Genomic DNA, 115343 nt, shown 5'->3' with positions numbered 1-115343 from the left:
ATCAGCTATAAAAGTCTTGTGATCGAGTGGTGCCAGAAAGAAAAAAAAGAGTTCGACTTCAATGTTTACGAAGATACAGGCAACGATGAGCTCAAACATTTTGCTGTAAAATTACGTATCGATAATCGTGTTGTAGCAAAGGCAAGGGCTACTTCAAAAAAGAAAGCGGAAGAAAAAGCCTCAAAAAGAGCTTATTATGCTCTTCAGAATAAAATGGATTAAATTTTGACGATTTAACGTAAACTAAAACGTTTTCGTAAAAAATTATGAATTTTAAGGCCTTAATATCTTCATTTTGTTAATCATATATTATCTTTAACCTTAAAGTATAAGTTTATGCAATCGCATAAAGTGCTTCTGGAAGTTGAAGATGAGCATTTTAATTTAATCGCCATTTATTCCTCGCTTGAAGGATATAAAATGGCGTATTTTTTAAATAAGTATCTTAAGGTCAGGCTTGAAAGAGAGCCTAAAGATATCGACTTTAATTATACTGAATATGATGCTTTCTATGCTCTGTTTTCACATAAAGACCCAAATTCCTATTATAGCTTAGATCTCGTTGCCAATAGATTTAAGGGAGAACCGAAAAGAATTCTTAGTTCAGGTTCATTATTTGAAGAAGAGGAATTGAGTCCTCAGGAAGTAAATCTGATTCCTGAATATAACAAGGTCGATTATTTTTTAAAGATAAGTGAAGAAATAAGGCCTAAGGAATTTAATAGAGTTCTGAACCGAATAGGGCAGATTCCTGGAGTTCAGGCTGCATATGCGATTGATATTGATAATCTAAAATCCAAACAAAATCTAATATTCGAATAATGCCTACCAACAAAAAAACAAAAATAGTCGCGACGCTGGGCCCTGCAACCAGTAGTAAGGATGTATTAAGAAAAATGCTGCAGGAAGGCGTGAATGTTTTTCGTATCAATTTCTCTCATGCAAATTATGACGATGTTAAAGAGAGGATCAAAATGATCAGGGAATTGAACGAAGAGGATGGATTCAATGCTGCAATTCTTGGAGATCTTCAGGGGCCAAAGCTAAGGGTTGGTGTTATGAAGGAAGAAGTTGTGGTAAACGAAGGTGACCAGATCGTCTTTGCTACAGGAAAGGAATTCAAAGGAACTGCAGAACGAGTTTATATGAATTACGATTCATTCCCACGAGACGTTAAGGCTGGGGAAAGAATTCTTCTTGATGATGGTAAGCTGATCTTTGAGGTGGTTAAAACCAATAAAAAGGATGAAGTAAAAACAAAAGTTATCCAGGGAGGTCCTTTAAAATCTAAAAAAGGAGTAAACCTTCCAAATACCAATATTTCACTGCCGGCACTTACAGAAAAAGATGTAAAGGATGCCATTTTCGCCTGTGAAATGGGAGTAGACTGGATGGCACTTTCATTTGTAAGACATGCTGAAGACCTTATGGAACTTCAGAATCTTATAAAAGAGCATTCAAAATATAAAATCCCGATCGTTGCGAAAATTGAAAAGCCGGAAGGTGTAGCGAACATTGATAAGATCGTTGCTTATTGTGACGGACTAATGGTAGCACGTGGAGATCTTGGAGTTGAAATTCCAGCACAGGAAGTTCCTTTAATTCAGAAGAAATTAGTTCTTACTGCTAAGAAAGCCAGAATTCCGGTAATTATCGCAACTCAAATGATGGAGACAATGATCACGAGCCTAACGCCAACAAGGGCAGAGGTGAACGATGTTGCCAATTCTGTTATGGATGGTGCAGATGCTGTGATGTTGAGTGGAGAAACTTCAGTAGGACAATATCCTGTTCAGGTTATTCAGAAGATGGCTCAAATTCTTGAAAGCGTTGAGAATTCTCCACTAATTAAAGTTCCTCACGAACCGCCACACGTTAGAACGAAAAGATATATTACAAAAGCTGTTTGTTTTCATGCTGCGCATATGGCGAATGAGATTAAGGCCAAAGCAATTTGTACACTCACAAATAGTGGATATACAGCATTCCAGATCTCTGCGTGGAGACCGGAAGCTCATATTCTCGTATTTACTTCTAACCAGAGAATTCTTAATCAGTTAAGTTTACTTTGGGGTGTAAAAGCATTCTTTTACGACAAATTTGTAAGTACAGATGAAACAATTGATGATATCAACGATATGGCGAAGAAGTTTAAATTCGTTGAAACTGGAGACTTTACAATTAATCTTGCAGCAATGCCGATTACTGCCAAGGGAATGGTAAATACTTTGAGAGTTTCTGAAATCGAATAGAAGCTTTTATAATTTAAAAGAACCGGGAATTTGTCTTTTGATGAATTTCCGGTTTTTTTTAATAAAATTCAGACTGGATGAATAAATTCTATTTTCAGAAATTAATATGGTTCACATCTAAAATTTAAATTTTAGCTGAACTGAAATTTCTTTCTTTTCTTCCTTCAGATCTCCTTTTTCAGTATTTAGATTAGATAAACTAATGCCTAACAATCTTACTGAATTCTTCATTTTTTCCTGATATAAAAGCTCTTTTGCAATCTCCAGTATCAATTCTTTACTGGCGATGTAATAATTAATTGTTTTACTGCGGGTTTGCTGGGTAAAGTCACTGTATTTGATCTTTAATGTGATCGTTTTTCCAGCAACCTTGCTTTTATTCAGGCGCCTTTCTATTTCTTCAGCGATATTTTCAAGACGTTCCAGCATGAATATTTCTGAAGAAATGTTCTCCCGGAAAGTTCTTTCAGCTCCAAGCGATTTCCTGGTTCTGTGCGGCTTCACTTCACTAAGATGGATACCTCTAACAACATTATAAAAATGACTGCCGCTTTTCCCAAAATGCTCGGTTAGGTATTCTTTAGTTTTCAGTTTTAGATCTTTTCCTGTGAAAATGCCAAGTCTATACATCTTTTCCGCGGTAACTTTTCCCACACCGTAAAACTTCCTGATATCTAGTTCTTCCAAAAATTCAATTACCTCTTCCGGCTGAACTGTTTTTTGACCATTCGGTTTATTTACATCACTGGCGATCTTTGCAATGAATTTATTGATAGAAATCCCTGCGGAAGCGTTCAATCCGGTTTTCTCTTTAATGCGATCACGAATTTGTTTAGCGATCAAAGTAGCGCTGGGATTACCCTTTTTGTTTTCTGTAACATCAAGATAGGCCTCGTCCAGGGAAAGAGGTTCCACAAGGTCTGTATATTCAAAAAAGATCTCCCTGATCTGTGCAGAGATTTCCTTATATCTTTCAAAACGAGGTTTTACAAAAATGAGATCCGGACAGTTTCTTTTAGCTATAATACTGCTCATGGCACTGCGAACTCCAAATTTCCTGGCTTCGTAGCTGGCAGCACTTACCACGCCCCTTTGAGAACTCCCGCCGACCGCAACAGGTTTTCCACGAAGCTCTGGATTATCCAATTGCTCTACAGAAGCATAAAATGCATCCATGTCTATATGAATGATCTTGCGAAGTTTTTCCACGGAGTAAATTTAAGGAACTTCAATCGCATTCCTGCTCTTACTAAGAGGCTTCAGAAATTAATTATTGAATGTTAATTTAGAGTAGATTTCATTGATATAAACTTTTCAAACTTATAACCTATCTTTGAAAGAGGGCTATTTCAAAAATGGAACAGAAAACGGCAATTATATTAGGAGCTACCGGTTTAACCGGGAGTATTCTTCTGGATAAACTGGTAGACGATCCCAGATACAGGAAAATAAAAGTTTTTTCCAGAAATCATGTGCATCGTAAATCAGAAAAAATAGAAGAATATCTTATCAACCTGTTCGAGCTGGAAAAGTTTACTGAGCTTTTTAAAGCAGATGAGGTCTTCTGCTGCATTGGAACTACTCAAAAGAAAACGCCAGATAATGATACATATAGAATGGTGGATTTCGGGATTCCTGCAACAGCAGCTAAACTTTGCCATAGAAATGAAATTGAAACTTTCCAGGTCATTTCCGCTATGGGAGCTGATGAAAAAAGCCGGTTTTTCTATAATCGTGTAAAAGGTGAAATGGAAGGAGCTGTTCTGGAACAACAGATTCCTAATACTTATATTTTACAGCCTTCGCTTATAGGCGGAGAAAGAGAAGAGAGCAGGCCTTTTGAATTTATCTGGAAGAAAATAATGCTGGTAGGTGACCATTTATTGGTTGGAAGCCTCAGAAAATATAGAAGCATTCATCCTGAAATTATTGTAAAAGCCATGATTTACCTGGCCAATAATAAACATCGAAAAGGAAGGATCACTTCAGAAGAAATTAGAGAAATCGCAGACAGAAAATAATTTTAATGCAGGAAATAGAACGCAAATTCTTAGTAAAATCAGATAATTTTAAAAAACTGGCTTCAGAAAAAACACTTTTTGTACAGGCCTATTTGAATACCGATCCTGAAAGAACCATCAGGATTAGAATAAGTGGAGATAAGGCTTTTATGACCATTAAAGGAAAGTCATCAGAAAACGGATTATCGAGGTTTGAATGGGAAACAGAAATAGATCTGGATGAAGCAAAAGAGTTGCTGAATTTATGTGAACCGGGTAAAATTGAGAAATTCAGATACCTGGTTTCTGCTGGAAATCATACTTATGAGGTGGACGAATTTCTTGAAGATAATAAAGGTTTAGTACTCGCAGAGATCGAACTTGAAAATGAGGATGATGAATTTGAAAAGCCTGAATGGTTGGGCGAAGAAGTAACTGGGAATCTTGATTATTATAATTCTAATCTAATAGCAAAACCTTATAAAAACTGGAACTAATGAAAAAGCTGTTATTTTTTATATGCCTGGGACTTTTGCTCTCCTGTGCAGATAATCAAGCAAAAGATGTCTCTTCAGAAAATGAGGATAGTTCATTAGATACGCTGGCAAGTAAATCGCCAGATATGGCAAAGGTTGAGACTGAGCTTAAAAACAAGGGTTACCAAACATTCAGTTATAAAGAAGGAGATACTACCTATTTAATGCAGCAGTATTATATGGTATTTTTAAAATCCGGTCCGGAAAGAAGTCAGGATTCAACCGAGGCGGCAGAACTTCAGAAAAAACATATGGCTCATCTGGCAAGAATGTACAATGAAGGATATACCAGTTTAACCGGACCAATGGGAGATGATGGTGATCTACGAGGAATAGTAGTTTATAATACTGCCACTCAAAGGGAAGCAGATAGTCTGGCCAATTTAGATCCCATGGTTCAGGCGGGAAGATTAAAAGTAGAAGTTCACCCATGGTGGGTAGCTAAGGGAGGTAAACTCAAATAAACACATGAAACCAACCAACCAATTACCAGATCTAAAATATCCCGGTAACGAACAGAAGAAACTAACATTACATTTATTCTTTCAGATTTTAGGAAAGATCAGGATGTGTTTTACTCCGCGCAAAAATCACTGGTGGTATATAACTTTGTATGTCTACGATAAAGGTTTTACAACGGGTTCAATTCCAATTAATGAAGGTTATGAATCGTTTTCCCTGAACCTTAATATTCTTCAGAATAAACTTGAGATTACAAAAAGCAATGGTGATGCGAAAAGTTTTGATTTATATAACGGTCTCGCAGTGGCAACTTTTTACAATAATATCCTCAACTTTCTAAATGACCTGGATATTGATGTTGAGATAAACGACAGGCCTTATGATCTGGAAATCGATAAGAAATTTTCTGAGATTACAGATATTCATCATTATGAGATGGAGTATAGCAACATTTTCAGGAAAAGCTTTCTTTGGGTAGATTCTGTTTTTAAGGAATTCAGTGGAAGATTTTATGGAAAGACCTGTCCCGTTCATTTGTACTGGCATTCTATGGATCTTGCTGTTACTAGATTTTCTGGTAAGGAAGCACCAAAAATGCCTGCTGAAGCTCGAATTTCAGATAAGGAAGCATACAGTCATGAATGTATAAGTTTTGGTTTCTGGGCTGGGGATGAAAATGTTCCGGAACCAGCTTTTTATTCTTATACCTATCCTGCGCCAGAGGGAATAGATAAAAAGAAGATCGAACCGAAAAATGCCAAATGGATCATGAATAATGACAGCCCAATGGCAATTCTAACCTATGCAGATCTTGTGAAGGAAAAAGATCCTAGGAAAGCACTCCTGGAATTTCTGGAAAGTACATACAGAGCCGGCGCTGAGCTAGCAGAATGGGATATTGATAAATTAGAGGTTCCTCCTCTTAAAGATCTGTGATCAGGCTGAAGTGATCTTATTTTTGATCTCATGCTTGGGAAGTACACCAGATTGTCGCCAAACCTGTTCTCCATTTTTGAATAATATCATCGTAGGAACTCCTCGAACCTGATATTTAGAGGCTAATTTCTGATTTTTATCAACATCTATCTTTACGATCTTTACCTGGTCTCCAAGTTCTTCTTTCACTTCCTTTAAAATTGGAGCGAGGGATTTACATGGTCCGCACCAATCGGCAAAAAAGTCGATCAAAACAGGTGTTTCGCTTTTTATTATTTCACTAAAACTACTTTTCATATCCTATTACTTTGAAATAAATTTAGCCAATCACTTTCAATAATTCTTTTAAGATTCGGTTAAAAAAAGTGACCTCACACTCGCAAGTATGAGGTCACGTTCAACCAACAACTAACAATTAACTAGTTATTTCCAGCCTCCGCCCAATGCCTCATAAAGATCTACCATTGCTTTAAGCTGATTATATTTTGCATTTGCCAGATCCAGACTGGAATTAAGGGCGTTTTCCCTGGCGGTGAGCACTTCCAGGTAATTCGCAAGACCATTATTTAAAAGTTCTTCAGAATAATCTGTAGCAAGGCCATAAGCCTCATATTCTTTTTCCTTTATATCAATTTTTTCAGTTGCAGCTTCATAGGAATAAAGTGCATCTGAAACTTCCTTGCTGGCGGTCAAAATAGCCTGTTTGAATTCTAATCTTGCCTGTTCCTGCTGAGCGAGAGAAACCTCATATTCAGTTCTAATTCTGCGACCGTTAAGAATTGGTTGCGCAAGACCACCAATTACGGTAGCGAATAATGAATTTGCATTGAAAAGATCGCCAGCTTCGAGTGCCTGTAATCCACCAGTTGCAGTTAGGGTTAATGAAGGATAGAAATTGCTTTTCGCTACATTGGTAAGTTCAAAGGCATTCAGGAAACCGTATTCCGCGGCAATGACGTCTGGCCGGTTTCTTAATAATTGCACGGGAACACCAATGTTAAGATCTGTCGTTATTTTTTGGTCTTCCAATTCAGATCTTTCGATTTTCATTGGAGCTTCTCCGAGTAAAATAGATAAAGTATTTTCCAGCAAACGCTCCTGATTTTTAAGATCTATCAGAATTCCCTGCGCTGTGTAAAGCTGAGCCTCAGTCTGTTTTACGCCTACTTCAGTTAAATTTCCTGCCTCTTTTAGAGCCTTGGTCGTTTCAAGACTATTCTCTCTGGTAGACACCGTTTCTTCCGTAATCTTTATCTGCTCATCCAGCGATAATAACTGGTAATAAGTAGAAGCAATGCTAGCGATAAGCCTTGTTTTTACTGCCTGATGTGCCGCGATACTCTGAAGGTAGCTTGCATCAAAAGCTCGTTTCTGACTTCTTATTTTACCCCAAATATCGGCTTCCCAACTCAGGTCGGCGCTTAGTTGATATTGGTCCAGGGAGCTGAATAAACTACCAAACTGGCTGTTCTGAGATAATTCCTGGTGGGTGAAAGTGGCATTTCCATTAACCGTAGGTAAATAACCGGCCTTTCCTTGTTTTACATAAGCTTCCGCTGCAATAATCTGTTGCAGTGCGATCCTGATGTCGATATTATTCTCCAGTCCTTTGCTGATATAATCCTGAAGTACAGGATCGGTAAACATTTCTTTCCAGGAAACATTTGCGATATTCAGGCTGTCTTTCTCAATATTATCTGTCCTGAAATTTTCTTCCTGAACAACTTCCGGCTGATCATAATCTTTCGCCACAAAACAGGACTGCAGGCTGAGTAAACCAATACCGGCAATTAGGAATTTGATATTATATATTCGTCTCATTATAAATGATACTTTTCTTATTAGTTATTTTGAACTACTTCCGGTTTCTTCCCAACTTTTTCCTGTAGCCATTGGAATAGCATGAAAAGAATTGGTATCACAAACACCCCGGTAATAGTTCCAATTAAAAGTCCGCCGGCTGCACCTGTTCCAATAGACCTGTTTCCTTCGGCACCCACTCCGCTAGCCAGGACAAGAGGAAGAAGCCCCAGAATAAAGGCAAATGAGGTCATCAAAATTGGTCTTAACCTGGCCTTTGCTCCATGAATTGCGGCTTCTGAAATCGATTCACCGCGACGTCTTCTCTGAATCGCAAATTCAACAATCAAGATCGCATTTTTCGCCAGCAGACCAATTAACATGATCAATGCTATCTGGAAATAGATGTTATTCTGAAGTCCGGCGAATTTTGTAGTAATATAAGCTCCGAAGACTCCCAGAGGCAATGATAATAACACTGAAAATGGTAATAAGTAGCTTTCGTATTGCGCTGCCAGTAGGAAATAAACAAACACAATGGAAAGCAGGAATATCATGGTAGTCTGATTTCCGGCATTCACTTCTTCCCTGGTCAAACCTGAATAGGCCGTACTATAATTTTCTGGCAAAGTTGAAGCGACTTCTTCAATAGCATTAATGGCATCCCCAGAACTGAATCCTGGATTTGTAGCTCCAGAAAGTTTTGTAGAATTAAACAGGTTAAACCTGGTCACAGATTGTGGACCATAAACTCTCTTCAAATTTACAAACTGGGTTACCGGCGCCATTTCTCCGCTAGAAGTTCGCACGTAAAGTTTATTTAGATCGCTTTTATCAGCTCTATCTTCAGGTAATGACTGCACATACACCCGATACTGTTTTCCAAATTTTGAAAAATCAGCTGCATAAACTCCTCCGATATATCCCTGTAGCGTAGAGAAAATTTCATTTACCGTTACTCCCTTTTCCTTCGCCAATGGCACATTCAGTTCTAGTTCATACTGCGGGTAATTGGTGTTGAACGATGATTGTGCGTACTGAATTTCAGGTCTTGCAGATAACTTCTGAATAAATTCCTGGTTAGCCGCATCCAGTTCATTAAAACTTGAACCAGAACGGTCCAATAGATTTACCTCAAAACCTGAAGAATTACCAAAACCAGGAATACTGGGAGGTGAGAAGAAAATAATATTAGCTTCAGGAATTGTTGAAGCAATACCGAAAAGTTTACCCGTGATCGACTGAACAGACAATTCATCGGAATCTCTTTGATCCCAGTCTTCTAATTTGATAAAACCAAGACCATAATTACTACCGGCTCCATTGATCAAACTCCTACCTGAAATAATAGAAACTCCCTGAATTCCTTCCAGATCTTTTACTTTTTGATATAGTTGATCGTTTACTTGCTGGGTTCTGTCAATTGAAGCCCCCGCAGGAAGTTCAACATTTACAAATATCAAACCTCTGTCTTCATCTGGAACAAAGCCCGATGGAGTTGTAGAAGAAGCCCACCAGATACCGGCAACGGCCAGGATCAAAATTACTGCCGTGATCCATTTATTTCTGTACAGATAGCTTAAAGATTGACCATATCGGCTAACGGTCGCGTTAAATCCTTTATTAAAAGCATCGTAGAATCTTTGCAGGTAAGTTTTCTTCGATTTTTCCTTTTCATCATGAGTCTTTAGAAATAAAGCACATAAGGCAGGACTTAAGGTTAACGCGTTTACCGCTGAAATAACAATTGCCACGATCAAGGTGATCCCAAACTGCTCATAGAAAACTCCAGTTGGGCCCTGTATAAAGGTAACGGGTATAAAAACCGCAGCCATCACCAGAGTAATCGAAATAATCGCCCCGGAAATTTCATGCATGGCATCTGTGGTAGCTTTTCGGGCACTTTTCGCTCCTTCATCTAATTTGGAATGTACTGCTTCCACAACTACAATAGCATCATCCACCACAATACCAATGGCCAGTACTAGTGCAAACAGCGTTAACAGGTTAATGGAATAACCGAATAAATTCAGGAAGAAAAATGTTCCAATAATTGAAACCGGAACCGCAATGGCCGGGATAAGGGTAGATCTAAAATCCTGAAGAAAAATGAATACCACCAGGAAAACCAAAATAAAGGCTTCAATAAGTGTATGCACCACTTTATTTATGGAAGCGTTCAAAAATTCATTGGTATTATAAGGAACATATAATTCCAGCCCTTCAGGAAGGTCTTTTTCTATTTCTGCCAAACGATCTTCGATTTCCAGGATAATATCCCTTGCATTTGATCCTTTGGTTTGAAAAACCCCCATATTAACCGCAGGCATACCCTTGGTTTTTGAACCTCCGCTATATGACTGTGCATCCAATTCAATTTTGGCAACATCTTTTAGTCTTAGAAATTGTCCGTCTCCCAGGGCTTTGATTACGATATTGCTGTATTGTTCTTCAGAATTATATCTTCCGCTATATTTAATGGTATAAGAAAAGGCTTCTCCATTGTTTTCCCCAAGAGAACCGGCTGCGGCTTCCAGGCTTTGCTCATTTAAAGCTCCGATTACATCGGAAGGAACCAGATTATAGGCCGCTAGTTTATCTGGCTGAAGCCAGATTCGCATCGCATAATCCTTACCACCGAAAACAAGCACATTTCCAACCCCGTTAACTCTTTGAATTTCAGGAATTACATTGATCTTCAAATAATTCTGAATAAAAGTGTCATCATAATCTTCATTACTACTATAAACCGAGAAGAACATCAGGGCACTGGTCTGCTGCTTTTGGGTGGTTACACCGGTTTGTTTCACCTCTGCAGGAAGCAAGGGATTAGCTCGCGCCACGCGGTTCTGAACATTCACCGCGGCAATATCAGGATCTACATCCTGATCAAAAAATACAGTGATCTCGGCAGTACCATTATTGGTAGCAGTAGAAGTTAAATAAGTCATTCCTTCCACACCATTCAGCTGTTCTTCAATTGGAATGATCACACTTTCCAGAACGGTTTCAGCATTAGCTCCGGGATATGCAGTACTTACAGATACTGTTGGTGGAGCAATATCTGGATATTGGGTTATTGGAAGATTGGAAAGTCCCAGTACTCCCAGAATTACTATGATGATGGAAATCACCGTGGAAAGCACGGGTCTTTCAATAAATGTCTTTAGCATAATGTTTCTTTTTCAGGATAGCTTATCTGAATACTTTTTCAATTGGTTTGGCAACACTATCAAATGGAGTTGGCTGAGGTTTGATCTCTGTGTCTGGTCGCAATTTTGAAAGTCCTTTTGCTACGATGCTATCTCCTTCTTCAACTCCAGATTTCACCACGTACATATTATCAATATTAGCGATCACTTCGATTATAGAAGAATTTACCTTATTTTCTGCCCCCAGTTTGTAAACGAGGATATTGCCCTGTTGTTCGTAAGTAGAAGCCTGCGGTACAACTACCGCATTTTCGTAAGTTTTTGGAATTAAAATCTTTCCACTATTACCATTTGTTAATAATCTTGATGGATTATTGAAAACCGCTCTAAAAGAAATAGACCCGGTATTTTCGTTCACCTGGGAATTGATCGTTTCAATAGAACCTTCTTCATTATAGGTAGAACCATTGGCTAGTTTGAGTTGCACTTTTGGCATATTACCTAATTTTTCTTCAATATTTGAACCTTCGTAATTCTGAAGAAAATCAAGATATTCCACTTCATTCATGGAAAAATAGGCGTAAACCCTACTAATATCACTAACCGTGGTTAGTGGTTCCTGACTATTAGGGCTAACCAGCGCACCTTCTCGTAATCTTATAGACCCAACGTAGCCATCAACCGGACTTTTGATATTTCCGTAACTGATATTGGCTGCAATACTATTATAATTACTTCTGGCCTGTTCAAGTTTTGCCTTCGCCGTTTCAAGCTGAACTTCGCTTATGATATTCTTTTCAACCAAAGGTTTTAGTTTGTCCACTTCTACCTGAGCGGCATTAACATTCGCTTTTGCAGCTGCTGCATCCTGGTTTAAAGATTGTGTTTCCAGTTTAAAAAGTGTCTGACCTTTTTTAACTTTCTCTCCTTCATCTACAAGAACATCAGTGATGTAGCCTGTGACTTTAGCTCTTACCTCACTATTAACCACACCTTCTATGCTCACAGGATAGGTTGTAAATCCGGTTACAGTTCGCGTAGGAACTTCAGTTACCGGAAAGGGTAAAACCTGATTCGCTGGTGCTGCCTGCGCCTGGGAATTCTGATCGCCGCCACAGGAAGTTGAACTTACTGCAATTGCGAGCACAGCTATATATTTGATTGCCTTTTTCATAGTTTGAATTGTAATTTTCGGGATCTTTAATTGATGGTTAATTCATTCATCTTCTCGATGGTTCTCTCTAGATTTTCTTTTTGTGCGATGAGATATTCTTTAAATAAAATCGCTACTCCACCTGTTTTTTCAAATTTCTCTTTGTTATAGGTGGCATTAAAAGAGTGAATCTTTTCAATAAGTCTGATGTCTTCACTAATCTGGTCAAGATTTTCCTTTAAGGTATTCTTCAGATAGGTTTTGCTCGCTCTAAAATATCTTTTACGATCACCCGGTTTGGTGAAATATTCTACTTTATTGGTTTGCATAAGCAGATTTAACTGAGTAGAAACCGAGCTTTTACTGGCTTGAGTGATCTCAATGATCTCATCAAAAGTATGTCCGTCGTTTGGTGAAAGGATCATGATAACGTAGATCCTGGCAGCTAAGGGAGCAAGGTTGTGTACTTTTTCAAAGTGTACACCAATTTCCTCGATTAGTTTTTTTTTCTCCGGTGAACAACATTCCATAGTGTGAATTCTAAATTAGTTTGCAAAAATAGTATTGGTTCGGTGATTACCGAACTAAACAAACTTAAATGTGTGTTAAAATGTTCGGACATAAAAAAACCCGGACAATTGCCCGGGTTGAATTTCATTTTATTGAAATCTACTCTTCGTAAATGCCAATTTGTAGATCACCGGCAGCATTCATCGTTGCGCGATACATTCCAGCGGTATTGAATTCCATGGAAACATTACCCTTATTGTCAATGGCAATTATTCCACCATTTCCACCTAATTCAGGCTGTTTCTTCTGAATAACTTCACTAGCAGCTTCCTGCAGCGAACTTCCCTTATATTCCATCATTGCCGAAATATCATAAGCCACTACGCCTCGGATAAAATATTCACCCCATCCTGTACTTGAGATTGCACAGGTCTTATTGTTAGCATAGGTGCCAGCACCGATTATTGGAGAATCTCCAATACGATTGTATTTCTTGTTTGACATACCTCCAGTTGAGGTTCCGGCGGCAAGATTCCCATTCTTATCAAGTGCAGCACAACCTACAGTCCCAAATTTTGAATCTTTTACAAAAGGATCGTAGAAAGCGGTTTTATTATTATTCTCCTTTTCCCGTTCTTTTGCTCTTTCCATCGCTTTGAATCTATTCTCGGTATAGAAATACTCAGGATCAACGATTTCCAGACCTCTCTCTTTAGCGAAATCTTCAGCTCCTTTTCCTGAAAGCAGCACATGTTCAGAATTCGTCATTACTTCAAAAGCCAGATTTATAGGATTTCTTACGTTGGTAACACCGGCTATTGCTCCTGCATTTAAAGTTTTACCGTCCATAATAGATGCATCGAGTTCATTTTTCCCTTCATTCGTAAAAACAGCACCTTTAGCTGAATTAAATAGCGGACTGTCTTCCATGATATTAATCGTTCTTTGAACGGCCTCTATTGCAGTTCCACCATTAGCCAGGATCTCGTGACCTGTTCTAATGGCTTCCTCCAGTTTTTGCTTATATGCCAGTTCCAGGGAATCGCTCATTTTTTCTTTCAGAATAGTTCCGGCACCTCCGTGTATAACGATCCCAAAATTCTGAACGCTATCTTTTTCTGCAGTCTTATCTGATTCAACTTTAGTTTCTTTCGTGTTATTTTCAGAAGAATCATTGCATGAGATGAAGCATATAAGGCTGAAAATGAAGAGTAATTTTTTCATATAAATTGATTTGAAGGGAAAGTTAATCAAAATATCAAAGAATTTAGGGCAGATTTGCTATTGAAAGCTTAAATAAATAAGCTGAAAACCATCCTGTTTGCAGCATATTCAGTAATTTTAAGTAAAATATTTGTTATGCCAGTAGAAGGACCTTTTAATTTGAATAAATGGATAGAGCAGAACAGGGAAAGCCTGAAGCCACCAGTTGGAAACCGGAATCTTTATAAAGAATCTGGGGATTATATCGTAATGATCGTTGCCGGCCCCAATGCTCGTAAAGACTATCATTACAATGAAACTGAAGAGTTGTTCTACCAGCTGGAGGGTGAAATTGAAGTAAATATTCAGGAAGACGGGAAGAAAAAAACAATGAGACTAGGTCCAGGAGACATGTATCTGCATCCGGCAAAGGTTCCTCATTCGCCGGTTAGACACGATAATTCAATTGGTCTGGTAGTGGAAAGGAAAAGATTGAACGAAGATGGAAAGGATGGATTGATCTGGTATTGCGATAATTGCAATAATAAACTTCACGAAGTTTATTTCCCGCTTCAGGATATTGAAACCGATTTTTTAAATCATTTCAGAGATTTTTATATGAATAAAGATCTAAGAACCTGTGACAATTGCGGAGAGGTAATGCCTGTTGATGAGCGATTCACTGCTGTTGAGGAATAGCGATTTATTTTTACTATTTTCGCAATAACTACACAAATTAATCGATAAAAACGCAATTTAATGAGTAAAATCGCTGAAGAATTCGGGATTAAACAAGCCCTGAAAGATTTAGGTTTAAACGACATCAATAATGGAACGTCAACCGGAACCGATTGGTTTAGCAATGGTGATATTATAGAATCATACTCTCCTGTTGATGGTGCACTTATAGGAAAAGTAAAATCTACTACGAAAGAAGATTACGAAAAAGTGATCACGGCTGCAGAAAAAGGGTTTAAGGAATGGAGAACCTGGACCGCGCCGCAAAGAGGTGAAGTAGTTAGACAATTCAATGATGAACTAAGAAGACTGAAAGAACCTTTAGGAAAACTCGTTTCTTATGAAATGGGAAAATCTTACCAGGAAGGTCTTGGAGAAGTTCAGGAGATGATAGATATCTGTGATTTCGCGGTTGGATTATCAAGACAGCTTTATGGATTAACCATGCACAGTGAGCGTCCGGGACACAGAATGTACGAGCAATACCATCCACTTGGAGTTGTAGGGATTATTTCAGCATTCAACTTTCCAGTAGCGGTTTGGTCATGGAATACGGCCTTGGCCTGGGTTTGTGGAGATGCCTGTATCTGGAAAGGTTCAGAAAAGACTCCGTTAACTTCTGTAGCCTGCCAGAATATTGCAGCCAGAGTTTTTGAAGAAAATAATGTGCCGGCGGGAATTTCAAGTTTGATCACTGGAGACTATAAAGTTGGTGAGATGATGACTAAAGATGAGCGTGTACCGCTTATTTCTGCGACCGGTTCTATTAGAATGGGTAAGATCGTAGCACAAGCTGTTGCCGCACGTCTAGGGAAATCACTTCTTGAATTAGGAGGAAATAATGCCATTATCGTAACTCCAGATGCTAATATCAAAAATACAGTGATAGGCGCTGTATTTGGAGCTGTTGGTACTTGTGGACAACGTTGTACTTCTACCAGAAGGCTTATCGTTCATGAAGATGTTTATGATAAAGTAAAAGATGCTGTAGTAGGAGCTTACAAACAGATAAGAATCGGGAATCCACTGGATGAAAACAATCATGTGGGTCCACTTATTGATAAAGATGCCGTTAAGAATTACCAGGCTGCTTTAGATAAAGTGGTTGAAGAAGGAGGTAAAATTCTTGTTGAAGGTGGAGTTCTTGAAGGTGAAGGTTATGAGAGTGGTTATTATGTGAAACCTGCAATCGCTGAAGCTGAAAATCATTTTGAGATCGTACAGCATGAGACATTTGCCCCTGTTCTTTATATCATGAAATATTCAGGAGATGTAAGTGATGCTCTGGCGCTTCAGAATGGAGTAAAGCAAGGATTATCATCTGCTATCATGACGAATAACCTGAGAGAAGCGGAAAGATTCCTCTCTGCAGAAGGTTCAGATTGCGGAATTGCGAATGTGAATATTGGTACTTCAGGAGCTGAAATTGGTGGAGCCTTTGGTGGCGAAAAAGAAACCGGTGGAGGTAGAGAATCTGGATCTGACGCCTGGAAAATATATATGAGACGACAAACAAATACGATCAATTATACTACTGAACTGCCTTTAGCGCAGGGAATTAAATTTGATCTATAGATTAGTTTTTAAGTGTAATTAAAGCCTGTTTCCTCTGGAAGCAGGCTTTTTTATTTTTGATAATGAGGAGTTTACACTTCTATTAAGATACTGGCTTAGTTAAATCAAACTTAAATAGAACTCGATTTTTGTCTTAAACTTGAATAATCTTTATTTTCGGACAGCATTAATTTTAAAGATTTTATGAGCACATTTTCAGAAGAGAAAGCGAAGGAAGAACACTCAAAAAGAACAGAGGAGTTTGAGAAGGAAGATATTGGGAAGGTGATCGATAAGGAAGAGAAGATCCTAAGCAAATTTGAGAGTAAAGGAAAACTTAAGAGATATATGGATGATGCAAAGCTTCTATTTTCTCTGGTTAGAGATTATGCAAGCGGAGATTATCGCGAAATTCCATTTAATATAATTGCAGCGGCAGGAGCAGCGTTATTATATGTTTTATCTCCAATAGACCTAATCCCAGACTTTATTCCGGTGCTGGGTTATTTAGATGATGCCGCAGTGATCGCATTTTGTTTAAATCTTATGGAAAAAGACCTGGTGACTTACAAAGTCTGGAAAGACAGCTTTACCAGATCTGCCTAAATATTTGAAAACATTAAATAAAAAAGCCCGATTGAAATTCAATCGGGCTTTTTTATTATTTATCTGAATCAAATTAAATCGTTCCGTTAGCTTCAACCCATTTGAATTTGTGCTGATCCTGTGGAATTGCGATCCTGTCTGCGATTCTGGTCATCCTGTCTGGAAGTGCCATTAGGTAATCTCTGGCTTTTTCAGCCTCATCTGTAAGAGACCTCATCTTATCAATTTCCCAGTAACCATTAAGTTTTTTAAGAATATCTATATAATCGTAAGTTGTATAAACCCCTAATCTTTGAGCTGCATTTGAGAAGTTTTCAAAAGCTTCAGCAATTCCCTGTCCAGATTCTCTAATGAACTGTGCCGGCATTACGATCTTTTTCTTCATCATATCTACATAAGCAAGCATCATTTCACTTGGATCATGTTCAAAAATGGTTTTTACGAATTCTCTGTATGCCATATAATGCCTCATCTCATCTCCTGCAATGATATTACACATTTTACCAAGCATCTTATTTCCTTTTTTCTTGGCTAACTGTCCAACACGTTTATGTGAAATATTAGTTGCTAATTCCTGGAAACTGGTATAAACGAAGTTTCTATAAGGATCTCTACCAGTACCAATATCAAAACCATCATTGATAAGATGCTGCGTGGTCTTCTCGACCTCTTTCATATCTACTCTACCAGAAAGGTATAAGTATTTATTCAGCGTATCACCATGGCGATTCTCTTCTCCAGTCCAGTGTCTTACCCACTTTGCCCAGGCATTCTGTTCGCCTCTTTTGGCTCCATGTTGTTCAACACCTTCCATATCCATAAGCCAGGATTCGTAAGTAGGAAGTGCTTCTTCAGTTACCATATCAGCTACTAGTACAACCCAGAAATCATATCCTAATTCCTTAGCTTCCTCTCTAATTTGATGAACTTCATCAAAGCCTTTGTCGTCCTGAAGGTTTGGAAGCATGTCTGTTGGTTGCCAGATCTCATCAACGGGAATAAGGTATTGGTCTATAAACCCTTGAACAGATTTTTCAACCGTTTGCATCACTTCTAAACGTATATTATCTAATGCCATTTTCTAAATCTTTACTCTAACAAATACAGGTCGCTTTATTCTTTTAGACCCGTTATATAATACTTACTGCAATAAGCATGCAGTTTTCCAAAATTCCAAAAAATCCTATGATTTTTAAAGATGGAAAAGATTGAACTTCAAATATATGAATATGCGTTAAGATGATGTAATAAAAGTAACCTAATTTCTCCCCTGTTCATCAGGGTATAAAGTATGCACGGGATCACTTTGATATACTTCTTTGGAATTTACATCAAGTGCAGAAATCGAACCTTTAAAAGCAGCACCTGTATCTACATTCCAGATGTTCGCCTTATTCACCGGTTTGCTTTCGCCAATCCGGGTTACGGGAGTATGACCAATAAAAATTTCTTTAAAATGCTGAAGCCTTTTCGGGTAGAATTGATCATCTGTAGCTAAACCTTCTTTCATGGAGAGAGCCATTTCCCAAAGGGTGCGATCCCAGTAAAATCCGGTGTCGTGATATTCATAATCTGGACCTTGAAGATTTGTAAACCCAGCATGCACATACAATCTATCCTGATCATCCTTATAAAAATTAAACATTTCCCTAAAGAAATCGATATGTTCCTGTTTCTGGTCTTTTGTAAAATTGCGATATGCGTCTATGCTGGATTGGCCCCCATGTTCCAGCCATTTCTGATTCATTTCACCTGTCTCCAGCCATTTATGTGCGAGATCATCATGATTTCCTCTTATAAAAATGCAGGAATTCTGCTTAGCCAGCTGAATTAGATATGTTACCGTGTTGGCAGAATCGCTCCAGCCATCTACATAATCTCCTAAAAAGATCAATTGGTCACTAGGTGAAAGATCTATTCTTTCCAGTAATTGAACAAGGCCTTTCAAACCACCATGCAGATCTCCAAAAACTAACTTTCTTGACATTCTAATTGTATTTCACCTTTCTTAAAATTCGCATACTCTCCTTATAAGAATTGTATACTTCTTCATTGTAATTTTTAAGATAAGGTTTCGCTTCTTCAAGCTTGGTTAAAGCTTCGGTAAAATTATTTAAATAACAAATCAAGTAGGTGGAAGGTAAATTCTTAAGATCTCTTTTGTCGCCGGCATTCAGCTCATAACCCTTTTTCAGTTTTTTAATGACTGCCTGGTTGGTATTATAAATATGGTAGAGCGTTTTTTTATCAAATCTCGGTGGTTCGAATAATAACTTACTATCTATATCATAATTCCCATTATCCCGAAAACTGATAGTGACTTCTTCCAGCGGATAGTATTTAAACTGATCATGCAGTCCTAAATGTACATATTCAATTATCCTGAAAGCATCATTATTCTGAATGATACTAACTTCATCCAGATCAGAATAGAACAATTTCACCTGCTCGTTGATGAGTTCAATATCTACCCTTGAAAAATACCTTTCGTCCTTGATCTTTTTTTCCTTCCCGGCCCAGCAAACCACAAAATATTCTTTGAAGACCTTATATGAAGGATTATAGTCCCGACGTTTTTTCATAAAATCGAATACACCATCTAAGGTATATTCAAGATTATTATGGGAATGGTTCTCAATGGAAGCAACGATGGAAGAGTTTACATCTTTGATCTCTATATCAAAAACTTTCGGCATACTTATGCTTCCATCTCGCAAAAAAACAGAACCGCCATAATACTTCCAGATATTTTTTCTGAATGAACAGATCTTGCCATGATTAGGCCTGATACTTACCAAACCCACGACCAGGTGATCTGGCAAATGCGGAAAAGGAATATTTTCATATGAGATGATCGGCGGATTGCTTAGATAGGCATTTACCAGGTTCTGGATCTTGCTATCATCAAAGAAATCTATCCCAACGATCTTACTATCCTCATCCTCTACACCAATTACTATATAAGAATTGTTTTCAGGATTTGAATTTGAAAGTGCACATATATGCTTCAGGAATTTTGCCTTTCCCTCCTTTTCACCAATGTTCAATTGTCGCTTTTTATCATAAAAACTGTTCTCATCATTGTGAGCTAACAGGTTTTTAATAAGAAGACGTTTATTGATCATTAGCTCATTATTTAAGCTTTCTTGTCCAGGATCGTACTGGAAGCCTGCGCAGTTGGCATTACCGTAAGATCGGCGATATTAACGTGATATGGCCTGGTGACTACGAAATGAATAATATCTGCGATGTCTTCTGGTTGTAGCGCCTGAAATCCCTGATATACTTTTTCAGCCTTATTGGCATCACCCTTAAATCTTACATCGCTGAATTCCGTTTGAGTAAGTCCAGGGTTTACCGCACCAACTCTAATCCCATTCCCGTTTAGGTCAATTCTCATTCCCTGGTTAATAGCGTCTACCGCATGTTTGCTGGCACAATACACGTTGCCATTAGGATAAACCTCTTTTCCTGCAGTAGATCCGATATTGATAATGTGACCAGATTGTTTTTCCAGCATTCCAGGAATGATAGCTTTACTAACATAAAGTAATCCTTTCACATTAATATCCAGCATAGCATCCCAGTCATCTATGTTTCCATTCTGAATGGGATCTAAACCGTGTGCGTTTCCTGCATTATTAACAAGTACATCAATATCCTTGAATTCTTCAGGAATAGAGGCTATCTGTTTCATTACTTCTTCTCTGTTCCTCACATCAAAACTGAGGATGTGTACCGAAGTTTCCACAGATAACTCAGTTTTCAACTGTTCCAGGCGGTCTGTACGTCTTCCGCATAAAATGAGTTTAAATCCTTCCAGGGCAAAACGTATTGATGTAGATTTACCAATACCGCTCGTGGCGCCTGTTATCACGGCTGTTTTCATATAGTTTATTTTAGTTTCTAATGTAAGAAAGTATTGCTTAGCAAAGCGTATAAGTCTATTAAAGCATGGTTAAGTTCCGTTAAAAAAAGTTAAATGAAGGGGTGTATCTGAAATCTTGCACGGAGGTTGCCGTTATCCAGACAAACTAATAAAATCTACTTATGCATTATTTAAAAAATGGAACTTTAAAGAGTTTAATGGTCGCAACTTTCATCGCGTTGGGATTAACAAGTTGTAGTGATGACGATTCAAGTGAAGCTGCAATGGGTGGGAATGCAAACGTGACGGTTAGATTAACCGATGCTCCCGGAGATTATGATGAGGTAAATATAGATGTACAGGATGTACAGGTAATGGTTGAGGCAGATGCTGAAACTGAAGTTGAAGGAGATGCAGACGCTGAAGGATGGGTAAGTCTTGAAGATGTTCAAACGGGTGTTTATGATCTTCTTGAACTAACAGGAGGAATTTCTCAAATTCTTGCTGATTCTGAAGTGCCAGCAGGATATGCTAGTCAGATTAGACTTGTATTAGGTACTGAAAATACTGTAGTAGTTAACGGAGAATCTAAACCGCTAAATACTCCAAGTGCACAACAATCTGGATTGAAATTACAGTTGAATAAAGAACTTGAAGAAGGTGAAAACTATGCTTTTCTTCTTGATTTTGACGTAGAGGAATCTATCGTAGCTACCGGAAACGGAAGTTATAACTTGAAGCCAGTGATTAGACTTAGTGCTGAAGCTGACGCCGGAATGGTGGTTGGATCTGTAATTGTGCCAGAAACTATTGAAACTAATGTTCAGAGTTTAGTGAAGATTACAGACGGTAGTATTACTATTTCTGCATATACAGATGCAAGTGGTAATTTCGCCTTGAATGGTGTGCCAGCTGGGACTTATGATCTAGAAGTAGTTCCTGAAGTTGCTTCTGGACTTACTGTATTTGCAGTATCTGATGTAGAAGTTAAGCCAAACGAAACAACAGATGTTGGTGAGCTGGAACTCTAATTGAGTAAACAAAATATTTTATTTAAAAGGCAGTGTTTAAAAGCACTGCCTTTTTATTTTAACCAAAGTTTAACAACCCTAAATCCAATAAATTTTCAATTTGCGACGCTTACTACAAGTACGTATATTCACGACATCAAAATCTGAAAATCATGATGGAAAACGATTCATCTGTTGATATCGCCAGTATTAACGAAAAAATTGAAAGAGAGAGTGCCTTTGTAGACCTGCTAACCCGGGAAATGAATAAAGTGATCGTAGGCCAAAAACATATGGTAGAACGCTTACTTATTGGTCTTTTGGGTCAGGGTCATATTCTGCTCGAAGGTGTTCCAGGGCTTGCAAAAACCCTTGCTATAAATACACTGTCACAGGCTGTTCACGGTAGTTTCAGCAGAATACAGTTCACTCCAGATCTTCTTCCTGCAGATGTTGTAGGAACCCTTATCTATAATATGAAGGTTAATGATTTCAGTATTAAGAAGGGACCAATATTCGCAAATTTCGTTCTTGCTGATGAGATCAACCGAGCTCCGGCTAAGGTGCAATCGGCATTACTGGAAGCGATGCAGGAAAAGCAGGTGACTATTGGAGATGAAACTTTTATACTGGATAAACCGTTTCTGGTAATGGCCACACAAAACCCGGTGGAACAGGAAGGAACCTATCCATTGCCTGAAGCCCAGGTAGACCGTTTTATGCTGAAGACCGTGATCAAGTATCCTCAAATGGCAGAAGAACAGCTTATTATTAGGGCTAATTTAAAAGGAGGTTTCGAAAAAGTGAATCCTGTGGTAGATCTTGAGCAGATCTTAAGAGCACAAAGTGCGGTAAGAGATGTTTATATGGATGAAAAGATCGAGAAATATATTCTTGATATCATCTTTGCCACCCGTACTCCGGAAAAATATAACCTGGAAGATATTAAGCCATTAATAAGTTTTGGTGCATCACCAAGGGGAAGTATTAATCTTGCCATCGCATCAAAATGTTATGCTTTTATAAAACGACGTGGATACGTGGTTCCTGAAGATGTTCGTGCTATAGTACATGATGTACTTAGACACAGAATTGGAATTACTTATGAAGCCGAGGCAGAAAATATAACTTCTGAAGATCTTATCAATAAGATCGTGAACGAGATAGAAGTTCCTTAACAATTAACAATTATCACTGCACAAAAAGGTCTGGAATAAAACTTCTGACCATTGAAAATTGTTATTGAAGAAATGGATACAAAAGAGCTCCTTAAGAAAGTTAGAAAAATTGAAATTAAGACCCGAAGACTGAGTGATCATGTCTTTGGCGGGGAATATCATTCTACTTTTAAAGGACGCGGAATGACATTTAGCGAAGTACGGGCTTACCAGTTTGGAGATGACGTAAGAAGTATAGATTGGAATGTTACCGCACGCTATAACGAGCCATTTGTCAAGGTTTTTGAAGAGGAAAGAGAACTTACCATGATGCTAATGGTAGATGTTTCAGGATCTGAAATGTTTGGTACTCAGGAGCAGTTCAAAAAAGATGTGATCACTGAGATCGCTGCAACGCTGGCCTTTTCAGCAACCAATAACAATGATAAGATCGGTTTGATGCTGTTTACAGACCAGATCGAACTTTATATTCCGCCTAAAAAAGGAAGATCTCACGTTCTAAGGATCATCAGGGAATTACTGGAATTCAAACCGGTGAATAAGAACACCGATATCAAGGCCGCACTGAAATATCTTTCTAATGTAATGAAGAAAAAGGCGATCGTATTTATCCTTTCAGACTTTATGGATGACGATTACCAGCATACGCTTAAGATAGCTTCAGGAAGACACGATGTTACCGGTATCAGGGTTTTTGATAAAATGGAAGAAACCATTCCAAATCTGGGTCTGGTACAAATGCGCGATGAAGAATCTGGAGAATATGTTACAGTAAACACAGGTTCCAAAAGCGTAAGAAGATCTTATGCTAAATATTATAATGACAGGGTGAATTACTTTCATCAAAGCTTCTCATTAAGTGGTGCGGGTGTGATAAATAATCGTACAGATGAGAGTTATGTAAAAAAATTACTGGGCTATTTTAAAAGAAGAGCTTAAAAGGAAAATGTTTAAGAATTTAAAATTCACATATACAAAAATCAATATCTCAGGAAGACTGGGATTTCTGTTTTTTATAAGTCTGCTGTTTTCATTTTCTGAAATTAGTGCACAATCCAAGGTTTCAGCCTCGATAGATTCTACACAGATTAAGATTGGAGAACAGATAAAATACCAGATCGAGGTAGAAACTGCGCCCGATGATCTGGTGGTTTTTCCTGAAGGAGAAACATTTTCACCTTTAGAATTGGTGGAGTCCATGGATCCGGATACGATCAGGCAGAATGGGGATTACAGGCTTTTGAAGGAATATTTTCTAACTCAATTTGATTCAGGAAAATATGTGATTCCGAGTCAGGAAGTATTGATCAAGAATAATTCATTTTATACAGATTCAATTGCTGTAGAGGTGAATGATGTGGTGGTGGATACTACAAAGCAAAAACTGTATCCTATAAAACCTTCGGTTGAGGTTGATCCTGGATTCAGCATACCAGATTGGTTATGGTGGCTTCTGGCCATATTTCTAATTGCCGGCATAGTGGTTTTTCTAATTATCAGGAAAAAGAAAAAAGATACTGAAGAACCTGAGCTTCCTCCATATGAAGAAGCTATGGCAGAACTTCAGAAACTGGACAATTCCCATCTTCTTGAAAACAGGGAGATCAAGGAATATTATTCTCAGCTCAGTTTTGCGGTTAGAAAATATCTGGATAGGAAGATCTATGATCACGGGTTGGAAAGAACCACGAATGAGTTGATCGCTTATTTAAGAATGCAGAAAGCGGAAGGTAGACTAAAACTAACAGATGGTACCATTAGTGATTTCGAGAAAATATTACAGCGTGCCGATCTTGCCAAGTTCGCCAGGTCTAAGCCAGATGTAATTACGGCTAAAGAAGACAGGTCTAAAACAAAGAATATTATAGATGACCTTAGGGCATCTGTACCTGAACCAACCCAGGAAGAGTTAATGATGGATGAGGCTTTTATTCAGGAACAGGCCAGAAAGAAAAAAAGACGCCGAATTATCATAGGTGTTGTTGCCGGAGTTGTGATCATCATATTTGGAGTTACAGCCTTGATCGCTACCAAAGGTTATACTTATGTAAAAGATACCTATTTGGGTCATCCAACTAAGGAATTGCTGGAAGGTGAATGGATACGAAGTGAATATGGTAACCCAACCGTTGCCGTAACCACTCCAAAGGTGCTCGTTCGCGGAGAATTAGAAATGCCGCAGGAAGTTCAGCAAATGATGGTTGGTTCAGAAACCTTTATTTATGGTAGTTTACTGAGTAATTATTTCACCACGGTAAGTACCATCAAGTTTAAAGGAGAAGTGAAATTTGATCTGCAAAAAGCGGTAGATGGAATTTACACCAACCTTGAAGGTCAGGGTGCCAGAAATATCGTGATGAAACAGGAAGATTTCACCACCCTTAATGGAGCTAAAGGCTTAAAAGTATTTGGAACCCTGGATGCTGAAAATCCAATGACCGGTGAATCTATTCCGAACGAATATGTGATCCTGAACTTTGCTGAAAAAGGAGGTTTCGAGCAGATCATGGTGATTTTTAATGAAAACGATCAATACGCCAGAGAAATATCTGAAAGGATCATCAACTCGGTAGAAATAAATAATTTAAGCGAATAATGTTTGCAAATTTCACATTTGAAAATCCGGAATTTTTCTGGTTATTCTTGCTGCTTCCGCTGGCAATAGGCTGGTATATCTGGAAGCGAAATAAGCAAACTCCTGAACTTAAGATATCAAGTACAAAAGGCTTTAAGGTAAAAACTGGAATTCTCGCGAAATTACGCCCGGTATTGTTTGTGCTAAGATTATTATGTCTCGCACTGATCATTACCGCGATGGCGAGGCCAAGAACCGTAGATGTTTCAACACAATCCAGTAGTACACAGGGAATAGATATCGTTATGGCAATAGATGTTTCAGCAAGTATGCTGGCAAGAGATCTACAGCCAAACAGGCTGGATGCGACCAAAGCGGTTGCTGAGGAATTCATTCAGGATCGTCCGGGAGATAGAATTGGTCTTGTAGTCTATGCAGGAGAAAGTTTTACGAAAACACCTATTACCAGCGATAAAGCAATTGTACTTGAGGCGCTTGAAGATATAGAATACAACAATGTTCTGGAAAATGGAACAGCTATAGGCTCAGGTCTGGCAACTGCTGTTAACCGAATTAAGGACAGCGATGCTGAAAGTAAGGTGATCATTCTGCTTACCGATGGGGTGAATAATGCCGGGTTCATTGATCCTAACACTGCCAGTGAACTTGCGGTTGAATTTGGCATAAAAGTTTATACCATTGGGGTTGGAAGCAACGGGATGGCTCTTTCTCCAATAGGTGCAACCAGCAGTGGCAGGCTTCAATTCGGAAATGTACAGGTAGAGATCGATGAAGCTTTGCTGAAGGAAATCGCGGCAGCTACTGGAGGAAAATATTTCCGGGCGACCAATAACGAGAAATTGGAGGAGATCTATGCCGAGATTGACTCCCTGGAAAAGACTGAAATAGAAGAATTCAGATATTACAATTATGATGAAAAGTATAGACCTCTGGTTCTGCTTGCCGGCGGATTATTGCTTTTTGAAATATTACTAAGACTCACAATATTTAGAGGATTTATATAAATGTTCGTACTGGAAGAAAAAATATGGTTTTGGTTATTACTGGTGATTCCGGTGATCATCCTGTTATTTCTAATTTTCATATTCTGGCAGAACAATGCGAGAAAGAAATTTGCAGATGCCTCTTTATTGAAATACCTGGCACCAAACAGATCTCGTTCAAAACCTATCATTAAAATTCTTCTTGTACTATTGGCCATCTCATGTCTGGTAATCGCTTTGGTTAATCCTAAGATGGGTACAAAAATGGAAACGGTGAAGCGTGAGGGAGTTGATATCGTTTTTGCCATAGATGTTTCCAAAAGTATGGATGCCGAAGATATTGCACCAAACAGATTGGAGAAATCGAAACAACTGGTAAGTCAGATTCTGAATTCATTGGGAAGTGACAGAGTTGGGATCATTGCATATGCAGGTGGAGCTTATCCTCAATTGCCAATCACAACAGATTTTTCAGCAGCAAAAATGTTTTTGCAGGCTTTAAATACTGATATGATCTCTTCTCAGGGAACAGCAATTAGCGATGCTATTGAGCTTGCTACTACTTATTACGATGATGATAAACAGACCAACAGAGTATTGTTCATTATAAGTGACGGGGAAGATCATGAAGGAAATGTAGAAGATATCGCGGATCAGGCAGCCGAAAAAGGGATTAGAATATTCACCATTGGAGTAGGGACTGAAAAAGGAGGTCCTATTCCTATTAAAAGAAATGGGGTTGTTCAGAATTATAAAAAGGATCGTCAGGGAGAAACTGTGGTTACGAAACTGAATCCAACAACTCTTCAGGAAATTGCCAATTCAACCGACGGGTCTTACATTGAAGGTAATGTTACCAGTAAAGTGGTAGACCAGGTAAACGAAGAATTACAGAATATCGAAAAAACAGAATTTGAGGCCAAACAGTTCGCTGATTATAAATCTCATTTTCAATGGTTTCTGGGATTAGGTTTGGCATTATTATTTCTTGATATCTTTGTACTTGAACGAAGTACCGCCTGGTTAAAAAGACTTAATCTTTTCAATGAAAGAAAGAATAAAGTAGCAGAAAGAGATGAAAAATAGTTATACCCGCATATATATTTCAGCAGCAATGATCCTTTGTGGGATATCTTCAGGCTTCGCTCAGGAAGATGCTGAAAAGCTAAAAAAACAAGCTGATAAGTATATAGTTGAGGCCCAGGAAGCCCTATATGAAAATGATTTTGCCGGTGCTGAGGCTTCTTACAGAAAGGCAATTTCAAAAGACCCTTCAAATCTCAACGCTAAGTATAATATGGGTAACCTTTATTATACCAAGGAAAAATCTTTAAATGCAGAACAGCGTCTAAAAGAAGCGGCAGAGATAGATGCAACAAAAGAAGAAAAGCATCGTATTTATCATAATCTGGGGAATTCATTTATGTAGCAGAAGAACTATCAGGAAGCGGTAAACGCTTTTAAGGAGGCTTTGCGTAAGGATCCTACCGATGATGAAACAAGGTATAATCTTGCTTTAGCGAAGAAGAAATTGGAGCAGGAAAAACAGAACCAGGATCAAAATCAGGATCAGAACAAGAAGGACGAAGAGAATAAAGACGAAAATAAGGATCAGCAGGATAAAGATCAGAAAGACGGTGAAGGTGGTGAAGATCAAAAAGAGGATCAGAAACCACAGGATGAGGGAGAGAACGAAAAAGACAAAAAAGAAGGAGACGAGAACGAAGACAAACAGAAAGACCAGGACGGCGAACCTAAGAAAGATGATGGTAAAGGAGACAAGGAAAAGAAACAGCAACCTAAACCAAGTCAGGGTCAATTATCTCCTCAGCAAATAAAGAATTTGCTGGAGGCGATGAATAATGAAGAAAAGAAAGTTCAGGATAAAATAAATGCTGAAAAAGCAAAAGGGGTAAAAGTAAAATCTGAAAAAGATTGGTAACAATTAGTGATTTTACCCGACAAAAAAGTGATTCTATAGGAGGAAAAAGATGAAATTGAGGTATTTAATTTTAAGTTTTTTATTGTTCGCTTCAGGGCTAATCCAAGCCCAGGTAAGATTTGAAGCGAAAGTGAGCAGGGAAAAGCTGGGAATTAATGAACGGCTTAGAGTAGATTTCGAAATGAACCAAGATGGGGACAACTTCAAGCCACCTTCTTTCGACGGATTTACTGTGGTTGGTGGTCCCAATCAGAAAATTAGCACCAGTATCCTGAATGGGAAAATGGCCTATTCCAAAACTTACAGTTTTTACCTTCAGCCTAAGAAAAGAGGAAATTTAATTATTGGCCAGGCAGAGATCGTAATCCAGGATAAAACCTATAAAACTTCACCTTTAAGTGTTGAAATTACTGCTGCGGTAGATAAACCTACAGATGGTGACAGTTCAGAAATGATTGCTGAGGATAATCTGCATTTGGTAGCTGAGGTTTCAAAAGGAAATCCATACTTAAATGAAGCTATCACTGTGGTTTATAAACTATATGTAAGTCCGCGGGTGAGCGTAAGTAACTGGCGTGAACTGGATAGTCCTAAATATAACGACTTTTGGAGCCAGAGCATAGATATTCAGCAATTAAGGGTTGAAAATGGAGAATATAGAGGCGAACCATACAGGTACGTGGTATTAAGAAAAACGATACTCTATCCACAAAAAACAGGAGAATTAAATATTGAGCCTTTAACACTGTCTATTGCTGTTGATGTGCCAAGTGAAAGAAGAGATATTTTTGGCAGCAGGATCTATAAAACGGTAAATAAAACCGTTGCTGCAGATAATAAAAAGATCAAGGTAAAGGAATTACCGGCCGGGAAACCAGCTAATTTTACCGGTGCTGTTGGTACATTTGATCTGAATGTTACTACAAGTAAAGACGCATTGAATGCCGGTGAAAGCCTTCAGGCAAAAGTAGAGGTTCGCGGTAAAGGGAATCTGAAATTATTCGATCTTCCGGAACTTACGGCTCCTTCTTCTCTTGAGATGTACGATCCTGAAAGAACGGAAAATGTAAATACGAATTTAAACGGAATGCAGGGAAGTATTTCTGAAACCTACACCGTGGTGCCAACTCGAAAGGGAAAATATCCAATTCCGGCGCTTTCATTCTCATACTTTGATCCTGCATCAGAAACCTATAAAACTCAGACTTCAGAAGAACTTCTGATCAATGTAGAAAAAGGTCCGCTGGCAGGAAATGAGCCATCGGGACTTTCAGGTGTCAACAAGCAAACCGTTGCCATTGAAGGAAACCAATTCAGATTCATTAAACTAAATGCAAACCTGAAACCTAAAAATAGCGGTAGTTTTCTTGGCTCACTTGGATTCTGGACGGCATTGGTTCTGCCTCTTGTAGCGATCCCATTGTTCATTCTATTCGGAAAGAAAAAGCAGGAAAGAGCTAATGACGTTAGAGGGAATAGAATTAGAAGAGCCGATAAACTGGCGAGAAAATATTTATCTGAAGCAAAGAAGAATCTTGGTGATCAGAAAGAATTTTATCTTGCCCTGGAGCGCTCCATGCACAATTATCTGAAGGCCAAACTGGGAATTCAAACAGGAGAGATGAGTAAAGAGAGAATAGCCGGTCTTCTGGACGAAAAAGGTGTAGATACTCAAACAAATACAGATTTTATTTCGTTGCTGGAAAGTTGCGAATATGCAAGATATACTCCTGCATCTTCAGACGCTATGCAACAGGATTATGAACAAGCCGTAAGTGTAATTTCAACTCTTGATAAACAGATCTAGTATGAGAAAGTTGATGTTATTATGTTTTGTATTGATAAGCTTCGCGGGGATTTCTCAGAATGATGAGATCTTTGAAGAAGGGAATTCAGCATACCAGAGTGGAGATTATGAGGTTGCCATTTCAAAATATGAGCAGATCCTGGATAATGGGGAAATATCTGCGGAATTATATTTTAACCTCGGGAATGCGCATTATAAGATGAATCATGTGGCACCAAGTATCTATTATTTTGAAAAGGCCTTGCAACTGGCTCCGGCAGATGCAGATATCAAGAATAATATCCAATTCGCTCGTAATATGGCAATAGATGATATTGAAGAAGTTCAGGAAACAGGCTTTTCAGTATGGTTCAATAGCCTTATTTCGGCATTATCATATAATACCTGGGCTGTACTTGCCATCGTATTTTCTGTTCTATTCGTTACTTTATTCCTACTATATCATTTCTCATACAGATCATTGAGCAAAAGATTATTTTTTACCGGAGCGGCTCTGGCGATAGTATTGTGCATACTTTCAGTCATATTTGCTTTTCAGCAGGAATCTTTTATCCAGGATAACCAATACGCAATTATTTTTGAAGAGGAAATAGAAGTGAGGGATGAGCCTACTTTAAGGGCAGCACCAAGTTTTGAATTGCATGAAGGCACTAAGGCGAAAGTTTTAGAAGACTACCAGGAGTGGTCCAGAATAGAACTTTCAAATGGCGCTCAGGGCTGGGTTAATTCTTCTAAAATTAAAAAGTTGTAAGAATATTTGATTTTCGTTTAACTTATCGGTATTATAAACTTTATTAGTTTAACAAATTTCATTTACATTTGATACCGTGAAGACATTCGCTTACATACTCGGATTTATCTTTGTGACATTTTTATTCGCGCCAACTGCAATTGCGTTGATCGATAGAAATGTGGATATTTCCATTGCTTATAATGTAAACGAGGAAGAAAGTTCTTCTAAAAATCAAATCAATTTAGAATACACTATTGAAGAGTTGGTTTCAAATTATGAAAGCATTCACTTCCTTCAGATAAGAAAGGTTGATGGTCATTATTATAAAGAGAATGGCTATAAGGTATTCCTTTCCATCTCCTCTCCACCGCCCAAACAGGCATAATACATTATTTTCTTAAAAGGTTGCCTAACCAGGCATTCCCAGGTTTCTATATAAGATACCTGAAATTCTAATTTTTAAAATTTCATACGGGATCTTATCCTGTACAAATAAGTGTATTATGTTCAAACATCTTAATAAAGATTTTCCGGCAAGTATTGTTGTATTTTTTGTCGCTATTCCTTTATGTCTGGGAATTGCATTAGCTAGTGGAGCTCCATTGTTCTCTGGTCTAATCGCCGGTATTATTGGAGGTATTGTAGTAGGAGCCATAAGTGGTTCCAGTTTGGGAGTTAGTGGACCTGCAGCAGGTTTAGCCGCGATCGTTCTTGCAGCCATTTCAAATTTAGGTTATGAGAACCTTTTATTGGCTGTAGTGATTGGAGGATTTATTCAAATTGGTTTTGGATTGTTGAAGGCAGGTATCATTGGATATTACTTTCCAAATTCTGTGATCAAGGGAATGTTAACCGGTATTGGTATCATAATCATCTTAAAGCAAATTCCTCATTTCTTTGGGTATGATAGCGATCCTCAGGGTGACTGGGCATTTTTCCAGGTAGACGGTGAAAATACTTTTTCAGAAATTATTAATTCTGTTAATAATATTAGCCCTGGTGCGACATTAATCGCCATCATTGGTATGACTATACTTATACTTTGGGAAGCGGTATTATCAAATAAAGGAAAATTCTTTAAGCTTGTGCAGGGACCATTAGTTGCTGTTGCAGCTGGGATTGTTTATTATCTAGTTACACAGGGTTCTGAAATATGGGGAATTTCTTCTGAACACCTTGTAAATGTTCCGGTACCAGATAGTTTTGACTCTTTTATAGGGCAGTTTACTACTCCTTCTTTTGAAATGATCGGGACTGTTGAAATCTGGATCACAGGATTTACGATTGCCCTAGTAGCGAGTCTTGAGACACTTCTTTGTGTAGAAGCCACCGATAAATTAGATCCGCATAAAAGAACTACACCAACCAACAGAGAGCTTTTCGCTCAGGGGACCGGTAATGTAATGTCTGGTTTGATTGGTGGATTGCCAATTACACAGGTGATCGTAAGAAGTTCAGCAAATATCCAATCTGGCGGACAAACAAAATTATCTGCAATCTTGCACGGATTTTTATTACTGATCTCAGTTGTAATTATCCCGAACGTTCTTAATTACATTCCACTTTCTGTACTTGCAGCGATCCTGTTTCTTGTAGGGTATAAACTGGCAAAACCGGCTTTATTCATTCAAATGTATAAAGCAGGCTGGAAGCAGTTCGTTCCATTTATTGTAACAATTATAGGTATTGTTTTTGGAGATCTTCTAATAGGTATTGGTTTAGGATTGGTAGTTGGAATTTTTGTAATTCTTGTAAAGAGCTATCAGAACTCGCATTTTCTTCATATTGAAAAAGCAGAAAATGGTGGTAATGTTGTAAAGATGGAATTGGCAGAAGAAGTTACGTTTATTAATAAAGGTGCTATCCTGAAAGAATTGAACAAACTTGAAGAAAATTCATTTCTGGTGATGGACGTTAGAAAAACACGATATCTGGATGCTGATATTATTGAAATTCTTGATGATTTTAAGATCAAGGCTAGAGAAAAGAATATCGATATCAAGATAATTTCTGAAAGAGGAACCGTAGAAAACCCGGAGAGTTATCAGCAATTTTTTGAATTAGATAAAAAACCAGCTTAAATTTAAGATTCAGAAGAAATTCTGGAAACTCTAATTTTTGAACTTTTAAAAACTGAATTATGATTACTGAAATAATTGATAAAAATAAACAAACCGAATTAACGCCAGACGCAGTCTTGAAAGATTTGATGGATGGTAATAAACGTTTTACGGGAAACAAGATGTACGAAAGAGATTATGCATCTCAGATCGAGAAAACTACTGGCGGACAATGGCCACAAGCCGTAGTGCTTGGATGTATAGATTCTCGTGTACCGCTGGAGACTATTTTTGATCAGGGGGTTGGTGATATCTTTGCAGCCAGAGTAGCTGGTAATTTTGAGAATACAGATATTCTTGGAAGCATGGAGTACTCTTGTAAAGTTGCCGGAAGTAAACTGGTAATGGTTTTAGGACATGAATCTTGTGGTGCTGTTAAAGCGGCTTGTGACAATGTTGAATTAGGAAATATCACACACCTTTTAAGTAATATCAAGCCGGCTGTTGAAACTACTAAAACAGACGGGGAAAGAAATTCCAAGAATGATTCATTCGTGGCTGGAGTTGTTGAAAACAACGTGAAACTAACCATGGATAGAATCAGAGAAAAGAGCCCTATTCTTAAAGAGATGGAAGATAACGGTGAAATTAAGATCGTTGGAGGAGTTTACTCAATCTCTACGGGAAAAGTTACATTATTGTAATATCTCATCCTGGCCAGAATAGGCTATGAAAAAGAAATTGAAGGTCTGAAGCAAAAAATTGTTTCAGGCCTCTTATTTTTCAGGTATTTCCTCATCGTCATTTAGCAGGTCTCTTTCCTTTACCTGTTTAATGATGGAAGGGAGAATGATTGGAGCAATGGAAGCTACGGGTTGGTATAAAATAGATTCATCGAGAGTTTTGTCCTCGACGATCTCAATACGTTCATTGGTCGCTTTAAAGAACATGATAATAACGCTGGCTACAAAAGCAGATTTTATTAGTCCGAAAACGCCACCTAAAAGTTTGTTCACAATGCCAAGGGCTGCAAAAGCCGCTATTTTTGTCAGCATTTTTCCAGCGAGGGAAATAAGGAAAACAATAAGTACAAAGGTGATCGCAAAACTGATAAGATTAATGTATTGCATTTTCCAGTCTACTATTTCAGAAAGAAATTCTCCCAGGAAGTGAGAGAAATGAACGGCTCCATAAATCCCGGCAACGATCCCGATAAGTGAAGCCAACTCGGCGAGCAAACCTCTAAAAAAGCCTCGTACCAATCCGTATAAAAGCACCAGACTTAAAATAATATCTACGGTATTCATAAACCAAATATAATAATTATTAAATCTAGATGGTATCTTTGCGACATGGCAAGAGATGAACAATTAAAAGAAAGATGGGAGAGAGTTCAGAAGAAACTTTCTGATCAGTTCGCAGATGGAGAATTAATGGAATTAGATGCCATTATCTATCTGGTTGGAGTGCAGGAATTAGGACAGCCTCATAAAAGATATAAGAAAGATCATAAGATAGATCTTATGCATATAGCAATTTGCACTTTACTGGAACCATACGGTTATTATGAGTTCGATTTTTATGATGACGACGGCTGGCCACATTTCAAAATAAAAGAGGAATTACCAACCTTAAAGGCAGGTGAACAGACGGTTTTAATGAAAGAAGCTATAGTGCAATATTTTATGGAAAAAGACTATATTTCCTGAATGAACCCGGGATTGTTTTTACTTTCTTTTCCGCAGGATAGCGGCCCTATTTATCAGGAAACTTTGGCAGGAAGACTGCCGGTAGAGCCGTTTAATACCTATAGCAATATTTTCTTTTTAATTATAATCATTTATTTCTCTCTAAGAGTTTATAAGGATTATGCTAACCACAGATTTCTGGCCTGGACTTTACCGGTGCTTTTTATGGGATTTGTGGGTGGAACTATATATCATGCTACCCGAAGTCATGATGTCTGGATGTATATGGACTGGCTTCCAATTGTGGTGCTTTGCCTCGCTGTTTCGGTTTATTATACCATTAAATTACGAATGAAAAAGCGGAATAGGTTCTACCTAATTCTTGTTATTCTATTTCTGGTTTTTGGTGTTCAGTTTATACCATTACCACAACACACTTCTACCTCTGTAGGTTACATAGCAACTGCAATAGGCTTATTATTACCAATTATCACCTACTTTTTTACCACCAAAATGCATCACTGGGGCTATGTGCTGGCGGCATTTTTAAGCTTCGGACTTGCGATAAGTTTTCGCATACTTGATAACTTTGTGTACCTCATACCTATGGGAACTCACTGGTTATGGCACACATTTGGAGCTTTATCTGTATTTTTCCTCATGAATTATATCTATAATGAAAAGCTAACACCCATAGAGCTTACTTCAGGAAAATAGAAATTTTAATAAGCCTTTAAAATGGGAAGGTTTAGGTTTAAATTTTATTAAATTTGCGCTTCCGAAACGAAATCACCTATGATCGATAAAATTAAAGGACATATCGCTGATGTTGAAAGCTTTAATGCTAAGACAAAAGACGAAATTGAAGCATTCCGAATTAAATATCTCGGTAAAAAGGGAATTCTGAATGAATTTTTTGCAGAATTCAAGAATGTTCCAAATGAAGAAAAGAAGGAATTTGGTCAGGCGATCAATGAGTTGAAAAATTCAGCTCAGGATAAAGTGAACTCCTTAAAAGAGGAACTGGAAAACAGCCAGGAAGAAAAAGGTGTTTATGGAGATCTTTCAAGACCTGCTGAACCAGTTGAAATTGGTTCTCGTCACCCTATCTCTATCGTAAAGAATCAGATCACTGAGATTTTCTCGAACATAGGATTCAATGTTTCCGAAGGTCCGGAGATGGAAGATGACTGGCATAACTTTACTGCGTTGAACCTTCCCGAATATCATCCGGCGAGAGACATGCAGGATACTTTCTTTATTCAAACAGATCCAGACATTTTACTTAGAACACATACTTCATCTGTTCAGGTACGATATATGGAAGAAAATAAACCGCCAATCAGGACGATCTCTCCGGGTAGAGTTTTCAGAAATGAAGCTATTTCCGCGAGATCTCACTGTATTTTTCACCAGGTTGAAGGATTGTATATAGATAAGGATGTTTCTTTCGCAGATATGAAACAAACTATCTTATATTTTACAAAACAATTATTCGGAAAATCTAAGATTAGGCTTAGACCATCGTATTTCCCATTTACAGAACCAAGTGCTGAGGTAGATGTTTACTGGGGTCTGGAAACGGAAACCGACTATCGTATTACCAAGGGAACAGGTTGGCTGGAGATCATGGGCTGCGGAATGGTAGATCCTAACGTACTTAGAAATTGTAATATAGATCCTCAGGAATATTCCGGATTCGCATTCGGGATGGGAATTGAGAGAATTGCCATGTTATTATACCAGATAGAAGACATCAGGATGTTCTACGAAAATGACCTGAGATTCCTTGAGCAATTTAAATCGGCACTATAATGACCAAATACGGCGTCTTAATTTTAGCGATCATTATACTGGGCGTTATTATCTATGTCACTTTTGTAATCGCCCTTATCAAGATTACTTTAGGTTTGATCTTACTTGCTGTGGCTGCAGTAGTTCTTTGGATCTTATGGCTGAAAATTAAGAAGAAAGCAGAAGATAAGTTTTGAAGAAAGATATTAAGATACCAGAGGTAAAAGATGTTCATATTGCGGCAGTAAAGGTCTTTAATGAAGAGTTCGAAGCTTATGAATGGAATGTTTACCTGATCAACGATACTAATGAAGCTCTGGAAATGGTGCTTATCGTTTCTAAAGGTTTTGATAAGAAAAGAGAAACCTCTTTAATGAGGCACAAAATTGAAGTTTTACCATCTAAGAACTTCGCGAAGATCGAATATCTACAGGATGATGTTCTGAAGCTGAATAACGAGTTCAAGCTTACTTATTTCACAGGTAACAAAATGATGGAAAAGACCTATCTTTTTAAGCCAAATGTGATCAAAGAGTCCCTTGCTACTGAGATCCCAATTATTCCTGAAAAGGGAATTTTAGCTAAATAAAGAATACTAAAGTGTTATAAATCAGAAAGCCTCCGCTATAAAAACGGAGGCTTCTTTCTTCAACTTTGTTTTAACCTAAACTAATTGAATTTATCATTAAGGTCTTCAAAGTCTCCAATAACTTCTCCGCCGCTTTTTATTTTTACTTCACCAGAAACGTAGATCTTGGAATCTGATCCTACGAATTCCAGTCTTCCCCCACTTTCGATATTAAGATCACCGTGAATTTCTACCAGACCTTCAACTTTGAAAATACTTTCAGAGTTGATTACCAGGTTTTCAGATGATTTTGAATTTCCAAGCTTGAAGTTTCCAGATAAGTTCAGAATAGATTCACTGCTAAGGTTTGCACTTTTTTCAATAAGCATATCACCACAAAAACTTAGAATTCCTTCAATACTCAGGTGTTTAAGGTTCATGGTTCCAGAATAAGCTTCTTCAGAATTAGAAGGCACATTAAGGTTTTTATCGCCTGTATAAGGCTCATAGTCTTCACAAGTAAGAAATTCTGATCTAAGAGCATCTTCTGAAGCTGCGATGATCTTCAGGATCTTTAAACCTGAACCTGAAGCAAGGTAGATATATTCACCCTTCGCCTGAACAAAGTTTGCACTTCCTTCAATTTCTGCAATTCCTTCAGCTACTGGATTAAGAGCTTCATTTAATTTGATAATATCAAGTCCTGCACCTCCATTGGCCATGTAAATGAAATTCCCATCTGTAGATACGGCATTGGTAACTTTATCTTCAGCACTTACTGTGGATGCTTCAGGATGTACATTTAAAGGTAAACTTGTGGTTTTTTCACCAGCCTCGAAATTATAGATCCCGGCTCCGTCAATTCCTTCGGAAACAAGAATATTGTTACCGTACCAGGCAATGGTTCTTTTTGATTCAGCTGTTAACGGAGCAGTACCAATAGCACTGTTCTCAATAAATTCTTCTTCAAGGCTGAAGTTTAGTAAGCCGTCATCACCGCTTAAAACAGCTAGTTGATCATTATTATATGCTGCAGATCTTAGATCTCCAAGGCCAACTTCAGCCTGTGGATCAAAAGCAGATTCTGAACCGGATAATTTATAGCTTCCAACAATTCCTGAATTTCCACTTATCAGAATGGTTTTTCCATTAAGATCTAATACGTGAACACCGGTATGACCTGCAAGACCATAATCAAGTTTAAAGTCTGTAGAGAATTGTCCATTTTGAGTAGATACATATCCAAGAAGTGTGTGATTTGGACCTTCACCATTGATGGACGCTCCGGTGAATACTATATTGTCGTTGCTGTCTATATAAAGAGAATTGATGTCAGCGATATTAGACTTCATTCGGCTAACTAAAACCGGGTTGTATTTGTCGCTTACATCTACGATATCAATGGCACCTAAATAAATCGCACCTTCTTTATTGTAAGATACGTAAGCGAAATCTCCTTTTACATCTACATGTGTTGCTCGAAGCGTTTCTCCATTTAACTTTGGTGGCTCAAGTTGTGCGATCTGTTCTATACCAAAGATCCATGCCGGTTCAGCTTCTCTTGTGGTATTGACCCTGGCTACTCCAATAACACCTCTCTCACTAAGGTTAATGGCACCAGCTAATTCTGAAGCGGTCGTGTTGGTTATAAAGTCTGATTGCTGTGCAACATTTTCGGAAGTTGTAGCATCGTCTTTCTGGCAGGATGTGATAAAAAAAGCCGAAAAAAGGCCAAGGGCTAGTAATTTTCTAGTCATAAGATTGGTTAGGTTAATGTATTTGGGCTAGTAAAAATAGCAATTAAACCGAATAATAAAATAGAAACTCCTTGAAATACAGGACTTTTCGATAAAGTGTGTGAAAAATCCGATAAGAAAATTCTTTCCATAAAAAAAGCCGACTATTAGCCGGCTTTAGTTTTAAAAGAATTTAGAATTTCTTCTAGTGTTCATGATCGTGATCGTGATCTTCTTCGTATACATTATAAGCACCTTGCATAAAAGAATATTCAGCTTGTCTGATTTCTCCCATTACCCATAGGTAATTGTGCTCTAGATCGTCATTTAAGAATTGTAGTGTTCCACCAGTATTGATGATAAGATCTCCAGTAACTACAAGAGCTCCATTAATATTGAAATGCCCACCATAGTTGATCACAAGATCTTTAGGTTCTTCTTCAGAACCAATGATAGCTAGACCAACAGTGGTCATTTCACCATTACGTCTAATAATTGCATTTTTTTCTGTTTCAATCTCACCACAAATGTTCAATTCACCAGCAACGCGCAGGTTTTCAAGATGGGTGTGATCGCTAAAGTCCATAACTTCACCTTTAGCTACATGAAGGTCTTTTGAACCTTCGTAAATAGGGAAAATGTCACAATCTTCGAAGCCGTTCTTTAAAAAGCCTGGTTCATGGATAGCTCCAATAAATCCTGGTTCGTGAATTTTGTTCACGTTAGTTTCTTTTACATTTTTTACGGCAGAAACTTCTTCTGATTGTAGGTCTTCAGTTACCGGGTCTGACTGGCATCCAACTAAGAATACTCCAAGTCCAAGACCTAACATTAATAACTTTTTGTTCATGATAATGGGTTGATTAGAATTTGGTTATGCCAAAAGTAGTACATAAATATTAAATCTTTGCAAAAAAAATCGCTGAAATGTTTAAAATTCAGCGAAATAGAGCATTTCTGTAAGTAAATTCTTTCTTTAATCCAGCTTATCTACCAGTTTATTAAATACTTTTTTCGGATTTTTGCCCTCATATAAGATCTCGTATACCGCATTGATAATAGGTGTTTTAGCCTTTTTCTCCTTGTTGATCTTATAAGCGCTTTCAGTTGCATAATATCCTTCTGCAACCATACTCATCTCCATCTGGGCGCTTTTAACGGTATATCCCTTACCGATCATATTCCCAAACATCCGGTTACGACTAAAAATTGAATATCCTGTAACCAAAAGGTCTCCGAGATAAGCTGAATCGTTGATGTTTCGTTTCATTTTATGCACCTTTTTAATGAATTTCTTCATTTCTCGAATGGCGTTACTCATTAAAACACTCTGAAAGTTATCTCCGTAACCCAAACCATGTGCAATTCCAGCAGCAATGGCATAAATATTCTTAAGCACTGCGGCATATTCTGTTCCAATTACATCATCACTTATTTTACAAGTGATATAATCGCTTCCTAAATAACCTGCTACGATCTCTGCTTTTTTCTCATCCTGGCAAGCTACCGTCAAATAAGAAAGTCTTTCCAAAGCAACCTCTTCAGCATGACATGGACCGGTAAGAATCCCGATATTTTCCATAGGCACTTCAAAATACTCATTGAAATGTTCACCTACAATCAGGCTTGTTTCAGGAACAATACCTTTAATGGCTGAAAAAACGATCTTGTCTTTTAATGGAACAGTAAGAGAATCCAGTTCTCTTTTTAGAAATGCTGAAGGGATAGCAAAAATTATATAATCTGATGCTGCAACGGTCTCATTGATATCATTGCTTAAGTTCAGCTGATTCACATCAAATTCTACCGAGCTAAGATAATTAGGATTATGATCCTGCTTTTTTATATGTTCTATGGCATAAACGCTTCGCATATACCAATTCACCTGTTCAAGGTTTTCACATAACATCTTTACAATTGCCGTGGCCCAACTTCCACCACCAATTACACCAAAACTCGGAGCTTTACTCATATAATTACATTCTCTTTTTCAAAAATAGTCAAATTTGGAAGTATTTAAAGTATTTCGCTTTTAATCATAGTAATTATTGAGAATATTTCAACAATTCGCTCTTTAAAGTTTAACATATAATAATATCCATTAAGACAATCTATCCAAAATGCCTCCGTTATCTAAGTGTTCTTCTATTCATCTTTTTGGAAGAACATTCTTAGTTTTTTTGGTTGGTTATTTAGTTGAAAAGACCGTTTCGCGAGAAGCGGTCTTTTTAATTGGAGAATGAACTTTTTGGAAAACTTTAGGATTGCTTCAACTGTCAAAATTGAATCACTTTTGTACATTTAGTTAACTAACTATAAATCATTATAATGGGAATATTTTCATTTATTAAAGACGCAGGAAAAAAGATTTTTGGAATCGATAAGCCTAAATCTACAGAAGCAGGAACTAAGGACGATTTAAAAGAAAATGAAAAAGCAGCTAGAAAATTAGAACAGACAATTAAAGACCTGAATCTAAAGGCAGAAAACTTAAAAATTCATATAGAAAATGATATGGCAGTGGTTTCTGGTAAAGCACTGGATCAGGCTAACAGGGAGAAGATAATTCTTGTAGTTGGAAATTCTGAAGGGATTGCACAGGTTGATGATAGACTGGATGTAGAGAATACCGAGCCAGAAGCAGTGTTTCATACGGTAGAAAGAGGAGACACTTTAAGTAAAATATCTAAAGAACATTATGGAGATCCAAATCAATATCCATTGATATTTGAAGCGAATAAACCAATGCTTCAGGATCCTGATAAAATATATCCAGGGCAGGTATTAAGAATTCCTCCTATGGAAGCAAAAAGATAAATAACAAAAGACTGTTTAGGAATCTTGAGGATGTTACACTGAGAGCAGTCGACGTTCTAGAGCTTGTAGTTCCACAATGAAAAAAGTAGGTTCAATCAGCTAAAAAGAAGATTCAAAATAGGTTTTTAAACAGTCTTTTACCTATTTATAAAAATTCATTTTATCAATATACTCCCAGACCTTTTCATTTAGAAGAGGTCTTACATTTTTAGAGTCCTTTATAGATTTCCTTATAAAAGTTGATGAAATCTCTACTATAGGAGCGTCTACTCTGGTAATTTTTGCATGTCCCTTATATTCTTCTGAAACTTCCCCGGGAGCAATTCTTGGGTAAACGTAAATTTCGTGATTCTCCACGATAACATCTGAATTTTTCCATTTGTGAAAACTTTTCAGATTATCCTCACCCATAATAAGACAGAACTCATTAGTAGGAAATTTTTCCTGAAGGTAAGCGAGCGTATTTACCGTGTAATTTGGTTGTGGAAGATCGAATTCTATATTGCTCGGTTTAAGCTTGTCGTAGCTTTCACAAGCTTTGTAAACCATCTCCAGCCTATGGTGATTATCAAGAAGGCTGCTTTTTTTCTTGTGTGGATTATGTGGTGTAACTACCAGCCAGATCTCTTCAAGATCTGAATATTCAGCCATATGATTGGCAATGATCAGGTGACCGGTGTGTATGGGATTAAAAGTCCCGAAAAACAAACCAACCTTTTTATTCATTCTTCAGGTTTTTCTGCTCCAACATAATTGGAAACCAAATTATAGGCTTCTTTAAGAGCAGTTCCAAGATGATTGTTCTCAATGATGAAATCAAACTGTGGAGCAGTAGCCAGTTCAATAGATGCTTTCGCTACTCGCATGCTTATTTTATCGTCGCTCTCGGTCTTTCTCTTTTTCAATCGAATCTTTAATTCCTCGATACTCGGTGGCTTTACAAAAACCGCCAGCGTTCTTTCAGGATAGATATTCTTGATGTCCAGACCTCCAACAACATCAATATCAAAAATGACATGTTTGCCTTTTTTCCAGATTCGTTCTACTTCACTTTTTAAAGTTCCGTAGAAGTTGTCCCGGTAAACTTCTTCCCATTCCAGGAATTCGTCATTTTTGATCTTTTGTTTGAAATCTTTTAAGGAAAGAAAATAGTAATCCTGTCCATCCACCTCATTCCCTCTCGGTTCACGAGAAGTTGCCGAAATAGAAAAATCCAGTTTTAATTCCTGGTGCTTTAATAAGTGACGTACTATCGTTGTTTTACCAGATCCGGAAGGAGCCGAAAATACGATAAGTTTCCCTTCGCTCATTTAGAGTACGTTTAGAATTTGTTCTTTAATTTTTTCCAATTCGTCTTTCATTTGCACCACTAACTGCTGCATTGGCGCATAATTGGATTTACTTCCTATGGTGTTGATCTCCCTGCCTATTTCCTGAGAAATAAAAGCAAGCTTTCTACCATTGGAGTCTTTTGAATTTAATGTTTTCTGAAAATAATCGAGGTGATTATCCAGTCTTACTTTTTCTTCAGTGATATCAAATTTCTCGATATAGTAAACGATCTCCTGTTCAAAGCGATTTTCATCAGCCTGTTCTTTGATCTCTTCAATCCCTTTGCGAAGTCTTTCCCGCACTGCCTCAACTCTGTCCGGATCTATTTTGATCACTTCATTCAGCAATTCCTGAATATTAGAAATTCGTAATTTTAGATCCTTTTCCAGGGCTTCACCTTCATCTGTTCGGAATTTATTGATCTCTGTAAGGGCAGACTGTACAGCTTCTTCTATCGCCTTAAATTCTTCTTCATCGATCTCATTTCTTTCAGTTTTGAGGGAATCAGGCATTTTTACAGCCATTTTAAGCAATTCTACCTCACTGGCATTTACAATATCCCTTAACTGGTCCATGTAATTTTTTACCACTTCCGTATTAACATTGGTAGAAGTTTGTTCACCGGTATATTCCACGTAAATAGATAGATCTACTTTTCCGCGGCCTAAACTGTTTGAAATGATGTTCCTAAGGTCTAATTCCTTTTCTCTGTATTGCGAAGGAATGCGAGCATTCAGGTCAAAATTCTTACTGTTTAGAGATTTTAACTCTACAGTGATTTTTTTATTGGGAATTTGGGTAACGCTTTTCCCGAAGCCTGTCATAGATTGAATCATGCCTGAATTTTAAAAGCTTGCGCAAAGATAATCAATTCTATAGCATCTCCAATTGAATACAGACCTGATAAAGTTTTATAAACTTTAATTCATAAAAGGGAATCTATAAATTCGAAAGCACGTTTTTCATGATAATAAGATGAATCACTGGTTACAAAACCAACATGACCTCCATATGCAGGCATTTCTAGGTGAAGGTTTTCAGAATTTTTCGCGATCTCATGCGGGTAACATTCTGGAGAGAGAAAACTGTCATTTTTAGCACTTAATATTAGAACTGGTTTTTGAATACCGTCAAGGAAATTCTTTGCGCTGGTTTTACTGTAATAATCTGAAGCATCTTTATAACCGTGGGCTTTCGATGTATACAGATCATCAATATCTCTCAGGGAACTACAGGCTGAAATTTGTTTTTTCTGAATGTGGTCAGGAAATTTTTCGGCACGAGCGAACAGATGTTGTTTTAGGTTTAGTTCGAAACGTTTTGAATACACAAAATTTCGCATTCTATTAATGGCACCTAATGAACCCGAAAGATCGCATGGCACTGAAATTCCAACTGCGCCTATAATTTCTTCCGGCCGACCTCTATTCTCGCCTAGATATTTCATTAGCATATTTCCGCCAAGGCTAAAACCGACGAGTGAAATACTGGAATATTTCTTCAAACTTAGAATATGAGTAATAACTTCAGCAAGGTCGTCACTTGCTCCGGCATGATAACTTCTAAAATGCCTGTTGAGTTCTGCGCTACATCCTCGAAAATTCATGGCTGCCGCATCCCAACCATTGGAATTAAAAATTTTTGCCATTCCTTTTATATATGGCCTATCTGTATTGCCTGCCAGACCATGTAAAAGGATCACTAGTTTATCAGATTTTTCCTTCCGGGAATAACTCCAGTCCAGATCTATAAAATCACCATCACTAAGTTCAATACGCTCTCGCTCATATACTGGAATTTCTACCTTTCTCAACGTGGCCGCGTATATTGTGGAAGCATCGGCATTTTTAAATATTCCGGGAGGTATATAATTTCCTGTGATAAGTGGCATTCTGGTTGAATTTTAATATAAACTTAGTTAAAAATGGTATGCACGCATAATAATTATTGGTAGTTTTGAATAAATTGAAGATTATGTACAGCAAGAAATTCGAAATAAGATGGAGTGATCTGGATGCCAACAGACATTTGGCAAATTCAGCATATATAAATTTTATGAGCCATACCCGTATGGGATTCCTTATGGAGAATGGTTTCGGTCATAAACAGTTATCTCATTATAACCTTGGACCCATCGTTTTTTATGAGCATGTATATTATTTCAAGGAAATCTTTGCGGGTGAGCCTGTTACGGTAACTCTGGAGCTTAGCGGACTATCTGAAGATGGGATGTACTTTGAATTTGTACATAAGATCTATGATCATAAGGGTAGAAACTGTGCAACTTGCGAAATGATGGGTTCATGGATAGATCTTGAAGAAAGAAAACTCACCAAATTGCCGGAAGAGCTTTTTGCTAATCTTGACAATACTCCTAAAACCAAAGATTTCAGAACTCTTACTAAAGAAGACACACGTAAATTCGGTAAGAGACCAGAAAATATTTCTCCGGAAGAATTGCAAGCTCTGTAATTCTATGGAAGAAAGCGTGAAAGAAGTATGGTACGCGTGCTATGGCTCTAACATCAGGAAAGAGCGTTTTATGTGTTATATCAATGGTGGAACGCCGCCGGGAGCTTTGAAAAATTTTGTGGGCTGTGCAGATAAATCTGAACCCAGAGATAGCAGAACCATTACCATAGATCATGAACTTTATTTCGCGATGGAGTCTCCAACCTGGAATGGTGGAGGTATCTGCTTTTTGAAACCGGAAAAGGATCCTTCAGTAAAAACACTGGGTAGAACTTATTTGATCAATTCGAGTCAGTTTCGTGACCTGGTTAGGCAGGAATTGAAATTTGAAGGTGAAATAAGTATAGATTTCAATGAGCTTAGGCAAAATGGTTATTATAACTGTCTCAAGGATGGTAGATATGGTTTGTTGCTATATCTTGGTGAGATAAATGCAGCACCAATTGTAAGTTTTACCAGTGAAATCTATCTGGAGAATGAAATTAATAAACCAGATAGAGAATATTTATTAACTATTATACGCGGATTAAAGGATATTTATTCAATTAATCACGAAGAATTATTCAATTATCTGGAGAATAAGGTTGGAATAAAAGATCGATTGCCTGCAGAAGAGCTCAAGGAAATAATTAAAGCATCCTAATGATTAGTTTGCTGTAAATCAGTAACTTTATAATATTCCGGCCAATTCTACACCAACTTTTACCTTGAATGCAAAAATTCAAGAGCATGAAAAGTTCAAAGTTTATCCTGAAATTTTTCGCGAAGTTCCTCGCCATTCTTATCATTTTTCAAAGTTGTAATATTTATCATTCTGCAAATATTAGTCTGGAAAAAGCAGCAGAAACTAACCGAAAGGTTCGGCTAAAAACTGAGGAAGGGAATAATTTAAAGTTTAAATGGATCGCTGATAAAAACGGAGAATTCTACGGGTATACGAGGGAAAACTCAAGTACATCGAAGAAGCTTAAGAATCTTGGAGTTATAGGAACCAGTAGTGGTAAGTTTTACAGCTACGGGCTGGAAGAACTAAATATTCAAAAAATACAGGCTAAAAACTATACGCTATCAACAATCGGGACGATTCTAACGGCAATTGTAGCATTATATACGACCCTTTATATTATAGTAGCTGCCACATTTAGTGGTGGATTTTTTGAATGGGATGACAGCTATTAAGACTTCACTTTCGTTTTTTTCATGCTCACCATATAAACTCCAATGAAAACAAGTCCTGCAGCCAGGGCTTTGATCCACGTTAATTTATCTGCACCTACCGAGATAGCAAAGGTGATCGCAATCAAGGGTTGTAAATAAATAAAAGCACTTATAGTCGAGGGAGATAATTGCTTTAGAGCATAAATGTTCAGTAAATAGGTCATGAAAGTAGTTCCCAACACTACGAATCCCATTTTCCAGATCGCATCAAACGGAAGGCTGGCCCACTCAACATCCATGAATTCTGAATATGTCACCGGCAGGTTTATAAAAATAGCGATCAAAAACAACCATTTCATAAGCGTTATAGCGTGATATTTTTTTGTCAGTGGCTTAACCAGAATAAGATACAATCCGTAAGAAAAGGCATTAACTATAAAAAGTACGTTTCCTAAGGGAATATTTGGCGCGTTAAAATTCTCACCGGTGCTGAATAGAACAAGCACGAGAGCTCCGGCCATCCCAATAATAATTCCCATGGTTTTCAATAAGGTGATTCGCTCCTTGATCAGGATAGACGCAAGAATAAGCACCATGACCGGGGAAAGAGTGATGATTACCGAACTGTTTATGGGAGTTGAAAGGCTGAGACCTTTAAAGAAAAACAGCATGTTTATTACCATTCCGAATAGCGCACATCCAAGAATTCTTGGCCAGTCTGAAGTGGCGATCTTCTCTTTTGGCGCAAAAATACTGATGATCCAGAAAAGGATCGCCGCACCGGTAACCCGAAGCAGGATAAACCCGAAAGGCTCAATGTAAAGTGGCATAAGACCTTTGGCGATCGTGTGATTTACTCCGTAGATGGCACTTGCCAGGAATGCGGCCAGGATAGCCAGTAAGCGGCTGTTATCCATGTATAGATTCTTTGGCGCTGGCTACATTTTTCTTTGCATTACCAATAAAGATCTCATCATTATTGATAATAACGGGTCTTTTTAAAAAGGTATAGTGTTCAAGAATAAGGTTTTTATAATCCTCCTCTTTAAGATCTTTATTCTTTAGGTCACGCTCTTTGTACAGTCTGGCTCTTTTACTGAAAAGAGATTCATAACTTCCGGATAGATTATACATTTCTTCCAACTGTTCTGCGGTGATCTCATCAGTTTTAATATCCTGAAGGATAAAAGCGTCTGGCACCTCGAGTTCATTTAAAATTCTCTTACAGGTGTCGCAGGTAGAAAGGTGGTAAATTTTTTTCATGGCCGGAAATTTCTTCTGCAAAGAACGGAAAATTCCTTTAAAGATTCCTGGTCGAATCAGGCTTTTGGCTCGTCATTCTTAAGTTTCAGGAATTCTTTGATTTCATTCCTGGAATAACTAAGAATAAAATTACCTGCTGAATAAGGTGCGATCTCATAAGCATTATAATGCAGGATCACTGTTTCTTCAGTTATACCAATATTCAGCGGAAGATGGAATTCATCGTCTTCGAAAAACAATCCTGTACTGTTGATATTTTCATCCTGAGGGATCTCCTGTTTTATTCGAAAATCCTTTTCAACAAAATCTTTAAATTCTGAAGTAAAAAGATCTTCTGCCTTGAGAAGCTTTCCATTTTCAGCTTTAAAATTCAGATAACGGGTGCTTCGATAACCATGTGCACCACCGGTAAAAATATCAGAATTGAACTTTATGGAAATAAGTTTTTCTGTCTTATAAGCAACCTTACCATTAATGGTCACCTCCCATGGTAATTCATAATCAGGAAATTTCAGTGCGGTTTCCTGGTAATTTTTTAAGAAATTTTCGGCTAATTGCTCAGGTTTTTCCGAAGTAATATCATCCTGATAATCTATCGTATTGACTAAAAAATTCTCGATCTCCCTGTTGATGTTTTCAGAAACTTTTCCCTGGTTCTCGGCAACTGGAAAGATTAGGCTGATAAATGTACATTCTCCTTTTTCCGGTTCACAATCATCGAGTCTTTTTTCAATCGTTTTTGTAGAAAAAGCGAGTTCCTTTTCTAGATTCTCTTCATTTTCTTTTTTATCATCAGCACAGGCCATGCATAGCAAAACCAGCATAAAAGACCACAAAATTCTTTTCACAATAGATAGGTGTTAAATAACAGGATAAAGGTAAAGTCAATTTTGTGATTGCCCAACAGGCTTACTACATTTGTTTTTCAAATTTTCTGCAGGTGAAATTCAATACTAAGACGATTCATGGAGGACAGCATAATGTAGATCCGGCTTACGGTTCTGTGATGCCGCCTATTTATCAAACAAGTACTTATTCTCAAAGCACACCGGGAGGTCATAAGGGATTTGAATATTCCCGAAGTGGAAACCCAACAAGAGCCGTTTTAGAAAAATCTCTGGCCAGTATTGAAAATGGAAATTTCGGACTCGCTTTTGGTTCAGGTCTCGCAGCTATTGATGCGGTATTGAAACTTTTTAAACCTGGAGATGAGATCATTTCAACTAATGATCTTTACGGTGGCTCGTACCGATTATTTACTAGAATTTTTGAAGGACTTGGTTTAAAATTTCGGTTTGTTGGAATGCAGGATGCTTCGAAGATTGAAGAATTCATCAACGAAAATACGAAGCTTATCTGGGTAGAGACGCCTACCAATCCCATGATGAATATCATTGATATTAAGGCAGTTTCTGAGATCGCTAAAAGACACGATCTTCTTCTGGCTGTAGATAACACCTTCGCAACGCCTTATTTACAACAACCTTTAGATCTTGGTGCAGACATCATTATGCATAGCGCTACCAAATATCTTGGAGGACATAGCGATGTAGTGATGGGTGGTTTGGTGGTAAAAGATAAAGAACTGGCAGATAAACTATATTTTATACAGAATGCCAGCGGAGCAATTTGCGGACCACAGGACAGCTTTCTAGTATTGCGAGGGATAAAAACCCTTCATATAAGAATGCAACGTCATTGTGAGAATGGTGAAGCTATCGCGAATTATCTAAGAGGAAATACAATGGTTGATAAGGTATATTGGCCTGGATTTGAAGATCACCCAAATCATGATATTGCGAAAAATCAGATGTCTGGTTTTGGTGGCATGATCTCTTTTACTACTAAAGAAAATACCCTGGAAAGTGCTACGAAAATCGTTGAGAAACTGAAGGTTTTTACCCTCGCAGAATCTCTTGGAGGTATTGAATCACTTGCAGGACACCCGGCAAGTATGACGCATGCGTCCATTCCAAAAGAAGAAAGAGAGAAAACCGGAGTAGTAGATTCTCTTATTAGGTTAAGCGTTGGAATTGAAGATGAAGAAGACCTAATTGAAGACCTGAAACAAGCAATCGGATAATCAGTAATTTATAAATGTAACTCAATGGCCTGGACTCACCGGGCCTTTCTTATTAAAACCCTATGATGAAAAAAATTATTTCTTTAAGTCTGTTATTTTTCGCAGCAGCAAACCTTGCCGTTGCGCAAAGTTTTGAATCTCCCAATGGCGATCTTAAAATGGAATTCTCTCTTCTGGAAGATGGAACACCTGCCTATAAATTACTGTTTGACGGGGAAGAAGTTATTAAAACCAGTAAACTTGGGATTGCATTAAAAGAACAGGAAGATCTATTGGCGAATTTTGAGGTAGAAAGTACTTCAGAATCTACTTTTGATGAAATCTGGAAACCAGTGTGGGGTGAATCTAAGGAGATTAAAGATCATCATAACGAACTTGAAGTGAACTTAGTTCAGAAAGAAAATGGTAGAAAATTGATCTTAAGATTCAGATTATTTAATGAAGGGCTTGGATTTAGATATGAATTTCCGGAGCAGGAAAACCTGGTGTATTTCGTGATCGAAGATGAGCGAACTCAATTCGCGATGACCGGAGATCATACTGCTTTCTGGATTCCGGGAGATTACGATTCCCAGGAATATGATTATACCGAATCAAAACTATCGGAGATCGAGGCTAAATTTGATAATTCGGTACAGCCTAATGCTTCTCAAGAGCAGTTTTCAAAAACAGGAGTACAGACTTCTTTAATGATGAAAACCGAAGATGGCCTTTACATCAATCTTCATGAAGCTGCATTGGTTGAGTATTCATTGATGAACCTGAATCTGGACGATGAAAACATGATCTTTGAATCATGGTTAACTCCAAATGCGGTAGGAAATAAGGTTTATATGCAAACACCAGCAGTTTCTCCATGGAGAACGATAATGGTGAGCGATGATGCAAGAGATATTCTTGCTTCAGATATGAACCTTAACCTTAATGAACCGAATAAATTGGAGGATACTTCCTGGATCCAACCAGTGAAATATATCGGTGTTTGGTGGGAAATGATCACAGGAAAGAGTTCGTGGGCTTATACAGATGAATTGCCTTCAGTTAAATTAGGAGATACTGATTATACTCAAACTGAACCTAATGGAAAACATGCAGCGAATACGGAGCATGTAAAGCAATATATAGATTTTGCCGCTGAACATGGATTTGATGCGGTTTTAGTTGAAGGTTGGAATGAAGGCTGGGAAGACTGGTTCGGGCAGTCTAAAGATTATGTTTTTGATTTCGTGACCCCTTATCCAGATTTTGATGTGGAAGGAATTCAGAAGTATGCTGAAAGTAAAGGAGTGAAAATGATCATGCATCATGAGACTTCCGGAGCAATCAGAAATTATGAGCGCCACTTAGATACTGCTTATCAATTCATGAACAAATACGGATATCCTGCGGTGAAGAGCGGTTACGTAGGAGATATCATTCCCAGAGGAGAACATCATTACGGGCAGTGGGCTATCAATCACTATCTGTATGCCGTTAAGAAAGCAGCCGATTATAAAGTGATGGTAAATGCTCACGAAGCGGTTCGTCCAACAGGTCTTAGAAGAACCTATCCAAATCTTATTGGAAATGAGTCTGCTCGTGGTACAGAATTTCAGGCATTTGGAGGTTCAAAGCCAAACCATGTGACCATTCTTCCTTTTACAAGATTGATCGGTGGACCAATGGATTATACACCTGGTATTTTTGAAATGGACATTAGCAAACTGAACCCTGATAATAACTCGCACGTAAATAGCACGATTGCAAATCAATTAGCATTATACGTAACGATGTATAGTCCGTTGCAGATGGCAGCAGACCTTCCGGAAAATTATATGAAATTTCCTGATGCCTTTCAGTTCATCAAAGACGTGGCCTTAGACTGGGATAAGAGTATTTATCTTGAAGCTGAACCAGGAGATTATATTACTGTTGCTAGAAAAGCAAAAGGAACTAATGACTGGTTTGTAGGGAATGTAAATGGAAATGACGCCAGAACATCTAATATCAAATTCGATTTTCTTGAAAAAGGGAAGGATTATATAGCAACTATCTATTCAGATGTTGAAGATGCTCATTACAAGACCAATCCTCAAGCTTATGAGATCAGCAAATATAAGGTGAACAGTAGATCAAAGCTTTCACAACTATCTGTACCTGGTGGTGGATACGCCATAAGTATTGAAGAGGCTGAAAACTCTAAGATCAAAGACCTAAAAAAACTTTAAATCAAAGAAAGCGGGAACCTAATAAGTTCCCGTTTTTTTTTTACATCAATCAATTTATGTTTAGAAAATTACTTATTTCATCAATTTTACTTTTATCAATCCAGTCAAACGCTCAAAGATGGGGTGATTTTGAAATTGGTCCCATGGTCAATTTTGAATATACGAGTTTAATAGTATCCAGTGGTCAGAAATCAATCAATAATCAAGGAAGAATTGAGGAAGACTGGAATGCTACGGGTTATGAATCTAATTTCTCAGCAGGTTTATATACCATGTTCTTCATACAGGAAAGAGTAGGGGTTGGTGCTGAATTGTATTACGATAAAACCACATCAACCGATTTTGGGGAGGAGAACTATTATACTTCAGTTACATTTTTACCTTTTGTAAATATAAATTTCATTGAAAGCATTCCGGGATTATATTTTGGAGCTGGAGGAGGGATTTCTTTGATCCAGGACTCACCAGATTATATGGATTTGTTTGAGGAAGAAGAAATTCAGGATATTGCCTTAATTGGTAAACTTTCAGCGACTTATAGGTTTAGAAATATTATTACCATCGAAACTGGTATACATGGAGATGTGCTTGAGGTCGTTAAGGACCGGGTAAAAAGAAATTCCTTCTTTTTGGGAGTTAAGATCCCTTTAAACAGGATTCTGATTGACTATCGTTATTAAAATATCTCCTTAAAAACCCGAATCAATCTATTCACTTCCTGAAGACTATTATAATGAACAAGGCTTACTCGAACTACACCATTCTTTTCTTCAAGGTCTAGCGTCTGGATTAATATTTTGGCATAAAAATCACCGAATCGAATTCCGATTCTATGATCATCAACTTTTTCTACGATCTCGTTGCTTTTAAATTTAGCATGTACAAAAGAAATGGTTGGAACTCGTAAATCTGAATCTGGTTTTGGATTTCCAATGATCTTTATTTCCGGAACACTATTCAGATATTCCAGTAAAAGCGATGCTAGTTTTTCTTCGTGAGAAGAAATAAGCCCAAAAGTTTTATCCAGTTTTTCGGAAAAATCGGCTGCTTTTGAATTAAAATGATGCCTGTAGAGTTCACCATAATATTCAATAATACCGAGGGTACTGTAAGTAAGTTCAAAATTGAAATTTCCGGGTTGTAATTTATATGGAACATCTTTCTTCCCGATAAAATAATGGTTCAGGCTATCTAATTTCACCAGTTTAGAATACTTTCCATACATCACTGCAAGATGAGGTCCGTAAGTTTTATACCAACTGAAAGTGTAAAAATCGGCATCCAATTCCTGCACATCCACTTTTCTATGTGGGGCATAGGCAACACCATCTACACAGATCAAAGCACCAGCTTTGTGAACTTCTTTAGCTATTTTTTTTATCGGGTTTATCGTTCCTAATACATTAGACGCATGAGTTACGGCTACCAATTTTGTTCTGCTGTTCATTAATTTCCGGAGATCTGATAGTTCCAGTTCCAGCGTTTCCTTGTTCACCTTCCAGATCCTGACTTCAATACCTCTGTCTTTGAGGTCCATCCATGGAGAAACATTAGCTTCATGATCTGTATTGGTAACGATCACCTCGTCCCCTTTTTTCCATTGTTTGCTGATAGTTAAACTAAGGATGCGCAGAAGCATGGTTGTAGAAGAACCAATAACAATCTCTTCATCCCTGGATGCGTTTAATAATTCAGAGATCCTGGATGTCGCATATTTCAATTTTTTATCTGCCTCCTGTGAAACTTTATAAGAGGCGCCTAATTGAACATTATGATGTAATAGGTAACCACTGATCCTTTCAGCTACCTTGCTTAATACCTGCGAACCGCCGGCATTATCCATATACGTAAAATCTCTCTCTAAAGCGGGGAATTGCTTCCTTACGAAATCAATATCTATCATTCAGCTAATAAACTTTCATTAAATAATTTCAGAATTCTTCTATACTCATCGGTCCAGCTGCTTGGTTCCACAAAACCATGGTCTTCCACAGGATACAAGGCCATCTCCCAGTCTTCCTTTCCTAATTCTATCAAACGTTGTGAAAGTCTAACCACGTCCTGGAAGTGTACGTTGACATCTACCATCCCGTGCGCGATCAAAAGATCTCCTTCAAGGCCTTCAGCGAAATAAATCGGTGAAGATCTACGGTAAGCTATTGGATCTTTAGAAGGTTCATTTAGAATATTTGAAGTATAGCCATGGTTATAATGTGCCCAATCTGTAACCGATCTTAAGGCGGCACCTGCCTTAAAGGTTTCAGCCTCATTGAACATGGCCATCAAGGTGATGAAACCACCATAACTACCTCCATAAATTCCAACTTTTTCCGGGTCTATATCATGATTTTCTACCAGGTACTTTACACCATCTACCTGATCACTAAGATCCTTTCCGCCCATATGACGATATATTCCCGTTCTCCAATCTCTACCATAACCTGCGCTACCACGGTAATCTATATCGATCACCGTATATCCAAGATCGGTTAAAAGATTATGGAACATATATTCTCTAAAATAACTTGACCACCATTTATGGGCATTCTGTAAATAACCGGCGCCATGCACAAATACAACAGCTGCATCATTTTTAGCCGAATCTTCTGGAACATATAATCTTGCAGGTACCATGGCGCCATCACTGGCCTTGAATTGTATTAATTCTGGTTCTCTCCAGTTGTAAGAAGCGAATTCTTCAGATTGTCCGCTTGTTAGCTGAGTTGGTTCAGCTGTTGCTCCAGTCTTCTTCAAAAACAGTTCTTCAGGATTGTTCATAGAAGAAAAAGTGATCGCCATGTATTGTTCATCTGGAGATAGGCTTACGTCATTCTTACCTACTTTTTCAGTAAGTTTTTCTTTTTTTCCACCCATAAGCGGCATCCTGTAGAAATGTCTTTCGCCAGGATGAACTTCTGAAGAAGTAAAATACCAGTGTTTTTCATCGTTTGAAATCTTAGGGTCAAATACTTCAAATTCTCCCGAAGTAAGCGCCTTTTTCTTTCCGTTAGATGTATTCAGAATGTATAAATGTGAATAACCACTTTCCTCGCTCTGGAAATAGATATGCTTATTATCTGGCAGCCAGCCTAAAGTCTCATAACCATAATAAGTATAACCAATACCGGGACCGGCCAGCCAGGCTTCATCTCGTTGGTGTTCTATAGATTTAATATTACCAGTCTCAAGATCTATGAAAGCGATCCAGCGATCTTTATTATCTGAAGATCTAAGATTCACCACGGCTTTTTCACCATCTTCTGAAAAACGTACCTGAGACGGAATAATATCTCTAGGCTCTTCTTTCCATTCCTTATCCGGATAATCTGCAGTATAGTCTGGTAATTTTGAAATTCCTGGTAGTTCTGAAACATCAATCATAAAGACGGTATCCTTTTCAATGTTATATAGCGCTAGTTCTGCGGTAAACTGCATGTCTCCAACTTTACTACGGGCAGAAATATCCTTGGTGTAACCACTCTCATCCACATAATTTGGCACATTGGTACTTTCTCCACGTTCTCTTTTAATAAGACTGAATGCAGCGTATTTTCCATTTGGAGAAACTTCCAGGTCTCTCAAATCCCGGTCATTCAAATAGAATTTGTAATCCTCTTCTTCTTTAATCGATTCTCTGTAAGCTTTAGAATTTTCTTCTGTTTCCTTACGCTGATTAACGATACCAAGCAGGTCCAGGTTTTCAGATTGTATCCAAGAATCTTTTTCTGAAGGATTTTTCTCAGATTTACTTGATTCTGAACCACTTCTGATATTGGTTAATTGTTGAATGCTGCCGCTTTTGGTATCCAAAACAAAAACATTGTCTTCAGCTTTGAAAGCGATCTTATTATTATCGGCTAAAAATTCGGGATCATTAATATTGAAAGAAAGATCTAAGAGTGTTTTTCTTTTCTTTGAATTCATGTCATAGGTCACAAGATCTCCATTTTCTGAAAATACTTTCATTGATCTTGAATCGTTGAAATCGCCACTGTTCGGAATAAAATCCTGTTGTTCTTTAGCTGTAACCTTCAGGATTTTCTTAGGATCCTGAATATTAATTCGGTACAGGGAATCTGATTCATTCTTTTCAGGATTATATCGAAAATAGATGTTTTCTCCATGTATTCCCCAACGTACTGAACTTGGGAAATTTCCCATCCAGTCTGGATCCTGCATGATCTTTTCAACACTAAGATCTGAGGTTTGGGAAAACGAAATTAGGGTTCCAAGAAGGAAGAAAGTAAGGATATTCAAGCTTTTAAACATAGCTATTCATAAATTTAAGGAGTGCCAATATAGCTATTTTTTACATCCTCTTTAAACCTTACAGGCCAGTAAGTGTCTAAAATCAAAGCTTTTCAAAAAAAAGGCGATATTGTAAAACCAATTTCACAACTAAAAATTCACTTATGATCAAAAAAGTTACCCTTTTCAGTTTTCTGTTCTTTTCATTTTTCCTGGTCTCTGCCCAAACTCAGCAGGAGATGGTGGAGAAAATTGTAAATGAAGCTGAAAATAATTCACAATTAGAGAAAATAGCGCATGAACTTCTGGATGTTGTAGGTCCAAGACTGGTTGGAACTCCTCAAATGAAAAATGCTCATGACTGGGCGGTTAAGAAATATTCTAACTGGGATATCAGCGCAAGAAATGAAGAATGGGGAAAATGGAAAGGATGGGAAAGAGGGATTACCCATATAGATCTTGTTTCTCCGAGAATTCAGAGTCTTGAAGGTAGACAACTTGCCTGGAGTCCATCAACGGGGAAAAAACCTTTAACGGCTGAGGTTGTAATTCTTCCTGAAGCAAAAGATTCATTGGATTTTCTTGAAAAGATCAAGTCGGTAAAAGGAAAATTTGTACTTGTTTCCATGCCTGAGCAAACAGGAAGACCAGATGAGAACTGGGAAGAGTGGGCTACAGAAGAAACTTTTGAAAAAATGAAGTCTGAGCGTGATTCTCTGAATTCACTTTGGGACGAAAAAATGAAAAAAACAGGACATTCCCGACGTGAGCTTCCAAAAGCTCTGGAGAATGCAGGTGCTGCCGGAATCATCAGTTCATACTGGTCTAAAGGTTTTGGCGTGAACAAAGTATTTTCAGCATATACCGAAAAGATTCCTACCATCGATCTTTCTCTTGAAGATTATGGTTTACTGTATCGTCTAGCTGAATATGGTGACAAACCAGAAATCAGAGTTACTGCAGAATCTAAGGAATTAGGTGAAGTGCCAACTTTTAATACCATCGCTGAAATTAAGGGAACAGAAAAACCTGAAGAATATGTGATTCTTTCAGCCCATTTTGATAGCTGGGATGGGGCAACCGGAGCGACTGATAATGGTACCGGTACCATTGTTATGATGGAAACTATGAGAATTCTGAAAAAACTTTATCCTAATCCAAAAAGAACCATTCTGGTTGGACATTGGGGAAGTGAAGAGCAGGGATTAAATGGTTCAAGAGCCTTTGTAAAAGATCATCCTGAGATCGTTGAAAATGTTCAGGCACTTTTTAACCAGGATAATGGTACAGGAAGAGTGGTGAATATTTCAGGAAACGGATTTTTGAATGCCTATGATTACCTCGGAGACTGGTTATACGAAGTACCAGATAATGTAAGCAAGCATATTGAAACTAATTTCCCTGGAACTCCGGGAAGAGGAGGGTCAGATTATGCCTCTTTTGTGGCTGCAGGTGCTCCGGCCTTTAATTTGAGCTCTTTAAGCTGGAATTACTGGAACTATACCTGGCATACCAACCGTGATACTTACGATAAGATCGTTTTTGATGAGGTTAGAAATAACGTGATCTTAACAGCAGTACTTGCATATATGGCCAGTGAAGATCCAGAAACAACTTCTAGAGAGAAAATAAAATTGCCAAAAAGTAAAAGATCTGGTGAGCAAATGTCCTGGCCAGAAGCCAGAGATGCTGAAAGAGCAGGAATGTTAGATGACTAATTTTAGATAATAAATCAAAAAAGCCCGGAAGTTAATTCCGGGCTTTTTTTGTTAACCTTTTAATTCTGATCCTACTGGAACTGAACAATCATGTCCCGGTTCACCATGTGGAGGATTTATTTTTGGAGTTGCACTTTTCAATCTTACAGGAGATGTGGTCATATCCTGAGTTGTGGTTGATGTACTGGCCTTATCCAGAGGCGCGCCAACCGGCAGATCACATCTGTGACCTTCTTCACCATGAGCAGGATTGTATTTGGTATCGCTGCTTTTGGCCATATTAGATTTAATTTCTTCTGAAGATGCCTTCTCAGCTACGGCTTCCTCTTTTTCTGCTGTTTTCTCTTCATTCTTACAGGAATATGTAAGTAGTGCAACGAAGAAAACAAGTATCAGTGATATTTTATTTAATCTTTTCATAATTAATGTATTAGGCTGATAAATATATTTAAATTATTCGATAATCTCCTGAAGTTCTTCTTCAGAGACCGTAAGAATTCCAGATGCCGGAAGTCTAGTTGTCATCTCTTTCCAATTCTCATCTTCAGCAAATACTTTCTGAAATATTGGTTTTGCCTCTTCGAGCCTGCCACTATTGGCAAGGGCAACGGCTTTCCAGTATTTCATTTCCAGGTTTTCAGGGAACATTTTTTCAGCAGCACCGTATTCTTTAAGTGCTTTTTCCATATCTCCGTCTTCCACGGCGAGATCACCCTTATTCATATGTTCATAAGCGCGATTCACCTGCAATAATCTTGACAATTCCTGAATTGGATTTTGATGATCATCTACTCTAAGATCTATTTTTTTCTCTTCCCATTCATTTTCGGTCCTTTCAGGTCCAACCACAACCAGGGCGGCAGATTGTTTACCTCTGATATCACCTCCTACTTCCTGGGCAGCTTTTAAGACTTCAACAACTCTTTCTGCAAGCGGGTAATCTGAATATCTTAGGAAGGCTTCAGCCATTGCAGGAACAACCCTGTCATTTAACATCATATTCGCCTGTACCGAAAAGTTTCTTCCCTGAAGATCTTCAGCAGCTTCCACGCATTTCTCTCCTGTATATCCTGAAACATTTCCGTTAGCATCTAGAAAAGCAACCTGTCTGAAAGCACGTCCGCCATCTTTTTCAATTAGTTGAGTTAAGGCCTGTTCGGCCGAAGTCCCGTTAGCCATCATTTCCAATCCTTCAGGTCCGTAAGCTGGATTAACGAAAGATTGAGTGGCAACTACACCCACGCCAGCTTTCCCCCAGGAAACCAATGAGCCAACCGAAAACCAGTGACTTTGAACACCCACGGCCATTTCGCCGGTTACAGTATCACGGGCAACAATAGAGAAGGTATGGGCAAAAGCATCTTTGGACACGTTCTCAACACTTTGCGAGTTTCCAATGAGCGGGATTAAAAGGCAAAGTAGAAAGTATAATTTCTTCATAGTAATTTCAGTTTTGCCTAAAGATACTAAAAGGGTGCTTATATTAGAAGCTATGATGCAGACTTAGTTGCAACTGACCTTTGCTCAATGTATTTGTGGTTTGCTCCATAAAGCCCAGCTGAAGCTTCAAATTATCCTTGATCGAATAACCCAAGGCTCCATAAAGTCTGTTTCTGTCAAAAATCTCTACAGATCTTCCATCGCCTATACTTCTTTCTCCGTTAATGAAGAGTTCGTTGTAAAATGCCAGATAGATCGCATTTTTGTTGAGGTTAGCCTGGTTTAATGGGATATTTAGGAACAGGTTATATCTATACCTCGTTCTGAAATCCTGTCCATCCACCCATCTTTGTTCATATCTAAACCTATGTTTTAAGTAAAATCTGGTTGATATCTTGTGCGGAAGCAATACTTGCTGATAGATTCTGCTTTCGGCTGAAGTTTCATTTGAATCTCCGAACTCTCCTGTTGTAATATGAGCATAACCTAAGGTGAGCTTAATATTAGAGTTAGGGCTATAGGTTGCACCGCCTCTGAGTAATAATTGTTCCAGATCCCCTATAAGATCCCAGTTTCTGTATTGAATATCACCTTCAAGGCCAAATTTGGATTCTTTGAAATTGACATCCCAGAAATACATATACCAGGCGCCTAATTTGTCTTCATTAACCTGTGCACTGGCGTTTATACTAAGAACTAATAATAAAATAAGAAAGCTAATATACTTTTTCACGGGATGTTTTTTAGCAAATATAAACTTGACAAGCCAGATACTCAAACCATCAATTTTTCAACTGTAACTTATAAATTTTATAAGACTGATAATTTATTTCTCCCGAAACTTTATTTTTGCTTTCCATGGCCTCATAGTTCAATGGATAGAATAGAAGTTTCCTAAACTTTAGATCCAGGTTCGATTCCTGGTGAGGCTACAACTTAATTAATATAATGCCCTTTCTATAAGGTTTTAGAGAGGGTATTTATTGATTTGTGCCGACGGGGTGCCGACAATATCAAAATTTAGAGACAATTGATCTTAAAATTATCTTTTTATACTCATTTGTATTAACTAGTTTTTAAAATAGAATAGAACCTAAGTTTAGTTATTATTAATAATATTCATTAATTTGTATACTAATTGATGATACTGGAAATGTCCAATTTATATTTAAAATATTCAAATCACTATACTGAAACAGAAAGGAAGTATGCCCCGGATAAAATTTTCTGGGAAGGGGATTTTAATTTGCTAACTTCCGGAACTAGAGTTTCCGTAGTTGGATCTAGGAAAGTTTCTGATAAGGGAAAAATAAGAACTCAAATCATTACGGAGACATTGGTTAGTGAAGGATACATTGTTGTTAGTGGTCTTGCTCATGGAGTAGATACAATTGCACATCAAACAGCCATTGCAAACCAAGGTAAGACTATAGCTGTATTAGGTACCCCCTTAGATAAAGTCTATCCAAAAGAAAATGATCAACTTTTAGAAAATATTAAAAAGAATCATTTGGCAGTATCACAGTTCCCAATTAACTATCCAGTAACACCAAAAAATTTTCCAATCCGAAATAGAACAATGGCATTGATTTCAGATGCTACAATTATTATTGAAGCTACAGATAAGAGTGGAACTAGGCATCAGGCCTGGGAAGCTTTAAGATTAGGTAGACAGGTATTTTTGATGGAAAATATTGTAAAGAATTCGGAAATTTCATGGGTTTCTAAAATGATCCATTATGGAGCTCAAGTTTTAACAAGAGATAATGTAATTGAATCTCTTAACGAAATTCCTCAGGTTACTCAGAGATCAGAATATGCGTTTTGAATTTGAGTGTGGTGTTTTATTGAATTATTCACCTAGAGGAACCTCAGACAGAGCAAAAAATTCCAGAATCCTTAAGGGGCGTTTAAAGAATGCAAATCCAAAAACAATTAATGATGTATGCAGAGTATTGAATAACAATGAAAATTCTGAGGTTTTGAGAATTTTTTTTGAAAACAATCAATGCTTAGTACCTGTTCCAAGAAGTGCTCCTTTACTAAGAAATGCTTTGTGGCCAACTTTGAGAATTGCTGAATTATTTGTTCAAAACGGTATTGGTTCATCAGTTTCTACAATGGTTAATAGAATTGATCCAGTACCGAAATCAAGTCAATTTTACAGTGCAGAGGATCGGCCAACTATTTCGACTCATTTGAGAAGCTTAAGAGTAAATCCCCCTCCTCCTGATACGAACAATTTTATTTTGATTGATGATATTTTGACTTTAGGCAGGACTACTACCGCTTGTGCCCTTAAAATTAAAGAAATACTACCAAACGCAAATATTAAAATATTCTCTTTAATGAGGACTATTGGCAGGCAGGATGATATCGATTTGCTGTTAAACCCCAGAACGGATTATATTTATTATAACTCAGAGACTGGAAAGTCATGGATACCTAATTTAGATGTTTAATCCATATTTTTATTGCTCTCCGGTGTTAGAAATAACGTAATTATTAGAATTAGATAACTATTTACTGGACAGTTGAATAATAGATCGCTTTAAACTCAAAAAATAAATTAGATTTCTATTACAAAATGATAAAACGGCCTTTTAATTTTAGGAATGTACCTCTTTTCTTAATAATAATTTTTTTGATAGGATCAATCGTTAGTTATGGGTTATTTCAGGATGATTTAGCATTATGGGCATATGGAAATTCTCAAAGCAGAAACGGAGAATTACTAAAAGATTTTCTAAGCGTTTTAGGTGGACTTTTTATTCTTTCCGGTCTTTATATATCCTACATTAGAGCAAGAGATTTTGAAAAAAGCGTTAGAAATCAAGATGAACAAATAAAAAATCAGACAACCGAAATAAAACTAAATAGAGAAGCTTTAATTAATGATCAGTTTAAAAATGCAGTTCAGCATTTAGGTAGCGATAAAGAACCAATTGTTTTAGGAGGTATTGCCGAATTACACACATTAGCAAAAAATAATGAAAATCTTTCGGAGTTAATTTGTGATATACTATGTAGTTTTATCAGATCTGCAGCGGAGCAAAGTATTGATATTGAAAATATAAACTATACATTAGTTACCAAAGTCATAGATACCGTTTTTCATTCTCCAATATTTAACGGTTTTCAAAAGAATATTCAAAACTGTAATCTTTCGGGGCTTGAATTAAAGGAATGTCATGTTGAAAATATAAGCTTTAAAGACTGTATTTTATTCAAAACCGTAGATTCTGTTTCTTTTACAGAATGTAATTTTGAAAATTCTATAATTCAAAGAGGTACATATAGTTTCGTACAATTTCATAATTCTTCTTTAGATGGAATTGCATGCATGCTATCCAGTTTTTACCAAGTTGAATTTGGTGGCGCTGAGGACTCTAATTTTTTAAATTGTAAATTTTCTTTCTGTAAATTCAAAGGTTATATATCTAGATCTTGGTTATTGTTTTGTTATTTTGAGAACTGTGATTTCCATCCAGACTATAGTAGTTCCTACTCATTTGTTGAAAAGATAAATTTCAGTGGCAGTCAATTTTTCCAAGTTGTTTTTAACTATAGAAAAATGGAGCTTTGTCAATTTGAAATTTGCGATTTTGAAAACGTAATTTTTGAAAAATATATAGGAAGATCAAGCTTTAGAGGATCAATAAAAAGTGCTAAACGGTTTACGTACTTTAATGAAAATAAAATTTTAAGTAGAATCAATAAAGTCACTAATTTAGATGGAATTGAATTCAAAGATTTTAGCCATTCTGGTTTGGATAAAGCTCAATTTGATATTGAGAACGCTAGAATTTTAGCAAGAAATTTTAATGATTTAATTGAATTTTACGGATTCGGACTTAAAAAAATTAAAGACACAATGCTTACAATGAAATAATTGATATTTCAAAGCAAAAGAAATCTACGAAGATCTCCTGATCAAATAAATTTGTAAATGAATTACTATTTCATAACTCCCGACTTAAACTTGAACGTTGTTAGTGTTTCAGACCAAATAAGAATTACGAGTGATTATAGAATAGAAGATTCTAAATTTATTGACAATTTTTATTTTGAGGAGGTTTGCAAGCCGAAATTAGCTAATGCAGTTCTAGAGCATAGGGCTAAATTGACCGATTATATTGATATATCTGCAAGTGGATTCAGTCATCGATTATTAATAAGTGATAAACTAAAAAATATATTATCAAATAGCATAAAGGAACGCTTCCAATTTTTTAGAAATAAAGTTTATCAAAATAACCAGGGTTATGATTTCTGGCTAGTACATCCAATAAGTGATGGGCTTAATTGGATTAATTTTTCCAAAAGTGAATTAGTTCTCAGAAAAAGAAAAAGGCAAGGTGGAACGGTATTAGTAAATTACCCTAAGATAAATAGTGCTGAAAAATTCCTGAATGAAGTCATGAGGCTAAAAACTGAAAAAAAGCGATTGATGTTGAATAAGGTTCATATTCTTGATGGAAGAATTGATTTTTTCTGTTTGCGTTATGTAGTTGGAGGAGTGAAATATATAGTATCTGAAAAAATTAAAAGTGAAATAGAATATCAAAAGATTACAGGTCTGAAATTTGAAATAATTTAAAAAAAGCAAAATTTTAACCGAAAATCCGCAATTTGCCAGCTTCTCGAAAAGGATTAAAATTTGAACTAATTTTATCTCTTAATATCCGGATAAAGAGACCCCGAATGTTCATGATCTGGAGCATTAAGGCCGAGCTAAAATAAGAGCTTGTGAGATCCTTTCTAAATTCCTGCTGAGGTTTTCCGGTGGCAGATTAGATCCTGCCATGGTTCCCGGTGGCATTTATCCAGGTGAAGTGATCCCGGTTGTTAAAAGAAAAATGTGGTAATGCTCTTTTTGCTTTCTAATCATTCGAGATTTTAAAAATCCTTCTTTCTCTAGTGCACTAATCCATAAATAAACAGCTTTCTTATTAACTCCGAATAATTCCGGAAACTCATCATAATGAAAAATAGCCTTGTTTTCTTCGTTTGCTCTACTGGCAATTTCTCCAAAGAGTATTTTGGCATTAGGCGGTAATCCATTACAATATCTTACTTGAATTGGAATAAATAGAAAATCCTTAGATATAGAATTCATTTGATCTATACTTTAAATTAGCCCCTATTTTAAAGGGGCCATGTTTTTAACTTAATCTGGATTGGTGTTTTCTAGCACTGTCTATTTGTGCCACCAGGTCACGATTTCTAATCTTAAATTCACCGTATACTTGAACATTCCCACCACTGGAAACATCCGCTATCATGCCTTTTAGTTTATCTAATGGAGCTATAACTTCCGGATTGGATCTTGCTCCTGAATATTCACCAACTAGAGCATTAGTAGGGGTATAGACAATACCACCATTAGCAAAAGCACGAGGGCGACTACCACCACCACTTGCCGGTGCTGATTTCAATAAAGCACCAACCACACCAGATAAAGCGATTAACGTTGCACCCGCTGCAATTGCACCAACTCCAGATGCAAATAAATTTTTGAAAGCTTCTGACGCAACCCCTGCGGCAATCATTGCTTGGCCTAAACCTTTCATGAAATCTGAAACGACACTCATAAGACCAGATAATGCATCTCTCGCTGTAGCCTGTCCTGTAAAAATATTCCCTACAAATTCTCCAAAAAATTGTGCGGTATTTGCCGCTAATCCTTGAAGTGCCCCGTTAACTTCACTGGTTACATCAATTAAATCAGTTCTAAAATTTTGAAACTGAGTTTTTATCAATTCAATTTTATTAGGTAGATCAGCAGCCAATCCATCAAGTGGGTTTGAAATTGAAACATCTCCAGCTTGAACACCTGCATCTATAGTTGTAATCTGGGCACGGCCGCCACCGATTCCATTTTGCCCTGCGGACACCGCATTGTAAACTGCTTGCTGAATTGCGGTAGTATCTATATTTTCTTTGGTAAAGGTTAATTTCTTGCGAAGGGTCACTGAATCAATAGCATCGTTCACATTGTTTTTCATCTGTGAAGAAAACCTATCGATATCCCCGCTTAGATCATCTATAAGACCCCTGAAGTTTTCAGCAGCAAACTTGCCTTGCTCCTGTAATATTTTAGGAATTGAACGAAATTCACCAGTTAAAACCGCTTTAAAGGCTTTACCTAAATTCTCTACAGAACCAAGAATGAATTCAATCCCGTTAGTGAAGCCGGTCACAATAAAATCAACAACCAGTTTAACCGTATTATAAAGATTTTTAAATACAAGAATGATAGATTCCGCACCGGCACGAAAAACAATACTTTCATTGTATAGATCTATAAAGTAATTGCGAACCTCGAAAAGTGTTTCTTTTATAGGTTCCCAATTTTTCGCAATCACCACTGCTATTCCGGCAAGCGCAGCGATCACAAAACCTATTGGACCGGTTAATGCGGTAAACCCGGCTGCCATAGCCGGAATGATATTCGCCACCAGGATTCCCATAGTAGCCAAAACAGGCCCTAAAGCAGCGGCAAGACCTGCAACTACTACAATCGTTTTTTTAACGGCAGGATCAAGACTTGAAAACCAATTGATAAGTTCACCCAACTTACCAGCCAGTTTCGTTACGTAAGGCAGTAATATTTCCCCAAACTGCACCGCTACATCTTCAATCCTTGCCTTTAGTAACCTCATTTGATTCGCAAATCCCTCGTTAGTTCTTGCATAGTCACCAATGGCATTCTTAGACTGCTCCTGTGCCAACTGAAGGGTTGCAAATGCCTTTGACTGCCTTTCGGTTTCAAAGGTTAGACCAGCCTGAGTATTTTGTAACACGCGGGCTTTCACATCAGATTCCAGGATCGAGATCCCAAGAGATTTCACGCTTTCACGTTCGCCAAGTAAAGCCTTGGTTAATGCCTGGGAAGCACCTTCGGCACCACCAGAAAAGTTAGTGAACGATGCCAGGTCTACCGCCAGCTTATTTACTTCGGTAGAAAGATCCAGGGCAGATTGTTGTGAAAAGCCGAAACCGGTTAAAAGGTCACCGGTATCTGAAAGTAATTGCTGGGAAGCTTTAGAACTTAAGCCATAACTATTCCGTAATTCTGTAGCTGCTTTAGAAGCCGCTTCAGAGATATCACGAAAGACCGTATTAAATTTTGAAGATGTTTCTTCTGCATCACTCGCCGCCTTTACAGAGGCAGCTCCCAAGCCTAAAATAGGTAAGGTAACACCAAGAGTAAGTCCGGAACCTACAGACTGCATCTGTTGCCCGAACTTAGACATTTGACGCTGCGCATTTTGTAAGGAGCTGCTAAAGCTCTTTAAATCAGCTGAAAATCTTATTGATATATTTGCAAAACTAGACATGTGTTTCTTTTCAAGTTACTTATAATCAATTATTTATATTTATTTATTTGTATTATTTATAAACATTTTTATTAAAAACTAATCCATATTATCAAGTACTATAATCTTGTTTAAATGAGCATCTACGGTAGATTTTGAAAAAATAAAATGTTTGTAAGGGGATAACAAAATGAATGTTATCATTTTGCTTTCGGTATTCAGAATTTTACAATTCTCAGGTATTTCTAAGATTTTATTTTTTTGGATTTAATAAATTATCAAGGTTAGATTCTAATTCTGAATATTCATCTTTATTCAGAGGAAAAGATTTATAACTGGTTATATAGAAGCCTGGTAATACGATTTCACCCTCATATACATAGTTTTTTTCGTCGTAAACTTGTAATATGTAGATGTACAAAATATCAGTTTTGTTGCCTTCTATTAAACCGCCATTGGAAGCGTCAATAATTCTTACTTGACTATACACCTTAGCTAGATCCCGAACGCTGAATAAGTATTTCGATTTGAATAAATCATTATCAATTATTCTTCTACCAATGTTATTCTTTTCGACAAAATTTAGAAATTCTTCATTATGATCAAGTTGTCTCATTATTTTTTTGAATTTATTACCGTTACTTCTTAACCCCCCCCCTTAAAAAAATTACTCCGAGTATAATTTCGCTTAAGTGGCGATGTACACGAAGAAAAGGCTGAGGTGTTTTGACCCCTATGGCCCCTAACTAATGATTCTTCTATAAGCAGGTTGATTAATTATTTCAGGTTCATTCTGGTTATTATAATTTTCATTTTCTATCCAGGAAATAATATATTTTTCAAAGTCTTTTATACTCGGTTTATCTTTGAAGGATTTTAAATTGAATTTCCGAATAAGGTTACTCCAGTTATTCACTGTATTCTCTTTCTTCAACTCATCTATCTTTTCCGAATATTTAGATTTTAAAAAATCAAAATGAGAGAGAGCCTCTCTCTTATCATTGGTTTTATTATCTATAGTATTATAATTGTCCGGCCGTTCATCCGGGGGTCTCCCTTCTGTTCGTCCGGGGGTCTCCCGGCCATTCATCCCGGGGTACCCTTCCATTCGTCCGGGGGTTCCAACCTTTAAACCTTTATTAGTGAAACGCCAATAAGTTTTGCTATTATCTTGTCGATCAACAAAGAGTTTTATTAAACCTGGTATTATTAATTTCTTTTTAATTCTCCTACTTAGGCCGTCTACCGTGTTTATATCCAGTGCTGGTAACTCATTAATTATTTTTCCATAAGCCACCCAGAAATAGTCTTCACCTTTATATTTCCTAGTTTCAACTTGTTCCCAGTTAGAGAGGTGGTATAATTGCTGAAGTATGATTGCATCCTTAATTGATAATTGAAACTTTTCAGGAATCGAATTGTTATATTTCACCAATGCCAGTTGGTTAAACGTTACATTGTAGCGCATAAATCATTATCTTTGGGGTGTATTTAAATGCAATGTTTAGATACATCATTTGAACAATAAAGCCAGGCTTCTATTTAGATCCTGGCTTTTTTCTTAACAGGAATTCGTGTTTTTCTAAAAGGAGCCGAAAAACAAAAGGGTTGTGAGTATAGAATTCAGGAAAAATATCTATTACCAAAATTTTTTCGTTAGAGGCAAGCTCACAAAACATGAGGGTTCCCGGCTCTGGGCTTTTTCTTTCTTTGGCTAGAAGGTTGCCTTCAAATATGTTTATTAAATGAGTTTCCAATAATTCAGAAACACGGCTTCCAAATCTCCAATTTGCCGGATCTTCTACACAAAAGCTTAATTCACGTTTATTCCTTGGCTTTTGAAGTGTTACCCGTTCTGGTAGGAGTGATTTATGTATGTTATTATTAACCTTTTCAAATATTGAGATATTACTATTACGTCCCTTTGATTTCTGGTAGATATGCCTGTGAAATTTAATGCCGTTTGTCTCCATTATTCGCCGGGATTAGAGTTGTATAAATCTTTGACAATCTGTTTTCGGCTATAATAAACACGGCCTCCTTTAGTGAGTGGTTGAAGTATTCCTTTTTTTACCCATTGGTGCAAGGTTCCATAGGATATACTTAATAATTCGCATACCTCCTGCCGAGTTAAAAACTCTTCAGGTTCTTTTGGTTGAAAATTCTTTTTAAAATCCTCCAGGCGTTTATCCAATCCTTCAAAAATGATTCTGGTTAATTCATCTGGAGTTGTTTCGTGAAGTTGTGTTACGTTTCCCATTTTTACAGTATTTCATATTAACACTGTAAAAGTATAGGTGAGATTACGGTGATTTGTCGGGAGTATCGGGGAAAAATACGGGGAATAATTATTTTAAACTTTGTAGTCTAGTAATTCATTTATTATTAGTTCAATTTCCTTATGTCGAGTATTATTCTCTTCAAATGAATCTAGTCCTGAATGCTTCTTGTCAATTTTTAATTTGTAGAAGTGAGAGAAATTTTCATTCCAATATTCAGCAAATAATTTTTGGTTTTGCTTTTTCATGTCACCTCTAAATACTTGGTATAATACACTAGCAAATACCCTGTTAACCTGGTAATTTTCTGAGTATTCGTTAATACAATATTCAATTAAATTTGAATAGTGAACATCTTTAAAAATTGGGTGTGGTGTTTTATTAGAATGTGTAGAAAACTCCAGCTGGTTATCCTTTTTCGAAAATTCCTTTCCGTCAATAGCTTGCTCAAACTCTTTAATAATTTGAAGCTCTAAACAATAATTTAAAATACAAGTTGCCTGGTGGAAACTTTTGTATGCAAAAGATTTTAACTTGTCATTCTCATTTTGAAATACTCCGAATTCAGTAGTTTCTAAATTAACTCCGCAAGTTTCTATTACCTCGTCAAATTCGGATTTAACTATTTCAAATTTTCCATTTTTATAAGAAACCCCTTTTGCCTGCAAATAATTAAAATGTCCGTCACCTCGAAAATCAATTTTTAGATTATCTAAAACTTCCAGTTTATCCCGGTCATTTCCAAATTTAAAATTTGAATGATTGGTGATTGTTTTTATTGTCTCATTCAAGGTAGCTTGTAGAGATTTATTCACATATGAATAAAACTCATTGTAAAGAGTTTCGTTTAATTTCATTTGAACAGGATTGGCGCAAATTATACAGGCTGTATCTCACAAGTCTAATCGCTATGTTTTTAGAGATTTTATCTCTACTCTTAATGCTTTACGTATTTCAGCTCTTTCAGCCAGCGAGTATTGATCCCTATAGACTTTATATAATCTTAATTTTTCAAGTATTTCTTGCATTGATTATCAGTTTATAGTTTAGGTATAAATACCGGCGTCTCAATCTCGATGTTAAGACTATTGGCCAATTCAAAGGCTTGTTTCATTTCTTCGCGAGATTGAGAAACCTCAGCTTCTAGTTTTTGGATAATTGAATTCATAATTATTTAATTAATTAGCGATTTTCATTTTAGTTTTCTTTTCCTGCTTTGATTTGATCATTTTCCAATATTGCGCCAAAACATCAGCATTATCTTTCGGGGCTTTGCCTATATAGTTGAGAAACATTTTTTCTGTTTTATGGCCAGTTGCGCTCATTATTACTGGAGTGGGTAATTTCCCGTAATGATTAGTTGCAAAGGATCTACGACATATATGGGTGCTAACCAGATCACTTTTTTTGTATTCCCCAGCCTTTTTTCTCCAAATGTTTTTGCCTTCTTTTGTCTCACCTATTTTTTCCCTTTTCTTACCTGGGATCATTTCATTAATTCCAGCTTTAGAGCAAACCTTTTTGATATAATCATTAAATTTCTGAGAGCTAATTTTACGCGGGAATTCCCCTTTATATTTTTCGAGAGTTTCTGAAACTTGCCAATGTAGTGGCATAACAATTTTTTGCTCGGTTTTTTTCGCGGTGTATTCTATGTATTCTCCTTTAATATTGTTTTTAGTTAATGTGAGAAGGTCACTAACTCTAGCTCCAATCCAGACGCCAATAATTAGCCAATCCCTAGCATTATCCAGGTATGAGTTTTTTGATAGATCCTTTTCATAAATTTTGTTTATCTCATCTTCATTCAGAACTATAAAATTGTTTTTTTCCCTAGTGGCTCTAAAATTTCCGTTTAAAATCGAATCATTGATTTTTATATTATGGGTCCTGTAAGCATCTAGGCAAATAGTTTTAATGATTGTTAGGTATTTTCCTATGCTGTTATAATTAAGGTGGTGCTTATCTTTAAGATAGGCTATAAATTCCCTGTGAAATTCCATATTAACTTGAGAGATCAAATAACGCTTACCCTTATATTTTTCAAAATCCTTTAATTTTCTAATGTTGGTTTCGTATTTCTGTAAGGTCGCCTTACTTACTCCAGTGGTTCCGTTCTTTTGAATCTTGTTAGGAAGGTTGGCAAGGTGGTAAGTTGCAAAATCAATTAAAAGCTGGGTATTTAGGTTTTTATCTTGTTTATAGAAGCGAATTATAACATTCTTAAGCCAATCAGAATTGATTAATATTCCCTGCTCAAAATCCGTGCGGTAGCATTTCAGAATTTCGGCTCTTAATTCAGTTAGATTGTTTTCGAGTTTCAACCGATCATCAAAGGTGGCATTTCTTTTAATAGTTCCGGCTTTTCGGTTCCAGTGTACCGGATCTATAGGTTTATAGGTGGTATGCTTAAAATCTATTTTTCGACCTGCAACAAATCTTAGGTGAATGGAAGCCGGGTTGGCTTTCCCTTTAATAAAGAACTTAACGGTAGGCATATTATTTTCATTTGAACAATATAAAGATATAAAAATTAACATTCGTGCCGACAGGGTGCCGACATTTTTTAAATTTATATGTATTTCAATATACCTTAATGAACTTTTCTAAAACTTTGAAATATCTATAGATAGTGAGTGTTTCCAATAGATAATAGCTGAAATAAGGCTTTCTAAGAGTTTATAAAATTCAATAGGTTGCGTTCCTGGTGAGGCTACAAGATCCCTTTCAGAAATGGAAGGGTTTTTTTCTTCTCAAATGTTAAATTGTTAATAGTTTGGTTGATAAGTATTTACAAAAGTTAAAAACTTCAGCCAATTCTATATGTAACTTGTAATTGCCCCTACCAAGACCCTACAGAGAATAGATATTTATCTATAAAAAGTTATTGCCCTAAATCATTTTATATGAAGACTCTGTTGTACCGCGCAGGAATATTTGACGGGGACGAACTGGATTTTCCGGTTCTCTTTCTCAGTTATTTATGCAAAGCCCTAATGATCATTGCGATTGGATTTCTAGTATTTTTATTAACCTCCAGAACTTATTCAGGTTCTACCACGATTGTGGATAATGAGATCAATACTGCTCAAAAAGTAACGGCAAACCCGCCCTCTCCATTTTAGAGAATTTAGGTTTACCGTTTAATTATTGCAGAGAATAAATGTTTTGTGATGAATTTTAGTCTGTATTATTTTCAAGATCCTTGATCACTTCTAACCCATTCGTGTTGTTTGGATCGATTTGAACTGATTTTTTATAATTCTCTAAAGCCAATTTTTTATTCCCATTTTTAAGATAAGCCTCGCCCAGACTATCATAAACATTACCAGATTTGGGATAGGCCTTTACATTCAATTTAAATACTTCAATGGCAGCTTCATTTTTTCCTGAACGAAGGAGCTGATAACCTAAAGAATTCATTTCTCCTTCATTAAAATTGTAAGTTTCGTCATCTTTGAATTTATTATAAAATTCAAGTCCTGATTCCATTCCATTTTCAGAAATCTCCTTCAGAAGTGCCATAACTCCTGATTTTCGAGGCATCTGGTATTCATTTCCATAGATGATATTACTAATAGCAGTGGTCATTTCATTTAAAGATTTTCCTCCGGTATTGTTTAGAAGGATGATAAGGTTATCGTCTTCAGGGATTCTGGTGATAAGGGTATTAAATCCATTTATACCACCACCGTGACCTGTAATGTTTACTGTATCTTTTCCGAAATTCTGCTGTCCTACATACCATCCATATCCGGCTCCTTGCAATGGCCCCAAAGCTTTATGCATCGTGAACATCAATTTCTTGCTTTCTTCACTAAGAATTTTATTAGACTTTAAAGCCCTGTCCCATTTGTATAGATCTTCAACGGTAGAATATAATGAACCGGCAGAATATGGTATACTCATATCTAAATAAGGCGAATTGATGAATTCTGTACCTCTTTGCTCGTAACCTGTGGCTCTGTTCTTTATGATCTCGTCATGATGGTCAAAGCCCGTATCGTTCATTTTTAAAGGATCAAAAATTCTTTCTTTCAGATTCTCTTCATAAGACTTCCCTGTAACCTCTTCAATAATAACCCCGAGCAGAAAATATCCGGAATTACTATACTCAAATTTTTCACCCGGATTGAACACTAGGCTGGAATCTGCAAAGACTTTTACAAATTCTTTAGGCGTATATGGATTTCGGCTTTGATTCTGAAAGAAGCCTGGGAAAGAGGTGTAATTTGGAATTCCTGAAGTATGGGTAAGTAGATGGTGTATGCTAATTTTATCCCCGGTTTCTTTCGGGTAATCCTTAAGATAGGTTGTAACAGGTTTATCAAGATCCAGTTTCCCTTCATCTACCAGCTGCATGATGAGCATGGAGGTAAATTGTTTGGTAATTGAACCAAGACGATGTTTTGTTTCTGGCGAATTCGGGATATTCCATTCCATATTTGCCATTCCGTAGCCTTTTTTCAAAATGACTTCGCCATCTTCAGCTACTAATACAGATCCGTTAAACTGCAGGTAATCTGTATACTTATTCATTAATTCGTCAATTTTTTCTGCCTTACTTGATGTTTGCGCAAAGGCAATAAATAGGAAGGATGGTAAGATTAATAGCAGGTAGAATGTCCTGAAACTTGTTGATGCTAGTTTTTTCATATTGATTGATCTTTAGTTATATAAATAAGACGATAAAATCTCGGGGTGGTTACATTTAATTGAAAAGCTCATAGAAACTATTGAAATATGGCAATTATTCGCAATCGAAATTTTGGTGATACAAGTCTAGTCTTAGCAAAGGCTTTATTATTTTAGAAATATGAAACAGAAGCTTAAAACATTGATTTTTGATGTTAACGAAACATTGCTGGATCTTGAACCTTTAAAAACTAGCATTAATAATGTATTCGGAAGATCGTACGCAGCAGATATCTGGTTTTCTCAGTTTTTACATTATTCCCTGGTTGAAAGTATGACCAATACCTATCATGATTTCAGCGAGATCGCTGCAGCTGTTTTAAAAATGAATGCAGAGAATTATAAAATGGATCTTTCTAAAGAAAAGATTTCAGAAATTCTTAGCCCTATTGGTCAGCTTAAAGCATATCCTGATGTGAAGCCAGGTTTGAGTGTTCTAAAGGAAAATGGTTTTCAGCTTGTAGCTTTTAGTAATGGAAAAACTTCAGTCTTAAATGATCAAATTAAGAATTCATGTTTAGTAGATTTTTTCGATCTCGTTCTAAGTGTTGATGCCGTTAAAAAATATAAACCTCATCCCGAAACTTATCATTTCGCGCTAAAGCAATCAAATTCAGAAGCAAGCAGCAGCATGATGGTAGCCGCGCATGGATGGGATGTAACCGGAGCGATGAGAGCTGGCTTAAAAACTGCCTTTATTCAAAGACCTGGAAAATCGGTTTTTCCACTTTCAGATAAACCGGATGTTCAAACTACAGGTATAGATAGTCTCGCGGAATTACTATTGAAATAAAAAACCGCACTATTAAAAACAGTGCGGTTTTGAATTAAATTTTATTCGACAGGATTAAAAATCGAAATTAAAGGTGAAGTTTATTCGACCACCTTCATCTCCAACATAATATCCAATATTACCAGTAAACGCCTTAAAAGCATTGATGAAAATAGATCCACCGTAATCTGTGTGCCATTCGTTACTGTTATCATCATCAACCCAGACTCTACCGTAATCAAAACCAACACTAGCTCCCATTCTAATTGGTACGAAATTGGTTCTGAACTGAGTTACTCCACTTCTAATATCAATGTTCTGATAGAAGGCATACTTACCATTAAAACGTTCGTTCCTGTAACCTCTTAAACTGTTCTGGTTTCCACCTCCAAGCGTAGCAGCATGATAGAATTCATAATTATCCCCAAGTATCGCTTCACCACCAATTTTAGTAGCGATAGCAGCGAATCCACTTTCATGTAAAGGATAATTCAATGCAAGCATTGGTCTTACGTAAGCAAATTTATTATCGTATTCATCGATATTTGTCTTATAACCTGCAGTTAAATCAAGCTCAATACCTCTCGATGGAAATGCTACTCTGTCTTTATTGAAATAGTTATAGTTTATTTCACCACCAGCATATGCCTGACTTTCAAAAACATCATTTGCCTCGTTGAAAGTCTCTCCAATAAATCTATTTCCATCGTAAGCTACTTCCATTTTTTCTATCATAGGTTTGATATAAAAACTAACCAGCTCATTCTTTCTGTAGATCAAAGATGGCGCAAATCTCCATTGTTCAATTCTAACACGGTTATAATCTCTGGAAACATCATCCTGATCATATTCTGTATCATTTCCTGTTCCGAAGTAATTGATCACAAAATTGGGACTGGAATGATATGCCTCGATCCCAAGATTCCAATTCAGGAAAATATGAGCGAATTCTCCATTATAACCAATATCGTAACCTTGAGTTGCGAAGTAATAGTTCGCAAATACATTGTGTTGTGCGGTAAACGGATTTCTTACCAGACCTTTGATGGTGTAAGTATTATTAACCCCTAAACTGAAGCCCTGATCTGAATTAAAATCAGCATTCGGGAAGAAAGTAAATTGTCTTATTTTCTTTTTGTTAGGATCGTAATTATTGATGTCATAAGAATCGGTTAGCATTTTTCTTGCTCCCGGAGTCTTGATCGTGTTGTCTTTGCTCTTATAATCGAATAATTTAGCTCTGCTTTTATTCTGAAAGTCATAAGTATCATTTTCTTCACCACCCATAATTTTCAGTGGCACCAGATTAGATCCTTTACCTACGATTTTAAATTCATCATCACCATCAAGACCATAGATCCAGACTTCTCTGGTCATATCTGAATTATAGGTTTTTTCAGCGATCAATTCCTCGTCTTCAGTCATTAACTGAACTGTTGTTAAACCGTCTGGTTTACGAGTAATAAGGAATTTGTCATCTTCTTCTGTTCCGGTGAACATATCAAATTCAGCAAGATGCTCGTAATATTCCTGCGCGATCTTTTCAAGATTTCCTCGACGGGCTTTTAAAGTTTCCTTGATCTCAGCTACGTATGGATCCTGAACAAGGCCTTCAGGTAATACATCAAATGCTTCCTGAATAACCTCGTCTGTAATATTATTCTGAATATATTTTACCTGCTCTTCCCAGTCCTGCCATTGAGCATTTCTGATGAAGGCCTTATCTAGAGGATAACCGGCGATATTAAACCACTTAGGTCTTTTAACCATTGGGCTGTATTCTTCCATCGCTCTAAAGGCAGGGAAGCCTACTCTTAGAAGAGCAAGGGCAAATCCGTCTGTTTTAGGGAATACCTGGTCACGGTCTTTAGCGATTGGAAGGTATTTTTTCTTTCCGTTCTCATCTTCAAACTCAGCCCATTCATACTGACCTTCGTGTCTATCCCAGTCACCAAGAAGCATATCCAGAAGCCTTGCTCTAATGAACATGCTTTCATCTACATAAACGTCTTTGGTTTCTCTTAATTCTAAAAGAAGGTCTGATGTATTCACTATATCTTCAGCACCGCCAAAGAATTCAAGGTCTTTGTTTTCACCGCCAATGTGAGCTTCGAACATATAAAGTTCATCTCCATATTCTTCATTATAAACTCCAAGCGCTTCCTGCTTCGGAACATAATACAAGTCTGAATTCGGGTGAAAAATATCCAGTTCATCCATAAATCTTCCCGCAGGAAAAGTCCCATATGGAAATGCAGTAGTATAAAAATCCTGAACATAACGTTCAGCAACCGTATTCTCTAAATATTCTTCAACGTAATGGGTAGTAACTACGGTACTTTGCAGAAACTGTAAAGCACTTTTCTTAAGTGCTCTCATAGTATATTCGTGATCGTTTTCATCTACAAATCCTAAAGATCGAGATTGGTGACCACCACCAGCTCCAAGTACTTTCAGGTCTCCTGGAAGTGTATCTAAATATAATACCGGGAATTCAAACTTTTTGCTGTAAAGGGGACGATAATGTTCACCCCAAATCGCTTTGAAAAGGCCGTCCTTATCGGTTTCTTCCTCTGTGTAAACAGATGCCATTTTGGTGCTTCCAAGTTTTGTATTAGGCCACTCTACCTCCGATAACGTTGGTCTTTCACGAGAGATCTGCTTATTGAATATTTCTTCGGTGCCAGATTCCAGAACTTTAAAAAATTCAACATTAGAACTTCCGTTTTTAAATAGATTCAATTTTGCATAACCTAAATTATAAGCTGCGAAATCCCCGTTATCCTTTTCCGGTTTTGCCTTTTTTGGATCTTCTGTAATTCCGGCTATAATCTGTTCTACATCATCATCCTGAACATACTGTAGGTTCTGATCTTTACCTGAAAGGAAAATCACGTCATTATACTGTCTTGCCAGTGTTTCCAGTGTACCCATCAACTCTTTCAGTTTTGGATTTCTTTCTGTCTGACTACCATATCCTATGATCTTTTGAAAAAATCCTATCTTGGTTTGAGTCATTACCGGGTGGTGAACTGCTACCAGTACTGTTTTACGCTGATTATCTTCCAGCTCATCATTAAATTCTTCTCTAAATTGAGCCCTTGTCTTGATCTCACATTTATTGTTCACGTATGGATGCTCATCCCAGTCTTCAATGAACCACTGAGAATCTATCATGATTAATTGCACATCGTCACTAAGACTTTCGCTTTCTATAGGGCAACCGTCATTAGGCCAGAATTTAGCTCTGGAATTATCCTGAAGAAATGATTCCAGATCATCTATATTATCTGGAGCATCAGCCTGCCATTCATTGTAACCAGGTGTGAAAACTATATTTCCCTTGAAATCATTTATAAGATCAAGCAAATTTGCCTGAAGATCTTTTTCTACATCGTCTCTACCATTATCTTTGTTGGGATAACCATCTTTAGGAACTAGATTTCCCACGATCACCAAACTTGAAGAGTCTTCTTTTTTAGAAGCTTCAACGATCTCTTTCAAAATTTTTCTATTGGATTCGTTACTTCTAAGTCCGGTATTTGAAGTTACATATACCGAATGGACCTTTTCACCATTATCTGCCGTATTTTTCTGCTGTGCCTGTACTGAAATAACCGAAAAAAGTAGGGATAAGGTTAAAAATGTAAAATTCTTAGAAATCTTATTTTTGCGTAGTCTTTCTTTTATGCTCATATAAGCCTAGGTTGTTTGATTGAAATTGACTTGTAGTAATAATAGTAACTTTCAAAAAAATCTAATATTCTTAGGATGTCATAGCTCTTTATAATACTTTAACATCCAAGCCTAAAAGTTTTACTAATAAATTTTCAGCGGTACTTATCTAAATTTTATTGTTTTGCCGATGTTGGTTAACTTTCGGAACTTAATTTGAAATTCCCTTGAGTAACAAACTCATTTTTATACTTGTTTTTTTCTATTTTTTGAGCGGTGCTGCGCAGGAGCTTCCGCCGGTCGTCAATTTTGGTCCTAACCAGTATTCTGCTGGAAACCAGAACTGGATGATCGCCCAGGACGATAGTAAAAATCTTTATTTTGCCAATAGTACCGGTTTGTTGGAGTACAACGGCGAGAACTGGACTCTATATCCTGTTCCAAACAATACGATAGTAAGATCTCTAAAAGTGGTGGGAGATCGAATTTATACCGGTGCCTACATGGAGGCCGGATTCTGGGAACGAAATGAGTTTGGAGAATTAAAATATACCAGCCTTGTTCCTAAATTTAATAATGCTATTGGCGATGGCGAGCAATTCTGGGATATCGAATTTCTGGATGATCTCATAATTTTCAGAAGTTTTGGAGGTATTTACTTTTACAATCCTGCTCAGGGTAGCATCAAAAAAATGGAAAATCCTCTGGGAAAACCAATTTCTGGGATTTTTAAACTTGAGAACGAACTATACTTTCAATATGTCGGAGCCGGACTTTACAAATTTAGTAATGGTATTCCGGAAGTACTTATTCCAATTAATGCTCTAGGGGAAAGGGCTATTATGCATGTTTACAAAAAACAAGGCGAATTGGCTGTTATCACCGGAAAATCGGAATTTTTTACCTGGGATGGAAATCAGCTTGAGGAAGAAAATCTTCAATTTAATACTGAATTAGGTAATCCTAATATTCTCGATGCTGTAGATCTTGAAAATGGAGGTATCGTTTTAGGAACCGTTGGGAAGGGTATCGTACAACTGGATGCTGAAGGGGCTATCGTAAATTCCTTTAACCAGAATAATATTCTGATGAACAATACTGTCCTGGATCTTTTTCTTGATGAATCGGGGAATATATGGGCTGGACTCGATTATGGGATAAGCTATATAGATCTCAGTTCCAATTTTCTTTCTTTTCAGGATAATGCCGGTGAAATAGGATCTGTTTATGCCTCTTATCAGGATGGGAATGATCTATATCTGGGAACTAACCAGGGTTTATATCTCAAGAAGGCTGACGAGAAAAGTTTTGAACTGGTGAATGGAACTGAAGGCCAGGTCTGGTTCATAGATAAGGTAAAAGGTGACATTCTTTGTGGGCATAATAGCGGAACCTTTCTAATTGAAAATGGAATGGCCAGTAAGATCTGTGACAGGCTTGGAACCTGGCTTATCAAGGAATATTCTGAAAATGTTTTTATTCAAGGCCACTACAATGGTTTAAGTTTTTTGGTGAAAAATACAAATGGCTATGAGGTTATGCCAATGCTTGAAAACTTTCCTCACTCTTCCAAATTCATCGAAATTGATGAAGATATAAATATCTGGGTCAGCAATGAGCATAAGGGTGTTTTTAAAATGTCTGTTAACGAATCATACACAGGAATAAATAAGATTGATAACTATACATTTTCAGGCGAGTCTGGGATCACTTCCAGTTTATTCAGGTTTAATGATACCCTTTATTATAGTTCAAAAGAACAGATTTATCAGTTTAATGAAACTAATGATGATTTTTCAGCTGATAATCGTCTAAACCTCATGGTTTCAGAAATCGATAGGTTGTCTGGGAAAATGGTTAGTGATGATAACTCAAAACTTTGGGGGTTTGCCAATAGAGGAGTCTTTTATATTGAGCCGGCGCAGATTAGTAATGATTATAATCTGAATTCTATTTTTATAGATCAGAACTTCAGGAATATTGCTGTTGGTTATGAGAATATCTCAACTTTTGATGATTCACAATATCTGCTTGGAATTGCAAACGGTTATCTAAGACTAAAAAATCTGAAAGAGGATAACGTTGATGCTTCCATTGCCATAAATTTTATCGAAGTAAGCGCTCTTGATGAAGTTTCTGAAAAGGTTAAAATAGGTGAAGCCGGTGAGTTTGATTTTAAGCGAAACAATCTCAGTTTTCATTTTAGTTCGCCAGTCCATGAGAAATATCAGGAATCACAGTATAGCTATCGGCTTTTAGGATTAAGTGAGAACTGGTCTTCGTGGAGTACTAGTCCTGAAGCTAATTTCAAAAATCTCAATTTTGGGGATTATACTTTTGAAGTAAAAGCGAAGATTGGTGATGATGAAACTTCTGTGGCCAGCTATAAATTTAGTATTGACAGGCCAATTTATTTAAGCGGAGTCGCCCTTTTAGGTTATTTTATAGCCTTTTTATTAATTCTTTTCCTGGTTCATATTTTAAATAAGAGGCATCATGAAAAAAGTGTAGCTGAAAATGAACGTGCTTTAAAAATGAAGAATCTTGAAGCTGAACGAGAGATCATTAAACTGAAGAATGAGAAACTGGAACAGGATATGACTAATAAGAACAGGGAACTTGCTGTATCTACCATGAGTCTTATCAAGAAGAACGAATTTTTGACCAGTATTAAAGATAAGTTGAAAGATTCTGAAGACTCAACGAAAGTGAAATCTGTGATCAAAACGATTGACAAAGATATTAGTGAAGAAGATAACTGGAAATTTTTCAAAAAAGCCTTTAGCAATGCCGATAAAGATTTCTTTCAAAAGATAAAAGCAAAGCATCCTGAGTTAACTTCTAACGACCTTAAATTATGTGCATATCTCAGGTTGAATTTATCCTCGAAAGAGATAGCTCCACTGTTAAATATCTCCGTAAAAAGTGTAGAAATCAAACGATATCGTTTGCGTAAAAAGATGGATTTAGACCGTGAAACCAATTTAACCGACTACATTCTCGCTTTATAACCTTTACATTTAACAAAAATAACTCTACATTACCTCTACATAAGGCTAAGATATTGAGATTTAACATTTTAATCGCGCCTTGTCACATCCTTTCTTAAGCCCTGTTTAGATTACGATATCATCAAAATACCCCCAACCATATTGCTGATTTCTCAATTGTAGATTTTTTGTAAAGGTTGAATTCCTTCCCTCATAACATTATGTTAATATATTGAGAAAGCAATTTTAATAATTAAACACATGAGGAAATTTACCTGTCTTTTGATTGTATTTCTAAGCGGGTTTTTTGGGGCTTATGCGCAATCGTTTTCGGTTAGCGGATTAGTATCTGATGAAAACAACATGCCTTTACTAGGTGTAAATGTCATTGTAAAGGGAGAGTCTAGAGGAACGACTACCGATTTTGATGGTAACTACACGGTAAACGATATCTCCACAGGAGATGTATTACAATTTAGTTATGTAGGTTTTCGTACCCAGGAGATCACGGTAAGCAATCAACAAACTATTAATGTGGTATTAAGTGCCGATTCTGAAGCTTTAGATGAAGTTTTAGTGATTGGTTATGGTACGCAAACGAAGAAAGAAGTAACCGGAGCCGTTAGTGTAGTAGGTTCTCAAACAATTGAAGATCTTAATCCAACCAGGGTTGAACAGGCACTTCAGGGTACTGTTGCGGGTGTTAATGTTAGTTCTACTTCTGGTTCCCCGGGTAGTGCTTCTACCATTAACATTAGAGGTATTAGTACAAATGGTAATAACAGACCATTAATATTAGTAGATGGTAACGTTATTGAAGATCTTAGTGTAATTAACCCTAATGATATTGAGAGTATAAATGTACTGAAAGATGCAACTGCCGGTATTTATGGAGTACGTGCTGCGAACGGGGTTATCTTAATTACTACGAAATCGGGTACATATAATACAGAATTAAAGGTTGAGGTTGATGCATATACCGGTATGCAGGAAACTACCAGAAAATTACCTGTATTAAATGCTACTGAATATGCGGTAATTGTGAATGAAGCTTACGCTGCAGGAGGACAGAATCCACCTTATACGAACTTCAGAGATCTTGGAGAAGGAGTGGATTATCAGGATGAAGTTTTTTCTACTGCACCAATTTCAGATATCAACCTGAACCTTTCAGGAGGTGGTGAAAAATCTAAATATTCTGTTGGAGCTGGTTATTTTACCCAGGATGGTATCGTAGGAGGAAGCAAATCTAGCTATGATAGATTTACTGCGAGAGCTAATTATAACCTGGAGATTATTGATAATCTTAAGTTGAATCTTTCAGGTATCTATACAAATTCTAACAGAAAAACTTTATCTGAAAATGCATTAGGATCTGTATTATTCAACGCGGTGAACATGAATCCTAACCTTCCAATCTTCGATGAAAATGGAGATTATACACTTGCAGAAGGATTAGGGAATGAAGTGATCAACCCATTGGCTCAGATCGCTAATACATATAATGATACAGATGTTAGCAAGATTAGTGGTGTTGGAGGTCTTGAATATACATTATGGGATAAATTAACTGCAAAAACTCAGTTCCAGTTCAACTATTCTGAAGTTGATGGAAATTACTTCTCTCCTGAAGTATTTTATGGTTCTGGTAAGGTTTTTAATGTAGACCGTAATAATATCACAGAGAACTTTGATATCTATCGTGACTATACTTGGGATAATTTCTTAACTTATGATGATAGCTTTGGAGATCATAACCTAAAAGTTCTTTTAGGTATGTCTGTATTCAAATCTATGGGAGAGTTTTCTTCACTTACAGGATTTGAATTGCCAACCAATGATTATGGAAGTGCTAGTGTGGCAAATGCCGCCGAAGTACTGGATAACTACCAGAACGGTGGTGACGAATTTGATACAAGATTACTTTCTTACTTCTCAAGAGTTCAATATGATTACAGAGGTAAATACCTTTTCTCAGGTCTTGTAAGACGTGACGGTTCTACCGCATTCGGTCCGGAAAATAAATTTGGATGGTTCCCTTCAGCATCTGTTGGATGGGTGATTTCAGATGAAGAATTCCTGAAAAACAGCGATGCATTGAGCTTCCTGAAATTGAGAGGTAGTTACGGTGTTATTGGGAATGATAGAATTCCTGCATTCAGATATACTTCATTATTAAATGGAGAAGGAACTTATGTTTTTGATGATGAACTTGTTTTTGGTAAAGCAGGTGGTGCACTTGGAAACCCAGAGATCAAATGGGAGAAACAGAAAACTCTTGATATTGGTCTAGATGCAAGATTCTTCAATTCCAGAGTAGATGTAACTATGGATTACTTTAAGAGAAGAACAGAAGATCTTCTTGTAGTTTCTCAGGTATCAGGAATTTTAGGAGTTGGAGCTCCAGGAGCTTCACCACCGGTAATTAATGGTGGTATTGTAGAGAACGAAGGTCTTGAATTTGCTATTGGGTATAACCAGAATGTAAATGATAACTTCAAGTTCAATATCAACTATAATGTTACTGCTCTAAGAAACGAAGTGATTTTTGTAGATAGCGATAACGGATTTCTAACCGGAGGTGCTTTCGGAATCGGACAGGAGCCGCCATCAAGAATGGAAGCTGGTGAGCCACTAGGTTATTTTTACGGATTAGAGACCAACGGAATTTTCCAGTCTCAGGATGAAGTAAATAACAGTGCTCAGCAAACTAGTGCTTTACCTGGAGATATTAGATATGTAGATCAGAACGGTGATGGAATTATAGATACTGATGACCGTGTGAATATTGGAGATCCAATTCCAGATTTAACAATGGGTATGAATTTTGGGTTCACTTATAAGAGCTTCGATTTTAATACCTATGCTTATGCGTCTTTAGGTAATGAGATCGTAAGAAACTATGAGCGTAATCAGCCAAATACCAACAGAACGAATTCTTATTTAGGTAGATGGACAGGTCCAAGTTCTACAGATAGCTTCCCTAGAGTAACTACAGGAGCTAATACTAATAACCTTTTCTCAGACTTTTATGTTGAGGATGGTTCTTATCTGAGATTACAGAATGTACAATTAGGTTATACTTTAAACTCAGATCTAATTGCAAATACTGGAGTTGAGAAGTTTAGAGTTTATGCTTCTGTAAATAACGCATTCACTCTTACAGAATATAAAGGATATGATCCTTCTGCATCTAACGGAGCTCCAATTGGAGGTGGAATAGATCAGGGATTCTATCCGGTGCCTAGAGTTTATATGTTAGGAATTAATTTGAAATTTTAAGTAGATGAAAACGAAATTTTATACAATCAATTGGATCCTTGCCTTTGCTTTTCTAGCATTGTCTGGATGTAGTGATGACTTCGTGGAGGTTGATAGTCAGGATGAGAACTCTGAAGATTATTTCAATACTCCTGAAGAATATGATCTGGCATTGGTAGGAGCGTATGACTTATTACAGTCTACATATCTAAACGTGATGCTGGGAGAGATCGCTTCTGATAATACCCTTGCTGGTGGTGAAAGTGCTACCGATGTTCCGGGTATTCAGGAAATCGATGACATGGAGCATACTCCGGTAAACCAGCAATTAAGGGATATCTGGAGCTGGATGTTTGCTGGAGTGAACCGCGCAAACTATGTACTGGAATTCCAGGATAAGATAGATTTTGAAGGTAAGAATGAGATTATCGCCCAGGCGAGATTCTTAAGAGCTTATTACTATTTCGAGCTAGTAAAATGGTTTGGAGATGTGCCATTAGCCGTTAACGAAAGAATTCAGTTCGGTGAGCAGTTCGATATTGCAAGATCTCCAAAAGAAGATGTGTATGCATTGATCGAGGAAGATCTAATGTTTGCTGCTTCTAATTTACCAGCTACTCAGGCCCAAGAGGGAAGAATTACTTCTGGAGCTGCACAGGCATTACTTGGTAAAGCTTATTTATATCAGAATAAATTTGCTGAAGCTGCCGCTGCTTTTGAACTGGTGATCAACGGACCATATTCTCTTGTTCAGGATTACGATTCAATCTTTGAGCCGGAAGGAGAAAACAACTCTGAGTCAATTTTCGAAGTTCAGTATTCAGATAAAGAAGGTGCTGGATTTGGATGTCTGCAGTGTAGTGAAGGAAATGTTGCTGTTGGTTTTAACGGAATTAGAAACTATTCGGGTCCTGTTTTTGAATCTGGATTTAGCTTTAATGTTCCAGTACAGGAAGTAGTAGATATCTTCTCAGAAGACGATATCAGAAAAGACGTTGCTATTCTTGATATCGAGGCATGGGCTGCTGAAACAGGAGCTACTTATTCTGAAGGATATGAGCATACTGGATATTACAACAGAAAATACATCGCCAGACAGGGAGACTTGAATACTGGAGATGCGAACCTTACTAACCCTAATAACTATCGTGCGATCCGTTTGGCAGATGTTCTTTTAATGGCTGCTGAAGCTAATTTCAAAAAGTCATCACCAGATGAGGATAAAGCAAGAAATTATCTAAACCAGGTTAGAAACAGAGCGGGTCTTGAAGACGTAACGCTTTCAGGAAACAATCTGTTAAACCAGATATACGAAGACCGCAGACTTGAACTTGTTGGAGAAGGACACCGTTTCTTCGATCTAGTAAGAACAGGTAGAGCTGCTGCTGAAATTGATGGTTTCCAGACAGGAAAACACGAATTATTCCCTATACCTGCCATTGAGATACAACTTGCAGGAAACAATTGGGAGCAAAATCCAGGTTATTAAAAAAAATTATTAAAACGAATAAAGATGAAAATATTCAGAATCTTAGCAATGCTTACCATCTCGCTTGTACTGTTTACAGGATGTGAGGATGATGAAATTATGAACTATGCATTCCAGGAAATTTCTGCTCCAACAGATGTTACCGCATCTTTTGATGTAATGCAGGATGATACAGGAACAGTTACCGTAACTCCTAGTGGTGAAGGTGCTTCTACTTTCGAAGTATATTTTGGAGATGTAGAAGATGAAACTCCTACAATCGCTATGGCAGGAGAAACTCTAACTCATGTATATGACGAGGGAGAATATGAGGTTAGAGTAGTAGCCGTTGGATCGACTGGTCTTACCAGCGAATTCAACCAGATGCTTACGATCGCTTTCAGAGCTCCGGAAAACCTTGAAGTTACTGTAGATCAACCAGCAAGTGATCCTAAGAACATCACTGTTAGTGCTTCTGCAGATTACGCTACTTTATTTGATGTTTACTTCACAGATTCAGAAGAAGAAGAGCCAACGCAATTAATGCCTGGAGAAAGCATTCCTTATTCTTATGAAGAGCCTGGAACTTACACAATTAGAGTAGTTGCTCGTGGTGCAGGTGTTGCTACTACTGAAACTACTGTAGAGGTTGTTGTACCAGAAGCTAACGATCCGGTTAAATTCCCGATAACTTATGATGAGCCAACAGTGAACTACGCTCTTGGAGTATTTAATGGAGCTAGTTTTGAAGTAGTAACAAATCCTGATCTTTCAGGAGCTAACACTGCAGAAACTAAAGTAGGTGCACTTACAAATTCTGGCGCTGCTTATGAAGGAGGTGCTTATAATCTTGGTGAGGCTGTAGATTTCAGCGGAAGTGCTAAGACGATTAGCGTTAAAGTTTGGTCTGATGTTGCTTTACCAGTGTTATTGAAGTTTGAAGGAGGTCTTAATGGTGAGCGTCAAACAGAAGTTTCAGTAAACCACACTGGTTCTGGATGGGAAGAACTTTCATTTAATTTTGCTACAGACGCTATAAAGAGTTATATAGATGGTAGTCAGGGTGTAGGAGAGCCTTTTGTTCCAACTGGACAGTATGGAACTATGGTGATCTTTATTGATGGTCCTGGAACAACTGCAGGCACATTCTATCTTGATGATTTCAAACAATCTGGTGCTCCATTTGAGTCAACAATGGTTCAGGATTTTGAAGGAACAAAGCCTGCATTTACAGTATTCGGAAATATTGCAGCTACTGAAGTTATTGATAACCCAGATCCATCTGCTGTGAATCCAACATCTAAGGTTGCTAAGCAGGTTAAATCTGCAGGATCTGAAGTTTGGGCTGGAGGTTTCTTTGAAACAGCTACTCCATTAGATCTTGATACTTACAGTACTATTAGAGTTAAAACATGGTCTCCAAAAGTTGGTGCTGTGGTAAAACTTAAATTAGAGAATGCTGATGCATCAATCACTCATGAAGTTGATTTGACTACAACTGTTGCTAACGAATGGGAAAATCTTGATTATGATTTCAGCGGGGCTCCTGCTGCAGATTATGTGAGAGTGGTGATTTTCTTCGACTTCGGAAACGCAGGAGATGATTCAGTTTACTACTACGATCAAATCCAGACTACAAACGGTGGAGTAGAAATGGCTCCTGATATGGTTCTAGAAGACCTTGAAGGTGATGCTCCTGCTTACACAGTATTTGGAGGAATAGATCCTATAGAGGTCATTGCAAACCCAGATCCTTCTGGTGTAAATACTTCTTCTATGGTTGCTAAATTAACTAAGAATGATGGTTCAGAAGTTTGGGCAGGTGCATTCTACGAAGAAGATATGCCACTAGATCTTGATACTTATAGCAAGATGAAGGTAAAAGTTTGGTCTCCAAAAGCGGGTGCTACGGTAAGACTTAAATTTGAGAACCTTGACGATAGCAGTCTTTTCTACGAGGTAGATGCTGTTACTACAGTAGAAAACACCTGGGAAGTACTTGAATTTGATCTTAGTGCTGCAGATACTTCTGTAGACTACTCTAGAGTGGTATTATTCTTCGACTTTGGAAACAACGGAGACGGATCTGTATACTACTTTGACGATTATACATTATCTAATTAGAATAATTGACGATTATGAAGATGATTAAAAAAATAGGAATACTAGTTCTGTTGTTCGGATTGTTCTCCTGCCAGGAAGATGATCTTACACTGGATACCATCATGGTTCCAGCAGATCTTAGTATCAGTTCAGAAATTAGTGACGACGGTTCAGGTCTTGTAGAATTTAACGCTTCTGCAACCAACGCTCTCACTTATAAGTTCAATTTTTCAGATGGTTCTTCTGCGGTTGCACCAAATGGAAACTATACTAAACGTTTTACCAGGACAGGTTTAAATACCTACCTGGTGACCGTTGTAGCTTACGGTCAGGGAGGAGTTAGTAGCTCTAAATCTGTTGAAGTTGAGGTTAGAAGTGACTTCTCAGATCCAGATACTAAAGAGTTTCTTACCGGTGGTAATTCAAAAACCTGGTATGTGGCATCTGCTCAGGCAGGTCACTTAGGGGTTGGACCATCAGAAGCTGGAGCTCCAGATTTCTATACTCCAACTTATTACACAGCTGCACCTTTTGAGAAAGCTGGTGATGAGCTAAGTTCTTGTTTTTATACAGATGAGATCACTTTTTCTGAAAGTGGAGAGAACATTACTTACGAACTTAACAATAACGGTTTTACTTTCTTCAACGTAGATTATGCTGGAGAATTTGGTGGATCTGCTGGTCAGGATGAATGTCTGGCGCTGGATACTTCAGGTGAAAAATCTGTAACTCTTGCTCCTGCTTCTTCTGGAATTCCAGCCGATGCTTCTACACAAACTGAGATCCAGATTGGTGGTGGCGGATTCATGAGCTACTATATTGGAGCTAGCAATTACGAGGTTCTATCTATTACTGAAAATACACTTTATGTAAGAGCCGTGATGGGTAATAACCCTGCATTAGCCTGGTACGTAAAGTTCACAACTACTCCTTACGCTCAGCAATCTGCTGGTGGAGGTGCAGAAGAACCGGAACCGGAGCCATTTCAGACTCAGTTTGAAGATCTGGCCTGGTCTGATGAGTTTGACGGAGATGCTCTAGATACAAGCGTTTGGAATTATGAAATTGGAAATGGTACAGACGGTTGGGGTAATAATGAAGTTCAGTATTATAAAGAAGAGAATGTGACCGTTCAGGATGGTAGTCTTTTTATTACTGCTAAAAGAGAATCTGAAAGCGGATTCGATTTTACATCAGGAAGAATTACTACTCAGGATAATTATGAATTCACTTATGGTAGAATTGAAGCCAGAGCAAAAATGCCGGAAGGCGGCGGTACATGGCCTGCTATCTGGATGCTTGGGGCTAACTTCGATGAAGTTGGATGGCCTGAGACAGGAGAGATAGATATCATGGAGTGGGTTGGAAATAATCCTGGAGAAACTTCTTCAGCATTACATTACCCTGGAAATTCAGGAGGAAACGCTGTGGTTGGTAGAACAGAGATTGCCAATGCTTCAACTGAGTTCCATACTTATACAGTAGAATGGACTTCAGAAAATATCATTTTATTACTAGACGGAGAAGAGTTCTTTACTTTCACAAATGAAGCATCTCTTCCATTTAATAAGGATTTCTTCCTTATTATGAACGTAGCCATGGGCGGTGGCCTTGGTGGCGAAATAGCAGATGACTTCCAGGAATCTTCAATGGAGGTTGACTATATAAGAATTTATCAATAATTGTTTGTTTAGGCTTAAATCCCCGGAGCTTCGGCTCCGGGATTTATTTATGTCTTCATAATATAATCACGTAATAATTAAGGTCTTTAAGGATCTTATTTTCGGGTGATTGTATTTTCTATAGCTATACTTATGAAGCGTTTATTATTAAAATCAATTCCTGCGTTAGCATTAATCATTAGCGGAATTTTATCTGCTCAGGATATCGCGGATAAAAAAGAAAATGACACCCTGTTTTTTGATGATTTTTCTGCTAGTTCTCTGGACAGAGAGAAGTGGAATGTTGTTGGAACCGACTTTTGGGTAAATAATGAGCAGCAGGTTTATGTGGATTCTACCGCAACTATTTTTCCTGTGAAAGGTGCCAAAGCAAAAGGAGTTGAAAATGCACTTATTCTAAAAGCACACTATAGTCCAAATTATATTAATTATCGTGATAATGATTTCGATTTTATCTCTGGTAGAATCAATACACGGGACAAAGTGATGTTCACTTACGGTACTGCAATGGCACGAATGAAATTACCTGAAGGTTCCGGATTTTGGCCTGCATTCTGGGCACTAGGTGGTGGAGAATGGCCAGACACCGGTGAAATAGATATTATGGAGTATGTTGGAGAGACAGACTGGATAGGTGTTGCCATGCACGGCCCAAATTATTCCGGAGAGACTCCATTGGTAAATAAATACTTTTTTCCAGAAGGAGAAGATGTGACCGACTGGCATGTGTATTCGGTTGAATGGACGGCAGAGGAGCTTAACTTTAAGGTTGATGACAGGTTGATCTATCGTGTAACTAAACCAATGGTAGAGCATTATGGGGAATGGGCATTTGACAATCCAAAATACCTCATTCTTAATCTGGCCTTAGGCGGAGCGTACCCATACAAAACAAATGGAATCGATAAACCATACAACGGCCTTCCAGAGTCTACAGTAAAACTTATTAAAGAAGGAAAGGCAGAAGTTCTCATCGATTGGGTACTAATTACTAAGTAAAATAAATTGGAGAGTCAGGCATGTATCAACGATCCAAATTTTAAAAATTGCCTTTTATCAATAGGACCTGAAAGCTTATTCAGCATAGATTCTATAATATTTAGTGGTGGAAAAGACTTTTTTCTCCATAATCTAATTCTAAGATCATGAAAAAATTATTCTTAATAATGTCCCTTTCGCTAGGGACCGTAGGACTATATTCCCAGAATTCAAAGATTCCAAGTTCGGTTAAGAACGTGGAAGCCAAGGTAGATTCAGTTCTAAACCTGATGACACTGGAAGAGAAAGTTGGACAAATGATTCAGTATAATGGTAGCTGGGATCTTACCGGTCCTGCTTCTGAGACAGGAAACAAACAAAAGGAAGACAGACTTAAGAAAGGTCTTGTTGGTTCCATGTTGAATGTACTTTCTGTAGAAGCTACTGAAAAAGCACAAAGATTAAATATGGAAAACTCAAGGATCAAAATTCCTTTGATCTTCGGTTATGATGTAATCCATGGGTATAAAACTATTTTCCCGGTGCCGCTTGGAGAAACTGCCAGCTGGGATATGGAAGCTGCAGAGGAATCTGCGAGAATTGCAGCACTGGAATCCGTGGCAGAAGGAGTGAACTGGACCTTCTCACCTATGATCGATATTTCAAGAGATGCCCGTTGGGGGCGTATCATGGAAGGTTCAGGTGAAGATCCTTATTTGACTTCTCGAATTGCGGTAGCAAAAGTAAAGGGTTACCAGGGAGATGATCTTTCTGATCCTAGAACTATTGCAGCTACGGCTAAACATTTCGCTGGTTATGGACTAGCCGAAGGTGGAAAAGATTACAATGCAGTGAATATTGGTAAAAATGAACTTCATAATGTTGTTTTACCTCCTTTCAAAGCTGCGGCTGATGCCGGAGTGGCAACTTTTATGAACTCTTTTAATACTATTGATGGTATTCCGGCAACTGGAAGTGCCAGCCTGCAGAGAGATATTCTGAAAGGAGCCTGGGACTGGACTGGTTTTATGGTTTCAGACTGGGGTTCTATCGCTGAAATGATCCCGCACGGATTCGCAACAGATAAAGTGCATGCTGCTGAAATTGCTGTAAAAGCTGGGAGTGATATGGATATGGAAGGTGGAGCTTACGAAGCTGGTCTTGAAAAACTGGTTGCTGAAGGTAAAGTGGATGAAACGCTTATTGATGATGCAGTTAGAAGAATACTTCGTGTTAAATTTAAAATGGGTCTTTTCGAAGATCCTTATAAATACAATGATGCTGAACTTTTGGCTTCTGTTCCTTATGAAGACCATAAAGCTACGGCCAGAGATATCGCGAAGAAATCAATCGTTCTCCTTAAAAATGAGAACGATCTATTGCCAATTAAATCTTCAGTAAAAAAGATCGCTGTTATTGGTCCTCTGGCAAATGATAAGGATACACCAATCGGAAACTGGAGAGCACAGGGAGAAGCTAATTCGGCTGTTTCTGTTCTTGAAGGTTTGAAAAATACCGTTGATACTTCTACTGAAATTACTTATTCCAAAGGTGTGACTTTAGGACAGGGAGAACGTAGCTTCTTAATGCCATTAAATATTAATAAAGATGATAGATCTGGCATTTCTGAAGCTGTTGAGAACGCTAAATCTGCAGAACTTGTAATCATGGTTCTTGGTGAAGATGCCTTCCAGTCGGGAGAAGGTCGTAGTCAGGCAAATATTGGTCTTGCAGGGCTTCAAAAAGAATTATTGAAAGAAATTTATAAAGTAAACAAGAATATTGCTTTGGTGCTTATCAACGGTAGACCGATGGAGATCACCTGGTCTGCTGAAAATATTCCGGCTATCGTGGAAGCCTGGCAATTAGGATCAGAAAGTGGAAACGCGATCGCAGATGTGCTTCGTGGAAAATATAATCCTTCAGGTAAACTTCCGGTATCTTTTCCTAGAGCTGTAGGTCAGGAGCCACTTTATTACAATCGTAAGAATACTGGGAGGCCAAGCAGTGCCGAGCATGTTACTTATTCTCATTATACAGATATAACGAACGGTGCACTTTATCCATTCGGTTTCGGTTTAAGTTATACCGATTTTGAATATGCGAAACCTGTAATTTCTTCCAATGAACTTAAGACTGGTGAAGAGATCACTTTAAGCGTGAAGCTTACTAATAGTGGTGATACTGCAGGGAAAGAAGTTGTGCAGTTATATTTGAGAGACATGGTTGCCAGTACTACAAGACCTATTAAAGAACTAAAAGGTTTCGAACTGGTTCAACTGGAACCGGGAGAATCTAAAGAGGTAGAATTTACGATAGATGAAAATATGCTTAAATTTTACTCCGCTTCAGAAAAATGGGAAGCTGAAAATGGTGAGTTTGAGATCATGGTAGGTGGAAATTCTGAAGATGTACAATCTGTTAATTTCAATTTTAGCAAATAATGAAAAAGTATACCGAAATAATATTATCTGCAGGACTAGTAGCGGGAAGTTTATTTTCATCCTGTGCCCAGGAAAAAGTGATCTTTCAGGAAGATTTTGTTGGGGATAGTCTGAACATGGACGTCTGGAACTATGAAGAAGGTGATGGATGTCCTAATCTTTGTGGTTGGGGAAATAATGAAGCACAGATCTATAACCGTGAGTATGTTGAAGTAAAAGATGGAAACCTGGTGATCACAGCTTTAAAAAAGGATGATCAGTATTATTCGGGAAAGATCAATTCTAAAGGAAATGTAGAATTTACTTATGGAGTGATCGAAGTAAGAGCTAAAGTAGCTACGGGTAAGGGCCTCTGGCCTGCTATATGGATGTTGGGTGCTGATATTAGCGAGGTTGGCTGGCCTGCCAGTGGTGAAATAGATATTCTGGAGTATATAGGTAGGGAGCCTCAGAAGGTTTTCACCTCATTGCATACACCGGCAAGTCACGGGAACACAATCAATACCAAAAAGACGAAGATCGAAGGTATAGATGAAGGTTTTCATACTTACAAAGCTGTTTGGACAGAAGAATATATTGAATTCTTCGTGGACGGCCAGCAATTGTATAAATTCACTCCTAAACAATATGATGAAAAGCATTACCCTTTTAAAAAGGATTTTTACTTTTTAATAAATATGGCTGTTGGAGGTAATCTTGGTGGTGCAGAAATTAATGATGAAGCTTTACCCGATAAATTTTATGTGGACTATATCAAGGTAACTGAGCTGCCTGAAGATCTATAAATATTAAGAGCGGAACTTTATTTATCCAAATTGTTCTGGATTAGCTCAGCTCCTATTATACCAGGGTTTCGCTTTTTAATTCAGGTTTCGTTTTTCGATGAAAAAACGTTTCAAAAGGGAGGATGCTTCTTCTTCCATAATTCCTGTTTTCACTTCTGTTTTCGGATGTAATTGTACCCCAAACTTACGGTAACCTCTTTGGGCATCTTCCGCAGCAAAAACAATTTTTGAGATCTGACTCCAGTATAAGGCGCCAGCGCACATCTGGCAAGGTTCAAGAGTGATATACATCGTGCAATTCTGAAGATATTTTCCTCCTAGATAGTTTGCTGCAGCTGTGATGGCCTGCATTTCTGCATGAGCGGTCACGTCATTAAGGGTTTCGGTTAGATTGTGTCCCCGCGCGATGATCTTGTCTTTGATAACAACCACAACCCCTACAGGAATCTCACCTTTTTCGTACGCAGATTCGGCTTCTTCCAGAGCCTTTTTCATAAAATATTCATCGTCGAAAGGAGAAAGCATTACTTCAATTTTAGCTGAAAGATATAAATTTTGGCCATTCCACTTCCTAATGATATTCGGAATTCAGTTTGCTTAACGTAACTTTGTTGAGTATGACCGAGATTCTTAAACATATTAATTCCCCCGAAGATCTTCGAAAATTGAATTCTGAAGAACTTAAAAGTCTGGCTCAGGAATTACGGAAATTCATTATTGATATTGTTGCCACTAAGGAAGGTCATCTTGGTGCAAGCCTTGGTGTGGTTGAACTTACCGTAGCTCTGCACTATATTTTTAATACTCCTGAAGATCTACTGGTCTGGGATGTGGGGCACCAGGCTTATGGGCATAAAATATTAACTGGTCGCCGAGATGTTTTTGAAACGAACAGGCAGTTGAACGGAATCAGCGGATTTCCAAAACGCGAGGAAAGTAATTATGATACTTTTGGTGTTGGGCATTCGTCTACTTCAATTTCTGCTGCCCTGGGAATGGCGATCGCTTCAAACCTGAAGGGCGAATTTAATAAGCAACATATAGCCGTAATTGGTGACGCCTCAATTGCCAGCGGAATGGCTTTTGAAGGTCTTAACCACGCGGGAGTCACCAAGGCTAATTTACTGGTAATATTGAATGATAACGCCATAGGTATAGATCCCAGCGTTGGTGCATTAAAAGAATATCTTACCAAAGCTCGCGTAGGCTACAAACCAGCGAGCGATAATATAATTGAAGCCTTAAACTTTAAATATTTTGGTCCGGTGGACGGTCACGATCTGGAAGGTCTTTTAAAGACTTTGAAGGAAATGAAAAATATAAAAGGGCCGAAGTTTCTTCATGTTATCACAAAGAAAGGGAAAGGGCTTAAAAAGGCTGAAGAGGACCAGGTAAAGTATCATGCTCCGGGAAAATTTGAACCAGATACCGGAGAACTTCTAAAATACGACACAGATGGTCTACCTATCAAATACCAGGATGTCTTCGGATTAAGCCTGGTTGAGCTGGCGAAAAATAATGAAAAGATCATTGGGATCACTCCGGCAATGCCAACGGGTAGTTCTCTTAAATATATGATGAAGGCTTTTCCGGAAAGAGCTTTTGATGTGGGAATCGCTGAACAGCATGCGGTTACTTTATCGGCAGGAATGGCTACCCAGGGATTTACGGTGTTTTGTGCTATTTATTCCACTTTTCTCCAGCGAGCCTACGATCAGTTGATCCACGATGTGGCTCTACAGAATTTGCCGGTTGTTTTCTGTTTGGATAGGGCAGGATTAGTTGGTGAAGATGGAGCAACCCATCACGGAGTTTTTGATATCGCCTATACCAGGCCAATTCCAAATTTAATTATTGCGGCGCCTAGAAATGAGGTGGAACTACGCAATTTTCTTTATACAGCACAACTGGGAATTGATGCTCCTATGATCATTCGTTATCCACGTGGTAGAGGAGTACTCAAGGAATGGAAATTAGCCTTCGAAAAAGTGGAGATCGGTAAAGCTGAATGTTTAAAAGAAGGTTCGCAGGTTGCTGTAATTTCTTTAGGCAATATGGCGAAGAATGTTGAAACGGCGATCGAAAACCTGGAGGAAGAAGAACAGAATAAGGTTGCACATTACGATATCAGGTTCGTTAAACCCCTGGATAAGAAAATTCTGAATAAAATTCTCGAGAAATTTTCAAAGATAATTACAGTAGAAGATGGCGTGATAAAAGGAGGCTTTGGATCTTCAATTCTTGAATATGCGGCAAGCCTATATTATACGGGGCATATAGAGCTTTTAGGAATACCAGATGAATTTATTGAGCAAGGAAGTGTAGATGAATTACAAGAAATCGCAAAAATTAACGTTCAAGGAATACAGCGAAAGCTGGAATCTATGATATGATTTTTTTATTTTCGCAATTCCGAAAACCCTAGCCAATAAATGAAGTTCCGAATTCTACTATTTCTCTTTTGTATTACATCACTCAAATCTTTAGCTTCTGAATTCAAGCATGTTGTAGAAAATGACACTACAGCAGTAGTTTCAAAAGACACTACAGTGTCTGATACCATGCTGGTTTACTGGACAGAGAAGAACACCTTTGGAGTGAACCTAAACGAAGTGGCTTTTGTGAATTGGAATTCCGGTGGTAACAATTCAGTTTCAGCCTTATTATATGCAAGCTTTCAGCGTGATTTTGAAAAAGATCTAACTATCTGGAAGAATTCTGCATCTATGCGCTACGGGCTCAACGCCCAGGAAGGAAGGGAAATGAGGAAAACTGAAGATGAATTAAGGTTGAGTTCTTCTTTTGGGTTCAGAACAGACAGCATTTCAAACTGGTATTATTCAGGGAAGTTCAGCTTTAATACACAATTTTCTAATGGTTACAAATATCCAGATACAGAGGTGCCAATTTCCAAATTCATGGCTCCGGGTTATACTTTCTTAGGGGTGGGTACTGAATTTTCGCATCCTGAAGAAGATCTTACAGTGTATCTTTCTCCATTAACATTTAAATCTACATTCGTTCTGGATCAAAAACTGGCAAATGAAGGGATGTTTGGTGTAGAACCTGCTGTAACAGATCAACTTGGAAATATTATCAAGGAAGGAGAAAACCTGCGAACAGAATTCGGGTTCTTGGTTACCAGTGATTTTAGCAAAGAAGTCTTTGATAATATCAATCTGAATAATCAGCTAAGTTTGTATTCTGACTACCTGAATAAATTCGGGAATATTGATGTAGACTGGCAGCTGAATGTGAACATGAAGGTGAACGACTTTGTGAAAGCCAATGTAGGTTCGCATATTCGTTATGACGATGATGTAAAGTTCAAGGAAGATACCAACGGCGACGGTAAACTTGAAACTTCCGGCCCGCGTATTCAGCTAAAACAGATGCTTGGTGTTGGAGTGGTCTATGAATTCTGACTAAAATTCAATTTAGTTCTGTGCTTACCGGGCTCATTCATGGTCCTGGATATAGTAACAGTAAACTCGGTACCGGAATCTTCTGAACTCTCTAGCGAAACTTTTCCTCCATGAGCTTCAGCCACCATTTTTACCAGTGTAAGTCCGATTCCCCAACTTTGCAGATCCTTTTTATTTGTTTCCGAAGAATGACGTAAGAAATTGAAGATCTCTTTTTGCTTGTCTTCAGGGATAGGTGTCCCGTAATTATGAACGGAAAGTTGAAGATATTGATCGTCTAGTTTAGAAACTTTAAGAGTTATAGGTTTTTCTGCTTTTCCGTATTTAACGGCATTAGTTAAAAGGTTCTCTAACAATCTTCGAATCGCGGTGGCATCAAAAACACCATTCAGATTTTCGTCCTCACATTCGAAAATTATCTTTTCTGAATAAACTTCCTGGGCTTCTTCATAAACGGTCTGTACATCTTCAAAAAGATTCATTTCAGAAAAGCTAAGCATCATTCCCTCTCCAGCTTTCACAGAGATAGAATCCAAAAGGCCTTCAACCATATTCAGTGCTTTGTCAACACTGCTCATGGTCATTTTCTTAACTCTTTCCACCCGTTCCGGAGTTGTGTCCAGGTTTAGCATTTCTATACCTAATCTGGCTGCTGAAAGTGGATTTCGAATATCATGCGCCAGAGTGCCAATAAGTTTGTTCTGCATCTCGTGGATGGACTTTGTGAACGATTCTATAGATTTAAGCATAGACTTATCTATACAGCATTTTAACAGGTGATAGACGGCTTTATTTTCAATTCTATTATCGTTAAAAACCCTGATGATCACATTATGAAAGATCATATATTCATGCATGATCTGTTCTGCTGTAAATTCAGCTGAAGATGCTCTGTGCCTGCCGTGTTCAAGACTATTAGCCTCGATCTTCGCGATCTTAAAATCTTCAATATTCCACTCAATCTCATCATGTCTTTCCAAAATGTCTATAATATCATCCAGAATATTCGGAATATGATCATGTAAAGCGATCTTATTGGCAAGTTTTGCCGCATCAACATGAATAAGTACTTCCTTTTCCCAGATGTTTATGATATTCTGGTGATTATCTTTGAGTATATGGGTAATTTTTTTCATAATGTTTAAGCTCAAATTACTGAAAAAGAATACGATAAGACATCATACAATTTCAGGCAAGAGGTCAAAAATACTTAAATAATTAAGACATTTTTTACCTCAAAAAATATAGTTTTTGATGTATTAAGTATCCAGCCCCTGGAATTTTTTAAAGGATGAAACCGTAAGACCGTCTGTTAAAGAGGCGATATAAGAACAAATACTTATTAATTTCTCATAGGTTGAGTGCTCTTCTCCTAAATAATCTAACTGTGGAACAGATTTAAGTACAAGACGGGTGAAATTTGAATTTTCCTCCTCCACTCCTGGAAGTATCGCCTTTGTATAGATATCCAGTAAATAGGAAAGCATTCTGTATCCTGCAATTTCCTTGCTGATCACTTCTTCGCTCTGGTAAATTCTTTCAATACTTATTTTAATGATGTCCTTGATCTGGGCTTCATAACTGCTTTTGTCAAAAAGAGATTCATGAAACTCGCCTTTCAGAATAGCTTCTTCATTTTTTAGAAAAATATCTGCAGCTTCAATTATTAAAGTATTTATTGCCAGCGCACGTAGATAAGCAAGTCTATCTGCAGTGTTTTGTAACTGATTGTATTTTGAGGTATTGATATTATCCTTAACCAGTTTTATTAAGTATTCCAGGGCATAATCTTCATCGATAAGCCCGAGGTTGATACCATCTTCAAAGTCTATGATTGTATAACAAATATCATCTGCCGCCTCTACTAGAAATGCCAGTGGATGCCTGGAATAACCAATGTCTTTTCCTTCACGGGTCTTTTTTAGTCCTAATTCTTCAGCAACTTCTGCGAAGGTTTCCCGTTCGCTCTGGAAGAATCCGAATTTTTTGTCTTCTATTTTTTGAGAAGGCTTATGCGGAAGTGATTCTTTAGGGTATTTAGTAAATGCACCTAGAGTGGCATATGAAAGTCTTAATCCACCTTCGATTCCCGGGCGATTTTCTGTAAGAATTTTAAAACCGTTGGCATTACCTTCAAATTTGATAAGATCCTGAAACTCTTTTTCGCTAAGGTCATTTTTGAACCTTTTACCATTTCCATGGCTAAAATATTCACCAATTGCTTTCTCTCCTGAATGACCAAAAGGGGGATTCCCAATATCATGAGCCAGGGCTGCGGCGGCTACTATAGCACCAAAATCGTTCATCTGGTAGCCGTAGGTATCTCTTAAATGCGGATGCTTTTCCAGTAATTTTTGTCCGGTAAGTCTTCCCAGAGATCGCCCTACTACAGAAACCTCCAAGCTATGGGTCAATCTTGTATGGACGAAATCGGTTTTAGAGAGCGGGATCACCTGGGTTTTATCCTGTAGACTTCTAAAGGCTGAAGAGAAAATGATTCGATCATAATCTACTTCAAAACCAAGTCTTGTTTCATTCTGTTCCTTTCTTAGTCTTTTATTTGTATCTCCAGAACGCTTCAGCGATAAGAGTTGCTCCCAATTCATATGAATAACTTTCTAATGGCTCAAAAGTATTAAAAAAGGGAAGTAATAACTACTTCCCCTTCTTAATTCAAAATTGAATTAGCCAAATTTTTATGATCCGCACATTAAGCAGTCATCGCCTTCACCTTCTTTAGACTGAGCAATGATTGCTCTTAGTTCTTCCGGTGAAAGTGCTCCTTCTTCTTCAGATTGCTTGGAAATTACGGGCTGAGGTTGAGCCTGTAGTTTTTCTGCAGCTTTTTGAGGAGCTTCTGATGGTACTGCTATGGGTTCTTTTTTCTTTTCTTTTTCCAGAGTAAATTTTATCGCATCTACCGCAGATTTAGTTCGAAGATAGTACATTCCGGTTTTCAGCCCGCTCTTCCATGCATAAAAGTGCATGGAGGTGAGCTTGCTGTAATTCGCATTTTCCATGAACAGGTTAAGCGATTGCGACTGATCTATAAAATATCCTCTGTGTCTGGACATATCTATGATATCTTTCATACTCATCTCCCAGACAGTTTTATAAAGTTCTTTTAAATCGTCTGGAATAATATCGATATCCTGAACCGATCCATTATTTCTCATGATGGCGTTCTTGACTTCATCTGTCCAAAGATTTCTGGAAACAAGATCTTCCAGTAAATGTTTGTTCACCACGATAAACTCCCCTGAAAGTACTCTTCTTGTATAAATGTTTGAAGTATAAGGTTCAAAGGCTTCGTTGTTTCCTAAGATCTGGGAAGTTGAAGCTGTTGGCATTGGAGCAAGTAGAAGTGAGTTTCTAACTCCATTTTTCATTACCTGCTTACGCAGTTTTGCCCAATCCCATCTTCCGCTTAGGTCCTCATCTTTGATACCCCAAAGGTTATACTGAAACTCTCCTTCGCTTATCGGTGAACCTTTGAATGTGGAATATGGTCCTTCTTCTTTAGCCAGTTCCATAGAAGCGGTCACGGCCGCAAAATAAAGTGTTTCAAAGATCTCCTGATTCAGTTTTTTAGCTTCATCAGATGTAAATGGCATTCTTAGTTTTATAAAAGTATCAGCAAGTCCCTGAACTCCCAGTCCAACGGGGCGGTGGCGCATATTTGAATTTTCAGCTTCCTTAACCGGGTAGTAATTTCTATCGATTACTGTATTAAGGTTTCTGGTCACTCTTTTTGTGATCTTGAAAAGCTCCTTATGGTCAAATTCGTTTCCTTTAACGAACATTGGTAAAGCGATGGAGGCAAGGTTGCAAACGGCAACTTCATCTTCGCTGGTATATTCAAGGATTTCAGTACAAAGGTTGGAAGAGCGAATGGTTCCAAGATTTTTCTGATTGGATTTTCTGTTCGCAGAATCTTTGTAAAGCATGTACGGAGTACCTGTCTCAATTTGAGATTCCATAATCTTTTCCCAGAGTTCACGAGCCTTAATAGTCTTTCTTCCTTTTCCTTCCTCTTCATACTGGTGATAAAGTTTTTCGAATTCTTCACCGTATGTATCAAAAAGACCCGGACATTCGTGCGGACACATCAAAGTCCATTTTTCATTCTTTTCTACACGTTTCATAAAAAGATCTGGCATCCACATGGCATAGAAAAGATCTCTGGCGCGCATTTCCTCTTTTCCGTGGTTCTTTTTCAGGTCCAGGAAATCCATGATGTCTGCATGCCATGGCTCAATATACATAGCAAAAGAACCTTTACGTTTTCCTCCGCCCTGGTCTACATATCTGGCGGTATCATTAAATACGCGCAGCATTGGTACGATTCCGTTTGAAGTCCCATTGGTTCCTGAAATATATGAACCAGTAGCACGTACATTGTGAATAGATAAGCCGATACCTCCGGCAGATTGAGAGATCTTGGCGGTTTGTTTTAAGGTATCGTAAATCCCGTCTATACTATCGTCTTTCATGGTTAAAAGAAAGCAGGAAGACATTTGCGGTTTAGGAGTACCAGAATTAAAAAGCGTTGGGGTAGCGTGGGTGAAATATTTTTTAGACATCAGCTCATAAGTTTCAATCGCTGCGTCAAGATCATTAATATGTATTCCTATGGAAACACGCATAAGCATATGTTGTGGGCGTTCTGCGATTTCCCCATTCAGTTTAAGGAGATAGGATCTTTCCAGGGTTTTGAATCCGAAGTAATCATAACCAAAATCACGGTTATAGATAATGGTAGAATCCAGTTTCTCCTTATTATCCATGACTACCTGGTAAACTTCATCTGAAAGTAGCGGAGCCTTTTCGTCTGTTCTCGGATTTACATATTCATATAAATCTGTCATTACTTCTGAAAATGTCTTTTTGGTATTCTTATGCAGATTGGAAACTGAGATCCTTGCCGCAAGTTTCGCGTAATCCGGGTGAGACGTGGTCATGGTGGCAGCGATCTCTGCCGCCAGATTATCCAGTTCGCTGGTAGATACATTGTCATAGAGACCTTCAATCACCCTCATGGCAACTTTTACTGGATCTACAAGTTCATTAAGGCCATAGCAAAGTTTTTTGACTCTTGCTGTAATTTTGTCGAACATGACTGGCTCTTTCCTGCCGTCTCTTTTTACTACGTACATACGCTACAGTTTTAGTTAGTGACGCCTTTGCCTTGAAATTAGGAACTAGCATCCCTGGCCGGTGGTTAACTCCGGATTAATAAATTAAAATTTCGGGTGAAAAAAATTTAAAGTTCAACTAGCGCCACGTTGGGGGACGCAGCGCAGTTGCTCTTTAGAAATCAGCATCAAAACTGATTTCATCTGATTCTTTGTCTTTATTCATAACGCCTGCCTTCTGGTATTCGCTTACGCGTTTTTCGAAGAAGTTGGTTTTACCTTGCAGGTTGATCATGTCCATAAAGTCAAACGGATTCGAAACATTATATTCTTTCTCACATTCCAGCTCAACTAAAAGCCTGTCTGTAACAAACTCAAGATATTGAGTCATTAGCTTGGCATTCATACCAATCAAACTTACCGGAAGTGATTCTGTTACGAACTCACGTTCTATATTAAGAGCATCAATAATGATCTCTCTGATTTTTTCTTTTGGCACCTTATTAACCAGGTGATGGTTGTGTAGATGTACGGCGAAATCACAGTGCATTCCTTCATCTCTTGAGATCAACTCGTTAGAGAATGTTAAACCTGGCATTAAACCACGTTTTTTCAACCAGAAAATAGAACAGAAAGCACCAGAGAAGAAAATACCTTCTACAGCCGCGAATGCGATGAGTCTTTCAGCGAAAGAATCAGATTCAATCCACTTTAAAGCCCAGTCTGCTTTTTTCTTGATTGCCGGGAACACTTCAATCGCCTTGAATAGCTGATCTTTTTCCTTATCGTTCTTAACATAAGTGTCTATAAGAAGCGAATAGGTTTCAGAATGTATGTTTTCCATCATGATCTGGAAACCATAGAAAAACTTTGCCTCAGAATACTGAACTTCGTTCACGAAATTTTCAGCGAGGTTTTCGTTTACAATTCCGTCAGAAGCCGCGAAAAAAGCAAGAATATGTTTTAAGAAATAACGCTCGTCAGAATTTAGCTTATTGTTCCAATCTGTTAGATCCTGATGAAGATCAATTTCTTCTGCAGTCCAAAAACATGCCTCCATTTTTTTATACCAGTCCCAAATGTCATGATGTTTAATTGGAAAGATCACAAAGCGATCTTTATTTTCCTGTAAAATGGGTTCTGTTTGGGCCATAATTCTTAGGTTTTTTTCGGTCTCAGCTAGTTTTTATTGAAAAGTGTTTAACAAATATTTAAAAATGAGACGTATAATGAAAGAATTTAGCCTAAACGTTTTCAACAAAGTTTTCAACACTTAAGATTGTCGATTCTTCATAGTTTCTTGTTAAAACAAGTGTTTAAATTATTGAATAACAGAAGATTATAATTTGTTAATAATTTTATGACCAAAAAAGGACTAACCAAAAATGTTAGCGAAAAAATAGTCTGAAATTAAGCTGTAAAGTGGCTTAGATAAAGAGATTTCTAAAACGAAAACCGGTTAAAAATTAACCGGTTTTCTAGAAAACAGAACTAATTTTTTGGTTGGCCACCTATATTGCTGGAATAGATATGCGCTTTAATTCTGTAATATTCCAATTTTGAACTACTGAAAAATGAATTTCAAAAAAGCTCAAATTTTAATTCTAATTTTTCCGGGGGAAAAGAAGTGATCAGAAAAGATCCCTTCAATTTTTAAAAATCTGAAGAGCATAAATATACTAAATTCTCAACTTAATAAGAATTTAATCCTTTGAAAATTAAGAGATTGACTTATTTTTTCGGCTGAAGGTTTTTAGCTACCTCTTCCAGCTCATTATACCAATCTTCCCCAAATTTTCTAACCAGGGCATCCTTGGTAAATTTATAAATAGGCACCTGTAATTCTGCTCCAAGGCTGCAGGCGTCATCACAAATTTCCCAGCGATGATAATTCACTGCTGAAAAAGATGAATATTCCTGAACTCTAACCGGATACAGATGGCAGGAAACTGGTTTCTTCCAATCAATATCTCCCTGATTGTAAGCTTCTTCAATTCCGCATAAAGCAGTGCCTTTTTCGTCAAAAGTAACGTAAGCGCAATCTGCTTCGTCTATTAACGGAGTTTCAATCTCACCATTTTCCCTGGTGATGTAAACTCCCTGTTTTTCGATAGCTTCAATTCCTTCATTTCTAAGATAAGGTTTTACTTTCGGGTAGATTTCTTCCATGATCGCCCTTTCTTCAGGTTCAACCGGAGCACCGGCTTCGCCATCTATACAGCAGGCACCTTTGCAAGATGAAAGATTACACACAAAATCATTTTTAATGATCTCTTCAGAAACTAAAGTTTTACCTAATTGAAACATGCCACAAAGATAATTTTCTATGTCTTAGAAGGAAGAATTTTGCAGATAAAATTCATACAAATTTAACATGGTTCCTGAATTGCCAATCAGATAAGATAAAGTACTTTTGCACGCAATTTTGAAAAAGAGAAGCTTATGTTTAAAGTGTTAGATTTCAGGCAAATATTTACTGCAGGGATGATTCTTTTTGCTGTAATTGATATTATCGGGAACATTCCGATTATTATCGATCTGCGTAAAAAAGTTGGACATATTCAGAGTGAAAAAGCATCTATTGTTGCAGGAGTAATTATGGTGGTATTTCTTTTCCTTGGTAAGGAGATTCTGAACCTTATTGGTATTGATGTAAATTCATTCGCAGTTGCAGGTTCATTTATCCTGTTTTTCCTTGCATTAGAAATGATTCTTGGAATTAGTCTTTATAAAGATGATGCTCCCGAGACCGCTTCAGTGGTTCCATTGGCATTTCCATTGATTGCTGGTGCTGGTACCATGACCTCCCTGGTATCGTTACAGGCAGAATATGAAACTGTAAATATCATTGTTGCTATCATTATCAATATTATATTTGTATACCTGGTTTTAAAATCTTCCGGGAAGATCGAGAGGATTCTTGGAAGCCAGGGTATTAATGTAATCAGGAAAGTTTTTGGAGTGATTCTTCTGGCAATCGCCGTGAAGCTTTTCGCTGCCAACATCCAGAATTTATTTTCATGAAGTATCTTATTTATACCATCATATTTTTAGCTGTTGCATTTATTGGAATTAGTATTCGCTCTATAAACCTTGACAATTTAATGGAAGGAGATAGCGGGAATGCAATGATTGTAATTGCAGCAAGTCTGTGTGTGATCGTTCTTATGGCCATTCTTCTTGTGTCCAGAACGATCTCAAAAAAACATGATTAAATCATGGATTTTGATGTTTTAATTATTGGCGGCGGAGCAGCAGGATTGTCCTGTGCTTTGGTAATTGGTTCTGGTTTAGACAAAGCTTTTGCTAAAAACAGGAAAGCAGGAATTATCCTGCACCAGAGATCCTCTCATTTACAGTCTGCTTTGTTGAATAATGTCTTCGGAATCACTCCGGGCACAAAAGGTATGGACGTTTTGAAAGCAGGTGCAGATCAGCTAACTGAACTGTATCCTAAAATGCAGCAAATCACCAAGGAGAAAGTAAAAGAGGTTGCTGAAATTAATGGAGGTTTTCGGGTAGTCACTAATAAAAATGAATATACCGCTGAAAAGGTTGTAATCGCTGTTGGTTATACCAGCCCGTTCAGGATCAGCGGACTCGAAGAATACCTAATTCCGCATCAAAAGGCTAAATTATCTAAGGACCGGGTTCAGCTAAAAAATCAAGATCATCTTGTTAAGCCTGGATTATATGTAGCAGGAACTCTTGCCGGCTGGCGAAGTCAGTATGCTATTGCAAGCGGTAGTGGTGCTGCGGTTGCCACAGATATCTTAACCGATTGGAATGATGGTGAGCACACCAAAGTGCATGATAAGCTAGCTTAAAAAATAAAAAATAAAACTTAATGGAAGGGTAACGATGGCAAGTATTAAAAAGCTTTGCTGAAGGTTCCTGTATAAGAGCGCGCGTTTCAGTTGCTTTATAAAAGTAGCGTCATCGCTGGAGTTAATCTGACTTTTAAGTATCCTCCTGGAAACATTGGAAGTATTTACCAGAATATCATTTTTCAGGAATAGATAGGTGCTATTATCCAGTAATCTAAAAGACACTGCGATAATAAATAAAAACAAAGGTGTTAAAGGCCAAATAGCCGATAGATATTGTAAAAAATTTTCCATCGAAACTCCAAAGTATTATTTTTCTTTGGACAACTCAATTACTTTCTCTATTAATCGATCATCTTCATTTAAATACCGTTCAAATGCATTGGTTCCGAAAAGTTGTTGAGCAATTTCAGCTTTTAAATATTTCTTTAGGAGTGGTTTGCGTTCTTCGCTGGTCTTCTCAATTCCAATATTGATCATTCTTACATATCGGTCAAAATCGTTCACCATTTCATCGGTAATTTCGATCTCATCCCTGAAATCATTTTTTGAGATTGAATTGTAATATTCACGATTTTTTTCCAGGATATCGAATACAAATCTACTCATGTAACCACCACGCAAAAGCAGTGTAAGTTTCTCCTTTTCAGAATCGGTGTCTTTTGGTACAAAGATATCCGGTATGATTCCTCCTCCTCCGTAAACAACTTTCCCACCTGGAGTTTCGTATCTCAAAGAATCATTCACTACAATGCTGTCCTGGCTATTTAACTCACCATTTTTATAACGACGCATATAGTCGTTAAAGTAAGAGTCATTCCCGTTTTCGTAGGGTTTTTGAATAGATCTTCCTGTAGGTGTATAATATCTGGCAATTGTAAGTCTCACGGCACTTCCATCTCCAAGTTCCATTTCTCTTTGTACAAGTCCTTTTCCATAAGAACGTCTTCCTACAATCGTACCAACATCATTATCCTGAAGGGCTCCGGCTACGACTTCGCTGGCAGAAGCTGAATTTTCATTGATTAACACGAAAACTTTTCCGTTCTCAAATTCACCTTCTCTTTGAGCAAAAGTTTTTTCAATCGCTCCGCTTTTGTTCTTGGTGAAAAGAATCAATTTGTCATCTTTGATAAATTCATCTGCGATATTGATGGCTTCGGAAAGATAACCCCCAGGATTTCCACGAAGATCCAAAGCGATCTGTTTAGCGCCATTCTTTTTAAGTTCCTTGATAGACTGGCTGAATTCTTTATAGGTAGTTTCAGAAAACCTGTCAATTTTCAAATAACCAAGATCTTCGGTGAGCATGTAAGAAGCGCTCACACTTTTCAACGGTACTTTTCCTCTTTTTAGTTTAAAGGTAAGCAGGTCTTCAATTCCCTTTCTTAGAATTTTCAGAGTAACTTTAGTGTTCGCTTTTCCTTTCAATTGGGTAGTGATGCTATCATCACTAATCTGCCTATCGAATAATTTCTCGCCATTCGCATACAAAATCCTGTCACCACCACGAATGCCTATCTTTTCACTCGGACCTCCTTCCAGGGCTTTAATCACAACGATCGTGTCCTGAACTTTATAAAAGCTAACGCCAATCCCAACGAAATCACCTTTCATATTTTCCGTAACCCTTGCGTATTCATCTTTAGGAATATAAACCGAATGAGGATCCAGGTTTTCAAGGATCTTGTTAACCGTAACGTCTACAATACTGTCTGTATTTACATCATCTACATATTCGTAATCGATGTAATCTATAAGCCTGTTTAGTTTTTGCTTTTTCGGGTTGGCAGAAAAAAGTTCATCTGAAGGATCAAAATCCAGCCTGGCCCCGAGAATTAATCCCACGGCACAGGCAATGCTTAATAATAGCGGAGTGTATATTTTATTCCTTCCCTTCAATCTTCTAATTCTGATATTTGTTCCAGCTCAACCCCGGCCTTTCTTAAAAATTCCAGCCCGGAATTGTCCTTATAATCAATTTGATAAACCAGTCTGCTAATACCAGATTGGTGTATCAATTTACTGCATTCCTTACACGGTGACATGGTAATATACAGTGTAGCATCTTTACATGACTGCGTAGAACCGGCAACTTTTAAAATTGCATTTGCTTCTGCATGTAAAACATACCATTTGGTATATCCTTCATCGTCTTCACAAAAATTCTCAAAACCTGTTGGAGTTCCATTGTATCCGTCAGAAATGATCATTCTATCCTTTACAATTAACGCACCAACTTGCTTTCTATTACAATGAGATAATTTACTCCATTCCCGGGCAATTCTCAAATATGCTTTATCGAATTTTAGCTGTTTTTTCTTATTCATGGCAACTATAAAGGTCTAGTTCGCAGAAATTAATAATAGGCTGCAAATTAAAAGATTATTGTGAAAAAATAAGTTTAATAGGGTCTTAATCTACAGTGCCAGATAACTTTCAACCAGAATTGGAAGTATAATCCCGATCACGATAGATGAGGTAACGATGATCCAGTCTCTTTTGGAAACATTCAACAGGTTTTGCAAGATGAAACCAATGATCAGAACAGCTAATACCACTATCACCTGCGCCAGTTCAATTCCCAGGGCAAATTCAACTAAAGGCCAGAATTTACTTTGAGATCCCGAAGCGATCATCTTAAAATAGGAAGAGAATCCAAGGCCATGAATTATTCCGAAGAAAGCAGTGGTAAAATATAGTAAGCTGAAATTAGTATTTTTTACTTTTCTTCCTGCCGTGGCAATATCAAAAATAGCGGTTGCCAGAATGGTTACTGGGATTAGAAACTCTACATAATTACTATCTACACGAACAATTTCATAAACTGATAGAAATAATGCCAATGTATGACCGAGGGTAAATAAGGTTACCAGCCATAAAACCTGTTTCCAGGTGCTAAATCCGTATGAAGCTACGAGTACAATTATAAATAGAACGTGATCATATGCCTGCCAGTCCAGAACGTGATCAAGTCCGAGCTCAAAGTACAGCCAAAATTGCGACATAGTAGAGATTTATTAGCAAAGTCCCGAAAGTACAACTTATTCATATAAATGCAAAGATGAAAGGCGCTAGAGGACTAAATGAAAAATACCTCAATTGTGGTATTTCAATTGATAAGGTTGCTTTCTATCTTAGCAAGGTTAAATTATAGCTTAGTTCACATTTTCAATGTATACGGAAAATTGAGTAGGGTCGAAATTCCGAGATTGTTTTGTTGGGGTAAACAGCATATCTGCATTGAAATACCAAAACTAATCATTGATATTTGACCTGAAAGCCTTCAGATCTTCTGGAGGCTTTTTTTATTATTAAGGAGCGGAATAGGGACTGAAAAATTAAAGTTGACAGAATTGTTATATTTACTTGTTCAAACCATAAAACCCTATGCAAGAGGAGCTCAAGAAGATATCAGATTATTGGAAAGATGCATATTCGAATCATGTAAAGGAATATCGGCCATTTGAGATCACTAAGGATTTTAAAAGGTTTGCTTCCATGTTTGCCATTGGTAATTCATATCTCTACATCGTAAATCTTTTCAATTTTCAGATAGAATATATTTCAGATTCAGTTGAGCTATTCATTGATAAGGACAAAGAAAATATCCAGTTGCAGGATCTCCTAAAAACAGTGCTTCCTGAAGAGATCGAGAATATCAATCTAAAAAGCAGGGTGATCAATGACTTTTATACCTCCTTTCTGGAACGGGAAAAGGTGCTGGATTATAAAAATATGTTTTCATATAGAATGAAAGATGCACAAGGGCATATTAGAACAATGCTTTATCAGGCGATGCCTTTGAGCGTTCTGGAAAGCGGAACCCCGGAGCATGTCTTCTGTATCCAGACAGATGTTACCCATTTAAAAGTTACAAGTAATATGGCAGTTTCTTTCCTAAACCTGGACGGCGGAAAGTCATATTATAATGTGGATGTTTCAAAAGGTAAATTTCATCCTGAACTTTGTGAAAATGGAAAAAATGATCTTGCTGAACTATTTTCGGAACGTGAAATGCAAATCGTGATGAGTCTGTCTAGAGGAAAAAATGCTGAACAGATCGCAGACGAATTAAATCTCTCTCATCACACTATTAAAACCCATCGCAGGAATATTTTGCAGAAGAGTGGTTGTGCAAATACTACGGAGCTTGTCGCTAAATGTCTCTCCAACGGACTTATTTCGCCAAATCTCAATTAAACAGTCTGTTTAGAATGCCAATTGAGATCCTTCAAGAAATAATTAAGTTTCCATTTTTCTAAGACAAATTTTTTATATTTTTGCCGTCCACAAGCTCGAGTGGCGGAATTGGTAGACGCGCTGGATTCAAAATCCAGTTCTTTCGGGAGTGCGGGTTCGATTCCCGCCTCGAGTACTAAAGGCCTAAGCCGACTTTCACGAGTCGGCTTTTTTTATTTTGGTACAACATGGGTACAACAAATTGAAGTTTTTGTTAACTACAATAAATTTGCTATAGTTTAATAGCAAAAGACCACTATGTTCCATTTTTCTACCCCTATTTGAATAAAATTTGGTTTGTAACCTACTCAGCCCATTTCCCTTCATTTTGCAGAAAATGCTCTATTCTGGGAAAAGAGCCTCATTTAAAAAGGTCTTGCACCCAATTCCAAAGTTTCCGATTCCCACTCCACTTGCCCGTCCGTTCCCGAGAAAAGACGGGAAGCGGCCAAACTCCACTCCCATCTACACCTTTCAAGTTAAGTCCTCTTTAAATCCCACTTAAAAGAGGATAATCCGTTTTCATAACCCGGTCAACACATTCCCCGGCAATTCGCGAAAAGCTTCATTACATGCAAAGAGCTTCACTAGGAAGGCTTGGACACAATGCCCAATTTCAGCTTTCCATTCCGTTAACCCTTCCCGCCATGCTGGGAAGGAACATTACATTCCCGAGCCGAAATCGTGAATTAAGTCCGCTAAATAGAAATTCCATTTATTCATTTGATGCTACTTCCTATGTTTTAATACTTCACAAACGCCTTTAGAATTACTCCCGCACCCTCACTGTCACTCCCTTTTTTTAATAGCAAAATACCAACATTCGGAAGTTGAACGTACTGCATAAGCCAGTCGTACCTCCTTTTTATAAGTCCTTATCAATTCCAAATATTTAAAATGTATCAGCAACAAAAAAAGGGAACAGCGAGGGCGCTATAGGAAGTAAATCTAAAATGAATCTTATGAAATCTTATAAAAACATACAAATGGAAGCAGCACCAAAGAAAACAAAAAAGGAAAACGCTCCAGATATAATAAGTAAATCATTTGAAAAAAATAACAAAGCAAACTATCTGAAAGGTTCAGATAGCATAATTAGTAATCTTCAATTCTTTTAATCATGAGTACCTTAAAAAATCACGTACAGTTAATTGGAAATGTTGGACAGGATCCACAAATCACGAACCTTGAAAGCGGCAAGAAAGTAGCCCGTTTTTCACTCGCCACCAATGAGTTTTATAAAAATGATAAAGGCGAGAAAGTACAGAATACGGAATGGCACACTATTGTGGCCTGGGGAAAGACTGCCGAAATCATCGAAAAATATGCCGGAAAAGGTAAAGAGATCGGAATATCTGGAAAACTCAAATCCCGAAGCTATGATGATAAAGACGGAGTAAAACGGTATGTAACCGAAGTGGAAGCCAGTGAAATTCTTTTGCTAGGTGTGAAAAATGGCGATAGCCAGTAATTATAAAAATAAGAGGGCGGGTACTTGTTCACGGTAACGCCCTCTTTTAATTATCAACCCTTTAAAGATATCAATAATGAAAACTAAAGTTAATGAAATATCGATCAAATATCAGGGGAATTTTAAAATCTCTCAGGCTCCTAAAATCACCTCTTCTTTAAATGCTGCTGAATTATTATTTAATGAGTGGAATAAAGATCAAATTGGTTTACAGGAATGTTTTAATATTATGCTTCTTAATAATGCCAATAAGGTTAAAGGAATCTATGAAGTTTCTATCGGAGGAATTACCGGTACCTTAGTAGATTTAAGAATTCTTTTTGCGGTAGTATTAAAAAGTCTGACAACCTCTGTAATTCTAGCACATAATCATCCCAGCGGAACTTTAAGACCGAGTGAAGCAGATAAAAGACTTACGGAGAAAATTAAAAATGCTGCTGTGCTATTTGATATCAAAGTACTTGATCATTTAATTATTACCCCAGATGGTAATTACTTCTCTTTCGCAGATGAAGGACTGTTATAATAAAGCTTTCTTATAAATTTTAAAAGATCTGATTTTTCAGGTCTTTTTTATGGAACCTATTTATCACTTTACTTCTAAAAAATTGTATCTTTAAAAAGCTGAACTTCAGCAGATATAATTTTATATAGCTATCCTAATTTTGACTTTCGCTGATAGCTGTATCCATCGATATTTTACAATTTGGAATTATTCAAATTCCAAAAATAGCAATTTGTGTGTAAGCAAATTGTATGAAATTTTTGTCCGCTGGGCGGACGAAAATGGAATAGCAAGAGGGTAACACGCTACGCGATGTTACGTGTTCCATTTTCGATTTAATTAATTGACTATCAGATGATTAAAAATAATCAAGATTTTAAAATTTCTACAATTTGCGTCAAATAGCTTGAAATAGCCAGTAAATAGGGATGGATTTACGTCAAATCTCTAAAAAAGCGAAAGAAAATGGATTCATTCATTACAATTAGGTTTAAACGGAAAACTGCCAAACGTTTTCAAGAATTTTCAAAAACACACTTCAAGACACATACTGAAGCAATGGAGAATATTCTCGATTTTTTCTTCTACAATGAGATTTCCCCAAAGGAAAAATTAGGTTCGACAGGACGAACCATCGAAAGCAAACTTTCAAAAAGAATCAATGCCGTTATTGCCATAATTAGAGACATGGAAAAGACGCAAACAAAACCAACGGTAGCTATGATTCAATCATTGTTTACAAATGAAGAACCGAACCAAAAACCACTGATTTTGGAAAAGAAATATGACGAAGTAAAAAAGCAAGTCAAGTTTAGAGAAAAGGGGAATCAAAATAATAAACTCTAATTTTTTGAATTATGTACATCACAATTACTCCTCAAAAATTAGGCTCAAATTACTCAAAAAGTTCAGCAGATTTTGTTGGCTATTTAGAGAAAGAAAATGATGGTTTAGCACAACGAGATATGGAACATTTTTTCAACCAATATGAGGATGAAATTTCCGCTGAAGAAGTAGTCAAAGAAATCGATGGCAACACTGCAAAATTAAAAAATAAAGAGCCCAAATTTTACTCGATTACGGTCAGTCCATCTAAGTATGAATTAAACAAATTACAAAACAGTAAAGAGTATTTGCAGACCTACACACGAGAACTGATGAAAGACTATGTAGCTTCTTTTAATCGGGAAATAAACGGACGCCCCATAACCATCAATGACATAAAATATTTTGCGAAAATTGAACATCAAAGAACCTTTAAAGGAACAGATTTTCAGATTAAAGAGAATCAACCTTACGCTTCAAAAATTTTTCAGCTAAAAACTGAAATCCGAAATGTTCAAGAAGGAAGATCTGATGGGAATATTGAAAGTATGAAAACGGAAGTAGCAAAATTGGAACGCCAAGCACCGCATCAGCAAAACGGAAAACGGATTGTCCAGGGAATGCGAAAAGATGGATACCAAAGTCATATCCATATCATCGTAAGCAGAAAGGATGCTTCGAATTCGGTTAGTCTTTCTCCAGGAAGCAAACACAAAGCTTCGGTAGTGGAAATGCACGGTAAAAAGGTAAAGCGCGGTTTTGATAGAGATACCTTTTTCACGAAAGCGGAAAAAACGTTTGACAAGACTTTTGACTATAAACGCAACTTTGCAGAATCCTATAAAGCCCGAAAGGATTTTGTAAAGAATCCTAATCTATACTTCGCCGCCTTGATGAAGTTGCCAGCCAATGAAAAAGCATTGGCTTTCAAAATGATCACAAAAACGGGATTGCCCATAGTGCCAAGAATTCCAGTTAGTCAAGCACAAATTGCACTTCGGGTTTTCAAGCATTTAAGACGTGGGGTAGAAGTGGCCATTAAATCAAGTTCCATCGGAATCTAATTGATATGGAGTTAGACAATCTTATATCGGTACTTTCAATTATTGGTTTATCCAGTATGGTTTTCTATGCGATGTTTCGGGTTAGCAAGTATGCGTTTCTTTTGAATATCGCAATACTTTTATTTTTCATTTTCTTTATTTCTGAAGGGAATGAATTAGTATCAATATTGCTGTATCTAGCGTGTCCTCTAATGCTAATTAATATAGGGTTCTATGTCTTTCTACACAAAACTGAAAACGTACAGAATAGCGATAGAAAATATCAAGTCAATTTTGCAACGTCCAAAGGAAATTTCAAATTGGATAATATCAAAAGGGGCGCGTCCATAATAGGTTCTGCCGGAAGTGGAAAGACAGAAAGCGTGGTATACGGATTTTTAAAACATTTCCGGAATGAGGGCTTTTGCGGAATCATTCACGATTACAAGGATTTTGAACTGACCGAAATGGCGTACCCACTTTTTAAGGATAACGATATCCCGTTCAAGGTCATTTCTTTTGATAAAATTATCCACCGGGTAAATCCCATTGCGCCACGTTATTTAGAGAACGAGGAAAGCGTCAATGAGGTGTCAAGGGTATTGATTGAAAACCTTTTGGAGCAAAGAGAAAGTGGAACAACAGGAACAACCAAATTTTTTAATGATGCAGCTGAAGGTTTGATTGGTGGTTTGATTTGGAAGCTGAAAACCGACTATCCCACCTACTGTACGCTACCACATTTGATAGCGATTTATCAATTATTGGACACGGATAGCCTTATTCAGTTTTTGGAGACCAACACCACATCGA

Annotated in this window: 108 protein-coding genes, 2 tRNA genes and 2 pseudogenes (2 of these 112 cut by a window edge); 65 read left to right on the top strand and 47 right to left on the bottom strand. The window is 37.4% G+C overall.

Going from position 1 to position 115343, the window contains the following annotated elements:
* The 3 genes from rnc to pyk all read left to right on the top strand — a co-directional run.
* Positions 1-222, top strand: the 3' portion of a protein-coding gene (rnc, locus tag RE431_RS11560; protein WP_309562141.1) for a ribonuclease III. The gene continues 510 nt to the left of window position 1, outside the view; the window shows 222 of its 732 coding nt (coding positions 511-732); its start codon lies beyond the left edge, outside the window; it ends in the stop codon at positions 220-222.
* A 114-nt stretch (positions 223-336) separates the two neighbouring features.
* The gene (locus RE431_RS11555; protein ID WP_309562140.1) at positions 337-822 is read left to right on the top strand and encodes an IPExxxVDY family protein; all 486 of its coding nucleotides are present in this window, start codon (positions 337-339) and stop codon (positions 820-822) included.
* A complete protein-coding gene (gene pyk / locus RE431_RS11550) occupies positions 822-2252 on the top strand; it encodes a pyruvate kinase (RefSeq protein WP_309562139.1) in 1431 nt (476 codons plus the stop codon). Before RE431_RS11555 ends, pyk begins: the two co-directional genes overlap by 1 nt.
* 117 nt (positions 2253-2369) lie before the next feature.
* On the opposite strand, the gene dinB is transcribed toward pyk, so the two are convergent.
* Positions 2370-3461: a DNA polymerase IV gene (gene dinB, locus RE431_RS11545; protein WP_309562138.1), complete on the bottom strand. Its 1092-nt coding sequence runs from the start codon at positions 3459-3461 to the stop codon at positions 2370-2372.
* Positions 3462-3607: 146 nt separating this feature from the next.
* On the opposite strand from dinB, the gene RE431_RS11540 reads away from it, so the two are divergent.
* From RE431_RS11540 to RE431_RS11525, 4 genes are read left to right on the top strand one after another with little or no spacing between them, the layout of a single operon-like run.
* Positions 3608-4273 (top strand): NAD-dependent epimerase/dehydratase family protein, encoded by a 666-nt coding sequence (locus RE431_RS11540; protein WP_309562137.1) that lies wholly within the window; start codon positions 3608-3610, stop codon positions 4271-4273.
* Positions 4274-4278: 5 nt separating this feature from the next.
* On the top strand, positions 4279-4749 hold the full coding sequence (locus RE431_RS11535; RefSeq protein ID WP_309562136.1) for a CYTH domain-containing protein: 471 nt from the start codon (positions 4279-4281) through the stop codon (positions 4747-4749).
* A complete protein-coding gene (locus RE431_RS11530) occupies positions 4749-5252 on the top strand; it encodes a YciI family protein (protein WP_309562135.1) in 504 nt (167 codons plus the stop codon). Before RE431_RS11535 ends, RE431_RS11530 begins: the two co-directional genes overlap by 1 nt.
* Positions 5253-5256: 4 nt before the next feature.
* The gene (locus RE431_RS11525) at positions 5257-6186 is read left to right on the top strand and encodes a DUF5996 family protein (protein ID WP_309562134.1); all 930 of its coding nucleotides are present in this window, start codon (positions 5257-5259) and stop codon (positions 6184-6186) included.
* Here RE431_RS11525 and trxA read toward each other — a convergent pair whose 3' ends face one another.
* The 6 genes from trxA to RE431_RS11495 form a co-directional block, all read right to left on the bottom strand.
* Positions 6187-6483 (bottom strand): thioredoxin, encoded by a 297-nt coding sequence (gene trxA / locus RE431_RS11520; RefSeq protein ID WP_309562133.1) that lies wholly within the window; start codon positions 6481-6483, stop codon positions 6187-6189.
* A gap of 126 nt (positions 6484-6609) precedes the next feature.
* Positions 6610-8007 (bottom strand): efflux transporter outer membrane subunit, encoded by a 1398-nt coding sequence (locus RE431_RS11515; protein ID WP_309562132.1) that lies wholly within the window; start codon positions 8005-8007, stop codon positions 6610-6612.
* Positions 8008-8027: 20 nt separating this feature from the next.
* Positions 8028-11159 (bottom strand): efflux RND transporter permease subunit, encoded by a 3132-nt coding sequence (locus RE431_RS11510; RefSeq protein ID WP_309562131.1) that lies wholly within the window; start codon positions 11157-11159, stop codon positions 8028-8030.
* A gap of 22 nt (positions 11160-11181) precedes the next feature.
* Complete coding sequence (locus RE431_RS11505) at positions 11182-12312, bottom strand: efflux RND transporter periplasmic adaptor subunit (RefSeq protein ID WP_309562130.1); 1131 nt, start codon at positions 12310-12312, stop codon at positions 11182-11184.
* A gap of 26 nt (positions 12313-12338) precedes the next feature.
* Complete coding sequence (locus tag RE431_RS11500) at positions 12339-12821, bottom strand: GbsR/MarR family transcriptional regulator (RefSeq protein ID WP_309562129.1); 483 nt, start codon at positions 12819-12821, stop codon at positions 12339-12341.
* Positions 12822-12960: 139 nt separating this feature from the next.
* Positions 12961-14025 carry an isoaspartyl peptidase/L-asparaginase family protein gene (locus tag RE431_RS11495; RefSeq protein ID WP_309562128.1) on the bottom strand — a complete coding sequence of 355 codons (1065 nt, stop codon included), beginning with the start codon at positions 14023-14025 and terminating at the stop codon, positions 12961-12963.
* Between the two features lie 135 nt (positions 14026-14160).
* On the opposite strand from RE431_RS11495, the gene RE431_RS11490 reads away from it, so the two are divergent.
* The 3 genes and pseudogenes from RE431_RS11490 to RE431_RS15655 form a co-directional block, all read left to right on the top strand.
* Positions 14161-14703 carry a 3-hydroxyanthranilate 3,4-dioxygenase gene (locus RE431_RS11490; protein WP_309562127.1) on the top strand — a complete coding sequence of 181 codons (543 nt, stop codon included), beginning with the start codon at positions 14161-14163 and terminating at the stop codon, positions 14701-14703.
* Between the two features lie 60 nt (positions 14704-14763).
* Positions 14764-16317 (top strand): L-piperidine-6-carboxylate dehydrogenase, encoded by a 1554-nt coding sequence (gene amaB, locus RE431_RS11485; protein WP_309562126.1) that lies wholly within the window; start codon positions 14764-14766, stop codon positions 16315-16317.
* Between the two features lie 402 nt (positions 16318-16719).
* A pseudogene (locus RE431_RS15655) lies at positions 16720-16824 on the top strand (YkvA family protein); the annotation flags it as partial.
* A 151-nt stretch (positions 16825-16975) separates the two neighbouring features.
* Here RE431_RS15655 and RE431_RS11475 read toward each other — a convergent pair.
* The 4 genes from RE431_RS11475 to RE431_RS11460 form a co-directional block, all read right to left on the bottom strand.
* Positions 16976-17980: an acyl-ACP desaturase gene (locus RE431_RS11475; protein ID WP_309562124.1), complete on the bottom strand. Its 1005-nt coding sequence runs from the start codon at positions 17978-17980 to the stop codon at positions 16976-16978.
* A 180-nt stretch (positions 17981-18160) separates the two neighbouring features.
* Positions 18161-18889 carry a metallophosphoesterase family protein gene (locus tag RE431_RS11470; RefSeq protein WP_309562123.1) on the bottom strand — a complete coding sequence of 243 codons (729 nt, stop codon included), beginning with the start codon at positions 18887-18889 and terminating at the stop codon, positions 18161-18163.
* A gap of 1 nt (position 18890) precedes the next feature.
* Positions 18891-20027 carry an ATP-binding protein gene (locus tag RE431_RS11465; RefSeq protein WP_309562122.1) on the bottom strand — a complete coding sequence of 379 codons (1137 nt, stop codon included), beginning with the start codon at positions 20025-20027 and terminating at the stop codon, positions 18891-18893.
* A gap of 11 nt (positions 20028-20038) precedes the next feature.
* Positions 20039-20791: an SDR family NAD(P)-dependent oxidoreductase gene (locus RE431_RS11460; protein ID WP_309562121.1), complete on the bottom strand. Its 753-nt coding sequence runs from the start codon at positions 20789-20791 to the stop codon at positions 20039-20041.
* 161 nt (positions 20792-20952) lie between these two features.
* On the opposite strand from RE431_RS11460, the gene RE431_RS11455 reads away from it, so the two are divergent.
* From RE431_RS11455 to RE431_RS11395, 13 genes and pseudogenes are all read left to right on the top strand, one after another.
* The gene (locus tag RE431_RS11455) at positions 20953-21801 is read left to right on the top strand and encodes a DUF4382 domain-containing protein (RefSeq protein ID WP_309562120.1); all 849 of its coding nucleotides are present in this window, start codon (positions 20953-20955) and stop codon (positions 21799-21801) included.
* 152 nt (positions 21802-21953) lie between these two features.
* The gene (locus RE431_RS11450) at positions 21954-22958 is read left to right on the top strand and encodes an AAA family ATPase (RefSeq protein ID WP_309562119.1); all 1005 of its coding nucleotides are present in this window, start codon (positions 21954-21956) and stop codon (positions 22956-22958) included.
* Positions 22959-23030: 72 nt separating this feature from the next.
* Complete coding sequence (locus RE431_RS11445) at positions 23031-23897, top strand: DUF58 domain-containing protein (RefSeq protein ID WP_309562548.1); 867 nt, start codon at positions 23031-23033, stop codon at positions 23895-23897.
* Positions 23898-23904: 7 nt separating this feature from the next.
* Positions 23905-25554: a BatD family protein gene (locus RE431_RS11440; protein WP_309562118.1), complete on the top strand. Its 1650-nt coding sequence runs from the start codon at positions 23905-23907 to the stop codon at positions 25552-25554.
* Positions 25554-26558 (top strand): vWA domain-containing protein, encoded by a 1005-nt coding sequence (locus RE431_RS11435; protein ID WP_309562117.1) that lies wholly within the window; start codon positions 25554-25556, stop codon positions 26556-26558. The genes RE431_RS11440 and RE431_RS11435 overlap by 1 nt, the downstream gene beginning before the upstream one ends.
* The gene (locus RE431_RS11430) at positions 26559-27623 is read left to right on the top strand and encodes a VWA domain-containing protein (RefSeq protein ID WP_309562116.1); all 1065 of its coding nucleotides are present in this window, start codon (positions 26559-26561) and stop codon (positions 27621-27623) included.
* Positions 27613-27966: a tetratricopeptide repeat protein gene (locus RE431_RS11425; RefSeq protein WP_309562115.1), complete on the top strand. Its 354-nt coding sequence runs from the start codon at positions 27613-27615 to the stop codon at positions 27964-27966. Before RE431_RS11430 ends, RE431_RS11425 begins: the two co-directional genes overlap by 11 nt.
* A 12-nt stretch (positions 27967-27978) precedes the next feature.
* Positions 27979-28479 (top strand): annotated as a pseudogene (locus RE431_RS11420) (tetratricopeptide repeat protein); the annotation flags it as partial.
* Between the two features lie 49 nt (positions 28480-28528).
* Positions 28529-30286, top strand: a complete 1758-nt coding sequence (locus RE431_RS11415) for a BatD family protein (RefSeq protein ID WP_309562114.1) — start codon at positions 28529-28531, stop codon at positions 30284-30286.
* Between the two features lies 1 nt (position 30287).
* The gene (locus tag RE431_RS11410; RefSeq protein ID WP_309562113.1) at positions 30288-31037 is read left to right on the top strand and encodes a tetratricopeptide repeat protein; all 750 of its coding nucleotides are present in this window, start codon (positions 30288-30290) and stop codon (positions 31035-31037) included.
* Between the two features lie 76 nt (positions 31038-31113).
* Positions 31114-31404 carry a hypothetical protein gene (locus RE431_RS11405; RefSeq protein WP_309562112.1) on the top strand — a complete coding sequence of 97 codons (291 nt, stop codon included), beginning with the start codon at positions 31114-31116 and terminating at the stop codon, positions 31402-31404.
* A 118-nt stretch (positions 31405-31522) separates the two neighbouring features.
* Entirely contained in the window at positions 31523-33100 is a 1578-nt protein-coding gene (locus RE431_RS11400) for a SulP family inorganic anion transporter (protein ID WP_309562111.1), read from the top strand.
* 59 nt (positions 33101-33159) lie between these two features.
* Positions 33160-33783, top strand: coding sequence for a carbonic anhydrase family protein (locus RE431_RS11395; protein ID WP_309562110.1), 624 nt, complete (start codon positions 33160-33162; stop codon positions 33781-33783).
* Between the two features lie 72 nt (positions 33784-33855).
* On the opposite strand, the gene RE431_RS11390 is transcribed toward RE431_RS11395, so the two are convergent.
* On the bottom strand, positions 33856-34386 hold the full coding sequence (locus tag RE431_RS11390; RefSeq protein ID WP_309562109.1) for a CvpA family protein: 531 nt from the start codon (positions 34384-34386) through the stop codon (positions 33856-33858).
* Positions 34387-34431: 45 nt separating this feature from the next.
* Between RE431_RS11390 and RE431_RS11385 the strand changes: the two genes are divergently transcribed.
* The 5 genes from RE431_RS11385 (at position 34432) to RE431_RS11365 (ending at position 37150) form a co-directional block, all read left to right on the top strand.
* Entirely contained in the window at positions 34432-34788 is a 357-nt protein-coding gene (locus RE431_RS11385; protein WP_309562108.1) for a hypothetical protein, read from the top strand.
* On the top strand, positions 34789-35484 hold the full coding sequence (locus RE431_RS11380; RefSeq protein WP_309562107.1) for a hypothetical protein: 696 nt from the start codon (positions 34789-34791) through the stop codon (positions 35482-35484).
* Positions 35485-35562: 78 nt separating this feature from the next.
* Positions 35563-36582, top strand: coding sequence for a phenylalanine--tRNA ligase subunit alpha (gene pheS / locus RE431_RS11375; protein WP_309562106.1), 1020 nt, complete (start codon positions 35563-35565; stop codon positions 36580-36582).
* Entirely contained in the window at positions 36582-36758 is a 177-nt protein-coding gene (locus RE431_RS11370; protein WP_309562105.1) for a hypothetical protein, read from the top strand. Before pheS ends, RE431_RS11370 begins: the two co-directional genes overlap by 1 nt.
* Positions 36755-37150: a hypothetical protein gene (locus RE431_RS11365; protein WP_309562104.1), complete on the top strand. Its 396-nt coding sequence runs from the start codon at positions 36755-36757 to the stop codon at positions 37148-37150. The genes RE431_RS11370 and RE431_RS11365 overlap by 4 nt, the downstream gene beginning before the upstream one ends.
* Before the next feature lie 80 nt (positions 37151-37230).
* Here the strand turns inward: RE431_RS11365 and RE431_RS11360 are convergent, their stop codons facing one another.
* The 3 genes from RE431_RS11360 to RE431_RS11350 form a co-directional block, all read right to left on the bottom strand.
* Positions 37231-38886 carry an LVIVD repeat-containing protein gene (locus RE431_RS11360; RefSeq protein WP_309562103.1) on the bottom strand — a complete coding sequence of 552 codons (1656 nt, stop codon included), beginning with the start codon at positions 38884-38886 and terminating at the stop codon, positions 37231-37233.
* Between the two features lie 184 nt (positions 38887-39070).
* Complete coding sequence (locus RE431_RS11355; protein WP_309562102.1) at positions 39071-39715, bottom strand: hypothetical protein; 645 nt, start codon at positions 39713-39715, stop codon at positions 39071-39073.
* Between the two features lie 126 nt (positions 39716-39841).
* On the bottom strand, positions 39842-40837 hold the full coding sequence (locus RE431_RS11350; protein ID WP_309562101.1) for an NAD(P)H-dependent glycerol-3-phosphate dehydrogenase: 996 nt from the start codon (positions 40835-40837) through the stop codon (positions 39842-39844).
* A 356-nt stretch (positions 40838-41193) separates the two neighbouring features.
* On the opposite strand from RE431_RS11350, the gene lysM reads away from it, so the two are divergent.
* A complete protein-coding gene (lysM, locus tag RE431_RS11345) occupies positions 41194-41682 on the top strand; it encodes a peptidoglycan-binding protein LysM (RefSeq protein WP_309562100.1) in 489 nt (162 codons plus the stop codon).
* 141 nt (positions 41683-41823) lie between these two features.
* On the opposite strand, the gene nadD is transcribed toward lysM, so the two are convergent.
* From nadD to RE431_RS11325, 4 genes are all read right to left on the bottom strand, one after another.
* Complete coding sequence (gene nadD, locus RE431_RS11340; RefSeq protein WP_309562099.1) at positions 41824-42408, bottom strand: nicotinate (nicotinamide) nucleotide adenylyltransferase; 585 nt, start codon at positions 42406-42408, stop codon at positions 41824-41826.
* Positions 42405-42992, bottom strand: a complete 588-nt coding sequence (gene gmk / locus RE431_RS11335; protein ID WP_309562098.1) for a guanylate kinase — start codon at positions 42990-42992, stop codon at positions 42405-42407. The genes nadD and gmk overlap by 4 nt, the downstream gene beginning before the upstream one ends.
* A complete protein-coding gene (locus RE431_RS11330) occupies positions 42993-43850 on the bottom strand; it encodes a YicC/YloC family endoribonuclease (protein WP_309562097.1) in 858 nt (285 codons plus the stop codon).
* 89 nt (positions 43851-43939) lie between these two features.
* The gene (locus RE431_RS11325) at positions 43940-44905 is read right to left on the bottom strand and encodes a YheT family hydrolase (RefSeq protein ID WP_309562096.1); all 966 of its coding nucleotides are present in this window, start codon (positions 44903-44905) and stop codon (positions 43940-43942) included.
* 83 nt (positions 44906-44988) lie between these two features.
* On the opposite strand from RE431_RS11325, the gene RE431_RS11320 reads away from it, so the two are divergent.
* The 3 genes from RE431_RS11320 to RE431_RS11310 all read left to right on the top strand — a co-directional run bounded on the left by RE431_RS11320 (position 44989) and on the right by RE431_RS11310 (position 46665).
* On the top strand, positions 44989-45486 hold the full coding sequence (locus RE431_RS11320) for an acyl-CoA thioesterase (RefSeq protein ID WP_309562095.1): 498 nt from the start codon (positions 44989-44991) through the stop codon (positions 45484-45486).
* 4 nt (positions 45487-45490) lie between these two features.
* A complete protein-coding gene (locus tag RE431_RS11315) occupies positions 45491-46129 on the top strand; it encodes a hypothetical protein (RefSeq protein WP_309562094.1) in 639 nt (212 codons plus the stop codon).
* An 86-nt stretch (positions 46130-46215) separates the two neighbouring features.
* Complete coding sequence (locus RE431_RS11310; protein WP_309562093.1) at positions 46216-46665, top strand: hypothetical protein; 450 nt, start codon at positions 46216-46218, stop codon at positions 46663-46665.
* Here RE431_RS11310 and RE431_RS11305 read toward each other — a convergent pair.
* From RE431_RS11305 to RE431_RS11295, 3 genes are read right to left on the bottom strand one after another with little or no spacing between them, the layout of a single operon-like run.
* A complete protein-coding gene (locus RE431_RS11305) occupies positions 46662-47561 on the bottom strand; it encodes a DMT family transporter (protein ID WP_309562092.1) in 900 nt (299 codons plus the stop codon). The genes RE431_RS11310 and RE431_RS11305 overlap by 4 nt on opposite strands.
* Complete coding sequence (locus RE431_RS11300) at positions 47554-47907, bottom strand: arsenate reductase family protein (RefSeq protein WP_309562091.1); 354 nt, start codon at positions 47905-47907, stop codon at positions 47554-47556. Before RE431_RS11300 ends, RE431_RS11305 begins: the two co-directional genes overlap by 8 nt.
* Positions 47908-47963: 56 nt before the next feature.
* On the bottom strand, positions 47964-48755 hold the full coding sequence (locus RE431_RS11295; protein ID WP_309562090.1) for a DUF3298 and DUF4163 domain-containing protein: 792 nt from the start codon (positions 48753-48755) through the stop codon (positions 47964-47966).
* Between the two features lie 92 nt (positions 48756-48847).
* Between RE431_RS11295 and RE431_RS11290 the strand changes: the two genes are divergently transcribed.
* The 3 genes from RE431_RS11290 (at position 48848) to RE431_RS11280 (ending at position 52877) form a co-directional block, all read left to right on the top strand.
* The gene (locus RE431_RS11290; RefSeq protein ID WP_309562089.1) at positions 48848-49990 is read left to right on the top strand and encodes a trans-sulfuration enzyme family protein; all 1143 of its coding nucleotides are present in this window, start codon (positions 48848-48850) and stop codon (positions 49988-49990) included.
* A 65-nt stretch (positions 49991-50055) separates the two neighbouring features.
* Positions 50056-52197: a glycoside hydrolase family 97 protein gene (locus RE431_RS11285; protein ID WP_309562088.1), complete on the top strand. Its 2142-nt coding sequence runs from the start codon at positions 50056-50058 to the stop codon at positions 52195-52197.
* Between the two features lie 56 nt (positions 52198-52253).
* Positions 52254-52877 (top strand): hypothetical protein, encoded by a 624-nt coding sequence (locus RE431_RS11280; protein ID WP_309562087.1) that lies wholly within the window; start codon positions 52254-52256, stop codon positions 52875-52877.
* Here the strand turns inward: RE431_RS11280 and RE431_RS11275 are convergent.
* Both RE431_RS11275 and RE431_RS11270 read right to left on the bottom strand, forming a co-directional pair.
* On the bottom strand, positions 52874-54100 hold the full coding sequence (locus RE431_RS11275; protein WP_309562086.1) for a cysteine desulfurase-like protein: 1227 nt from the start codon (positions 54098-54100) through the stop codon (positions 52874-52876). The genes RE431_RS11280 and RE431_RS11275 overlap by 4 nt on opposite strands.
* Positions 54097-56466: a S9 family peptidase gene (locus RE431_RS11270; protein WP_309562085.1), complete on the bottom strand. Its 2370-nt coding sequence runs from the start codon at positions 56464-56466 to the stop codon at positions 54097-54099. Before RE431_RS11270 ends, RE431_RS11275 begins: the two co-directional genes overlap by 4 nt.
* 143 nt (positions 56467-56609) lie before the next feature.
* On the opposite strand from RE431_RS11270, the gene RE431_RS11265 reads away from it, so the two are divergent.
* Positions 56610-58163, top strand: a complete 1554-nt coding sequence (locus RE431_RS11265; RefSeq protein ID WP_309562084.1) for a M20/M25/M40 family metallo-hydrolase — start codon at positions 56610-56612, stop codon at positions 58161-58163.
* A 51-nt stretch (positions 58164-58214) separates the two neighbouring features.
* On the opposite strand, the gene RE431_RS11260 is transcribed toward RE431_RS11265, so the two are convergent.
* From RE431_RS11260 to RE431_RS11250, 3 genes are read right to left on the bottom strand one after another with little or no spacing between them, the layout of a single operon-like run.
* Positions 58215-58583 carry a hypothetical protein gene (locus RE431_RS11260; RefSeq protein WP_309562083.1) on the bottom strand — a complete coding sequence of 123 codons (369 nt, stop codon included), beginning with the start codon at positions 58581-58583 and terminating at the stop codon, positions 58215-58217.
* Positions 58584-58616: 33 nt separating this feature from the next.
* The gene (locus RE431_RS11255; protein ID WP_309562082.1) at positions 58617-59603 is read right to left on the bottom strand and encodes a DUF1028 domain-containing protein; all 987 of its coding nucleotides are present in this window, start codon (positions 59601-59603) and stop codon (positions 58617-58619) included.
* Between the two features lie 43 nt (positions 59604-59646).
* The gene (locus RE431_RS11250; protein ID WP_309562081.1) at positions 59647-60336 is read right to left on the bottom strand and encodes a DUF2490 domain-containing protein; all 690 of its coding nucleotides are present in this window, start codon (positions 60334-60336) and stop codon (positions 59647-59649) included.
* Between the two features lie 127 nt (positions 60337-60463).
* Between RE431_RS11250 and RE431_RS11245 the strand changes: the two genes are divergently transcribed.
* From RE431_RS11245 to RE431_RS11225, 5 genes are all read left to right on the top strand, one after another.
* Positions 60464-60535 (top strand) — tRNA-Arg (locus tag RE431_RS11245).
* A 209-nt stretch (positions 60536-60744) separates the two neighbouring features.
* Entirely contained in the window at positions 60745-61431 is a 687-nt protein-coding gene (locus RE431_RS11240) for a DNA-processing protein DprA (RefSeq protein WP_309562547.1), read from the top strand.
* Positions 61421-62065, top strand: a complete 645-nt coding sequence (locus tag RE431_RS11235; protein WP_309562080.1) for a hypothetical protein — start codon at positions 61421-61423, stop codon at positions 62063-62065. Before RE431_RS11240 ends, RE431_RS11235 begins: the two co-directional genes overlap by 11 nt.
* 182 nt (positions 62066-62247) lie before the next feature.
* On the top strand, positions 62248-63495 hold the full coding sequence (locus tag RE431_RS11230; RefSeq protein ID WP_309562079.1) for a pentapeptide repeat-containing protein: 1248 nt from the start codon (positions 62248-62250) through the stop codon (positions 63493-63495).
* A gap of 57 nt (positions 63496-63552) precedes the next feature.
* Positions 63553-64203, top strand: coding sequence for a hypothetical protein (locus RE431_RS11225; RefSeq protein ID WP_309562078.1), 651 nt, complete (start codon positions 63553-63555; stop codon positions 64201-64203).
* Between the two features lie 222 nt (positions 64204-64425).
* Here the strand turns inward: RE431_RS11225 and RE431_RS11220 are convergent, their stop codons facing one another.
* The 8 genes from RE431_RS11220 to RE431_RS11185 all read right to left on the bottom strand — a co-directional run bounded on the left by RE431_RS11220 (position 64426) and on the right by RE431_RS11185 (position 71702).
* Complete coding sequence (locus RE431_RS11220) at positions 64426-64722, bottom strand: helix-turn-helix domain-containing protein (RefSeq protein WP_309562077.1); 297 nt, start codon at positions 64720-64722, stop codon at positions 64426-64428.
* A 46-nt stretch (positions 64723-64768) separates the two neighbouring features.
* Positions 64769-66862, bottom strand: a complete 2094-nt coding sequence (locus RE431_RS11215) for a phage tail tape measure protein (protein WP_309562076.1) — start codon at positions 66860-66862, stop codon at positions 64769-64771.
* 316 nt (positions 66863-67178) lie between these two features.
* A complete protein-coding gene (locus RE431_RS11210; RefSeq protein ID WP_309562075.1) occupies positions 67179-67541 on the bottom strand; it encodes a hypothetical protein in 363 nt (120 codons plus the stop codon).
* A gap of 126 nt (positions 67542-67667) precedes the next feature.
* The gene (locus tag RE431_RS11205) at positions 67668-68393 is read right to left on the bottom strand and encodes a hypothetical protein (RefSeq protein WP_309562074.1); all 726 of its coding nucleotides are present in this window, start codon (positions 68391-68393) and stop codon (positions 67668-67670) included.
* A 70-nt stretch (positions 68394-68463) separates the two neighbouring features.
* Entirely contained in the window at positions 68464-68898 is a 435-nt protein-coding gene (locus RE431_RS11200) for a hypothetical protein (protein WP_309562073.1), read from the bottom strand.
* Complete coding sequence (locus tag RE431_RS11195) at positions 68898-69185, bottom strand: helix-turn-helix domain-containing protein (RefSeq protein ID WP_309562072.1); 288 nt, start codon at positions 69183-69185, stop codon at positions 68898-68900. Before RE431_RS11195 ends, RE431_RS11200 begins: the two co-directional genes overlap by 1 nt.
* A 93-nt stretch (positions 69186-69278) precedes the next feature.
* Complete coding sequence (locus tag RE431_RS11190) at positions 69279-70061, bottom strand: hypothetical protein (RefSeq protein WP_309562071.1); 783 nt, start codon at positions 70059-70061, stop codon at positions 69279-69281.
* A gap of 321 nt (positions 70062-70382) precedes the next feature.
* On the bottom strand, positions 70383-71702 hold the full coding sequence (locus RE431_RS11185) for a phage integrase SAM-like domain-containing protein (protein WP_309562070.1): 1320 nt from the start codon (positions 71700-71702) through the stop codon (positions 70383-70385).
* Positions 71703-72110: 408 nt separating this feature from the next.
* Between RE431_RS11185 and RE431_RS11180 the strand changes: the two genes are divergently transcribed.
* Entirely contained in the window at positions 72111-72329 is a 219-nt protein-coding gene (locus RE431_RS11180) for a hypothetical protein (RefSeq protein WP_309562069.1), read from the top strand.
* A 55-nt stretch (positions 72330-72384) separates the two neighbouring features.
* Here the strand turns inward: RE431_RS11180 and RE431_RS11175 are convergent, their stop codons facing one another.
* Positions 72385-73860: a serine hydrolase gene (locus tag RE431_RS11175; RefSeq protein ID WP_309562068.1), complete on the bottom strand. Its 1476-nt coding sequence runs from the start codon at positions 73858-73860 to the stop codon at positions 72385-72387.
* Positions 73861-74020: 160 nt separating this feature from the next.
* Between RE431_RS11175 and RE431_RS11170 the strand changes: the two genes are divergently transcribed.
* Positions 74021-74692, top strand: coding sequence for a haloacid dehalogenase type II (locus RE431_RS11170; protein ID WP_309562067.1), 672 nt, complete (start codon positions 74021-74023; stop codon positions 74690-74692).
* A gap of 54 nt (positions 74693-74746) precedes the next feature.
* Here RE431_RS11170 and RE431_RS11165 read toward each other — a convergent pair whose 3' ends face one another.
* Positions 74747-78367, bottom strand: coding sequence for a BamA/TamA family outer membrane protein (locus tag RE431_RS11165; RefSeq protein ID WP_309562066.1), 3621 nt, complete (start codon positions 78365-78367; stop codon positions 74747-74749).
* A 206-nt stretch (positions 78368-78573) separates the two neighbouring features.
* On the opposite strand from RE431_RS11165, the gene RE431_RS11160 reads away from it, so the two are divergent.
* The 8 genes from RE431_RS11160 to RE431_RS11125 all read left to right on the top strand — a co-directional run bounded on the left by RE431_RS11160 (position 78574) and on the right by RE431_RS11125 (position 94057).
* Positions 78574-81357, top strand: a complete 2784-nt coding sequence (locus RE431_RS11160; protein WP_309562065.1) for a triple tyrosine motif-containing protein — start codon at positions 78574-78576, stop codon at positions 81355-81357.
* A gap of 240 nt (positions 81358-81597) precedes the next feature.
* Entirely contained in the window at positions 81598-84618 is a 3021-nt protein-coding gene (locus RE431_RS11155) for a SusC/RagA family TonB-linked outer membrane protein (RefSeq protein WP_309562064.1), read from the top strand.
* Between the two features lie 4 nt (positions 84619-84622).
* Positions 84623-86086 carry a RagB/SusD family nutrient uptake outer membrane protein gene (locus tag RE431_RS11150; protein WP_309562063.1) on the top strand — a complete coding sequence of 488 codons (1464 nt, stop codon included), beginning with the start codon at positions 84623-84625 and terminating at the stop codon, positions 86084-86086.
* A gap of 24 nt (positions 86087-86110) precedes the next feature.
* Positions 86111-88189 (top strand): phage tail protein, encoded by a 2079-nt coding sequence (locus tag RE431_RS11145; RefSeq protein ID WP_309562062.1) that lies wholly within the window; start codon positions 86111-86113, stop codon positions 88187-88189.
* 14 nt (positions 88190-88203) lie between these two features.
* The gene (locus tag RE431_RS11140) at positions 88204-89850 is read left to right on the top strand and encodes a family 16 glycosylhydrolase (RefSeq protein WP_309562061.1); all 1647 of its coding nucleotides are present in this window, start codon (positions 88204-88206) and stop codon (positions 89848-89850) included.
* Between the two features lie 132 nt (positions 89851-89982).
* Complete coding sequence (locus tag RE431_RS11135) at positions 89983-90849, top strand: glycoside hydrolase family 16 protein (protein ID WP_309562060.1); 867 nt, start codon at positions 89983-89985, stop codon at positions 90847-90849.
* 146 nt (positions 90850-90995) lie between these two features.
* Positions 90996-93272: a beta-glucosidase BglX gene (bglX, locus tag RE431_RS11130; RefSeq protein ID WP_309562059.1), complete on the top strand. Its 2277-nt coding sequence runs from the start codon at positions 90996-90998 to the stop codon at positions 93270-93272.
* Positions 93272-94057, top strand: coding sequence for a glycoside hydrolase family 16 protein (locus RE431_RS11125; RefSeq protein WP_309562058.1), 786 nt, complete (start codon positions 93272-93274; stop codon positions 94055-94057). The genes bglX and RE431_RS11125 overlap by 1 nt, the downstream gene beginning before the upstream one ends.
* A gap of 75 nt (positions 94058-94132) precedes the next feature.
* Here RE431_RS11125 and RE431_RS11120 read toward each other — a convergent pair whose 3' ends face one another.
* Positions 94133-94582: a nucleoside deaminase gene (locus RE431_RS11120; RefSeq protein ID WP_309562057.1), complete on the bottom strand. Its 450-nt coding sequence runs from the start codon at positions 94580-94582 to the stop codon at positions 94133-94135.
* Positions 94583-94674: 92 nt separating this feature from the next.
* Here RE431_RS11120 and dxs point away from each other — a divergent pair, with 92 nt between their 5' ends.
* Positions 94675-96450: a 1-deoxy-D-xylulose-5-phosphate synthase gene (gene dxs, locus RE431_RS11115; protein WP_309562056.1), complete on the top strand. Its 1776-nt coding sequence runs from the start codon at positions 94675-94677 to the stop codon at positions 96448-96450.
* A gap of 39 nt (positions 96451-96489) precedes the next feature.
* Positions 96490-97482 (top strand): DUF3078 domain-containing protein, encoded by a 993-nt coding sequence (locus tag RE431_RS11110; protein WP_309562055.1) that lies wholly within the window; start codon positions 96490-96492, stop codon positions 97480-97482.
* Here the strand turns inward: RE431_RS11110 and RE431_RS11105 are convergent.
* The 5 genes from RE431_RS11105 to RE431_RS11085 all read right to left on the bottom strand — a co-directional run bounded on the left by RE431_RS11105 (position 97470) and on the right by RE431_RS11085 (position 104924).
* Positions 97470-98618: a sensor histidine kinase gene (locus tag RE431_RS11105; protein ID WP_309562054.1), complete on the bottom strand. Its 1149-nt coding sequence runs from the start codon at positions 98616-98618 to the stop codon at positions 97470-97472. The two genes, RE431_RS11110 and RE431_RS11105, sit on opposite strands and share 13 nt — an antisense overlap.
* A 123-nt stretch (positions 98619-98741) precedes the next feature.
* Positions 98742-100088 carry a dGTP triphosphohydrolase gene (dgt, locus tag RE431_RS11100; RefSeq protein WP_309562053.1) on the bottom strand — a complete coding sequence of 449 codons (1347 nt, stop codon included), beginning with the start codon at positions 100086-100088 and terminating at the stop codon, positions 98742-98744.
* Between the two features lie 90 nt (positions 100089-100178).
* A complete protein-coding gene (locus tag RE431_RS11095) occupies positions 100179-102638 on the bottom strand; it encodes a ribonucleoside-diphosphate reductase subunit alpha (RefSeq protein ID WP_309562052.1) in 2460 nt (819 codons plus the stop codon).
* A gap of 154 nt (positions 102639-102792) precedes the next feature.
* Entirely contained in the window at positions 102793-103770 is a 978-nt protein-coding gene (locus RE431_RS11090; protein ID WP_309562051.1) for a ribonucleotide-diphosphate reductase subunit beta, read from the bottom strand.
* A gap of 578 nt (positions 103771-104348) precedes the next feature.
* On the bottom strand, positions 104349-104924 hold the full coding sequence (locus RE431_RS11085) for a DUF3109 family protein (RefSeq protein WP_309562050.1): 576 nt from the start codon (positions 104922-104924) through the stop codon (positions 104349-104351).
* A 135-nt stretch (positions 104925-105059) separates the two neighbouring features.
* Here RE431_RS11085 and RE431_RS11080 point away from each other — a divergent pair, with 135 nt between their 5' ends.
* The 3 genes from RE431_RS11080 to RE431_RS11070 are packed head-to-tail and all read left to right on the top strand — an operon-like array spanning position 105060 to position 106444.
* The gene (locus RE431_RS11080) at positions 105060-105641 is read left to right on the top strand and encodes a MarC family protein (protein WP_309562049.1); all 582 of its coding nucleotides are present in this window, start codon (positions 105060-105062) and stop codon (positions 105639-105641) included.
* On the top strand, positions 105638-105832 hold the full coding sequence (locus RE431_RS11075; RefSeq protein WP_309562048.1) for a hypothetical protein: 195 nt from the start codon (positions 105638-105640) through the stop codon (positions 105830-105832). Before RE431_RS11080 ends, RE431_RS11075 begins: the two co-directional genes overlap by 4 nt.
* A gap of 3 nt (positions 105833-105835) precedes the next feature.
* Positions 105836-106444, top strand: a complete 609-nt coding sequence (locus RE431_RS11070; RefSeq protein WP_309562047.1) for an FAD-dependent oxidoreductase — start codon at positions 105836-105838, stop codon at positions 106442-106444.
* Here RE431_RS11070 and RE431_RS11065 read toward each other — a convergent pair.
* The 4 genes from RE431_RS11065 to RE431_RS11050 all read right to left on the bottom strand — a co-directional run bounded on the left by RE431_RS11065 (position 106436) and on the right by RE431_RS11050 (position 109452).
* A complete protein-coding gene (locus RE431_RS11065; RefSeq protein WP_309562046.1) occupies positions 106436-106738 on the bottom strand; it encodes a hypothetical protein in 303 nt (100 codons plus the stop codon). The two genes, RE431_RS11070 and RE431_RS11065, sit on opposite strands and share 9 nt — an antisense overlap.
* A gap of 15 nt (positions 106739-106753) precedes the next feature.
* Positions 106754-108346, bottom strand: coding sequence for a S41 family peptidase (locus RE431_RS11060; protein WP_309562045.1), 1593 nt, complete (start codon positions 108344-108346; stop codon positions 106754-106756).
* The gene (locus RE431_RS11055; protein ID WP_309562044.1) at positions 108343-108774 is read right to left on the bottom strand and encodes a deoxycytidylate deaminase; all 432 of its coding nucleotides are present in this window, start codon (positions 108772-108774) and stop codon (positions 108343-108345) included. The genes RE431_RS11060 and RE431_RS11055 overlap by 4 nt, the downstream gene beginning before the upstream one ends.
* Positions 108775-108864: 90 nt before the next feature.
* Positions 108865-109452 carry a HupE/UreJ family protein gene (locus tag RE431_RS11050; protein WP_309562043.1) on the bottom strand — a complete coding sequence of 196 codons (588 nt, stop codon included), beginning with the start codon at positions 109450-109452 and terminating at the stop codon, positions 108865-108867.
* Positions 109453-109834: 382 nt separating this feature from the next.
* On the opposite strand from RE431_RS11050, the gene RE431_RS11045 reads away from it, so the two are divergent.
* The 9 genes from RE431_RS11045 to RE431_RS11005 form a co-directional block, all read left to right on the top strand.
* Positions 109835-110647 carry a response regulator transcription factor gene (locus RE431_RS11045; RefSeq protein ID WP_309562042.1) on the top strand — a complete coding sequence of 271 codons (813 nt, stop codon included), beginning with the start codon at positions 109835-109837 and terminating at the stop codon, positions 110645-110647.
* 93 nt (positions 110648-110740) lie between these two features.
* Positions 110741-110822 (top strand) — tRNA-Leu (locus tag RE431_RS11040).
* 436 nt (positions 110823-111258) lie between these two features.
* Positions 111259-111453 carry a hypothetical protein gene (locus tag RE431_RS11035; RefSeq protein WP_309562041.1) on the top strand — a complete coding sequence of 65 codons (195 nt, stop codon included), beginning with the start codon at positions 111259-111261 and terminating at the stop codon, positions 111451-111453.
* Between the two features lie 219 nt (positions 111454-111672).
* Positions 111673-111804, top strand: coding sequence for a hypothetical protein (locus RE431_RS11030; RefSeq protein WP_309562040.1), 132 nt, complete (start codon positions 111673-111675; stop codon positions 111802-111804).
* 2 nt (positions 111805-111806) lie between these two features.
* Positions 111807-112157 (top strand): single-stranded DNA-binding protein, encoded by a 351-nt coding sequence (locus RE431_RS11025; protein WP_309562039.1) that lies wholly within the window; start codon positions 111807-111809, stop codon positions 112155-112157.
* A 76-nt stretch (positions 112158-112233) separates the two neighbouring features.
* Positions 112234-112683: a JAB domain-containing protein gene (locus RE431_RS11020; protein WP_309562038.1), complete on the top strand. Its 450-nt coding sequence runs from the start codon at positions 112234-112236 to the stop codon at positions 112681-112683.
* A 444-nt stretch (positions 112684-113127) separates the two neighbouring features.
* A complete protein-coding gene (locus RE431_RS11015) occupies positions 113128-113508 on the top strand; it encodes a BfmA/BtgA family mobilization protein (protein WP_309562037.1) in 381 nt (126 codons plus the stop codon).
* 11 nt (positions 113509-113519) lie between these two features.
* Positions 113520-114551 (top strand): MobB family relaxase, encoded by a 1032-nt coding sequence (gene mobB, locus RE431_RS11010; protein WP_309562036.1) that lies wholly within the window; start codon positions 113520-113522, stop codon positions 114549-114551.
* 5 nt (positions 114552-114556) lie between these two features.
* A protein-coding gene (locus tag RE431_RS11005; RefSeq protein ID WP_309562035.1) for a type IV secretory system conjugative DNA transfer family protein crosses the window boundary here: on the top strand, positions 114557-115343 show its start. Its footprint extends 794 nt past the window's final position; 787 of the gene's 1581 nt are visible here — the first part of the coding sequence; it begins with the start codon at positions 114557-114559; the stop codon falls past the right edge of the window.

It is taken from the genome of Christiangramia sediminicola, assembly GCF_031344135.1.
Classification (GTDB): Bacteria; Bacteroidota; Bacteroidia; order Flavobacteriales; family Flavobacteriaceae; genus Christiangramia; species Christiangramia sediminicola.
The sequence above is the reverse complement of the archived record's forward strand: the minus strand, read 5'-3'. Positions and strand labels throughout refer to the sequence as shown.

Bases quoted from the DNA above. Each gene is read 5' to 3' on its own strand.
- RE431_RS11170 (WP_309562067.1), top strand. From the start codon at position 74,021: ATGAAACAGAAGCTTAAAACATTGATTTTTGATGTTAACGAAACATTG.
- RE431_RS11555 (WP_309562140.1), top strand. From the start codon at position 337: ATGCAATCGCATAAAGTGCTTCTGGAAGTTGAAGATGAGCATTTTAAT.
- RE431_RS11440 (WP_309562118.1), top strand. From the start codon at position 23,905: ATGTTTAAGAATTTAAAATTCACATATACAAAAATCAATATCTCAGGA.
- RE431_RS11270 (WP_309562085.1), bottom strand. From the start codon at position 56,466: ATGTTTAAAAGCTTGAATATCCTTACTTTCTTCCTTCTTGGAACCCTA.
- RE431_RS11175 (WP_309562068.1), bottom strand. From the start codon at position 73,860: ATGAAAAAACTAGCATCAACAAGTTTCAGGACATTCTACCTGCTATTA.
- RE431_RS11025 (WP_309562039.1), top strand. From the start codon at position 111,807: ATGAGTACCTTAAAAAATCACGTACAGTTAATTGGAAATGTTGGACAG.
- RE431_RS11435 (WP_309562117.1), top strand. From the start codon at position 25,554: ATGTTTGCAAATTTCACATTTGAAAATCCGGAATTTTTCTGGTTATTC.
- RE431_RS11360 (WP_309562103.1), bottom strand. From the start codon at position 38,886: ATGACTAGAAAATTACTAGCCCTTGGCCTTTTTTCGGCTTTTTTTATC.
- RE431_RS11355 (WP_309562102.1), bottom strand. From the start codon at position 39,715: ATGAACAAAAAGTTATTAATGTTAGGTCTTGGACTTGGAGTATTCTTA.
- RE431_RS11195 (WP_309562072.1), bottom strand. From the start codon at position 69,185: ATGGGAAACGTAACACAACTTCACGAAACAACTCCAGATGAATTAACC.
- RE431_RS11280 (WP_309562087.1), top strand. From the start codon at position 52,254: ATGTTTAGAAAATTACTTATTTCATCAATTTTACTTTTATCAATCCAG.
- RE431_RS11465 (WP_309562122.1), bottom strand. From the start codon at position 20,027: ATGATCAATAAACGTCTTCTTATTAAAAACCTGTTAGCTCACAATGAT.
- RE431_RS11075 (WP_309562048.1), top strand. From the start codon at position 105,638: ATGAAGTATCTTATTTATACCATCATATTTTTAGCTGTTGCATTTATT.
- RE431_RS11450 (WP_309562119.1), top strand. From the start codon at position 21,954: ATGATGGAAAACGATTCATCTGTTGATATCGCCAGTATTAACGAAAAA.
- RE431_RS11120 (WP_309562057.1), bottom strand. From the start codon at position 94,582: ATGCTTTCTCCTTTCGACGATGAATATTTTATGAAAAAGGCTCTGGAA.
- RE431_RS11400 (WP_309562111.1), top strand. From the start codon at position 31,523: ATGTTCAAACATCTTAATAAAGATTTTCCGGCAAGTATTGTTGTATTT.
- RE431_RS11390 (WP_309562109.1), bottom strand. From the start codon at position 34,386: ATGAATACCGTAGATATTATTTTAAGTCTGGTGCTTTTATACGGATTG.
- RE431_RS11255 (WP_309562082.1), bottom strand. From the start codon at position 59,603: ATGAAGAAATTATACTTTCTACTTTGCCTTTTAATCCCGCTCATTGGA.
- RE431_RS11495 (WP_309562128.1), bottom strand. From the start codon at position 14,025: ATGAAAAAATTACTCTTCATTTTCAGCCTTATATGCTTCATCTCATGC.
- RE431_RS11315 (WP_309562094.1), top strand. From the start codon at position 45,491: ATGGAAGAAAGCGTGAAAGAAGTATGGTACGCGTGCTATGGCTCTAAC.
- bglX (WP_309562059.1), top strand. From the start codon at position 90,996: ATGAAAAAATTATTCTTAATAATGTCCCTTTCGCTAGGGACCGTAGGA.
- RE431_RS11470 (WP_309562123.1), bottom strand. From the start codon at position 18,889: ATGTCAAGAAAGTTAGTTTTTGGAGATCTGCATGGTGGTTTGAAAGGC.
- RE431_RS11445 (WP_309562548.1), top strand. From the start codon at position 23,031: ATGGATACAAAAGAGCTCCTTAAGAAAGTTAGAAAAATTGAAATTAAG.
- RE431_RS11540 (WP_309562137.1), top strand. From the start codon at position 3,608: ATGGAACAGAAAACGGCAATTATATTAGGAGCTACCGGTTTAACCGGG.
- dgt (WP_309562053.1), bottom strand. From the start codon at position 100,088: ATGAATTGGGAGCAACTCTTATCGCTGAAGCGTTCTGGAGATACAAAT.
- RE431_RS11165 (WP_309562066.1), bottom strand. From the start codon at position 78,367: ATGAGCATAAAAGAAAGACTACGCAAAAATAAGATTTCTAAGAATTTT.
- RE431_RS11370 (WP_309562105.1), top strand. From the start codon at position 36,582: ATGACCAAATACGGCGTCTTAATTTTAGCGATCATTATACTGGGCGTT.
- RE431_RS11410 (WP_309562113.1), top strand. From the start codon at position 30,288: ATGAGAAAGTTGATGTTATTATGTTTTGTATTGATAAGCTTCGCGGGG.
- RE431_RS11505 (WP_309562130.1), bottom strand. From the start codon at position 12,312: ATGAAAAAGGCAATCAAATATATAGCTGTGCTCGCAATTGCAGTAAGT.
- RE431_RS11180 (WP_309562069.1), top strand. From the start codon at position 72,111: ATGAAGACTCTGTTGTACCGCGCAGGAATATTTGACGGGGACGAACTG.
- RE431_RS11285 (WP_309562088.1), top strand. From the start codon at position 50,056: ATGAAAAAAATTATTTCTTTAAGTCTGTTATTTTTCGCAGCAGCAAAC.
- lysM (WP_309562100.1), top strand. From the start codon at position 41,194: ATGGGAATATTTTCATTTATTAAAGACGCAGGAAAAAAGATTTTTGGA.
- RE431_RS11275 (WP_309562086.1), bottom strand. From the start codon at position 54,100: ATGATAGATATTGATTTCGTAAGGAAGCAATTCCCCGCTTTAGAGAGA.
- RE431_RS11475 (WP_309562124.1), bottom strand. From the start codon at position 17,980: ATGGCATTAGATAATATACGTTTAGAAGTGATGCAAACGGTTGAAAAA.
- RE431_RS11155 (WP_309562064.1), top strand. From the start codon at position 81,598: ATGAGGAAATTTACCTGTCTTTTGATTGTATTTCTAAGCGGGTTTTTT.
- RE431_RS11310 (WP_309562093.1), top strand. From the start codon at position 46,216: ATGAAAAGTTCAAAGTTTATCCTGAAATTTTTCGCGAAGTTCCTCGCC.
- RE431_RS11070 (WP_309562047.1), top strand. From the start codon at position 105,836: ATGGATTTTGATGTTTTAATTATTGGCGGCGGAGCAGCAGGATTGTCC.
- pheS (WP_309562106.1), top strand. From the start codon at position 35,563: ATGATCGATAAAATTAAAGGACATATCGCTGATGTTGAAAGCTTTAAT.
- RE431_RS11455 (WP_309562120.1), top strand. From the start codon at position 20,953: ATGCATTATTTAAAAAATGGAACTTTAAAGAGTTTAATGGTCGCAACT.
- RE431_RS11190 (WP_309562071.1), bottom strand. From the start codon at position 70,061: ATGAAATTAAACGAAACTCTTTACAATGAGTTTTATTCATATGTGAAT.
- RE431_RS11510 (WP_309562131.1), bottom strand. From the start codon at position 11,159: ATGCTAAAGACATTTATTGAAAGACCCGTGCTTTCCACGGTGATTTCC.
- mobB (WP_309562036.1), top strand. From the start codon at position 113,520: ATGTACATCACAATTACTCCTCAAAAATTAGGCTCAAATTACTCAAAA.
- RE431_RS11430 (WP_309562116.1), top strand. From the start codon at position 26,559: ATGTTCGTACTGGAAGAAAAAATATGGTTTTGGTTATTACTGGTGATT.
- RE431_RS11150 (WP_309562063.1), top strand. From the start codon at position 84,623: ATGAAAACGAAATTTTATACAATCAATTGGATCCTTGCCTTTGCTTTT.
- RE431_RS11225 (WP_309562078.1), top strand. From the start codon at position 63,553: ATGAATTACTATTTCATAACTCCCGACTTAAACTTGAACGTTGTTAGT.
- RE431_RS11090 (WP_309562051.1), bottom strand. From the start codon at position 103,770: ATGGCCCAAACAGAACCCATTTTACAGGAAAATAAAGATCGCTTTGTG.
- RE431_RS11380 (WP_309562107.1), top strand. From the start codon at position 34,789: ATGAACCCGGGATTGTTTTTACTTTCTTTTCCGCAGGATAGCGGCCCT.
- RE431_RS11140 (WP_309562061.1), top strand. From the start codon at position 88,204: ATGAAGATGATTAAAAAAATAGGAATACTAGTTCTGTTGTTCGGATTG.
- RE431_RS11220 (WP_309562077.1), bottom strand. From the start codon at position 64,722: ATGAATTCTATATCTAAGGATTTTCTATTTATTCCAATTCAAGTAAGA.
- RE431_RS11050 (WP_309562043.1), bottom strand. From the start codon at position 109,452: ATGTCGCAATTTTGGCTGTACTTTGAGCTCGGACTTGATCACGTTCTG.
- RE431_RS11260 (WP_309562083.1), bottom strand. From the start codon at position 58,583: ATGAAAAGATTAAATAAAATATCACTGATACTTGTTTTCTTCGTTGCA.
- RE431_RS11530 (WP_309562135.1), top strand. From the start codon at position 4,749: ATGAAAAAGCTGTTATTTTTTATATGCCTGGGACTTTTGCTCTCCTGT.
- amaB (WP_309562126.1), top strand. From the start codon at position 14,764: ATGAGTAAAATCGCTGAAGAATTCGGGATTAAACAAGCCCTGAAAGAT.
- RE431_RS11020 (WP_309562038.1), top strand. From the start codon at position 112,234: ATGAAAACTAAAGTTAATGAAATATCGATCAAATATCAGGGGAATTTT.
- RE431_RS11490 (WP_309562127.1), top strand. From the start codon at position 14,161: ATGCCAGTAGAAGGACCTTTTAATTTGAATAAATGGATAGAGCAGAAC.
- RE431_RS11095 (WP_309562052.1), bottom strand. From the start codon at position 102,638: ATGTACGTAGTAAAAAGAGACGGCAGGAAAGAGCCAGTCATGTTCGAC.
- RE431_RS11515 (WP_309562132.1), bottom strand. From the start codon at position 8,007: ATGAGACGAATATATAATATCAAATTCCTAATTGCCGGTATTGGTTTA.
- RE431_RS11030 (WP_309562040.1), top strand. From the start codon at position 111,673: ATGGAAGCAGCACCAAAGAAAACAAAAAAGGAAAACGCTCCAGATATA.
- RE431_RS11145 (WP_309562062.1), top strand. From the start codon at position 86,111: ATGAAAATATTCAGAATCTTAGCAATGCTTACCATCTCGCTTGTACTG.
- RE431_RS11320 (WP_309562095.1), top strand. From the start codon at position 44,989: ATGTACAGCAAGAAATTCGAAATAAGATGGAGTGATCTGGATGCCAAC.
- RE431_RS11535 (WP_309562136.1), top strand. From the start codon at position 4,279: ATGCAGGAAATAGAACGCAAATTCTTAGTAAAATCAGATAATTTTAAA.
- RE431_RS11105 (WP_309562054.1), bottom strand. From the start codon at position 98,618: ATGAAAAAAATTACCCATATACTCAAAGATAATCACCAGAATATCATA.
- RE431_RS11235 (WP_309562080.1), top strand. From the start codon at position 61,421: ATGCGTTTTGAATTTGAGTGTGGTGTTTTATTGAATTATTCACCTAGA.
- RE431_RS11240 (WP_309562547.1), top strand. From the start codon at position 60,745: ATGATACTGGAAATGTCCAATTTATATTTAAAATATTCAAATCACTAT.
- RE431_RS11385 (WP_309562108.1), top strand. From the start codon at position 34,432: ATGGCAAGAGATGAACAATTAAAAGAAAGATGGGAGAGAGTTCAGAAG.
- RE431_RS11210 (WP_309562075.1), bottom strand. From the start codon at position 67,541: ATGAGACAACTTGATCATAATGAAGAATTTCTAAATTTTGTCGAAAAG.
- RE431_RS11425 (WP_309562115.1), top strand. From the start codon at position 27,613: ATGAAAAATAGTTATACCCGCATATATATTTCAGCAGCAATGATCCTT.
- RE431_RS11185 (WP_309562070.1), bottom strand. From the start codon at position 71,702: ATGCCTACCGTTAAGTTCTTTATTAAAGGGAAAGCCAACCCGGCTTCC.
- RE431_RS11415 (WP_309562114.1), top strand. From the start codon at position 28,529: ATGAAATTGAGGTATTTAATTTTAAGTTTTTTATTGTTCGCTTCAGGG.
- RE431_RS11215 (WP_309562076.1), bottom strand. From the start codon at position 66,862: ATGTCTAAGTTCGGGCAACAGATGCAGTCTGTAGGTTCCGGACTTACT.
- RE431_RS11305 (WP_309562092.1), bottom strand. From the start codon at position 47,561: ATGGATAACAGCCGCTTACTGGCTATCCTGGCCGCATTCCTGGCAAGT.
- RE431_RS11350 (WP_309562101.1), bottom strand. From the start codon at position 40,837: ATGAGTAAAGCTCCGAGTTTTGGTGTAATTGGTGGTGGAAGTTGGGCC.
- RE431_RS11045 (WP_309562042.1), top strand. From the start codon at position 109,835: ATGCAAGAGGAGCTCAAGAAGATATCAGATTATTGGAAAGATGCATAT.
- RE431_RS11525 (WP_309562134.1), top strand. From the start codon at position 5,257: ATGAAACCAACCAACCAATTACCAGATCTAAAATATCCCGGTAACGAA.
- RE431_RS11325 (WP_309562096.1), bottom strand. From the start codon at position 44,905: ATGCCACTTATCACAGGAAATTATATACCTCCCGGAATATTTAAAAAT.
- RE431_RS11055 (WP_309562044.1), bottom strand. From the start codon at position 108,774: ATGAATAAGAAAAAACAGCTAAAATTCGATAAAGCATATTTGAGAATT.
- pyk (WP_309562139.1), top strand. From the start codon at position 822: ATGCCTACCAACAAAAAAACAAAAATAGTCGCGACGCTGGGCCCTGCA.
- RE431_RS11110 (WP_309562055.1), top strand. From the start codon at position 96,490: ATGAAGTTCCGAATTCTACTATTTCTCTTTTGTATTACATCACTCAAA.
- gmk (WP_309562098.1), bottom strand. From the start codon at position 42,992: ATGAGCGAAGGGAAACTTATCGTATTTTCGGCTCCTTCCGGATCTGGT.
- RE431_RS11035 (WP_309562041.1), top strand. From the start codon at position 111,259: ATGCAAAGAGCTTCACTAGGAAGGCTTGGACACAATGCCCAATTTCAG.
- RE431_RS11500 (WP_309562129.1), bottom strand. From the start codon at position 12,821: ATGGAATGTTGTTCACCGGAGAAAAAAAAACTAATCGAGGAAATTGGT.
- RE431_RS11065 (WP_309562046.1), bottom strand. From the start codon at position 106,738: ATGGAAAATTTTTTACAATATCTATCGGCTATTTGGCCTTTAACACCT.
- dxs (WP_309562056.1), top strand. From the start codon at position 94,675: ATGACCGAGATTCTTAAACATATTAATTCCCCCGAAGATCTTCGAAAA.
- nadD (WP_309562099.1), bottom strand. From the start codon at position 42,408: ATGAATAAAAAGGTTGGTTTGTTTTTCGGGACTTTTAATCCCATACAC.
- RE431_RS11135 (WP_309562060.1), top strand. From the start codon at position 89,983: ATGAAGCGTTTATTATTAAAATCAATTCCTGCGTTAGCATTAATCATT.
- RE431_RS11265 (WP_309562084.1), top strand. From the start codon at position 56,610: ATGATCAAAAAAGTTACCCTTTTCAGTTTTCTGTTCTTTTCATTTTTC.
- RE431_RS11080 (WP_309562049.1), top strand. From the start codon at position 105,060: ATGTTTAAAGTGTTAGATTTCAGGCAAATATTTACTGCAGGGATGATT.
- RE431_RS11205 (WP_309562074.1), bottom strand. From the start codon at position 68,393: ATGCGCTACAATGTAACGTTTAACCAACTGGCATTGGTGAAATATAAC.
- trxA (WP_309562133.1), bottom strand. From the start codon at position 6,483: ATGAAAAGTAGTTTTAGTGAAATAATAAAAAGCGAAACACCTGTTTTG.
- RE431_RS11125 (WP_309562058.1), top strand. From the start codon at position 93,272: ATGAAAAAGTATACCGAAATAATATTATCTGCAGGACTAGTAGCGGGA.
- RE431_RS11200 (WP_309562073.1), bottom strand. From the start codon at position 68,898: ATGGAGACAAACGGCATTAAATTTCACAGGCATATCTACCAGAAATCA.
- RE431_RS11395 (WP_309562110.1), top strand. From the start codon at position 33,160: ATGATTACTGAAATAATTGATAAAAATAAACAAACCGAATTAACGCCA.
- RE431_RS11330 (WP_309562097.1), bottom strand. From the start codon at position 43,850: ATGATTCAATCTATGACAGGCTTCGGGAAAAGCGTTACCCAAATTCCC.
- RE431_RS11460 (WP_309562121.1), bottom strand. From the start codon at position 20,791: ATGAAAACAGCCGTGATAACAGGCGCCACGAGCGGTATTGGTAAATCT.
- RE431_RS11085 (WP_309562050.1), bottom strand. From the start codon at position 104,924: ATGTTTCAATTAGGTAAAACTTTAGTTTCTGAAGAGATCATTAAAAAT.
- RE431_RS11300 (WP_309562091.1), bottom strand. From the start codon at position 47,907: ATGAAAAAAATTTACCACCTTTCTACCTGCGACACCTGTAAGAGAATT.
- RE431_RS11015 (WP_309562037.1), top strand. From the start codon at position 113,128: ATGGATTCATTCATTACAATTAGGTTTAAACGGAAAACTGCCAAACGT.